The 112,167-nt window shown below is 63.8% G+C and carries 112 protein-coding genes (1 of these 112 only partly in view); 51 read left to right on the forward strand and 61 right to left on the reverse strand.

Annotated features, from left to right (window positions below; genetic code table 11):
• Positions 1-69 precede the first annotated feature (69 nt).
• The 3 genes from BLR35_RS05400 to BLR35_RS05410 are packed head-to-tail and all read right to left on the reverse strand — an operon-like array spanning position 70 to position 2,336.
• Positions 70-660: an NUDIX hydrolase gene (locus tag BLR35_RS05400; RefSeq protein ID WP_090378461.1), complete on the reverse strand. Its 591-nt coding sequence runs from the start codon at positions 658-660 to the stop codon at positions 70-72.
• A gap of 3 nt (positions 661-663) precedes the next feature.
• On the reverse strand, positions 664-1,137 hold the full coding sequence (locus BLR35_RS05405) for a DUF7109 family protein (protein ID WP_090378464.1): 474 nt from the start codon (positions 1,135-1,137) through the stop codon (positions 664-666).
• 26 nt (positions 1,138-1,163) lie between these two features.
• The gene (locus BLR35_RS05410) at positions 1,164-2,336 is read right to left on the reverse strand and encodes a glycosyltransferase family protein (protein ID WP_090378468.1); all 1,173 of its coding nucleotides are present in this window, start codon (positions 2,334-2,336) and stop codon (positions 1,164-1,166) included.
• Between the two features lie 181 nt (positions 2,337-2,517).
• Here BLR35_RS05410 and BLR35_RS20555 point away from each other — a divergent pair, with 181 nt between their 5' ends.
• A complete protein-coding gene (locus tag BLR35_RS20555; protein ID WP_170830967.1) occupies positions 2,518-2,688 on the forward strand; it encodes an HVO_0758 family zinc finger protein in 171 nt (56 codons plus the stop codon).
• 57 nt (positions 2,689-2,745) lie between these two features.
• Here BLR35_RS20555 and BLR35_RS05415 read toward each other — a convergent pair whose 3' ends face one another.
• Entirely contained in the window at positions 2,746-3,945 is a 1,200-nt protein-coding gene (locus BLR35_RS05415) for a DHH family phosphoesterase (protein ID WP_090378470.1), read from the reverse strand.
• Between the two features lie 134 nt (positions 3,946-4,079).
• Positions 4,080-4,973, reverse strand: coding sequence for an SDR family oxidoreductase (locus BLR35_RS05420; protein ID WP_090378473.1), 894 nt, complete (start codon positions 4,971-4,973; stop codon positions 4,080-4,082).
• 127 nt (positions 4,974-5,100) lie between these two features.
• Between BLR35_RS05420 and BLR35_RS20560 the strand changes: the two genes are divergently transcribed.
• Positions 5,101-5,250 carry a hypothetical protein gene (locus tag BLR35_RS20560; protein WP_170830968.1) on the forward strand — a complete coding sequence of 50 codons (150 nt, stop codon included), beginning with the start codon at positions 5,101-5,103 and terminating at the stop codon, positions 5,248-5,250.
• Here BLR35_RS20560 and BLR35_RS05425 read toward each other — a convergent pair.
• A complete protein-coding gene (locus BLR35_RS05425; RefSeq protein WP_090378476.1) occupies positions 5,247-5,672 on the reverse strand; it encodes a DUF5791 family protein in 426 nt (141 codons plus the stop codon). The genes BLR35_RS20560 and BLR35_RS05425 overlap by 4 nt on opposite strands.
• 115 nt (positions 5,673-5,787) lie before the next feature.
• On the opposite strand from BLR35_RS05425, the gene BLR35_RS05430 reads away from it, so the two are divergent.
• The 7 genes from BLR35_RS05430 to BLR35_RS05460 all read left to right on the forward strand — a co-directional run bounded on the left by BLR35_RS05430 (position 5,788) and on the right by BLR35_RS05460 (position 14,219).
• Positions 5,788-6,870, forward strand: coding sequence for a tubulin/FtsZ family protein (locus BLR35_RS05430; protein WP_090378479.1), 1,083 nt, complete (start codon positions 5,788-5,790; stop codon positions 6,868-6,870).
• 42 nt (positions 6,871-6,912) lie between these two features.
• On the forward strand, positions 6,913-8,802 hold the full coding sequence (locus tag BLR35_RS05435; protein WP_090378482.1) for a glycoside hydrolase family 2 protein: 1,890 nt from the start codon (positions 6,913-6,915) through the stop codon (positions 8,800-8,802).
• 259 nt (positions 8,803-9,061) lie between these two features.
• Positions 9,062-9,943, forward strand: coding sequence for a coiled-coil protein (locus BLR35_RS05440; RefSeq protein ID WP_090378485.1), 882 nt, complete (start codon positions 9,062-9,064; stop codon positions 9,941-9,943).
• 210 nt (positions 9,944-10,153) lie between these two features.
• Entirely contained in the window at positions 10,154-11,149 is a 996-nt protein-coding gene (sppA, locus tag BLR35_RS05445; RefSeq protein ID WP_090378488.1) for a signal peptide peptidase SppA, read from the forward strand.
• Between the two features lie 96 nt (positions 11,150-11,245).
• Positions 11,246-12,550, forward strand: a complete 1,305-nt coding sequence (locus tag BLR35_RS05450; protein WP_090378490.1) for a DUF373 family protein — start codon at positions 11,246-11,248, stop codon at positions 12,548-12,550.
• Between the two features lie 41 nt (positions 12,551-12,591).
• Positions 12,592-13,317 (forward strand): diphthine--ammonia ligase, encoded by a 726-nt coding sequence (locus BLR35_RS05455; RefSeq protein WP_090378493.1) that lies wholly within the window; start codon positions 12,592-12,594, stop codon positions 13,315-13,317.
• 431 nt (positions 13,318-13,748) lie between these two features.
• Positions 13,749-14,219 (forward strand): YciE/YciF ferroxidase family protein, encoded by a 471-nt coding sequence (locus BLR35_RS05460; RefSeq protein ID WP_090378496.1) that lies wholly within the window; start codon positions 13,749-13,751, stop codon positions 14,217-14,219.
• A gap of 64 nt (positions 14,220-14,283) precedes the next feature.
• Here the strand turns inward: BLR35_RS05460 and BLR35_RS05465 are convergent, their stop codons facing one another.
• The 3 genes from BLR35_RS05465 to pyk all read right to left on the reverse strand — a co-directional run bounded on the left by BLR35_RS05465 (position 14,284) and on the right by pyk (position 17,227).
• Entirely contained in the window at positions 14,284-14,997 is a 714-nt protein-coding gene (locus BLR35_RS05465) for a hypothetical protein (protein WP_090378499.1), read from the reverse strand.
• An 85-nt stretch (positions 14,998-15,082) separates the two neighbouring features.
• Positions 15,083-15,400 (reverse strand): DUF7312 domain-containing protein, encoded by a 318-nt coding sequence (locus BLR35_RS05470; RefSeq protein ID WP_090378502.1) that lies wholly within the window; start codon positions 15,398-15,400, stop codon positions 15,083-15,085.
• Positions 15,401-15,469: 69 nt separating this feature from the next.
• Positions 15,470-17,227: a pyruvate kinase gene (pyk, locus tag BLR35_RS05475; protein ID WP_090378505.1), complete on the reverse strand. Its 1,758-nt coding sequence runs from the start codon at positions 17,225-17,227 to the stop codon at positions 15,470-15,472.
• A gap of 118 nt (positions 17,228-17,345) precedes the next feature.
• Between pyk and BLR35_RS05480 the strand changes: the two genes are divergently transcribed.
• Positions 17,346-17,633, forward strand: a complete 288-nt coding sequence (locus tag BLR35_RS05480) for a GYD domain-containing protein (RefSeq protein WP_090378508.1) — start codon at positions 17,346-17,348, stop codon at positions 17,631-17,633.
• Positions 17,634-17,636: 3 nt separating this feature from the next.
• Here the strand turns inward: BLR35_RS05480 and BLR35_RS05485 are convergent, their stop codons facing one another.
• A complete protein-coding gene (locus BLR35_RS05485; RefSeq protein ID WP_090378511.1) occupies positions 17,637-18,509 on the reverse strand; it encodes a winged helix-turn-helix domain-containing protein in 873 nt (290 codons plus the stop codon).
• A gap of 80 nt (positions 18,510-18,589) precedes the next feature.
• On the opposite strand from BLR35_RS05485, the gene BLR35_RS05490 reads away from it, so the two are divergent.
• On the forward strand, positions 18,590-20,752 hold the full coding sequence (locus BLR35_RS05490) for a serine hydrolase domain-containing protein (RefSeq protein ID WP_090378514.1): 2,163 nt from the start codon (positions 18,590-18,592) through the stop codon (positions 20,750-20,752).
• A 44-nt stretch (positions 20,753-20,796) separates the two neighbouring features.
• Here BLR35_RS05490 and metG read toward each other — a convergent pair whose 3' ends face one another.
• Entirely contained in the window at positions 20,797-22,881 is a 2,085-nt protein-coding gene (metG, locus tag BLR35_RS05495; RefSeq protein WP_090378517.1) for a methionine--tRNA ligase, read from the reverse strand.
• A 397-nt stretch (positions 22,882-23,278) separates the two neighbouring features.
• Between metG and BLR35_RS05500 the strand changes: the two genes are divergently transcribed.
• Positions 23,279-24,646 (forward strand): sodium-dependent transporter, encoded by a 1,368-nt coding sequence (locus tag BLR35_RS05500; protein WP_090378520.1) that lies wholly within the window; start codon positions 23,279-23,281, stop codon positions 24,644-24,646.
• 3 nt (positions 24,647-24,649) lie between these two features.
• Here the strand turns inward: BLR35_RS05500 and BLR35_RS05505 are convergent, their stop codons facing one another.
• A complete protein-coding gene (locus BLR35_RS05505) occupies positions 24,650-24,973 on the reverse strand; it encodes a hypothetical protein (RefSeq protein WP_090378523.1) in 324 nt (107 codons plus the stop codon).
• 40 nt (positions 24,974-25,013) lie between these two features.
• On the reverse strand, positions 25,014-26,102 hold the full coding sequence (gene mfnA, locus BLR35_RS05510; protein ID WP_090378526.1) for a tyrosine decarboxylase MfnA: 1,089 nt from the start codon (positions 26,100-26,102) through the stop codon (positions 25,014-25,016).
• Positions 26,103-26,263: 161 nt separating this feature from the next.
• On the opposite strand from mfnA, the gene BLR35_RS20565 reads away from it, so the two are divergent.
• Positions 26,264-26,401, forward strand: a complete 138-nt coding sequence (locus BLR35_RS20565; protein WP_170830969.1) for a hypothetical protein — start codon at positions 26,264-26,266, stop codon at positions 26,399-26,401.
• 27 nt (positions 26,402-26,428) lie between these two features.
• Here the strand turns inward: BLR35_RS20565 and ppsA are convergent, their stop codons facing one another.
• The 6 genes from ppsA to BLR35_RS05540 all read right to left on the reverse strand — a co-directional run bounded on the left by ppsA (position 26,429) and on the right by BLR35_RS05540 (position 34,888).
• Positions 26,429-28,774 carry a phosphoenolpyruvate synthase gene (gene ppsA, locus BLR35_RS05515; protein ID WP_090378530.1) on the reverse strand — a complete coding sequence of 782 codons (2,346 nt, stop codon included), beginning with the start codon at positions 28,772-28,774 and terminating at the stop codon, positions 26,429-26,431.
• Positions 28,775-28,895: 121 nt separating this feature from the next.
• Complete coding sequence (locus tag BLR35_RS05520) at positions 28,896-29,798, reverse strand: PhzF family phenazine biosynthesis protein (RefSeq protein ID WP_090378533.1); 903 nt, start codon at positions 29,796-29,798, stop codon at positions 28,896-28,898.
• A gap of 49 nt (positions 29,799-29,847) precedes the next feature.
• Complete coding sequence (locus tag BLR35_RS05525; protein WP_090378536.1) at positions 29,848-31,284, reverse strand: MATE family efflux transporter; 1,437 nt, start codon at positions 31,282-31,284, stop codon at positions 29,848-29,850.
• A 176-nt stretch (positions 31,285-31,460) separates the two neighbouring features.
• The gene (gene thiC, locus BLR35_RS05530; RefSeq protein WP_090378539.1) at positions 31,461-32,939 is read right to left on the reverse strand and encodes a phosphomethylpyrimidine synthase ThiC; all 1,479 of its coding nucleotides are present in this window, start codon (positions 32,937-32,939) and stop codon (positions 31,461-31,463) included.
• A 139-nt stretch (positions 32,940-33,078) separates the two neighbouring features.
• Positions 33,079-33,501 (reverse strand): hypothetical protein, encoded by a 423-nt coding sequence (locus BLR35_RS05535; RefSeq protein WP_090378542.1) that lies wholly within the window; start codon positions 33,499-33,501, stop codon positions 33,079-33,081.
• Between the two features lie 85 nt (positions 33,502-33,586).
• On the reverse strand, positions 33,587-34,888 hold the full coding sequence (locus BLR35_RS05540) for a trypsin-like serine protease (RefSeq protein ID WP_090378546.1): 1,302 nt from the start codon (positions 34,886-34,888) through the stop codon (positions 33,587-33,589).
• Positions 34,889-35,016: 128 nt separating this feature from the next.
• Here BLR35_RS05540 and BLR35_RS05545 point away from each other — a divergent pair, with 128 nt between their 5' ends.
• Positions 35,017-35,715, forward strand: a complete 699-nt coding sequence (locus tag BLR35_RS05545; protein ID WP_090378549.1) for a phosphoribosyltransferase — start codon at positions 35,017-35,019, stop codon at positions 35,713-35,715.
• Between the two features lie 31 nt (positions 35,716-35,746).
• Here the strand turns inward: BLR35_RS05545 and BLR35_RS05550 are convergent, their stop codons facing one another.
• The gene (locus tag BLR35_RS05550) at positions 35,747-38,212 is read right to left on the reverse strand and encodes a heavy metal translocating P-type ATPase (protein WP_090379708.1); all 2,466 of its coding nucleotides are present in this window, start codon (positions 38,210-38,212) and stop codon (positions 35,747-35,749) included.
• A gap of 94 nt (positions 38,213-38,306) precedes the next feature.
• On the opposite strand from BLR35_RS05550, the gene BLR35_RS05555 reads away from it, so the two are divergent.
• Positions 38,307-38,696, forward strand: a complete 390-nt coding sequence (locus BLR35_RS05555) for a pyridoxamine 5'-phosphate oxidase family protein (protein ID WP_090378552.1) — start codon at positions 38,307-38,309, stop codon at positions 38,694-38,696.
• A 118-nt stretch (positions 38,697-38,814) separates the two neighbouring features.
• On the opposite strand, the gene BLR35_RS05560 is transcribed toward BLR35_RS05555, so the two are convergent.
• Entirely contained in the window at positions 38,815-40,179 is a 1,365-nt protein-coding gene (locus BLR35_RS05560) for a hypothetical protein (protein WP_244510190.1), read from the reverse strand.
• 606 nt (positions 40,180-40,785) lie between these two features.
• On the opposite strand from BLR35_RS05560, the gene BLR35_RS05565 reads away from it, so the two are divergent.
• The gene (locus BLR35_RS05565) at positions 40,786-42,378 is read left to right on the forward strand and encodes an HTTM domain-containing protein (protein WP_090378558.1); all 1,593 of its coding nucleotides are present in this window, start codon (positions 40,786-40,788) and stop codon (positions 42,376-42,378) included.
• A 79-nt stretch (positions 42,379-42,457) separates the two neighbouring features.
• Here the strand turns inward: BLR35_RS05565 and BLR35_RS05570 are convergent, their stop codons facing one another.
• Positions 42,458-42,652, reverse strand: a complete 195-nt coding sequence (locus BLR35_RS05570; RefSeq protein WP_090378561.1) for a cold-shock protein — start codon at positions 42,650-42,652, stop codon at positions 42,458-42,460.
• 267 nt (positions 42,653-42,919) lie between these two features.
• Between BLR35_RS05570 and BLR35_RS05575 the strand changes: the two genes are divergently transcribed.
• Positions 42,920-43,528: a class I SAM-dependent methyltransferase gene (locus BLR35_RS05575; RefSeq protein WP_090378564.1), complete on the forward strand. Its 609-nt coding sequence runs from the start codon at positions 42,920-42,922 to the stop codon at positions 43,526-43,528.
• A 97-nt stretch (positions 43,529-43,625) separates the two neighbouring features.
• On the opposite strand, the gene BLR35_RS05580 is transcribed toward BLR35_RS05575, so the two are convergent.
• A complete protein-coding gene (locus tag BLR35_RS05580) occupies positions 43,626-45,020 on the reverse strand; it encodes an FAD-dependent oxidoreductase (RefSeq protein WP_090378567.1) in 1,395 nt (464 codons plus the stop codon).
• A gap of 300 nt (positions 45,021-45,320) precedes the next feature.
• On the opposite strand from BLR35_RS05580, the gene BLR35_RS05585 reads away from it, so the two are divergent.
• Positions 45,321-45,698, forward strand: a complete 378-nt coding sequence (locus tag BLR35_RS05585; protein WP_090378570.1) for a 6-pyruvoyl trahydropterin synthase family protein — start codon at positions 45,321-45,323, stop codon at positions 45,696-45,698.
• A 7-nt stretch (positions 45,699-45,705) separates the two neighbouring features.
• Positions 45,706-46,788: a glycosyltransferase family 4 protein gene (locus tag BLR35_RS05590; RefSeq protein WP_090378574.1), complete on the forward strand. Its 1,083-nt coding sequence runs from the start codon at positions 45,706-45,708 to the stop codon at positions 46,786-46,788.
• Here BLR35_RS05590 and BLR35_RS05595 read toward each other — a convergent pair.
• Both BLR35_RS05595 and BLR35_RS05600 read right to left on the reverse strand, forming a co-directional pair.
• Entirely contained in the window at positions 46,774-47,646 is an 873-nt protein-coding gene (locus BLR35_RS05595; protein ID WP_090378577.1) for a class I SAM-dependent methyltransferase, read from the reverse strand. The two genes, BLR35_RS05590 and BLR35_RS05595, sit on opposite strands and share 15 nt — an antisense overlap.
• 169 nt (positions 47,647-47,815) lie before the next feature.
• Positions 47,816-48,340: a winged helix-turn-helix domain-containing protein gene (locus BLR35_RS05600; RefSeq protein ID WP_090379711.1), complete on the reverse strand. Its 525-nt coding sequence runs from the start codon at positions 48,338-48,340 to the stop codon at positions 47,816-47,818.
• Between the two features lie 246 nt (positions 48,341-48,586).
• On the opposite strand from BLR35_RS05600, the gene BLR35_RS05605 reads away from it, so the two are divergent.
• Genes BLR35_RS05605 through BLR35_RS05625 form a run of 5 tightly spaced genes read left to right on the forward strand, consistent with a single transcriptional unit; the run spans position 48,587 to position 53,421 of the window.
• Positions 48,587-49,918, forward strand: coding sequence for an ABC transporter substrate-binding protein (locus tag BLR35_RS05605; protein ID WP_090378580.1), 1,332 nt, complete (start codon positions 48,587-48,589; stop codon positions 49,916-49,918).
• 2 nt (positions 49,919-49,920) lie between these two features.
• Positions 49,921-50,874, forward strand: a complete 954-nt coding sequence (locus BLR35_RS05610; protein WP_090378584.1) for a branched-chain amino acid ABC transporter permease — start codon at positions 49,921-49,923, stop codon at positions 50,872-50,874.
• Positions 50,867-51,976: a branched-chain amino acid ABC transporter permease gene (locus BLR35_RS05615; protein WP_090378587.1), complete on the forward strand. Its 1,110-nt coding sequence runs from the start codon at positions 50,867-50,869 to the stop codon at positions 51,974-51,976. The genes BLR35_RS05610 and BLR35_RS05615 overlap by 8 nt, the downstream gene beginning before the upstream one ends.
• Positions 51,973-52,701 (forward strand): ABC transporter ATP-binding protein, encoded by a 729-nt coding sequence (locus BLR35_RS05620; protein WP_090378594.1) that lies wholly within the window; start codon positions 51,973-51,975, stop codon positions 52,699-52,701. Before BLR35_RS05615 ends, BLR35_RS05620 begins: the two co-directional genes overlap by 4 nt.
• Positions 52,702-53,421, forward strand: coding sequence for an ABC transporter ATP-binding protein (locus tag BLR35_RS05625; protein ID WP_090378599.1), 720 nt, complete (start codon positions 52,702-52,704; stop codon positions 53,419-53,421). It begins immediately after the preceding gene.
• 21 nt (positions 53,422-53,442) lie between these two features.
• On the opposite strand, the gene BLR35_RS05630 is transcribed toward BLR35_RS05625, so the two are convergent.
• The 4 genes from BLR35_RS05630 to BLR35_RS05640 all read right to left on the reverse strand — a co-directional run bounded on the left by BLR35_RS05630 (position 53,443) and on the right by BLR35_RS05640 (position 57,177).
• Positions 53,443-53,733, reverse strand: coding sequence for a hypothetical protein (locus BLR35_RS05630; protein WP_090378602.1), 291 nt, complete (start codon positions 53,731-53,733; stop codon positions 53,443-53,445).
• Positions 53,734-53,830: 97 nt separating this feature from the next.
• Positions 53,831-53,983, reverse strand: coding sequence for a hypothetical protein (locus tag BLR35_RS20570; protein WP_170830971.1), 153 nt, complete (start codon positions 53,981-53,983; stop codon positions 53,831-53,833).
• Positions 53,984-54,033: 50 nt separating this feature from the next.
• Positions 54,034-56,856 (reverse strand): ATP-dependent helicase, encoded by a 2,823-nt coding sequence (locus BLR35_RS05635; RefSeq protein ID WP_090378605.1) that lies wholly within the window; start codon positions 56,854-56,856, stop codon positions 54,034-54,036.
• A gap of 66 nt (positions 56,857-56,922) precedes the next feature.
• Positions 56,923-57,177: a DUF8015 family protein gene (locus BLR35_RS05640; RefSeq protein WP_090378608.1), complete on the reverse strand. Its 255-nt coding sequence runs from the start codon at positions 57,175-57,177 to the stop codon at positions 56,923-56,925.
• A 203-nt stretch (positions 57,178-57,380) separates the two neighbouring features.
• Between BLR35_RS05640 and BLR35_RS05645 the strand changes: the two genes are divergently transcribed.
• Entirely contained in the window at positions 57,381-59,171 is a 1,791-nt protein-coding gene (locus BLR35_RS05645) for an aldehyde ferredoxin oxidoreductase family protein (RefSeq protein WP_090378611.1), read from the forward strand.
• 446 nt (positions 59,172-59,617) lie between these two features.
• On the forward strand, positions 59,618-60,868 hold the full coding sequence (locus BLR35_RS05650) for an alanyl-tRNA editing protein (protein WP_090378614.1): 1,251 nt from the start codon (positions 59,618-59,620) through the stop codon (positions 60,866-60,868).
• 6 nt (positions 60,869-60,874) lie between these two features.
• On the opposite strand, the gene BLR35_RS05655 is transcribed toward BLR35_RS05650, so the two are convergent.
• The 3 genes from BLR35_RS05655 to BLR35_RS05665 are packed head-to-tail and all read right to left on the reverse strand — an operon-like array spanning position 60,875 to position 65,146.
• Complete coding sequence (locus BLR35_RS05655) at positions 60,875-61,846, reverse strand: electron transfer flavoprotein subunit alpha/FixB family protein (protein WP_090378617.1); 972 nt, start codon at positions 61,844-61,846, stop codon at positions 60,875-60,877.
• Positions 61,843-62,607 carry an electron transfer flavoprotein subunit beta/FixA family protein gene (locus BLR35_RS05660; protein ID WP_090378619.1) on the reverse strand — a complete coding sequence of 255 codons (765 nt, stop codon included), beginning with the start codon at positions 62,605-62,607 and terminating at the stop codon, positions 61,843-61,845. Before BLR35_RS05660 ends, BLR35_RS05655 begins: the two co-directional genes overlap by 4 nt.
• Positions 62,608-62,614: 7 nt before the next feature.
• The gene (locus BLR35_RS05665) at positions 62,615-65,146 is read right to left on the reverse strand and encodes a GcvT family protein (protein WP_090378622.1); all 2,532 of its coding nucleotides are present in this window, start codon (positions 65,144-65,146) and stop codon (positions 62,615-62,617) included.
• Between the two features lie 417 nt (positions 65,147-65,563).
• Here BLR35_RS05665 and BLR35_RS05670 point away from each other — a divergent pair, with 417 nt between their 5' ends.
• Positions 65,564-67,276 (forward strand): formate--tetrahydrofolate ligase, encoded by a 1,713-nt coding sequence (locus BLR35_RS05670; RefSeq protein ID WP_090378624.1) that lies wholly within the window; start codon positions 65,564-65,566, stop codon positions 67,274-67,276.
• Between the two features lie 12 nt (positions 67,277-67,288).
• Here the strand turns inward: BLR35_RS05670 and BLR35_RS05675 are convergent, their stop codons facing one another.
• Positions 67,289-67,846 carry a hypothetical protein gene (locus tag BLR35_RS05675; RefSeq protein WP_090378627.1) on the reverse strand — a complete coding sequence of 186 codons (558 nt, stop codon included), beginning with the start codon at positions 67,844-67,846 and terminating at the stop codon, positions 67,289-67,291.
• A gap of 150 nt (positions 67,847-67,996) precedes the next feature.
• On the opposite strand from BLR35_RS05675, the gene fdhF reads away from it, so the two are divergent.
• The gene (gene fdhF, locus BLR35_RS05680) at positions 67,997-70,177 is read left to right on the forward strand and encodes a formate dehydrogenase subunit alpha (protein ID WP_090378630.1); all 2,181 of its coding nucleotides are present in this window, start codon (positions 67,997-67,999) and stop codon (positions 70,175-70,177) included.
• Between the two features lie 9 nt (positions 70,178-70,186).
• Here fdhF and BLR35_RS05685 read toward each other — a convergent pair whose 3' ends face one another.
• Together BLR35_RS05685 and BLR35_RS05690 are read right to left on the reverse strand one after the other, a co-directional pair.
• Complete coding sequence (locus BLR35_RS05685; protein WP_090378632.1) at positions 70,187-72,043, reverse strand: BCCT family transporter; 1,857 nt, start codon at positions 72,041-72,043, stop codon at positions 70,187-70,189.
• Between the two features lie 250 nt (positions 72,044-72,293).
• Positions 72,294-73,514, reverse strand: coding sequence for an NAD-binding protein (locus BLR35_RS05690; RefSeq protein ID WP_090378634.1), 1,221 nt, complete (start codon positions 73,512-73,514; stop codon positions 72,294-72,296).
• Between the two features lie 146 nt (positions 73,515-73,660).
• On the opposite strand from BLR35_RS05690, the gene BLR35_RS05695 reads away from it, so the two are divergent.
• From BLR35_RS05695 to BLR35_RS05705, 5 genes are all read left to right on the forward strand, one after another.
• Positions 73,661-74,086, forward strand: coding sequence for a universal stress protein (locus BLR35_RS05695; protein ID WP_090378637.1), 426 nt, complete (start codon positions 73,661-73,663; stop codon positions 74,084-74,086).
• Positions 74,087-74,212: 126 nt separating this feature from the next.
• Entirely contained in the window at positions 74,213-74,503 is a 291-nt protein-coding gene (locus BLR35_RS05700; protein ID WP_090378640.1) for a hypothetical protein, read from the forward strand.
• Between the two features lie 33 nt (positions 74,504-74,536).
• Positions 74,537-74,707, forward strand: a complete 171-nt coding sequence (locus BLR35_RS20575; protein WP_170830972.1) for a hypothetical protein — start codon at positions 74,537-74,539, stop codon at positions 74,705-74,707.
• Between the two features lie 36 nt (positions 74,708-74,743).
• Positions 74,744-74,899, forward strand: a complete 156-nt coding sequence (locus BLR35_RS20580; RefSeq protein WP_170830973.1) for a hypothetical protein — start codon at positions 74,744-74,746, stop codon at positions 74,897-74,899.
• 61 nt (positions 74,900-74,960) lie between these two features.
• The gene (locus BLR35_RS05705) at positions 74,961-75,386 is read left to right on the forward strand and encodes a universal stress protein (RefSeq protein ID WP_090379714.1); all 426 of its coding nucleotides are present in this window, start codon (positions 74,961-74,963) and stop codon (positions 75,384-75,386) included.
• 225 nt (positions 75,387-75,611) lie between these two features.
• Here the strand turns inward: BLR35_RS05705 and BLR35_RS05710 are convergent, their stop codons facing one another.
• From BLR35_RS05710 to BLR35_RS05720, 4 genes are all read right to left on the reverse strand, one after another.
• Positions 75,612-77,411 (reverse strand): BCCT family transporter, encoded by a 1,800-nt coding sequence (locus BLR35_RS05710; protein ID WP_090378643.1) that lies wholly within the window; start codon positions 77,409-77,411, stop codon positions 75,612-75,614.
• Between the two features lie 257 nt (positions 77,412-77,668).
• Complete coding sequence (locus BLR35_RS05715; protein WP_090378644.1) at positions 77,669-77,974, reverse strand: hypothetical protein; 306 nt, start codon at positions 77,972-77,974, stop codon at positions 77,669-77,671.
• A gap of 59 nt (positions 77,975-78,033) precedes the next feature.
• Positions 78,034-78,165, reverse strand: coding sequence for a hypothetical protein (locus BLR35_RS21090; protein ID WP_280139354.1), 132 nt, complete (start codon positions 78,163-78,165; stop codon positions 78,034-78,036).
• A gap of 412 nt (positions 78,166-78,577) precedes the next feature.
• Complete coding sequence (locus tag BLR35_RS05720) at positions 78,578-79,471, reverse strand: tetrahydrofolate dehydrogenase/cyclohydrolase catalytic domain-containing protein (RefSeq protein WP_090378647.1); 894 nt, start codon at positions 79,469-79,471, stop codon at positions 78,578-78,580.
• A gap of 335 nt (positions 79,472-79,806) precedes the next feature.
• Here BLR35_RS05720 and BLR35_RS05725 point away from each other — a divergent pair, with 335 nt between their 5' ends.
• Together BLR35_RS05725 and BLR35_RS05730 are read left to right on the forward strand one after the other, a co-directional pair.
• On the forward strand, positions 79,807-81,183 hold the full coding sequence (locus BLR35_RS05725; RefSeq protein ID WP_090378651.1) for an aminomethyltransferase family protein: 1,377 nt from the start codon (positions 79,807-79,809) through the stop codon (positions 81,181-81,183).
• A 134-nt stretch (positions 81,184-81,317) separates the two neighbouring features.
• Complete coding sequence (locus BLR35_RS05730) at positions 81,318-82,184, forward strand: methylenetetrahydrofolate reductase (protein ID WP_090378653.1); 867 nt, start codon at positions 81,318-81,320, stop codon at positions 82,182-82,184.
• A 1-nt stretch (position 82,185) separates the two neighbouring features.
• Here BLR35_RS05730 and epsC read toward each other — a convergent pair whose 3' ends face one another.
• The gene (gene epsC, locus BLR35_RS05735) at positions 82,186-83,049 is read right to left on the reverse strand and encodes a serine O-acetyltransferase EpsC (RefSeq protein WP_090378656.1); all 864 of its coding nucleotides are present in this window, start codon (positions 83,047-83,049) and stop codon (positions 82,186-82,188) included.
• Between the two features lie 212 nt (positions 83,050-83,261).
• Between epsC and BLR35_RS05740 the strand changes: the two genes are divergently transcribed.
• Positions 83,262-84,185: a DMT family transporter gene (locus BLR35_RS05740; protein ID WP_090378659.1), complete on the forward strand. Its 924-nt coding sequence runs from the start codon at positions 83,262-83,264 to the stop codon at positions 84,183-84,185.
• 8 nt (positions 84,186-84,193) lie between these two features.
• Here BLR35_RS05740 and BLR35_RS05745 read toward each other — a convergent pair whose 3' ends face one another.
• From BLR35_RS05745 to BLR35_RS05765, 5 genes are all read right to left on the reverse strand, one after another.
• A complete protein-coding gene (locus tag BLR35_RS05745) occupies positions 84,194-84,847 on the reverse strand; it encodes a helix-turn-helix domain-containing protein (protein ID WP_090378663.1) in 654 nt (217 codons plus the stop codon).
• Positions 84,844-85,563, reverse strand: coding sequence for a helix-turn-helix domain-containing protein (locus BLR35_RS05750; protein ID WP_090378666.1), 720 nt, complete (start codon positions 85,561-85,563; stop codon positions 84,844-84,846). The genes BLR35_RS05745 and BLR35_RS05750 overlap by 4 nt, the downstream gene beginning before the upstream one ends.
• Positions 85,564-85,651: 88 nt before the next feature.
• Positions 85,652-86,587 carry a DUF8073 domain-containing protein gene (locus BLR35_RS05755; protein ID WP_090378670.1) on the reverse strand — a complete coding sequence of 312 codons (936 nt, stop codon included), beginning with the start codon at positions 86,585-86,587 and terminating at the stop codon, positions 85,652-85,654.
• A gap of 153 nt (positions 86,588-86,740) precedes the next feature.
• Positions 86,741-87,478 (reverse strand): DICT sensory domain-containing protein, encoded by a 738-nt coding sequence (locus tag BLR35_RS05760; RefSeq protein ID WP_090378673.1) that lies wholly within the window; start codon positions 87,476-87,478, stop codon positions 86,741-86,743.
• A complete protein-coding gene (locus BLR35_RS05765; RefSeq protein ID WP_090378676.1) occupies positions 87,475-87,831 on the reverse strand; it encodes a DUF7344 domain-containing protein in 357 nt (118 codons plus the stop codon). Before BLR35_RS05765 ends, BLR35_RS05760 begins: the two co-directional genes overlap by 4 nt.
• Positions 87,832-88,476: 645 nt before the next feature.
• Between BLR35_RS05765 and BLR35_RS05770 the strand changes: the two genes are divergently transcribed.
• On the forward strand, positions 88,477-89,832 hold the full coding sequence (locus BLR35_RS05770) for an MmgE/PrpD family protein (RefSeq protein WP_244510191.1): 1,356 nt from the start codon (positions 88,477-88,479) through the stop codon (positions 89,830-89,832).
• A 255-nt stretch (positions 89,833-90,087) separates the two neighbouring features.
• Here BLR35_RS05770 and BLR35_RS05775 read toward each other — a convergent pair whose 3' ends face one another.
• Positions 90,088-90,852 (reverse strand): IclR family transcriptional regulator, encoded by a 765-nt coding sequence (locus BLR35_RS05775; protein ID WP_090378682.1) that lies wholly within the window; start codon positions 90,850-90,852, stop codon positions 90,088-90,090.
• Between the two features lie 126 nt (positions 90,853-90,978).
• Here BLR35_RS05775 and BLR35_RS05780 point away from each other — a divergent pair, with 126 nt between their 5' ends.
• From BLR35_RS05780 to BLR35_RS05795, 4 genes are all read left to right on the forward strand, one after another.
• Positions 90,979-92,184: an acyl-CoA dehydrogenase family protein gene (locus BLR35_RS05780; protein ID WP_090378685.1), complete on the forward strand. Its 1,206-nt coding sequence runs from the start codon at positions 90,979-90,981 to the stop codon at positions 92,182-92,184.
• Positions 92,185-92,192: 8 nt separating this feature from the next.
• The gene (locus BLR35_RS05785; protein ID WP_090378688.1) at positions 92,193-92,771 is read left to right on the forward strand and encodes a MaoC family dehydratase; all 579 of its coding nucleotides are present in this window, start codon (positions 92,193-92,195) and stop codon (positions 92,769-92,771) included.
• Between the two features lies 1 nt (position 92,772).
• Positions 92,773-93,951, forward strand: coding sequence for a CaiB/BaiF CoA transferase family protein (locus tag BLR35_RS05790; RefSeq protein WP_090378691.1), 1,179 nt, complete (start codon positions 92,773-92,775; stop codon positions 93,949-93,951).
• A gap of 384 nt (positions 93,952-94,335) precedes the next feature.
• The gene (locus tag BLR35_RS05795) at positions 94,336-94,785 is read left to right on the forward strand and encodes a universal stress protein (protein ID WP_090378694.1); all 450 of its coding nucleotides are present in this window, start codon (positions 94,336-94,338) and stop codon (positions 94,783-94,785) included.
• 20 nt (positions 94,786-94,805) lie between these two features.
• On the opposite strand, the gene BLR35_RS05800 is transcribed toward BLR35_RS05795, so the two are convergent.
• A complete protein-coding gene (locus BLR35_RS05800; RefSeq protein ID WP_090378698.1) occupies positions 94,806-95,207 on the reverse strand; it encodes a hypothetical protein in 402 nt (133 codons plus the stop codon).
• A gap of 153 nt (positions 95,208-95,360) precedes the next feature.
• On the opposite strand from BLR35_RS05800, the gene BLR35_RS05805 reads away from it, so the two are divergent.
• Positions 95,361-96,929 carry an ABC1 kinase family protein gene (locus BLR35_RS05805; RefSeq protein WP_090379718.1) on the forward strand — a complete coding sequence of 523 codons (1,569 nt, stop codon included), beginning with the start codon at positions 95,361-95,363 and terminating at the stop codon, positions 96,927-96,929.
• A gap of 32 nt (positions 96,930-96,961) precedes the next feature.
• On the opposite strand, the gene BLR35_RS05810 is transcribed toward BLR35_RS05805, so the two are convergent.
• A complete protein-coding gene (locus BLR35_RS05810) occupies positions 96,962-97,843 on the reverse strand; it encodes a universal stress protein (RefSeq protein ID WP_090378701.1) in 882 nt (293 codons plus the stop codon).
• 139 nt (positions 97,844-97,982) lie between these two features.
• Between BLR35_RS05810 and BLR35_RS05815 the strand changes: the two genes are divergently transcribed.
• Positions 97,983-98,444, forward strand: coding sequence for a phosphopantetheine adenylyltransferase (locus BLR35_RS05815; RefSeq protein WP_090379721.1), 462 nt, complete (start codon positions 97,983-97,985; stop codon positions 98,442-98,444).
• 33 nt (positions 98,445-98,477) lie between these two features.
• Positions 98,478-98,900 (forward strand): universal stress protein, encoded by a 423-nt coding sequence (locus BLR35_RS05820; RefSeq protein ID WP_090378704.1) that lies wholly within the window; start codon positions 98,478-98,480, stop codon positions 98,898-98,900.
• Between the two features lie 49 nt (positions 98,901-98,949).
• On the opposite strand, the gene BLR35_RS05825 is transcribed toward BLR35_RS05820, so the two are convergent.
• The 4 genes from BLR35_RS05825 to BLR35_RS05840 all read right to left on the reverse strand — a co-directional run bounded on the left by BLR35_RS05825 (position 98,950) and on the right by BLR35_RS05840 (position 101,386).
• Positions 98,950-99,369: a universal stress protein gene (locus BLR35_RS05825; RefSeq protein ID WP_090378707.1), complete on the reverse strand. Its 420-nt coding sequence runs from the start codon at positions 99,367-99,369 to the stop codon at positions 98,950-98,952.
• A 69-nt stretch (positions 99,370-99,438) separates the two neighbouring features.
• Positions 99,439-99,843, reverse strand: a complete 405-nt coding sequence (locus BLR35_RS05830; protein WP_090379724.1) for a universal stress protein — start codon at positions 99,841-99,843, stop codon at positions 99,439-99,441.
• A gap of 131 nt (positions 99,844-99,974) precedes the next feature.
• Positions 99,975-100,853, reverse strand: a complete 879-nt coding sequence (locus BLR35_RS05835) for a universal stress protein (RefSeq protein WP_090378710.1) — start codon at positions 100,851-100,853, stop codon at positions 99,975-99,977.
• 80 nt (positions 100,854-100,933) lie between these two features.
• Positions 100,934-101,386 carry a universal stress protein gene (locus tag BLR35_RS05840; RefSeq protein WP_090378712.1) on the reverse strand — a complete coding sequence of 151 codons (453 nt, stop codon included), beginning with the start codon at positions 101,384-101,386 and terminating at the stop codon, positions 100,934-100,936.
• 106 nt (positions 101,387-101,492) lie between these two features.
• Between BLR35_RS05840 and BLR35_RS05845 the strand changes: the two genes are divergently transcribed.
• Positions 101,493-102,116 (forward strand): SagB/ThcOx family dehydrogenase, encoded by a 624-nt coding sequence (locus BLR35_RS05845; RefSeq protein ID WP_090378715.1) that lies wholly within the window; start codon positions 101,493-101,495, stop codon positions 102,114-102,116.
• A gap of 1 nt (position 102,117) precedes the next feature.
• On the opposite strand, the gene BLR35_RS05850 is transcribed toward BLR35_RS05845, so the two are convergent.
• The 5 genes from BLR35_RS05850 to BLR35_RS05870 form a co-directional block, all read right to left on the reverse strand.
• Positions 102,118-102,741, reverse strand: coding sequence for a dienelactone hydrolase family protein (locus BLR35_RS05850; RefSeq protein WP_090378718.1), 624 nt, complete (start codon positions 102,739-102,741; stop codon positions 102,118-102,120).
• A 16-nt stretch (positions 102,742-102,757) separates the two neighbouring features.
• Entirely contained in the window at positions 102,758-103,285 is a 528-nt protein-coding gene (locus BLR35_RS05855) for an Hsp20/alpha crystallin family protein (protein ID WP_394328355.1), read from the reverse strand.
• A gap of 97 nt (positions 103,286-103,382) precedes the next feature.
• On the reverse strand, positions 103,383-103,697 hold the full coding sequence (locus BLR35_RS05860; protein ID WP_090378721.1) for a hypothetical protein: 315 nt from the start codon (positions 103,695-103,697) through the stop codon (positions 103,383-103,385).
• 129 nt (positions 103,698-103,826) lie between these two features.
• Positions 103,827-104,588: a proteasome assembly chaperone family protein gene (locus BLR35_RS05865; RefSeq protein WP_090378723.1), complete on the reverse strand. Its 762-nt coding sequence runs from the start codon at positions 104,586-104,588 to the stop codon at positions 103,827-103,829.
• Positions 104,589-104,630: 42 nt separating this feature from the next.
• Positions 104,631-104,897, reverse strand: coding sequence for a hypothetical protein (locus BLR35_RS05870; protein ID WP_090378726.1), 267 nt, complete (start codon positions 104,895-104,897; stop codon positions 104,631-104,633).
• Between the two features lie 133 nt (positions 104,898-105,030).
• On the opposite strand from BLR35_RS05870, the gene BLR35_RS20935 reads away from it, so the two are divergent.
• Positions 105,031-105,276 (forward strand): hypothetical protein, encoded by a 246-nt coding sequence (locus BLR35_RS20935; protein WP_244510192.1) that lies wholly within the window; start codon positions 105,031-105,033, stop codon positions 105,274-105,276.
• Positions 105,277-105,313: 37 nt separating this feature from the next.
• On the opposite strand, the gene BLR35_RS05875 is transcribed toward BLR35_RS20935, so the two are convergent.
• A complete protein-coding gene (locus tag BLR35_RS05875; protein WP_090378729.1) occupies positions 105,314-108,127 on the reverse strand; it encodes a cation-translocating P-type ATPase in 2,814 nt (937 codons plus the stop codon).
• Positions 108,128-108,226: 99 nt separating this feature from the next.
• Entirely contained in the window at positions 108,227-108,367 is a 141-nt protein-coding gene (locus tag BLR35_RS20585) for a hypothetical protein (protein ID WP_170830928.1), read from the reverse strand.
• A gap of 166 nt (positions 108,368-108,533) precedes the next feature.
• Between BLR35_RS20585 and BLR35_RS05880 the strand changes: the two genes are divergently transcribed.
• From BLR35_RS05880 to BLR35_RS05895, 4 genes are read left to right on the forward strand one after another with little or no spacing between them, the layout of a single operon-like run.
• Positions 108,534-109,316 (forward strand): 3-oxoacyl-ACP reductase family protein, encoded by a 783-nt coding sequence (locus BLR35_RS05880; RefSeq protein ID WP_090378732.1) that lies wholly within the window; start codon positions 108,534-108,536, stop codon positions 109,314-109,316.
• A 49-nt stretch (positions 109,317-109,365) separates the two neighbouring features.
• Positions 109,366-109,791, forward strand: coding sequence for a universal stress protein (locus BLR35_RS05885; protein ID WP_090378735.1), 426 nt, complete (start codon positions 109,366-109,368; stop codon positions 109,789-109,791).
• Positions 109,792-109,795: 4 nt separating this feature from the next.
• Positions 109,796-110,257 carry a universal stress protein gene (locus BLR35_RS05890; protein ID WP_090378739.1) on the forward strand — a complete coding sequence of 154 codons (462 nt, stop codon included), beginning with the start codon at positions 109,796-109,798 and terminating at the stop codon, positions 110,255-110,257.
• A 52-nt stretch (positions 110,258-110,309) separates the two neighbouring features.
• Positions 110,310-110,741: a universal stress protein gene (locus BLR35_RS05895; protein WP_090379730.1), complete on the forward strand. Its 432-nt coding sequence runs from the start codon at positions 110,310-110,312 to the stop codon at positions 110,739-110,741.
• Positions 110,742-110,777: 36 nt separating this feature from the next.
• Here BLR35_RS05895 and BLR35_RS05900 read toward each other — a convergent pair whose 3' ends face one another.
• Positions 110,778-111,236 carry a universal stress protein gene (locus tag BLR35_RS05900; RefSeq protein ID WP_090379733.1) on the reverse strand — a complete coding sequence of 153 codons (459 nt, stop codon included), beginning with the start codon at positions 111,234-111,236 and terminating at the stop codon, positions 110,778-110,780.
• A gap of 41 nt (positions 111,237-111,277) precedes the next feature.
• Complete coding sequence (locus BLR35_RS05905) at positions 111,278-111,697, reverse strand: universal stress protein (RefSeq protein WP_090378742.1); 420 nt, start codon at positions 111,695-111,697, stop codon at positions 111,278-111,280.
• Between the two features lie 108 nt (positions 111,698-111,805).
• Between BLR35_RS05905 and BLR35_RS05910 the strand changes: the two genes are divergently transcribed.
• A protein-coding gene (locus BLR35_RS05910) for a ZIP family metal transporter (protein WP_090378745.1) crosses the window boundary here: on the forward strand, positions 111,806-112,167 show its 5' end (the start). The gene runs 439 nt beyond the window's last position; only the first 362 of its 801 coding nucleotides appear in the window; it begins with the start codon at positions 111,806-111,808; the stop codon falls past the right edge of the window.

Raw genomic sequence — 112,167 nt, forward strand, 5'->3', positions numbered from 1 at the left:
TGGCGGTCGAAGTGACTTATACTCTCGGACGGATGCATCGAAGAAACCCTCCGACGGCGGCACGGCCGGTCACTCCGATCGGCCGACCCGTTCCGGCGGCTCGAACTCCGTCGCGAGCTCGAGCAACTGGACCAGAATGCGGCCGGTGGCCCCCCAGACGGTGTAGCCGTCGACGTGGAAGTAGTGGATGACGATGTCGCCGTAGTAGGGGTGATCGCGGCGCTCGTACTCGTAGTTTGCAGGGTCGAGAATCCCCGATAGCGGGAGCAGGACGATCTCGGCGACCTCGCTGTCGTCGCGTTCGTACTCGCGGTCGGGAACCCGGGCGACGAAGGGAGTCACGGCGTACTCCGTGACCGTCCGGATGTCGTCGAGTCGGCCGACGACCTCGGCCTCGGCCGGCTCGAGTCCGATCTCCTCGTTTGCCTCGCGGAGAGCCGTCTCGAGGATCGTCTCGTCGACCGGTTCGGCCCCGCCGCCGGGGAAACTCATCTGGCCGGGATGTTCCCCGAGATGATCCGCCCGCCGGGTAAACAGGAGGTGCTGTTCGCCGTCGCGGTCGACGATCGGCGCGAGGACGGCCGCGTCGTGTTCCTGATCGTCGATCTCGCGGGGTTCGTGGGCGGCGATCGGATCGAGGGTCAGTGTCGTCCGTGGCATAGATTACTCGAGTGTCGCTTCCAGCCGACTCCGTTCGGCCGCGAGATCGATCGGTGCCCAGGATTCGACGTCGTAGCTGAGGTCTATTAGTTCTCTGATTCGGTCGTCGTCGTTCGATTCGACGGCGCTCTCGAGGTCGGCGACGAACCGGTCGCGAACCGACTCGCCGAGTGCCGCTCGATCGAGTCGTCGCCGCTCGATCTCGAGGATGTGAGGAACGTCCTCGGCGTCGTCCGGAACGGTCGGGAACGCCGTCGGCCCGGCAACGAGAAGTTCGTCGTCACCGTCCCAGCCGTCGTACTGTACGAGGGAAAACGATGCGATCGCGTCGTCGATGGCCGCCTCCAGCGCCGCCCCGTCGACAGACCCGCCGTCCGCCCGGAACGCGGCTTCCGAGAGCGCACGATCGAGTTCCGCTCGGGTCAACCCACCGAACAGGTCGACCACGCCAGCAAGTTCGTCGGCGGTCGCGTCCATACGCGGCAACACGGGCGGTTATCGGATTAGTCTTGTGCGCTAGCGCTCGTCTCGAGTCCCGCGTCGACCCACGGCTGGGTCGCCTCGAGTACGGCGTCCGGATCGACGGGCGCGTCCGTCCAGCGTGGCAGCCGCCGGTCGGGTCCCGGTGGTGCGATCGACTCCCCGTACCGGTCGACCTGTTCTTGCTCGCTCGCGAGGTCGTACTCGAGCCCGTTGAACTGCGCGTCGGCCCGGTACTGCTGGGTCAGTCGCCGTCCGGCAGCCCGATACCGTTCGGGCAACGTCTCGTAGGCAGGATCGACGCCACCCTCCTCGAGGACGCCCAATAGTGCCGTTGCGACCTCGCGGCTCATCCCCTCGAGGCCGCTTTCGCCGGCGACCGCGCGGTGGTCGTGGACGTGCAGACCGAGGTCGACCTGTGCAGTCCCCTCGAAGCCGGCGTGGTCGAACGCGGCACCGAGCGTCCCGACCTCGAGTCCCCACGCGGGCGGCGTCCGGAGTCGTCGGGCCAGCGTGGACGTCATCGCGAACTCGCCGGCCAGCGCGTACCGGAACGACGAGAGGTAGTCGAGGATCGGCGCGTCGTGAGCGTCCGCGAGCGCCCGGATCAGCGGCCGGTAGAACAGCCGGAAGAGCCGCCCGTAGAGGCGACCGTCTTCGACGCGCGCGTAGTAGCCCTTCGAGAACGAGAACTCCATCGCGAGCGGCGCGAGCAGCCGGTGGACGTGGTCGGCCTCGTAGCTTCGCGCGTCGGCGTCGTGGACGACGACGTACTTCCCGGCGTCGGCCGCGGGCCCGAGCGCGAGCCAGACGTCCCGTCCCTTGCCGGCCCCGTTCGCGAGTCCGGCCGCCTCGAGGGTGCGTTCGACCGCAGGTGCGTTACACCAGAGCGGACGGATCGGGAGCGAAAAGGACTCGAGCCACTCGCGAAACGGCTCGATACGCTCCGACGGGCAGCGAACGGGAACGAAGACGGCGGCAGGAGCGGGATCGAGCGCCTCGAGTTCGGAGAGGACGCGTTCGGCGGCGGGATTGCCGAGTTCGCGGTCGGTCATAGGGACGACGATCGCGGTTTCGGGAACGAGGTCGGCACCGACGGGTACACCCTCCGCTGGCTCCTCGCTCGCGTCGCCGGGAGGATCGTCGACGGCACCGAATTGGTGGAGCGTCGCGATCCGCTCCTGTACGTATTCCATCAGTCGTGTGTTCGGCCGAACCGATAAAACGGCCACGACTCCGGCGATACGGACGGCGGTGAGACTGTCTCCTGTCGGCCCCCTGACGCGGACAGAATCATCCGGTGTTAGGGACGAGCTACTGCAACGTGTACTGGTGAAGCCCCGGTCTTTTTCTTCCCTACCTTCGTAACGTTGAACCATGAAATCAGTCCGGAAGGCACTCCGCGACGACGAACTCGACAAAGACACCTACGATCGGCTCGTCTGTGGAGAGTGTGACAAGCCACTGCAAACCGAGAACGATCCGGACTCGATCAAGACGGTCCGGGTCTGTCCGGATTGCAAGCAGGAGTGGAAAGAAATCCGGTGACCTCCTGACAAGCAGTATCGCAACTCGCCCGATAGACCGGACGGTACCTGTTCCCGCTTACGAGCGTTCGCCAGCCATCGACGAAAAGAGCCGGTCCTCGAACTCCTCTTTACCGATCCCGTCGGACGGTCCGAGCCCCTCCATGTGATCGACCGATACCTGCCCACCGCCCATCCGGGCGTGGCCGCCCGCGTTCGCCATCGGAATGTCACTGACGGCGTGTCGAAGCGTCTCTCCCATGTGGACCCGATCGTCCCGTGACCGACCCGATAGGTGAAGCGTTCCGTCGTTCTCGCCGTAGACGACGACAGCCGTCACCCCCTCGAGGTGCATGAGTTCGTCTGCCGCCTGCGGGATGGCGTCGACGTTCGAGATGTTGCCGACGTCACAGACTGCGAACGGGCCGTCGATGCGCTTCTCGGTGATCGCAGTTGCCTTGATCTGTAACACGTCGTCGCTGACTTGCGGGTTGGCAATCCGATCGAGCAGGTCTTCGTCGATCTTGTCGAAGAGGTAGGCTGCGGCGTCGAACTCGGCCCGCGAACAGCCGTTGGTCAGGTGGTTGGTGTCCGACTGGATACCGTAGAGGAGGCCGGTCGCGAGTTCGGCAGTGAGTTCGAGTTCGTTCTCCTCGAGTTCCTCGTCGTCCTCGAGCGCGACCGCGCCCATCTCCTTGAGATACTCCACGAAGATCGTCGAGGCCGCGCCGTAGTCCGTCCGGACGTCGGTGAATCGCGTCCCGGTTCCGTTGCCCGGATGGTGGTCGACCACCGCGACGGGTTCGACGTTCTGTGCGCCGGTGAACCCACGCGGCGTGTTGTGGTCGACCAGAACGACCGCGTCCGCGGCCAGTTCCGAACTGGACTCGACGTTCTCGAGATCGAGATCGAGGACGGTACGGAACGCCCGGTTCTCCTGGTGGCGGATTTCGCCGGGGAACTGCAGGGTTGCGTCGGTGTCGACGAACTCCGCGATCGCCGCGACGCCCATCGCACACGCCATCGCGTCGGGATCCGGATTGGGGTGCATCAACACTGCAATCTCGTCGTAGTCGTCGAGTACGTGCTGGAGTCGAACGCCTGCCGGCCGGCGGAACCAGCGAACGGCCCACCAGCCGCCGAGAACGAAGCCGACGACGACGAGTACCAGCAACGAGAGCAACAGCGGATCGAGTGCCTGCAACGAGTCGACCAGCGTGTCGACGGCAAGCACGTCCGCCTCGACGAACGCGGTAGTCGAGGCGTCGTGATAGCTCATACCGGACACTCAAATCGGACCATAAAGAATTTTCCGCTGATTTTCGTCACTGATGCAAATATTTCCATCCATCGATGTTGAAATATTCTTGAGTGGCTATGGTCGTAGGTAATCGCAGCGACAACTCACTGGCGCTATCGACCGTCGGAATAGGCGTCGATCGCGTCGCGATATCCGTCCCGGAACGTCGGATGGGCGAACTCGTATCCTAGCTCCCGTAGTTTCTCGTTCGAACAGCGCTTGTTCACCAGGATTCGCTGGCGAGCAGTCGGCGAGAGGTCGTCGGCCTCGAGTCGCTCGGCCACCGTCTGCTTTTCGGGGCGCGGAGAGTCACACTCGTCGGCGAGCCAGTCCGCGAACGCCCACTTCTCGACAGGTTCGTCGTCGACGGTCAGGACGACCTCCCCACGCGCGCGGTCTTCTTCGAGCAGGTATCGAACCGTGCCTGCAGCGTCGTCGCGGTGGATCATGTTCAGGTAGCCCTCGGTAACGGGTCCCTCGAGGTAGCGCTCGAGACGGTACCGATCGGGCCCGTAGAGCCCGGCGAACCGTGCGACGGTGCCGTCGAACCCGTACTCGGATGGGAGTTCGAGAGCGAGCCGTTCGGCGTCGACGAGCACCTCGGTCTTCTCGGTAGCTGGCTCGAGCTGGGTCTGCTCGTCGACCCAGTCGCCGTCGTGGTCGCCGTAGACGCCCGTCGAGGAAGTGTAGACGAGTCGATCAGGCGTATTTTCGCGTTCGCCGAAGGTTTCGATCGCGGTCCGAAGCCCCTCGGCGTAGACTTCGCGAGCGGCTTCGGCGTCACGTCCGCCGCTGCTCGCCGCGAAGACGACCGCGTCGACGTCCGGAACGGACTCGAGGCTCTCGGGGTCGGTGACGTCGGCGCGGACGGCGTCGAACCCGGCCGCTTCGATCGCGTCGATCCCCGCGTCGGAGCGGCGAACGCCGACGACGTCGTGGCCGCGTGCGGTAAGCTGGCGGCCCAGTTCGAGACCGACGTAACCACAGCCCAAAATAGTGACGTGCATACCCGAACTCACGGTGGGAGCCACATAGGTTCACTGCTACGGACCACCGAAAGCGTATACGACGCGCCGACACTCACGAATCGCGACTAAACGGCTATGAACGTCGATACCGAACCTGAAACGAGGTATGCTCGAGACGTGTGCAAACTGCAGGGCAAACGTCCCGGCCCGACGGTACCACGTCCACCTGTCGACGGACGAGGTGGTGGAGATCCCGCTCTGTGAAGGCTGTCGATACAAGTTCGTCACAGCGGAGTGGGTCGATACCGTCGTCTAGGGGATATTGCCCGCGATCACGTACTGGAGGTGGACGTACTCCTCGAAAGACATCGTCGCTCGCCGCTCTATCTTCTGCTGGACCTCCTTTGCGTCCATCTCGATCTCGAGTTCACCCTCGACGGAATCGACGTCGAGGACGGCCGTCGACATCCCCATCAACAGGTGTTCACAGGCCATCGTCACGACCGTCTCCGGATCGCGAATTCCCTCCTCGAGCGAGAGGATCTCGGCCGCCTCCTCGAGCGAGATATCGGGCATATCGCCGTCAGAGAGCGTCTCGAGTTCCGATCGCTCGAGAGTCGTCTCCTCGACGGCGGTCTCGAGCCCGTAGTCGTCGACGATCGTGGCGAGTTCCGCTCGATACTCCTCGCGGAGGTCCTCGGGCGAATCGGGGACGCCGGTCCGCTGTTCGTGGAACATACCGGAACAGACAGCCGTCGATCACAAGTGCATTGCCATTGCCGAGACCTATCACTGATAGTGACAGTAATCTCTCACCGGAACGTTCAACATACCGTTCGTCCATAAGGGGTGTATGAAGGCTGCCCTGATCGGAGTCGGTCAGGCCGGTGGGAAGATAACCGAACGCCTCGCTCAGTTCGATGCTGAGATGGGATTCGAGGCCGTTCGTGGTGCCCTGGCTATCAACTCCGCAACCTCAGACCTCCAGTCGATCGAGTTCGTTGACACCCAGCTGATCGGTGCAGATCAGGTCAACGGACACGGCGTCGGCGGTGACCGCGACCTCGGTGGCGAACTCATGGAATCGAACACCCAGCAGGTGTTAGACGAACTCGAGGGACGAATTACGTCCGATGCCGAATCGATCTTCGTGATCGCCGGACTCGGTGGCGGGACCGGCAGCGGTGGTGCACCCGTTCTCGTCGACGCCCTCCAGAGTATCTACGACATTCCGGTCTACGCGCTCGGAGTCGTTCCCGGCCGCAACGAGAGCAGACTCTACCGGATAAACGCCGGCAACGCGTTGAAGACGCTCGTCGACGCGGCCGACGCGACCTTGCTGATCGACAACGACGCCTGGCACCAGCAAGGCGAGAGCGTCGAAGGCGCTTACGACACGATCAACGGCAACATCGCCCAGCGGGTCGGCCTGTTGCTCGCCTCCGGCGAGGCTATCGAGGGCGTCGGCGCGAGCGTCGTCGACTCGAGCGAAGTAATCAACACGCTCCAGTCGGGCGGAATCGCGGCACTCGGATACGCGAGCGCGCCCGCGAGTGAAGACAGCGACGAGAACATCCGGACGGTGATGACCGTCTCCCGGCAGGCGTTGCTCACGGGGACGAGCCTCCCGGACGCGACCAGCAGCGACTCCGCGTTGCTCGTCGCCGCCGGCAAACCCGACGTCATCTCGCGTAAGGGCGTCGAGAAGGCTCGAAGCTGGCTCGGTGACGAGATCGGTAGCCGGAAAGTTCGCGGCGGGGACTTCCCGCTCGAGAGCGACCAGCTCGGAGCTCTGGTCCTGCTCGGCGACGTCGACCGGCCGGACCGCATCGACGAGTTAATAGAGGAAGCCTGGAACGCGAAACAGTCCAGCGACGAGGATCGAAGCGATCCCGAGGACGGCCTGATCGACGACCGCATCGAAGGGCTATTTTAGCGGTCGGAACACCTTTTTACATCGCGTACAGTGTCGACAGCAATGACAGACGAGTGGACCGGCGGGCGGGTGACTGACCGCGGGGGCGACGGCCCGCCAGGGGTCGAGTCCTGGCAACCGATTTCTGACGGACGACTGGCAGTCGAGGACGGCGACGAGGGGTCGGTCGCGTACCGGACGACGATCGACGATCCACGAACGAGCGACGACGAACGCGCGTGGCTCGAGGTCCGTGGCGGCTACGGGCGGACGACGGTCTGGCTCGACGGCGAAAAGCGAGGCGAGTCGGATCCGGCTTTCGTGCCGATCCGGTTTCCGTTCGATCCGGATCCGACCAGCGAGTTGCTCGTCGTCCGCGAATCGCCGAACGCGTTTACCGGCGTTCGTGGCACCGACGCGGTTCCGTCGTCGCTCGAGACGCCCGGTATCAGGTGGGGCGTCGACGTCGACTCGCGTCCACAGACGTTCATCCGACGACTCGAGGCGCGACCACGCCTGTGGGAGAACGAAGAGGGGACGACCTACGGCACCCTCGACGTCACCCTCGAAGTCGATGCGGGAACTGCGATCGACGATTCGATCACGCTCACGGTCCGGCCGGAGGAACGTGGCGGCGGCGCGACGATGGAACGGATCCCCGTCACGGCCGAGGCGGGCGAGCGGACGACCGTCACGCGGACGATCGACCTCCGCGAGCCGTCGCTGTGGTGGCCCCGCGGGTACGGCCACCAGCACCGGTACAGTGTCCGGGCGAAACTCGGCGACGACGCCGTCGAACGAACCGTCGGATTCCGACGAGTCGAACGCGATTCTGACGGACTGGTCGTTAACGGGACGCGAGTTCTCGCCCGCGGATTCACCCGGCTCCCTGGCGGCGATCCGATCGAAGACGTCGAGCGCGCGCTCGAGGCGAACGCAACGCTGGTTCGCGCACGCGCACACGTTCCGGATCCGACGTTCCACGCGGCCTGTGACGAGGCAGGGCTGCTCGTCTGGCAGGATCTCCCCGCGAGCGGCCCCGAGTTCGCGACGAGAGCGAGCGAGGAGATAGAACGCGGGCGGGAGTTTGCGACGGCGCTCGCCGAGGAGTACGCCCCCCATCCGAGCATCGCACTCTACGGCGTCCAGGACGAACCGGCGAGACCGTTCTCGAAGCCGGTCGGGAGCGGCTTTACCGGACGACTCGCCGTCCGGTATCGCGCGTGGCGGACGTCGATCGACCGCGGGCCAGCCGAGGAGATAGCCGAAGCGTTCCCCGAGGACACGCCTGTCGTTCCGATCACCGGTCCGGTCGGCACCGATCCCGACGCGGCCCACCTCTCGCCGGGGTGGGAGTACCTCGAGGCGACGGATCTCCCCTGGCTGCTCGAGACCTACCCCTCGCTTTCCGAAGTCGTCGGCGCGCTCGATGCAGGGTCGCTCGCGACCGACGTGGATCCAGCCGACGTCCCCGGCCTGAACGAGGACGCGCTCGGTCGCCGGGAGACGGATCCCGAGGCGTCCCAGGCCTATCAGGCACGAACGCTGAAGACAGGCATCGAGACGCTGCGTCGGGAAGGGTGTGGCGTCTTCGCCACCGCGCCGATCCGGGACGCCGCGCAGGGTGGCGGGATGGGCGTGACGACGGTTGAGGGCGAACCGAAGCCGGCGTACCGGGCAGTAGCGGATTCGCTCGAACCCGTCCAGGCCGTTCTCGAGGAGCCGCCCGCGCCCGGCCGAACGATCGGAATTACGGTCTGTAACGACACGACGGAGGCACTCGAGACGACGGTCGAGTGGGAGGCCGGCGAGGAAAGCGGCCAGGAGACGATCCTCGCCGATGCCGTCGAGGCGAGCGACGCCGGGAGCCTGACTGTTCCCACAGACGCTGATGTCGTCGAACTTACCGTTGTAGCGGGTGAGCGGACCCTCACGAACCAGTATCGTTTATAGGTGGTCTACCACCCCTGTGAGACACCAACACGACCGGACGAGGCCCCTGCTAACGGTTTTCGGGGACCCAGGGACCGGTACATTTAAATTACATGCGCCAGTAGTTACCGGTACCAGAACGCCACCGGGGCGCGTATAGCTCGACGATCGATGACAGGGAATCTTATTCACCGAGGTTTCGCAGATCGTCAGCGTACGCTTTGTACGGCCGTCTTCGGCCGCCTTCCCGGTGCGGGTATGGCACAGAGGTTTGAATAACATGGTAGACGAATCGCAGAACATCGAACTGACAGAGGACGACCTAGAAAACAAATCGAAAGGCGAGCTCATCAAGAAGGCCGGACAGCTCCGAGACCGGCGAAACGAGCTCAACCAGATGGCCTCCGAACGGGCCTCCAACCGCGACGATCTCAACGCGAAGACCCGCGAGAAAGTCGACGAAGCCCAGGAGCACCGCGAAAAGCGCGACGAGCTCAACGAACAGGTCCAGGAGCACAAGGACAAACGCAACGAGCTCAACGCCGAAGCCAACGAGCTGTTCGACAAGGTCGAACAGCTCAAGTCGGACATGGAGCTCGACGAGGGCAAGGACTTAGAGGAACTCGAGGAGGAGATCGAACAGCTCGAGTTCAAACAGCAGACCGAGGTCCTCTCGAGCGAGGAAGAGCAGGAGCTCATCGAGAAAATCGAGAACAAGCGCGAGGAGTACGAGGAGCGCAAGGGGAAACTCGAGCAGAACGAGGATCTCGAAGAACTCGTCGAGGAAGCTGAGGAAGTTCGCTCGGAAGCCTCCCAGCACCACCAGAAGGTGACGGAACTGGCGGACAAGGCCCAGGAACATCACAACCAGATGATCGAGGCCTACCGCGAGGCCGACGACATCCGTGACGAGGCCGACGAGATGCACGAGAAGTTCGTCGAGGCCCAGGAAGCGGCCGACCGTCATCACGAGGACTTCGTCCGCGTCCAGAAGCGTCTGCGCGAACTGGACAAGCAGGAAGAAGAAGAGCGCAAGACCGAACGCGACAAGAAGAAAGAAGAGGCCAAAGAAGAGGCCGAGGAGATCTATCAGAAGTTCAAGGAAGGCGAAACCCTCGACACCGAGGACCTGATGAAGCTCCAGAAGACGGGTCTACTCTAGGGTCGTCAGTTCGATTCGTCCCACGTTCGTTTTTCGACCGGGGACCGACACTCTCGGTCTCGAGTCACGACTCCGGAGTCGAACGTACCGGCTTCGTCGGGGACGTGCGGACGACGGGCGGTTTTCGAGCGACGTACGGATAGGCCGGTAGCGACGGCAAGGTTAACGGAGCAGCGCTCGGAACTGCCGCTATGCACAGAGGTGACAGCTGTGGTCAGTAAAGACGGTGTTTTCCAACTCCTGATCGTCGTGGTGACGACGGCGCTGTTTGCCGTCGTCGGGGTCGGCCTGTTCGTGTTCTATCCGGACACCCTCACGGACCTGCTGGGTGTCCTGCTGGCGCTCGTCGTCGTACTCGTCGGCATCAAGATCGCGGGCAACGTCGCTAGCTCGCTGTTTCCCGGCTACAACGTCGCCGAGGTCGCCGTCACGGGTCCGATCACGCGCGATGGAGGGGGCGGCCCGCTTCCGTCGGGGCCGCGCGCGACGCCGGCCGACGACGTGGTCGAGCAGATCGATCGTGCGGACGCGGACGACAGCGTCGACGCGTTGCTACTGAAACTGAACACGCCCGGCGGCGAGGTCGTCCCGAGCGACGACATCCGGCTGGCTGCCGAGCGGTTCGACGGGCCGACGATCGCTTACGCGACGGATACCTGCGCCAGCGGTGGCTACTGGATCGCAAGCGGCTGTGACGAACTCTGGGCCCGCGAGGGATCGATCGTCGGCTCGATCGGCGTCATCGGCTCGCGAGTCAACGCGAGCGACCTCGCCGAGAAGGTTGGCCTCTCCTACGAACGGTTCGCGGCCGGCGAGTACAAGGACGCCGGGACGCCCCTGAAGGAACTCGAGGACCACGAACGCGAGTACCTGCAGGGCGTCATCGACGACTACTACGAGACGTTCGTCGAGCGTGTCAGTGACGGCCGGGACCTGGATGCGGAGTTCGTCAAAGACACCGAGGCCCGGATCTACCTCGGCGAGTCGGCACACGAACTCGGACTGGTCGACGAACTCGGGACGCGCCGGGAGATCGAGGAGGAACTCGAGCAGCGACTCGAGACCGACGACGTGGTCGTCGAGGAGTTCGAACCCGAGCGGCCGCTGATGGCTCGCATCGGGTCGGGTGCACAGTCGATCGCGTACGCGTTCGGGGCCGGTATCAGCGGCCTCGGCGACGGTCGTGGGTTCCGTCTGCGAAGCTAACGAGCGTGGATCGGTCCGGTTACTTTCACTCGACTCGAGTGCGAATCGGTTCGATAAGTAAGTGGTTTTATCGTCACACGGAACTGAACGGAAACCGTGACAACGCTGGTCGTTCGTCTCGACCGGACCGACGACGTGGGTCGCAAGACCGGGCTACGGACCCCGATCGTCGGCTGGGAGGCAATTCGTGCGCTCGTGACCGATATCGGGCTTGCGGATCCGGAGGATTCGGGAGTCAATTCCCTGCTCGAGACGTTGCGGGTTGCACAGGACCTTCGCGACGAGAACGAGGAGACGGTCGTGGCGGTCGTCTCCGGAGACAGGGAGTCGATGGTCTCGGCCGACAGAACGGTTGCGCGCCAGCTGGACGAACTCATCGAGGAACACGACCCCGATTCGGCGGTCGTCGTCATCGACAGCGCCGAGGACGAACGGCTGGTGCCGATCGTCGAGAGCCGCGTGCAGGTCGACTCCGTCGATCGGGTCGTCGTCCGGCAGGCCAGAGACATCGAGTCGACCTACTACCTGCTCAAGCAGTTCCTCGCGGACGAAGAACTCCGGCAGACGATCCTCGTTCCGGTCGGGATCACGCTGCTTGTCTTTCCGATACTCGCGATGCGATTCGGTGCTGCACAGGGTGCTGCGGCAATCACGACTGTTATCGGGCTGTTCCTCCTGTACAAAGGGTTCAACGCCGACGAGATCATGACCGGAGTTACTCATCAAGCCCGCGAGTCGCTGTACTCCGGGCAGGTGTCGGTCGTCACCTACGTCGTCGCGGCCGGACTGACGCTCGTCGGCCTGTTCGCCGGTGCACTCGGCGTCTCGGGTCTCGACGATCCCCAGAGCGTGTTCGTGCCCGTAATGCAGTTCGTCTTCGACAGCATCCCGTGGCTCGCGATGGCCGGTATCACGGCGAGTGCTGGCCGCATCCTCGACGAGATCATCGGCGAGGACCCCGTCAGGCGCTCCTATCTCAACCTGCCGTTTATCCTGCTCGCCGTCGCGCTCGTGCTCCGTGGCTTCGCGGCGTACTTCCTCCAGCAACAGGACGTAATCGGCCCGCTGGAAGTACCCAGCAGCGAGTTCATCCCGCCGGTGATCGACGGACTCCAGTTCACGTCCGGCGGACGGCTGACGCTGTTCGTCGTTACCGCGATCGCAGTGAGTCTCGTCGGCGCACGGTTCGCCGCTATCTTCAGCGGCAGGGACGAACTGGCGCTGACCGACGACAGCGACTCGAGAGCCGAGTCGGAACTCACCGACGGCGGCCCGGATTCCGGCGGTGGCGAGAGCCAGACAGTCCGTGACCTCGAGTCGGATCCGCGACTGGACGTAAAACGGGAGACCGAGGCGTCCGACACAGAAGTCGATCGAGACGACTCGGACGACGGTGAGTGACGACTCGTCACGCATTTACTGTCGGCACTCGACCCACAACCATGAACGAGACCGAGGGTGCGTGGGTGAGCCTCTTTTCGGGCGGCAAAGACTCCTCGTGGGCGCTGTACCGGGCCCTCGAGGCAGGACTCGACGTTCGACGGCTGGTTACCGTCCATCCCGCGGGCGACTCCTACATGTATCACGTCCCCGCGACGGATCTGGCGACGCTGGCCGCCGAGAGCGTCGGGATCGACCTCGTCGACGTCGAACCGGACGACTTCGAGGCCGACGCCGTCACCGACTCGAGCGCACAGGGCGACGACGAACTCGAGCCCCTCGAGGCGGCCCTGCGGGAACTCGACGACGAACTCGAGGACGGCATCGCTGGCGTCACCGCGGGTGCCGTCGAGAGCGAGTATCAGACGAGCCGAATCGAAGGGATGTGCGACCGTCTAGGATGTGAGCTATTCGCTCCGCTCTGGCAGGAAGACCCCCGCGAACTCGCCGACGCGATGCTCGAGGCCGGATTCGAAATCGCGATCATCCAGGTCGCCGCTCACGGGTTAGACGAGTCGTGGCTGGGTCGGACGATCGACCACGAGGCGCTGGCCGAACTCGAGGAACTCAACGACGAGTACGGCGTCCACGTTCTCGGCGAAGGTGGGGAGTTCGAGACGCTGGTTGTGGATGGGCCACACATGGATCGGCGGATAGCGTTGGAGTACGAGACGGAGTGGGAGGGGACGCGCGGACAGTTACGGATTACGGACGCACGACTGGAATAGTACGACGGCTCGGCAGTCTGGTTCAAAATTCGTAGTGAGCGATCCCCGTCCAGCTACAGTTGGGACATTCGTCGGTGTCTTCTGCGAGTTTCTTGCCGCAATTTCGACACTCGTACAGCTCTTTTCCGCTGCCGTTTCGAAACGTTTGGGATACTTTCATTTCGATCCCCCTCGAATAAGCGTTTCAGCGCCAGTCACATAACGGAATCTACTGGTCGGTTCGCAACGGGTGACAATGGGTCACCCGGTGAACGATACATCTCTCGGAGTCGATACATCGTTCGGATACTCCCTTTCAGGACGGTTGATCGTCGGCAAGCGGATTTACTCGTTGCCCGTCCACGCCGTGGGGTTCCGTACAACTCGAGACCACGGGCGTTTCAATCGACGGCCGAACCTCTTTGCATCCGGCTGTGGAGAGACCGACCGGCATGATCGAAAGCGAACGCGACCTCTTCGCCCGGACGCTGCGGGAACTCTACCACATCGAGCGCGAACTCGAGGACCTCCAGGCCGAACTCGCGGAGGCCGCGACCGACGAAGAACTCGAGGACTTTTTCACGGCCCACAGCGAGCGCACCACCGAACAGATCGGCCGACTCGAGCCGATCTTCGACGCGATCGAGGTCGAGGTCGAACCGGGGCCGATCGAGAGCGCGTCACTCGATGGCCTCCGTGCCAGACGGGACGAACTCGTCGGCGATCTGCAGGATCCCGTGCTGGGCGATCTGATCGAGATGGAACTCGGTCGGGCGATCGAACGCCTCGAGATCACCAGGCTCGAGACGCTGCTTGCCCTCGCGGATCGGATGAATTTGCCCGGCGAGGTCACGGATCCGCTCGAGACGACGAAAGCCGAGGCCGAGAACGGTCTCGAGGAGTTACAGGAGTCGACGGTTTGAGACGGTTCTCTGCCACGGTGTACCGGCGCAACCGCAAGGAGCGCTCGGTTGCGCCGCCAATGACTTACAGTAGCCCGTCCGTTTGCTGGTCGCTCGCCTCGAGGACGGCCTCTCGCTCGTCCTCGTCGGTGAACTCCCACCAGGCGATCCGGTCGATCTCGAGCGGCCGGAACGACGAGACCAGCGCGAGCCACTCACAGGAGGCGATCGTAGCGCGAGCGGTACTGGTATCGAGCGGGGAGGAGTCGAGATCCGCGTCGACGTCGGTGACGAACTCGACGACGTCCGGGTCCGGCCGCACGGCGTCGACGCCGGCCAGTTGTCGCAAATACTGGAACGTCGAGGGGCCGACGCCGGCGATCGATCCGATCGGGTCCTCGTCGTACCGGTAGTGGTCGGCTTCGGCCGCCCATCCCGCAAGCGCCGCGAGGTCGTCGGCCTCCTCGCGAGCTGCGAGTACGTCGGCAGCCTCGAGGAGGACGTGGCGTTTTCGCTCCGCGCCGAAGGCCTCGACGAGGCCCTCGTCTTCGAGGTCGAGAGCCGCGATGTCCTCGAACGAGTCGATCCGGTCGGTCTCGACGAACGCCTCACGAAAGCGTTCGACGGCGGGTTTGATACCGTCCTCGAAACCCTGGCCAGTCGTCGAGGCGGCCGCCTCCGCGAGCAGGAGTCGCGGATCGTCGCCGGTCCAGCGACGATACTCGAGAAATGCCCGCGCGAGTTCCTCGTAGGGCGTCTCCGACGCATACTGCTCGAGGATCCCCTGGACCGAACTCATAGCCAACACATCACACGGCGGTCTTTTAGCTGTTACGAGGGTTACGGTGGCGCGAGAACGGACGACCGTAGTCGTGGAAGTACTGTTAGAGCGGGAGAGAAACGACGTGAGCAATTGCGAGCAACATCGCAATCGCGCCCAGCAGGACGAACAGGACGTTCTCGAGGTCTGGATCGCCGGCTTCGACACGCGCGGATCCCGGTTCGGGGGCGTAGGGGTCGCTTTCCGACTCGTCGTCGGTGGCCGATCGATCACTGTCGGCGGAATCGTCCCTGGAGAGGTTCATCGGGATCCGTTCGTCCTCGGACGTGGATGGATCCGCGTTCGATCCCCAGGAAGGGTCCGACGATCGCTCCCGGCCGGAATCGCCCGCTTCGTTCGTATCGGACGCCTCGTCTGCCATGTCCGTGCGTAGTAGGCCAGCCGTCAAAAACCCGTGGTACCGCAGGCGTCGCGTGTTCCCGTTTCGATCTCAGGGCCTGTCCGTTCGGCCGTCTATCTCACCGGCGTAGACGACGCCGCGTTCGGCGTCGACAGTGACCGTGGTCCCCTCGTCGATTGCCGACACCTCGGCGTCGCTTATCATCGGGACGTCCATCTCGCGGGCGACGAGCGCCGGATACCCGGTCATTCCGCGTTCGGCGTCGATGATCCCGCCGATCTTTGCGAGGTCGCCGTCGAACTCGTCGTCGAAGTCCGCCGGGAGCGCGACGATCGCTCCCTCCGGAACGTCCGAGAGATCGCCACCGGGCACGCGGGCGATGGGACCGGTTGCCCGTCCGCCGACGACGACCCGGCCCGTCGCCAGCGCATCTGCTGCGACGTGGACCTTCATCATGTTGGTCGTGTTCGCCCCCTCGAGGTCGGTCATCATCCCACAGAGGACGACGACCGTGTCGCCGCTGTCGGCGACGCTGGCGTCCAGTGCGGCTTGAACAGCCCGTTCGACGACCGCGTCGGCACCCTGGCCGGAGACGCGAGCGTACAGCGGTGTGACGCCCCACGAGAGCGCGAGTTGGCGGCGCACGCCGTCGTTCGACGTCGAAGCGACGACCGGAACGCCCGGCCGGTACTTGGCCGTCTTCAGAGCAGTGTAGCCGGACTCGGTCGCCGCGACGACGGCGTCCGCACCGACGTCGCGTGCGAGATAGCGTGCCGACCGCGCCAGGGCATCGGTCCGTGCGTCGCCAGCGGTCGGAACGCGCTGCTCGAGCAGTTCCTCGTACTCCTCGGAGTTTTCGACCTGGCGGACGATGCTGTCCATCGCTTCGACTACCTCGACAGGGTGGTCGCCGACCGCGGTCTCGGCCGAGAGCATGACGGCGTCGGTGCCGTCGAGGACGGCGTTCGCGACGTCGGAAGCCTCCGCTCGCGTCGGCCGTCGGGCGGTTACCATCGAATCGAGCATTTCGGTCGCGGTGATGACCGGCGAACCGGCGTTCCGGCAGGTCCGGATGATCCGTTTCTGGATCATCGGGACATCCTCCATCGGACACTCGACGCCGAGGTCGCCGCGTGCAACCATCACGCCGTAGGCGGCGTCGACGATCTCTTCTAGGTTCTCGACGGCTCCAGCCCGTTCGATCTTCGCGACGATCGGAATGTCCGCGTCCAGTTCCTCGAGCACTTCGCTGACCTCGTAGACGTCTTCGGCGTCCCGGACGAAGCTCGCCGCGACGAAGTCGGCGTCTTTCCTGGCGGCGAGTTCGAGGTCCTTCCGGTCGCTCTCGGTGACGATGTCCAGGTCGAGGTCGACGCCGGGAACGTTGACGCCCTTGCGACCGCCCAGTTCGCCGCCGGTGTCGACGCGGGCTCGGATAGCGTCGTCCTCACACGCCAAAACGGTCGTCTCGATCAGCCCGTCGTCCAGCAGAATCCGGTCGCCCGGCTCGACGGGGTCGATCGGCAGTGAGAGTCCGACCGTCTCCGGAGAGGCCTCGTCGCCCTCGACGAATCGAATCTCCGAGTCCGTCTCGAGCGTCACCGTCTCTCCCTCCGGGAGAGGCGCGGTTCGGACCTCCGGTCCCTGCATGTCGAGCATGACGGCGACGGGTTCGTCGCGATTCCCGTCGACGGTCCGAACGCGACTGATGAGGTCGGCCCGATCCTCGCGGCTGCCGTGGCTCGCGTTTAGCCGCGCGACGGACATCCCGGCCTCGGCGAGTTCCCGGATCGTCCGCTGGTCGTTCGACGCCGGCCCCAGCGTACAGACGATCTTCGCGTTTCTCATGGCTCGAGATAGCCCGAGCACTGCCAAAAAGGGCGGTGGTTTACTCGGTCACGAGTCCATTTTGATGCCGTCCTGTGCCACGCCAACCGTTTTCCGCGTGGTCGTGTCCCCATCGAGCATGAACACGTACGTGTCGCTCATCGAACTCACGGATAGAGACGTCCAGAACACGCAGGAACTCGTCTCGATCTGGGGCGAAATCAGGACGGAGTTCGAGGAACACGAAGCCGAACTCGTGGATTCGTACGCTATTCTCGGCGAACACGACTTCCTGGTCGTCTTCAAAGCCGGTGACCGCGAATCGGCGTTCAAGGCCGCGCTGACGCTTCGCCGGCACGGACTCGACGGCCAGACGATGGAGGCCGTCGAAACCGACGAGTTCGCCGACCTGGTCGACGAAATCTGAGTGTTATCCGTGCAGTTCGGTGTCGACGACTCGAGCCTCATCGTCGACGAACACCGCGAGCCGATCACCCTCGAGTTCGACGTCGATTCGCACCTCGAGCGGTTCGTCCTCGACGACGGTGACTGCCTCGTCGTCGACGAACGGGAGCGTCCAGGGGTGTCGGTCGGTCAGGTCGACGCCGCGTTCCCAGTAAAACGAGACGACTGCGGGATGGGTGAGTGCAGCGATACCGACGTGTGAGCCACCGAGCGGCCCACACTCCGGACAGGTCGCGCCGAACGAGTACGTCCAGACGGCCGCCTCGTCGACCTCGACCGACCGTTCGACGGCCGTCTGGCAGTACGGACAGATCCCTTCGAGTAGCTGTTCGATCGTGTGTCGCCACAGCGTCGCGGCGACCTCGAGCAGGCGCGGCAGTTCCATCTCCCGATCGGCCGCGCCGGTGGGCCTGACCGCGTGGGCGTACAGCGTGTCGTCGCCGCGTCGAACCTTCACGACGCTGTCCTCGTACACTGCAGTCAACGGTTCGTTCTCGCCGTCGCCTTCCTCGAGCACTATCGGTCCACACGCCTCGTGCGATCGCCAGGCGTCGACGTCGATCACCTTCGCGATCTCGAACCCGGCGAACGTGAGTCGGTAGCCGTCGCCGTCGTCCTCGAGAAACGTTCCGTCGAGTTGCCGGAGGTGGTAGTTGAAATTCCCCTTGTCCTCGATCCCGACCGCATCACGAAGCGTCGAGTACGGGAGCGTCGCGTCGCCACCGGTCGATCCCCGGGTTCGATCGTACAGCGTCCGGATGATCTCGAGGCGCGTCTCGTTGCCGAGCGCCTTGAACGGGTCCGCCGGCCGTTCGACGCCACGTTGGTCGTTCGCCATCGCTCTCACTCTCTCGCCCGGGAGTAAAATATTGCTCCAAATACATTTGTCGTCGTCGCGAGAACCGTCGACTATCATCGATGTCGCGACTTACCCGCAGACGACTGCTCGCAGGCTCTAGCGTCGCCCTCCTCGGACTCGGCTCGCTCGCCCGCAACGGGTCACGGAGCGTCCGCGCCGAGGACGGAACCGGGGAAACGATCCGGACGCGAACGCCAGAGAACACCGAGTCGGTCGACGTCGACCTCGAGGGACTGGAATCGTTCGTCGACGACCGAATGGAGACGCATCTCGAGGAACACGGTATCGTCGGTGCCGCCGTTGCGGTCGTCCACGACGACGAAATCGTCCTCGCGAACGGCTACGGCGAGACCGACACAGGGGCGGAAACGCCGGTCGTGGCCGACGAGACGCTGTTTCGGTTCGGCTCGGTCTCGAAACCGTTCGTCTGGACCGCCGCGATGCAACTGATCGAGGACGGCCGAATCGATCCACACGAGGACGTGACGACCTACCTCGAGTCGGTGTCCATCCCCGACACGTACGACGAACCGATCACGATGGCGCACCTGGCGACCCACACCGCCGGCTTCGAGGAGCGGTTTCGCGGAACGTGGGTCGACGGCCCCGACGATATGCGCACGCTGGCGACCGTACTCTCGGAAGAGCAACCCGACCGCGTCCGGCCACCAGGCGAGGTCGTCTCCTACTCGAACTACGGGACGGCGCTTGCCGCACAGGTCGTCGCCGACGTGACGGGAACGCCCTTCGCGGAGTACGTCGAGACGGAACTGTTCGACCCACTGGGCATGGAGCGATCCACGTTCGAACAGCCACTCCCCGACGACCTCGCCGCCGACGCCGCGACCGGCTACAGCAGCCTCACGGGAACGCCGATGGAGGCACCTGGCCTCGCCCTCGAGTTCGCACCCGCAGGCTCGCTGTCGGCGACCGTAACCGACGTGGCACAGCTCGCCCGCGCTCACCTCGAGAGCGGCGAAGTCGACGGCGAACGGATCCTCGAGGCCGAGACGGTCGACGAGTTTCACGACCGATGGTTCACCCACCACGACGCACTCGACGGCGTCGCGTTCGGGCTCTTCGAGGACAGCTACGGCGATGTCCGGACGCTCTGGCACAACGGGCACATTCCGGGCTCGTTCTATACGGATTTCCTGGTCGTGCCCGCGGCAGACCTCGCGCTCGTCCTCGCGTACAACACCGACGGCGGCCAGCAAGCCGCACCCGCGTTTCGCCAGGCGTTTCTCGAGGAGTTTCTGCCCAACGACGATGACGGTGAATCCGAGGTCCCGGCACCCGACGGACAGCCGGAACGGGCCGACGACCTCGCGGGCACGTACCGCGGAACGCAAATCGCCGAATCGACGATGGCGCGGCTTCCTTCGACACTTCAGGCGGGAAGCGTCGACGTCACCGTCGACGACGACGGCTATCTCGTCACCGACTTCGGCGGCGGTCCGGATCGCTGGGTCGAACGCGAACCGCTGGTATTCGACGAACGGGACGGGGAGACAACCCTCGCGTTCGGCGAAACCGACGGCGAGATCACGCGTCTCTTCCTGGGATTCCAGGCCTTCGAGCGCGTCTCGAGCCACGAGACGCTGGCGTTTCACGGCGGCGTCGCAGGCACGACGACCCTCGGGATGCTCTCGGGAGCGCTCGGCTGGCCGCTGGCGCGTGGGGTGCGGGTGATCCGCGAGACCAGTTCGGAGTCGACTGCCGAAACGGACTCGGCATCCAGCTCTTCTGGAGCCAATTCGGAGCCCAGTCCTTCCGAGACCGGCTCGAAACCCGGTTCCGACGGGACGAGCGACGATACGACTTCGCCTGCATCGGATGGTGGAGAAACCGAAACCGGTACCGGTTCCAATACGGATACGCGCCTCGAGTCGCTGGAATCGTTGCTCTCGCCCGCTCGAGCGCGCTGGATCGCCGGCGGTGCGATCACCTGTCTGTTCGCAGTCGTCGTCGGGACCGTGATCGCGTACCTGTTCAACCCCTACACCCTGTTTAGCGATCCGCCGCTCGGCTTCGGTCTCGTCTCGCTGGTCGGACTCCTCGGCGCGGTCGGAACGGTCGTGGCTGCAGTCGCCGGCGTCCAGGCCTGGCGCGAGCAGTGGTGGGGGCTGCCGTCTCGAGTCCACTATACGCTCGTCGTTCTCGCGATGGCCGGCTTCTGCTGGCTGCTGGCCTACTGGAACGTCCTCGGACTGCCGTTCTGACGGCACTCGGGATCGAACGACGAAAACCGGAAAAGGGAACCGCTCTATCGCACTTTTTCGCCGAGTTCAGCGTCGTCGTGGGTCGTCAACAGGTCCGCCTCCTCGCCCGCCGCGAGGATCATCCCGTTGGACTCGACACCGAACAGTTCGGCTTTCGCCATGTTCGCGAGCAGGATACACTTCTCACCAGGCAGTTCGTCGAGGTCGTGCAGTTGCTTGATACCCGCGACGACCTGGCGGGTCTCGAAGCCGATGTCGACCTCGAGTCGCGCGAGGTCGTCTGCACCCTCGATGCCTTCCGCCGACTCGATGCGGCCGACGCGGATGTCCAGTTCCTGGAAGTCCTCGAACTCGATGCGCTCGTCCGCGAGCGGCTCGAGGTCGTCTGCGTCTACCATGTCACCGGTTTCGTCGCCAGTGGTGTCGTCGCTTTCGGTTTCTTCGTCGTCCGCGGCGGCGGCAACTCGCTCCTCGAGTTTCTCGTTGAGTTCCGCGACGCGGTCGTCCTCGAGTTTCTCGAAGAGTTCGCCCGGTTCCGCGAAGTTCCGTGGCGGGGACTCGAGGGCGGCCTCGAGGTGGGTGTCGGCGATCTCGCCGTCTTCGCCGAGTTGCTCCCACAGTTTCTGGGCTTTGTCCGGCGCGATTGGCTCGAGCAGGACGGCGACGGCCTTGGCGATCTGGACGCAGTCGCGGATGACCTGTGCGGCCTTCTCGGGTTCGTCGTCGGTGAGTTTCCAGGGTTCGTGGCGCTGAATGTACTCGTTGCCGAACTGGGCTAGCTGGACCGCGGACTGCCCAATGCCCCGAAGGTCGTAATCGTTGACGCTCTCGCGGACGCCCTCGATGCCGTCCTGAATGCGCTCGTGGACCTCCTCGGAGACGTCGGTCTCGGGGGTGCCCTCGTAGTTGCGGTAGGCAAAGAGGAGCGAGCGGTACCAGAAGTTGCCGACGGTGCCGACGAGTTCGCCGTTGACCTTCTCCTGGAAGGCGTCCCAGGAGAAGTCGACGTCCTGCTGGAGACCGCCCGTGGTCGTCAGGTAGTACCGCAGCAGGTCGGGGTGGAACCCTTCCTCGAGGTACTCTTTCGCCCAGATAGCGCGGTTACGGCTGGTCGAGAGTCCCTTGCCGTTGATCGTGATGAAGCCGGTCGCGGCGACGCCGCGGGGCTTGTTGTAGCCTGCCCCCTCGAGCATCGCGGGCCAGAAGATGGTGTGGTGCTGGATGATGTCACGGCCGATGACGTGGACGATCTCGCCGTCTTCCTTCCAGACCTGCTCCCAGTCGTACTCGTCTTCGCCGACGCGCTCGCTGTACTGTTTCGTCGAGGCGACGTACTCGATCGGTGCGTCGACCCAGACGTAGAGGACGACGTCCCGTTCCTCCTCGCCGGGGTAGTCGATCCCCCACTCCATGTCCCGGGTGAGACACCAGTCCTGAAGGCCCTCTTCGATCCACTGCCGGGGCTGATTCCGGGCGTTCGAGGTCCCCTCGAGGCCGTCGAGGAACTCGGTGAGGAAGTCGGCGAACTCCGAAACCTCGAAGAACTTGTGCGCTCGCTCGCGGTACTCCGCAGGATTGCCGGTGATCGTACTCTTCGGGTCCTCGACCTCGCCCGGCTCGAGGTGGCGCTGACAGCCTTCGTCACACTCGTCGCCGCGAGCCTTCTCGCCACAGTAGGGACAGGTGCCCTCGACGTAGCGGTCGGGGAGATACTGGTCTGCGTCGGGGTCGTAGGCGACCTGAATCTCCTTCTCGTAGACGTAGCCTTCCTCGTCTAAGGTCTGGACGATCTCCTGGGTGAGTTCGGTGTTGGTCTCGTCGTGAGTGTGACCGTAGTTGTCGAAGTCGACGTTGAACTGCGGGAACGTCTCCTCGTACTGTTCGTGCCACTCCAGGGCGAACTCGTCCGGTTCGACGCCCTCCTGCTCGGCGTTGACGGCGACCGGGGTGCCGTGCATATCCGAACCGCTCACGTAGGCGGTCTGCTGGCCGAGTGTCTCGAGGGCGCGCGTGAAGGCGTCCGCCCCGATGTACCCCCGGAGGTGACCGATGTGGAGGTCCCCGTTCGCGTAGGGCAGTCCACACGTCACCACCGCGGGACGATCCGTCGGAAACTCGTCGTTGCTCATATGCGTAGTCTCTGGGTGGCGGGCGTAAAACCCGCCGGTTTTCGGTCGGTTGCTCGAGCGATGCCGCTCCGTGGCGAATCGAACGTGTCGGGTTTCGACGTCACCGGGACCCGTATGAACGGGCACGAAAGCGGCGCTTCCCCCCGAAGACAGAGACGGCTACATCCGCATCGAGTAGAACGAGTCGACGGGTGCCGAACAGTCCGTCATTCTCGGCTATACGTTTCGCTTCGACGTGTATAACTATTGCCATGCGCTTCACTGTCGACGGCCTCGACGAGTAGTATCCAGTTATAGCCACTTTCGGAGAGTATGGGGCGGATACAACGACGAAAACGCGTATTACTACCGAAGACAGTCGCCGCCAGTTTTGGGAGGCAGTGTCGTGGGTCCGACCATGGCTGGGATCGACATCCCTCGCGAGACCTGGGCGACTCGGACCGGGTTCATCCTCGCGGCCGTCGGAAGCGCGGTCGGCCTCGGGAACATCTGGCGGTTCCCCTTCCAGGTCGGACAGGAAGGCGGAGCCGCGTTCCTGCTGATCTACCTGCTGTTTATCGCGCTCATCGGGTTCCCGGCGATGCTCGTCGAGTTCGTCGTCGGCAGACACACCGAACGAAACCCAGTCGGCGCGCTGAAAGCGATCGCGGGCGGCGCCTGGTCGTACGTCGGCTGGATATTCATCGCGACCGGGTTCGTCATCCTCTCGTACTACAGCGTCGTCGCTGGCTGGACGATCCGGTACACGATACTCGGACTCCAGGACGGCTACCTCGCTGATGCTGGCGAGGCCGAGGGGCAGTTCGTCGAACTCGCGAGCGGACTGGACGCCATCTTCTTCCACGCGCTGTTCATGGCGGTCGTGATCGTCATCGTCGCCTTCGGCATCCAGCGCGGGATCGAACTCGCCGTGAAGGTGATGGTTCCCGCGATCATCGTCATCACGGTCGGAATGGCCATCTACGCGTTCACCCTCGAGGGCGCGAGTGAGGCCTACAGCTACTACCTCTCGCCGGAGTGGGGCGTGATCGCCGCCGAATGGCAGAGCATCTTCCCCGCCGCAGCGGGACAGGCCTTCTTTACCCTCTCGCTGGGAATGGGAGTGATGATCACCTACGCCTCCTACCTCGGTGAGGACCGGAATCTCGCCGAAGACGGCGCGATCGTCATCGGCTTCGACACCGCGATCGCGTTCATCACGGGCCTCATCGTCTTCCCCATCCTCTTTACCGCGGGCGTCGATCCCGCCGATCCCGGTGCTGGCGCGATCTTCGTCTCACTGGCCGCAGCGTTCGGTGACCTCGCACTCGGCTGGATCATCGGTGCGATCTTCTTCGGGACCGTCGCGATCGCCGCGCTCTCGAGTGCGATCAGCCTGATGGAGGTCGTCGTCTCCTACGTCGTCGACGAGCGAAACGTCGACCGAAAGGTCGCGGCCTTCGGAATCGGCATCGCGCTGTTCCTGCTCGGGCTTCCGTCGGCGTACGACCTCGTCCTGCTCGACCTGTTCGACCTCTTCGCCGACCAGATCCTGCTGGTGCTCGGTGGACTACTCCTGATGATCCTCGTTAGCTGGTCGCTGTCAGAACTCGCGGTCGACGAACTCTCGCGAGGCATCGGCGACCTCGGCTCGCTCGGGCCCGCCTGGATCTGGGCGGTCCGCATTCCGGTCGTCGTCGTCCTGATCGTCGCGCTCGTGCTCGGTATCCTCGACTACTACGAGTTCCTGACCGGACCGTTCGCGGAGTGGGTCGGCGGTCAGTAATCCCTACTCGCTCTCTACGGTCCAGACGTCGAGCAACACGCCGGATCGACCACCCAGCAACAGCATCGCACCCAGTACCCCAGTTCCGACGAACGCGACCACGAACGTCGGCGTCGACAACTCGAGGACGATTGTGACAGCGGTCCAGACCCAGACGAACCAGCCCAGTGCCTCCCAGGGTCGCCCGTCGTACAGCCGCCAGACAGACAGCGACAGCAAGAAGCCGGCGAACGCGGCCGCGACGACGACCGCCTCGAGCGTGAGTAGCCACGTCGCTACGACGAGGACGAGACAGCCGACGGCAGCGACGACGTCCAGCCGATCCATCGGATCGTACTCTCGGTTACGGCGAAAAACGTGTGTCGATTCACTCTCCCGAAACGGGAACTTCGATCCCAACCTCGTCCTCGAGTCGATCCACGTCGGCCACGAACGACTCGAGCTGGTTACGGGTGACGTGGGGCATACAGACGACTCGGAGTTCGTCGTCTGCAGTCCGGGAGAGTCGCCACCCCTCACCGCGTAACGCCTCGAACAGTTGCGTCGGGATCGACGCCGCCACGAGCGGAAGTTCCGGGTCGACGACGTCGTACCCCCGGGACTCGAGTTCGGCGGCGAGCCACTCGGCGTTGTTCTGCGAGCGGACGTACTGGTCGCGGTAGCCGTCGGGCCACAGTTCTTCCATCGCGGCGACGGCGCTCGCGACGCCCGCACCCGACCGGGTTCCAGTCAGCGTCGCCTGCGAGGTCGACTCGAGGTAGGGCGTCTCGACGGCGAGTTCGTCCAGCAGGTCGGCGGAACGGGCGAGCAGCCCGCCCGCCGGAACCGCAGCCTGCCCCATCTTGTGGGGATCGATCGCCATCGTATCGACGGCCGCGTGGCCGAAGTGCCACTCGTGGTCGGTAAAGGGGAGGACGAACCCACCCCAGGCGGCGTCGACGTGTAACAACGCGTCGACCGAGTCGGCGATTTCGCCCAGTTTCGGGATCGGATCGACCCGGCCGTACTCCGTCGACCCGGCGACGCCGACGATCGCGGCGGTATCCTCGTCGACGCAGGCACGGACGGCCTCGAGGTCGACTCGACCGTCGTCGGCCGTCGGGACGACCGCCAGTTCGACGCCGAGGAGGTCGGCTGCCTTGTTGAAGCTGAAGTGTGCCGATTCGGGAACGACAACGGTCGGGCGGCGAGCGTCGGCACGTTCGCGTGCGATCCGGACGGCCTGGACGTTCGCCTCCGTTCCGCCGCTGGCGACGTACCCCGCCGGCTCCGCGAGACCAGCGATTTCGCCCAGAAGTTCGATGGCCTCGTCCTCGAGGGTGGCGACGGTCGGGTACGTGCCGGGATCGCCGGGATTGGTCGCGAGGAAGCGTTCGGCGGCCTCGCGTGCTGCCGGATGCGGCTCGGTGCACATCGAGGACAGCACCCGGTCGAACGACTGTGGCTCGGCGCGCATATTACGGTAGATGAGTATCGGTCGGATATTCGTTGCGTTTGCCCGCAGCGAGGTGAACAGGGGCGACTGCTCGAGAGTTGCCGGATTTTGCCAGCCGTCGTTGGCAGAGGAGGCATCGACTCGACCGATAGTTTCATCAATATCCTAACACAGTCGAAAATATGCTCGAGCCGATCCTCGCACTGGTGGTCCTGTTCGGCATCTTGTGGGCAGCAGTCTACTCCGGAACGAAAGCGGCCCTGCGCGAGTTCTACGCCGAGATAGAGGACGATATCGCCCCGAAAGAGGAAGAGGAGTAACGACGAATCGACGTTCTCGGCCGCCGATCAGCGCACCGAATCGAGCAGTAGCTTCTGCTCGACTCGCTTCACTTCGTGCTGGACGTCACGGACGGCGTCGATGTTCGCGGAGATCGAACTGATTCCCTCGTTGACGAGGAAGTTGACCATGTCGGGCTTGGAGCCGGCCTGCCCGCAGATGCTCGTGTCGACGTCGTGTTCGCGGCAGGTCTCGATCACGTCGCCGATCAGCCGCAACACGGAGGGGTGGAGTTCGTCGAACCGGTCGGCGACGTGCTCGTTGTTCCGGTCGACCGCGAGCGTGTACTGGGTCAGGTCGTTCGTGCCGAAGGAGGCGAAGTCGATGCCGGCCTCGGCCATCTTCTCGACGGCCAGCGCCGAGGCGGGCGTCTCGATCATCACACCCCACTTGCGCTTGTCTGGGTCGATGCCGGCCTCACGCATCAGTCCCTTGGCGGCGTAGACGTCCTCCGCGTCGTTGACCAGCGGGAACATGATCTCGACGTTGTCGTACCCCATCTCGTAGAGCCGGCGGAACGCCTCGAGTTCGTGCCCGAAGACCTCGGGTCGGTCGAGCGAGCGGCGGATGCCACGATAGCCCAGCATCGGGTTGTGCTCGTCGGGTTCGTCGCTGCCGCCCTCGAGCTGGCGGAACTCGTCGGTCGGGGCGTCGAGGGTGCGGACGCGGACGGGACGCGGGTAGAACTCGTCTGCGACGCCCCGAATGCCGTCGATCAGCTGGTTGATGTACTCGTCTTTGCCGTTTTCCTCGATGAACTTCTCGGGCGTCTGATTCAGCGAGAGGATCATGTGCTCGGTCCGTAACAGACCGACTCCGTCGGCTCCCGTCGCGGCCGCGCGTTCTGCTGCTTCGGGGATCGAGACGTTGACCTTCACCTCGGTCGCGGTCATCGGCTTGACCGGCGACTGCGGGCGGACCTCCTCGACGGGTTCGGTCTCCTCGTCGGGTTCGATCTCCTTGCCCTCGAGGACGTTGCCCTTTTCACCGTCTAACGTGACGACCTGGCCGTCCTCTAAGACGGTCGTGGCGTTCGTCGTGCCGACGATCGCGGGGACGCCGAGTTCGCGGGAGACGATCGCCGCGTGGCTGGTCATCCCGCCCTCGTCGGTGATGATGCCGGAAGCGCGTTTCATCGCAGGCACCATGTCGGGCATCGTCATCTCGGTGACGATGATGTCCCCTTCGCCGACCTTCGCGAGGTCGTCGAGTTTCGTGACGATCTTGGCGGCACCGCTTACGGTCCCGGGACTCGAGCCGAGACCGTCGACGATGACGTCGCCGGAGGGTTGTGAGTCGGCGCTTCCGGAGCCGGCGGCCGCCGTCGCTCCGCTGCCGTCGGTGACGCCTTTCGTCGGATCGGCCATCCCTTCGGTGAGGTCCGTCTCCGCACTGGCGGAGTCGTCCTCGTCGATCGTCGTGATCGGCCGGGACTGGAGCATGTAGACCTCTCCATCCACGATGGCCCACTCGACGTCCTGTGGCTGGTCGTAGTGGTCTTCGACTCGTTCGCCGAGTTCGACGAGCGCGTCGATCTCGTCGCCGTCGAGAACCCGCTGGTTGCGCTTTTCCTCGGGGACTTCCCGTTCGACGGTTTCGCCGGTCTCCTCGTCTTTGACGTGCATCACCTTCTTCTCGGCGACGGTCACGTCGACTTCGTCGTCGTCGTCCTCGCGGGGGACGACGTAGTTGTCCGGCGAGACCGCGCCGGAGACGACGGCTTCGCCGAGTCCCCAGGCGGCTTCGACGATCATCGTCGGATCGCCGGTCGAAGGGTGGCTGGTGAACATCACGCCGGACTTGTCGGCGTCGACCATCTGCTGGACGACGACGGCGATGTTGACCGACGAGTGGTCGAATCCCTGCTCCTGGCGGTAGTAGATCGCCCGCTGGGTAAACAACGAGGCCCAGCACTCACGGACTCGTTCCAGGAGGCGCTCCTCGGTGACGTTCAGGAACGTCTCCTGCTGGCCGGCGAAGGAGGCGTCGGGCAGGTCCTCGGCCGTCGCCGACGAACGGACGGCGACGAACGCTTCTCCGTCACCGACCTCGTGGTAGGCCTCGAGGACCTCCTCGCGCAGGTCGTCGGGGAACGGCGTCTCAGTGATCAACTCCTGGGCCCGATCCGCGGCCTCGGCGAGGGCGCTCGAGTCCTCGACGTCGACGTCGACGGCCTCGAACAGTTCCTCGTCGATTTCCGCTTCTTCGATAAACGATCGGTAGGTTCCAGCAGTGACCACGAATCCCGAGGGAACGGGCAGCCCCGCGCCCGTCAGTTCTCCCAGGGAGGCACCTTTTCCGCCGACCTGCTCGAGGTCGTCGGCGCTGATTTCGTCCAGCCAGAGTACAGCCATCTCTATATAGGTGGTCAGGAGACCGAATAAAGAAGGTTGCGAACGGTAGCCACGATTCGAAACTCGGGACCGAATGAGTTTCTCTGTTGTCTGGCGATTTTCGCCGCTCGGGAGTCCGTAATCAGGCCTCGAGAATCTCGTCCTCGTCGGCCGGCGGAACGACCATCGACCCCTCGAGTGCGACGACGCCGCGGCCGCCGACCTGTACCTCGCCGTCGACTCGCACGCGAACGATGCCCGGCCGGTCGACGTAGTGTCCTTGCTCGAGTCGCAGTTCCTCGGGGAAGTCGTCGTCGAACGCACCGAAGCGGTCGAGGTAGGCACCGACGGCACCGCTTGCCGTCCCCGTTACCGGATCCTCGGGGACGCCGGCGCCGGGCGCGAACATCCGTCCGTGTAGCGACGACGCGCCCTCGAGCGTGTCGAAGCTGAAGACGTAGATGCCCGCGGCGTCGACGGACTCCGCCAGCCCCTCGATCGCGTTCATGTCGGGTTCGGCTGCGCCGAGGTCCGAGAGGTACGTGATCGGAACGATCAGGAAGGGGAGGCCGGTCGAGGAGACCGCGAGCGGAATGTCGTCGCTGGCGCCCTCGAGTGCCGCCTCGTCGACGCCCAGAGCCGCTGCGACACGGTCGTAGCCGACGTCTACTTCGCGAATCTGCGGTGTGTCCTGTGTCATCCAGACCGTACCGTCTTCCTCGAGGTCGATCTCGAGGACGCCGACGTTCGTCTCGAGGGTCGTCGTTCCGGGCTCGAGCCCCTCACGGTCGTGAAGGTAGGCGAACGAGCCGATCGTCGCGTGGCCACAGAGGTCGACCTCTTGTGTGGGAGTGAAATAGCGAACGCGGCGGTCGGCGTCGTCGCTCGAGCGGAGGAAGGCCGTCTCGCTGACGGCCATCTCGTCGGCGATCGCTTGCATCTGGTCGTCGGTGAGGTCGTCCGCGTCCGGGACGACACCGGCAGGGTTGCCCCCGAGCGGTTCGTCGGTGAACGCGTCGACCTGGAAGAGCCGGATCGTCTCCATACGGGATGGTACAGCGGAGGGCTATTCGGTTTTCCCCTCGAGTTCCGTATCAATCGTCGGACGTGCCCTGCCCGGTCGCCGTCTCCACGTCGGGGCGGCGACCGCCGGTGAGGTCGCCGTCTCGCCACGTGCCGCGGTTGAACCAGCCGACGGCGACAACCGCGCCGATCAGGTGCGAGACCGCAAAGGAGAGCCAGATACCCTCGGGACCGAGGATCGTCGAGGCCCACCACGCGACCGGCACCTGGACGATGCCGAACGCCAGGAGTACGAGTCCCGCGGCGGTAGACGTCATTCCGGCTCCGCGGAAGCCGCCCATGTAGGTGTACATGACGCCGAAGAGGCCGAACGTGGGAGCGACGTAGTAGAGGAAAGTTGCTCCGGCGTCGATGACCTCCGGATCGGTCGTGAAGACGGCGACGACGGGTTCCGCGACGAGCATCGTCAGTAACCCGGCCGCGGTCAGCGTACAGAACAACGCGATCGCGGCGATCCTGTTTGCCGACGCCGCCCGGTCGGGGTAGCCGGCACCGACGTTCTGTCCGGTCATCGTCTCGACGCCCTGGGAAAGTGCGATCGCCGGCAGGATAATCACCGAGAGGATTCGCGTCCCGATGCCGTAGGCCGCGACTACTGGCGTCGCGAACAGCGAGACGATGACCAGAAGCAGGTTGATCGAGAGCGCACGACTGGCACCCTCGAACGACGCCGGGAGCCCGAGTCGCATCAGCTTCCAGCCGTACGAGGGGTCCGGAACCATCTGAGAGAGGTGGATCTGGACGCCCCGGTAGCCCCGAAGCATGATCCACAGCCCTAGCGCCAGCGTGAGTGCGCGGGCGAAGATCGTCGCGTACGCTGCCCCGGCGATTCCGAGTTCGGGGAACGGACCCACGCCGAAGATCAAGAGTGGGTCGAGCGCGATGTTGATCGCCACCGAGACGAACATGATCAGCATCGGCGTCACCGTGTCGCCGTACCCCCGCATCAACGAGACGAACATGAAGAAGCCGAAGACGAACACGAGCCCCAGCGAGTAGATCCGCATGTAACTCGCGGCGGCCGCGACGACCTCGGGTTCGGCACCAAAGAGCGCGAGCAGGTCGTCGACGATGGCGTAGCCCACGAGTCCGAGGATCAGTGAACCGATTATCGAGAACGACACCGTCTGTGACGCCGCATACTCGGCTTTCGACTCGTCGTCGGCACCGACGTACTGGGCGACGAGAACGCTCCCGGCGACCGACAGTCCCAGCGCAAGCGAGATCAACAGGAAGACCAGCGGAAACGCGTAACTGATCGCCGCCACCTCCGTCGTCCCGTACCGGCCGAGCCAGAACGTGTCGGCGACGTTGTACGCCGTCTGGAGGACGTTCGTGATTATCAGCGGCAGGGAGAGATAGAGCAGCGGCCGCGCGACGCCGCCGCTGGTCAGATCGACCTCCTCTCGAGCGTCGAATATCCGCTCGAGGTGATCGCGAAGGCTCACGAATTCCGCTCCTCCGGTAGAAGACGCGCGGTCGCTCTCTCGGATTCCGTTCGGCCGGACACGCTACTGACTAACCAGTCAGTCAAGAAGTACCTTGCGCTCGCCGAACCCTGTGGGAGTCGGTATCACGCAGTACTGTGGCGAAAATCGGATTGGCGAACGCGTCCGTCGGCCGCTCAGTCGTCGCCCGTCGAATCGATCGGTTGCTCCGCCCACTCGTCGATCGGCGGCAGATCGTCGGAATCGTGCGTTCCGACGGGTGGCCGGTTCACCTCCGCAGCGGGAGAGGACTCGAGGTCGGTCTCGGTCTCGAGTCGCGCCATCGCTTCGGTCTGAGACTGGTCAGTTTCCGCCGGCCGCGGACTATTTTCAGACGCTCGAGCGTCCTGATCGATCCGCATCGAACAGAACTCGACGCCGCACATCGAGCAGAATCGCGCCTCCTTGTAGTTGTCTCCGGGGAGCGTCTGGTCGTGATACTCGCGGGCGCGATCGGGATCGAGCGCCAGCCGGAACTGCTCGCGCCAGTCGAACTCGTAGCGGGCTTCCGAAAGTGCGTCGTCCCAGTCTCGAGCGCCGGGCCGTTCGTTGGCCACGTCACCCGCGTGGGCGGCGATCCGGTAGGCTGCCAGGCCGTCGCGAACGTCTTCCTCGTCGGGCAAGCCGAGGTGCTCCTTGGGCGTCACGTAACACAACATGGAGGCACCGGACTGGGCGGCTATTGCCGCACCGATGGCACTCGTAATGTGGTCGTACCCCGGCGCGACGTCCGTGACGAGTGGCCCGAGGACGTAGAACGGCGCGCCGTCACAGACCTCCTGCTGGCGTTCGACGTTCTCGGCGACCCTATGCATCGGAACGTGGCCGGGTCCCTCGACCATCACCTGGACGTCGTACTCCCAGGCACGGCGGGTGAGTTCGCCGAGCGTGTCCAGTTCGGCGTACTGAGCCTCGTCGCAGGCGTCAGCAAGACAGCCCGGACGCAGACTGTCGCCGAGGCTGAACGTGACGTCGTGTTCGGCGAATATCTCGCAGATATCGTCGAAGACCTGGAACAGCGGGTTCTGCTCGCCGTGTTCCTCCATCCACTTGGCCATGATCGAACCACCCCGGGAGACGATGCCCGTCTTGCGGCCGTTAGTCAACGGCAGGTGTTCCGCCAGAATACCGGCGTGAATCGTCATGTAATCGACGCCCTGCTCGGCCTGTTTCTCGATGATCTCGAGCAGCAGCTCCGTCGTAATCGCTTCGGGACTTCCAGCCTGCTTGACGGCCTCGTACAGCGGCACGGTACCGATCGGGACGGGCGAGTGCTCGATGTGCGCTTCTCGAATCTCGTCCAAGTCGCTGCCCGTCCCGAGGTCCATCACCGTATCCGCGCCGTAGTGGACCGCGGTGTGGAGTTTCTCGAGTTCGGTCTCGAGGTCGCTCGTGGTTTCGCTGTTACCGATGTTGGCGTTGACTTTCGTCGCGAACTCGCGGCCGATGATCATCGCATCGAGGGCGTCGTGGTTCCGATTGGCCGGAATGACAGCCTGACCGTCGGCGACCTGCTTGCGGACGAATTCCGGATCGCGGTTCTCGCGTTCGGCGACGCGTTCCATCTCCTCGGTGATCGTTCCGCTTCGGGCGGCGGCAATCTGGGTGTTCGCCATCGATAACTAGGTTGTACTATTGAGTTATAATAGTTGTCCGGTTGTAAAACGGCAGCTCGGCGTCCGAGACCCGGCGCATCGTCGGCAGTCTCTCGACTTCAGTGACAAGGAAAGTCGCGGCAAGCGGTTCGTGAGCGGGCTATCGGAACTCGACGAACAGGTTCCGTCTGGCGAGAAGGAACCCGAGCAGAAGGAGAGAAGAAACGAGCGCGACCGGACGGGCCGCGTGACTCGCGGCGAGTGACGTGGCGAGCGAGAGGACAGCGCCACCGACCGCAAACGTGACCGCGCCGAGCCACGCGATCAGTCGTCGCTGATACAGGCCGACGGCGATGGCGAGCAAGACGGTTCCGAAGAGCAGAAACCGAACGCTCACGGCCGTCCGTGGCGATGTCCCGTCCTCGACGACGGGGCCGGCAACCCGGACGAGATAGCCGAGAACGAACGCGTATACGCCGATACCCGCCATGACGGCGGCGAGACAGACGATATCGCCGGCCGGGGATCCGCCACCGCGCGACCTGACCAGCGTTCGAAACAATTGCCAGCGATCGGCACCCATTGGTATCGATCACGGAACAGTGATAGAAAAATGTTCTGAGAGTAACATTTCCCTGGCGTCGCTGGACCTCCTCGAGAACGCTGCTCTACTCGAGCGTCTCTATCGGTCCGCCGCGGATTCGGAGCGTCGTCGACGGCGACGCGTCGTCGGGGATCCACACCGAGAGCGTTCCCTCGCCGTCGCCGTCCTCATCGATCGACACCGTCGTCCGTTCGTCCTCGACGGCGAGCCAGTACTCGCCCGGTTCGCCGGACAGCGTCGCGGTCACGTCGACGGTCGTCCCCGGCTGTAGTTCGCCGTCGAACTCGAGCGCCTCGAGTTCGGGCGACTGGGCCTCGAGGTCCACGGTGACGGTGTGATCCATGGTCGTCGTGTAGACGGGAACCTCCTCGTCCTCACCTTTCTCGTTGTTCTCGTCTTCCTCGTCGGGCTCGGTGACGAGAATTTCGACGCCCAGTTCCGCTTCGACGTTCGCGATCCGGTTACAGATCGTCTGTCGGGACGAACCGGCAAAGAGCAGGCCGACGAGTTCGCCGTTCTCGAGGAAGACCGGCGACCCGCTGTCGCCCGGTTCGGACATGTAGCCGGTGACGAGCTGGTCGCGAAAGAGGATCGCTCCCTGCTCGCCGAACTCGACGCGAACACTCGCGCTCGTCGCCTCGACGTCGGCGCTCGTGACGCCGGTGGTACGGCCGGTCTTCGTCACGGTCTCGCCGCGGGGGTCGGCGTACTCCTCTCGGCGAACACCGGTCGGCCAGTCGGCCTCGAGTTCGTAGTAGGTCGCCGACTCCTGCCCCCGGTCGACCGAGCGGGCGGCGACGTCGACCAGTGCTTCGTCCTCGATGGGCACGTACCCGACGAGTTCACCGACTGCATCTCCCTCGTCGCCGCCGTCCTCCGGCGACGGCTGCAGGATCGGTTCGCCGAAGTCGGCCGCATTCGACCGGGCGTAGACGTGGTTGTTCGACAGCCGAACGAGGTCGCCCTCGTCGACGTCGTCGCTCCACGCCGCGGCGCTCGCATCCTCGACGCGTGCCGGATACGGGCCGCCAGTGCCGGCCGTCGAGTCGACGTTGATCTCGCTGACGCCGCCGGGTACGGGCCGGTGGCGGTCCTGTCTCCCTGGCGCGGCTTCCGGCATGGGCTCGAGGACGGAGAGAGCGTCGAACCCCTCCTTGGTCTCGTCGTAGCCGGCGTCGACGACGTCGACGTCGGCATCGTGGCCGGCCTCGACGACCCGCTTTTCGACGTCGTCCTCGTCGTCGAGGCAGTCTTTCGGACGCTTCTGGGAGACGAAGACCGTTACCCGGTTCTCGCTCTCGTCGTAGTCGACGCCGATCACGTTCTCGCACTCGAGGAGGTACTCGTACTCCTGTGTAGCGGGCATCGGTACGCAGAACTATTCGACATTCGAACGGTTATACCTATGCACTATTATAGGAACTCGCGAGAACGAGACGCGTTTCACCTCACTTATGAGGATCCCGATTCGTCTTTCGTCTAGGTGGCCACCAGATGTCCGACTTACCGGACGACTTCGACTGTACGATAACGAACTGGGAGTACATTTACGGCCTCTGTCGGGACGTCAGCGACGACGTCCGCTCCGACGAGTTCGAACCGGACGTCATCGTCGCGCTCGCACGCGGCGGCTGGTTCGCGGGCCGGTGTCTCTGTGACTTCCTCGGGATGGACGACCTGACGAGCCTGAAGATGGAACACTACGTCGGCACGGCCGAGAAATCGGGCGAACCGACCGTCCGTTACCCGATGCCGGAAGGCAGCGTCGAGGGGAAAGACGTGCTGATCATCGACGACATCGCCGACACCGGCGGTTCGATCGAACGCGCCCACGAGTACGTCGACGACCGCGACGCCGGCGAGGTCCGGACCGCCACGCTGCAGTTGCTCGGCACCAGCGAGTACGAACCCGACTACGTCGGCGAACGACTCGAGGAGTGGACCTGGATCGTCTACCCCTGGAACTTCATCGAGGACATGGTCGATCTGATCTCCGGTGTGATGGAGCAGGCAGCGGGCGACTCGTTCACCCAGGAGGAGATCCGCCACTCTCTCGCCGAAGTTCACGGCATCGACCGCATCGAGATGGAAATCGCCCAGCCCGACCGACTCTCGGAAGTGCTCTCGGAGATGGAACGCCGGGGCGTCGTCGCCTCGAGCGGTTCCGAGGAGTGGACGCTGGCCGACGAGTAACGAGCGCGACACTGTTTTCCGATTTTCATCGTCAGGAGAGCAACGGCCGTGCCGCGTTGCCGACGACGAGCAGACTGCAGACCGCGACGGCGCCGGTCGCGACGAGCGGGTTCAGGACTCCGAGCAGTGCCGCTGGAATCACGATCACGTTGTAGACGAGCGCCAGCGCGAGCGTGCTCCTGATCCGACGGCGTGCAGCACCCGCAAGCTCGAAGGCGCGTTCGACAGACCGGAGGTCGTCGTCGACGATGGCGAGATCGGCTGCGTCGGCCGCGAGCGCGGTCGCACTTCCGAGCGAGATTCCCAGGTCCGCCTCGGCGAGCGCGGGCGCGTCGTTCGTCCCGTCGCCGACCATCGCCACGCAGCCCTCTTCTCGGAGGCGACGCACCGCCTCGGTCTTCCCGGCCGGTGGCACGGCCGCGAACGTGTGATCGACCGCCGGATGATCCGCGAAGTACTCCGTCGCTGTCTCGTCGTCACCGGTCAACACCACGACCTCGACGTCCCGGTCCCCCAGACTCGAGAGCGTCCCCTCCCAGTCGTTCCGCGGTTCGTCGCCGACCACGACGAGTCCCTTCGCGCGACCGTCCCGGCCGACGACGATCGGCAGTCGGCCAAAGCCCCGCTGTGTCTCGATCCGATCCGCGAGGCCGTCCTCGAGCGTCCATCCTCGCTCCCGGAACAGTTGCGGATGACCGACGAGGATTCGATCCCCGTCGACGATCCCGGAGACGCCCTTCCCGTGGCTCCGGAACTCCGCGACTCGAGTCTCGCCATTACCTCCGAAGGCGGCCGCGATCGGTTCCGCGACGGGATGGGACGCGTGTGCCTCGAGTTCGCCGACCGCCGCCAGCAAGTCCGGCGGTGCCTCGGTCTCGAGGACGGTCATCTCGCCGGTCGTCAGCGTCCCCGTCTTGTCGAAGACGACGACGTCGACGTCCCGGAGCCGCTCGAGGACGCTCTCGTCGAAGACGACGATGCCGTGCTCGAGGGCCTCCCGGAGGCCGGCACCGACGGAGACCGGCGCGGCGAGCCCGAGCGCCCACGGGCTCGCGACGATGACGGTCACCAGAACGGCCGTCGCGACCGTCGTGGGGGCGGCTCCCTGGATGGCGGCAACCGTACCGACGAGGGCGGCCGCGACGATTACGATCGGTGCGAGAACGGCTGCGACCGCGTCAGCCCGGCGCTGGGTGCCGTGGGTCGCGCTCTGGAGGTCCCAGACCGCTTCCGTGATTCGGTCGATGCTGCTGGTCGTCTCCTCGCCGACGTCGACGACCGCGGCGTCAGTTCGGACGACGGAACCACCGACGACCGGATCACCGGCGACCTTCGAGACGGGAAGGGATTCGCCGGTAACGACTGCCTCGTCGACCGTACACGCGCTCTCGAGGACGCCGTCGACGGGGACACGTTCACCTTCTCGGACGAGCAGACGGTCGCCCGATTCGACGTCCTCGACTGGAATCTCTCGCGTCGTCTCGACGTCGGTGTCGGAGCCGTACACGCGGGCCGTATCGACCTGTGACGTCGTTAGTTCGGTCAACTGGTTTCTCGCTCGACGCTTGATCGTCGCCTCGTAGAAGACGGCGGCCATCACCAGTGCAGCGACGGCGATCGTGAGATCGAAGTAGAGTTCGACTTCCCCGGTGACGATCGCCAGAGTGCCGTAGGCGAACGCGGCGACGATCGTCAGCGCGGCCAGCAGGTGCGTGTTCGGCCGTCGGAGTTTCAGGCTGACGTAGGCACCGCGCAAGAGTGGGAGTCCGGTCAGGTAGAGTACGGCTCCGGTGACGACGAAGAAGAAGGGGAAAAACAGGAACCCGTCGAAATCGCTGAACGCCTCTTCGTAGAGGTGGAGCATCCCCCAGTCGGCAAACGACGTGAGATAGACCGGATACAGCACCGCGAGGTAGGGCACGAGCAGGAACGAACCGAAGACGATCCCCACGACGTACCTGATCTCGAGCATGTCCTCGGTCCGGTCTTTCCGGAGCCCGCTCATCTCTCGAGCGCGCCGCGTCGCGTCGTCGCTCCTGCGTCGATTCCCGTCGTCTGCGGCACCTTCCCGCAGATACGCCGTGTAGCCGACCGTACTCAGGACGTCCCGGAGTTCCTCCTTCGAGATTCGGTCGGGATCGTGGGCCACTCGAACGGTTTCGGTGACGTAGCTCGCGGCGACGTCGACGACGCCGTCGCGGGCACTCGCGACCGTCTCCAGGAACGATTCGCAGGTCGCCGAATGCATGCCGTCGACCCGAAAGTGGGTGGTGGCGGCGTCTTCGTCCCCGTCCCGATTCTCGGTGGCTCGAGTCTCCGTCCGGCCTTCGTCGGGACCCAGTGGTTCGAGTGCTCGGTCGACGTCCCGACAACCGGTCGAACAGAACGGCTCACCCGTCGTCTCGACTGCCGTCCCCGAAAGCGAGCCCCCACAGACGGAACACGTCCGCTCGTCGCGGTCGATCCCGTCGCCCCGTTCGGCTCGTCGATCGCTCACTACGTCGGCGTCCACCCTCGAGTACATTAAAGGAGTCGCCATTTGAGGGGATCGCAGGCTGGACGTTTTTGTCCGCCGCTGCCGGAGTTCGCCCGTGACAGTCCCACCGGAAGCACAGCGACTCCTCGAGGGCGAACCGCTGATGGCCCACCTCGCGACCTGTCGGGACGGACGACCCCACGTCGCCCCCGTCTGGTATCGGTACGAGGCCGAAGACGAGGTCGTCGAACTCGTCACGACGGGACGGAAACTGGAGAACGTCCGGGAGAACCCACGAGTCGCGCTGTCGATCCAGCACGACGACGGGGGCGATCCCCAGTGGATGGTCACGCTACTCGGAACGGCGACCGTCGTGGACGACGACGAACGAACCGCGGCCGCACGACGCCGGATCAACGAGAAGTACGGCGCGGCTGCCGACGCCTACGCCGAGAACGTGCTGGTTCGGATCGACGTCGGCTCTGCGTCGTATCGAACGTACTGAGTCCTGTCGAGGGACGCACCGTCGAAAATCTGCGTGGTGAGAGTCGAACGGCCGAAATCGAGGAAAACGCGAAAACAATCAGTTCGATCGACGTCGAGTCGGAACGTAGTCCTCGCGATCAGTGCCCTTTCTTCTTGTCCTCGTTGTCGTCTTCCACCTTCGGTGCCGTCTTGTCGATCCCTGCTTCCGCGATTCGGTCGCCGTCGTGGTAGAGGCCGACGACTGCACCGTCCTCGAGTTTCCCTTCGAGTGGCACCCAGAACTCCGCCGTGCTTTTCGCCGGAACGCAGACGTATCCACGGGCGTCACCGTCCTCGAGTCGCCACTCGAGCGGTGCTTTCGTCTCGCCGTGGTTGGTCGCCTTGAACCTGCCGTAGCCGTCCTTGCGGCCGACAGCCTCGAACTCGATGTCCTCTGGGTCGACGGCGACGTCGTCCTCACACAGTTCTTCGGGGAGTCCCTCGCTGCCGACGATGTCGCCCTCGTAGAACAGCTGTGCCGTCGTATTGGGGTCGGTCGACCCGATCCACACGTCGACCGCCTGGTTGCCGGGTACCGTAATCGCGGCGTCGCTTGCGGTGCCGGCGACGCGCAGGGTCGGCGTCAGCGTCCTGCCCTCGTAGTTCGTGATCCGGTACCAGGACCGATCCTCGCAGACTTCGACACACTGGGCGGTGAGACGGAGTCGGTCGCGGGGGATACACTCACGATCCTGGTTGCTCCCTTCGACGGCGAGTTGCGAGTCACCGTAGTAGAAGTACACCGTCGCCGAGCCGCTGGAACTGGTCGTGCCGACCTCGAAGTACGTCGCACTCTTGCCAGCGATCGTTACCGTCCCTTCTTCGCCGCCGGCGACGACGTAATCGAGTGTGACCGTCCGTTTGTTGTCGTTGGCGACTCGGAACCGTGCGGTATCGCGGTCCGTGTCGACGCAGATTCCGTCGTAGGAGAGTTCGTCGAAGTCGATCGTCGCGTCCTCGTCGTTTTTCGTGTCGACCGGTGCCTTCGCGCAGTCGTGTGGGTTGAGCACGCCCTGGCCGTCGATCGACACCGCGAGGATTCGGTCGCTCGAGTCCGCCGGGCGGTCGTAGAACTGGTAGACGTTGAACTCGTAGACCAGATCTGTTCCGTAGCGGGCGAACTGCCGGACGCGATCCGCGGTCACCGTCACCGCGACGTGTTCGATCCGTTCGTCGACGGCGTTGTACGTCACGATGCGGACGGCAGCCGGCAGCTCGTCTTCGCTCTCGAAACGCACGAATGCGGCGTCACACTCCTGGAAGTCGACCCGATCTTCGTAGTCGACGTCTTTGCCGTCGTCCCCGTCCTTGTCGTCTTTCCCTTTCTTGTGATCCTTGCCGTCTTTCTTGTCGCCCGTCGCACTCGCGGTGCCGAGGCCGAACCCGGCACCACCGACCAGCGCGCCGGTCGTGGCGATACTCCTGAGACTGTCCCGTCGAGAGAGGGTACGTTCGTCGGTCATGGTGGGCTCCCGGCCACCGGCCATCGCCGGCTCCGGTGAGTGGCGAATCCTCCAATATACTGACGGTTTGTAATCGGTGAACTACCGTTTCTCACGACGATACTACCGTTCTGACCGTCAGCAACTGAGAATAGTCACGAGATCGAATGTATCGCAGGCAGGGATTATCGGCTCTCTCCGGGCGAGAAATGAGACTCTATGAACCACTACGGTCGTCTTTCCCGAGCCGTGTAATGAGAAAGCCGAGCGTACAGGGAGCAAGGACAGCAACCGCGAATACTTCGGACGAACACGTCAGTAGGTGATTTCCGACGGCGACTCGAGGAAACCGTCCCGTTCGATCACAGCCGTCACTCCCGAACCCGTTTCGGGCCCGGATCGGGACGCGACTACTCCGACCGGACGATCTCCGCATACCTGCGGTGCGTTCGAAGTGACCGCCGCTCGAGCGAATCCGTCGGACACCTCGTATGAGTTTCCCGACCGATCCGAAAAGCTACGACGGAGTGCACTGTACCGTTGCACCCACTCATGCAAGTCGTTCACATGGGTACGGGGATCGACGCCGTTGCAATGACGGACGACAGCCACCCACCCGCGAGATAGATGGGGAAGATCAGCCGCCGTCTCACGGTGCTGTCGGCACGCATCAGGGAGCGGCTAGCGAACCCTACTTACCTCGCTTCCGCTTCGGTCCGGATCGATACACGTTCGCTCGCCGCCTTTCGGATCGCTGCCGGGTTACTCATCGTCGCTGACGTGTTGCTCCGCGCCCGAAACTTCAGGTTCATGTACACGGAGGAGGGGGCCGTCCCACAGTCGCTGGCGATGGAGGCGTCGGCCGACGGTGCGTTCTCGGTGTACTACTTCACGACGAGTTCGACCGCGATTGCGGCGCTTTTCGTCCTCACTGCGCTGGTAGGGATTCAACTGGCCATCGGCTACCGAACGAGAATCGCGACGGTGGTTGCCTTCCTGCTGGTCATCTCGCTTGACCACCACAATCCGCTGGTGTTGAGCTACGCCGACGTCCTCTTCCGGTTCCTGCTGTTCTGGGCGATCTTTCTCCCGCTCGGGGAGCGGTGGTCGATCGACGCTGTCCACGCCGACGGTCCCTCTCGAGACGGCGTCACGAGCGTCGCTTCCGCCGCGATACTCGCCCAGATCGTGTTCATGTACTTCCTCAACGGCTACCACAAGACCGAGTCGGACCTGTGGATCAGCGGGGAGGCGACGCCGCTCATCATGGGCCTGGACAACACGACGTTTCTCCTCGGAGACTTCATGCGGAACTTTCCGACGATGCTGCAGTACGGCGGCCTGACGTGGTACTACATGCTGCTTTTCTCCTGGCTGCTCGTCCTCCTCGGGGGAAGAGCTCGGACGGCACTGGTCGCCATGTTCGTCGGCGGCCACGCCTCATTCGCGATCACCGTCCGGATCGGTGCGTTCCCCTACGTCGCGATTGCGGGCCTGCTGTTGTTCCTCCAGGCAGGGTTCTGGGAGGACGTAAAGACGATCGCACGGTACGCGTCGATCGAGCGACTCCGACCGGTCGACGCTCGAGGAAGCCTGGAGCGACTCGCTCGCTCTGTGCCGGTGTTCCAGCTCAGTACTCCGGTTCCGGGCTGGTTCACGAGGAGCGTCTACGGCGTCGCCCTGGCTATCGCGGTCGTTTCGGTCCTGATCGTTCCGGCGCTTACACACATGCCCCTCGCCGAGTTCGTCGACGAGGAAGACGGTCCAGCCGACCGGATCGAACAGCGGGCCGAGATCGTCGGCGTCGATCAACCGGACTGGAGCGTCTTCGCGCCCCATCCCCGGACGTCGGATCAGTATTACGTCTTCCCGGCCCAGACCCAGGACGGCGGCCAGTTCGACGTCTACAACGACCGGGAACTGACCTACGACCGGCCGTACGAGGAGTTACAGAAACAGTTCGACACGTACAGGGAACGGTTCTACATGAGCAGCGTCCGGAGCAGCGACACCGTCGCAGCGTCGCTGGCCGAACACCTCTGTTCGAACTGGGGAGCGGATCGGAACGCCACGATCACCCACGTCAACGTGTACTACGTCGTCGAGGACGTCACGCTCGAGTCGATCGACGATCCAACGGATCGAGACAGAGACAAAGAGCGAGTGTACGAACACGGCTGTGGTGACCACGAACCTCGAGAGATCGCGCCGCCGGAGTAATCGGCGGTTTCTCGAGGCTGTCGCTCTCGAGTGAAACTGTCGAAAGAATTGTTTCTCGCCGTTTGGCGAGGCAGTTACCTTACAGACGAACGACGTTCGTCGCTCGCGGGCCCTTCTCGGCCTCTTCGATATCGAACTCGATCTCGGTCCCCTCGGTGAGGTCCTCGCCGCCGACGTCTTCCATGTGGAAGAATACGTCCTCGTCTGCGTCCTCGGTGTCGATGAATCCGTAGCCGCCCGTGTCGTTGAAGAAGTCAACCGTTCCGGTTGCCATTGTATCTCTCTGAAGTAGCACCACACGATTAAGGGTTTCGAATTTATATCCACAATATGTTTTCTCGATTAGGATAGAATATCAGGGATACAACCAGGTTATGGGCTATGTAATGCCGATTATAACGTATATAATGTCATCTAGTTACACCAGAGCAGAAATTTCGTCAAAAACACATTTGGCCTCGAGCAGTCACTGCCGATCCGTCGCTGACAGAGATCGTCGTCGAGACCACGGTACTTTAAGGCTCGGCGGTGGACGGATAACGTGGATTCTACCGAGACCCGTCGCGAGTGGGCACGACGTTCCGGCGAGTATTCTCCGGAGTACTACGCGTACTACGGGCCCGACGAGACGAGTGAGACGATCAGACGCATTCTCGAGCAGTTCGTCGGGCGAGACGCTTCCGTCCTGGAACTGGGCTGTAGTTCGGGTCGGCACCTCTCCCATCTCTACGACGACGGGTTCGACGACCTGGCGGGTATCGAGATCAACGACGACGCGTTCGATGTCATGGCGGAGCACTATCCAGACCTCGCAAGCGAAGGGACGTTCTACGCCGATGCGATCGAAGACGTCCTCGAGGAGTTCGACGACGGTCGGTTCGACGCAATTTACTCGGTGGAGACGCTCCAGCACGTCCATCCGGATGCCGAGTGGGTCTTCGCGGAACTGTCCCGGGTTACGGACGAACTCCTCGTTACGGTCGAGAACGAAGGGGCAGAAACGGAGTCGACCGACGGCGACGTAGAGTACGTCGACGAGGACGTCCCCCTCTACTACCGTGACTGGAACCGCGTCTTCACCGACGAGGGGTTAGACGAGGTCGTCGTCGAATCGAGCAAACGTGATACCGTTCGTGCGTTCCGTTCGTAGGTCGACGTCTCCCGTCATACGGTTTACTGTAAGTCATTTCCGGTGCAACCGCGACCTGGGCGGCGGTTGCGCCGGTACATCGGTACAGCAATCCGTATCAGTCGTCCGCGGCAGGGACGTCGTCGACGGTCTTCTCGTCCGTGTCGTCTGCCGCGCCCTCGCGCGGGAAGTTGTCGATCGTGTCTTCGCGGAACGCCGACTCGTCGAACTCGTATTCCTCGTCGAAGAAGTCCAGCAGCGTGTGCGTGTCCTGCATGGCGTTCTTGAGACACGTCGAGGCACCCGGCGACGGCGTGATGTTGAAGATGATGTCGTCGCCGACGATTTTCGCCTCGCCCATGTCGAGCGAGCGGTTCTTCGTGTCGACGATCTGTGGGCGGACGCCGCCGTACCCCTCCGCGCGGTCGATGTCCTCAAGCGTCGCGGTCGGGACGACCTTCTGGACGTGCGGGAGGAAGGCTCGCGGTCCGACCTTGGGCAGGTCGTAGACGAGGTTCTTGAGCACGTACGGCAGGAGAATTCGGTCTGCGAGGATGTTGGCGTAGCTAATGAACGACGCAGCGTTCAGTCCGAAGACGTCGAAGAAGTCCCGGACGGTCGAGAGACGGCCGCGCTCGAGCGTCGGGACGAGTTTTGCGGTCGGTCCAAACCGAGTGATGCTCCCGTCGTGGACGTCGGCGTCGCCGTGAACCGCGGCGAACGGGAGTTTCTTCATCTGGAGGGTGTACACCTTCCCGTTCAGGAAGTTGTCGGCGAGGAAGAAACTCCCGGCGACGGGCAGCAGAACCTTCCCCTCGCCGTAGCCGAGTTCCTTCGCGATCTGGAGGCTGTGTGAACCGGCCGCGACAACGGTGACGTCACAGTCGAACGGCCCGTCGTCCGTCGAGAGCGTGTAGCCGTCGGTCGTCTCCGTGATGTCCGTGACTTCCGTGCCGGTGTAGACGTCGACGCCCTCTTCTTCTTTTGCGCGCTCGACCAGCGACTTCGCCACCTCGCCGTAGTCGACGACGTAGCCGTCTGGCGTCTGGAGCGCGAGCATCTCCGTGTCCGAATCTCGTCCCTCGACGACCTTCGGCTCGAGGTCGGCGATCTCTTCGCGGCCGATCGCCTCGAGTTTCGGGAAGAGGTCGCCAAAGCCCTCCTCCTCGTATCGCTTCTCGAGTTTCTCGACTTCCTCCTCGCCGACGCCGAGGACCATCTTGCTGCGCTTGTCGTGCATCTCCTGGTCGGAATCGTAGTTCTCGAGATATCCCGCCAGCAGTTCTGCACCCTCCTTTACCTCCTCGGCTTTCTCGAGGGTGTAGTTGGTCTCGATGTCCCCGAAGTGAAGCGTCTGGGAGTTGTTCGTGCAGTGTGAGTTGATCGCTGCGATCTCCGATTCCTTCTCGACCAGCGCGATCGAGTCGACGTCAGTGAACTTCGCGGTCGTGTACAGCAGGGATGCACCACTGATTCCCCCACCGACGATAACGAGGTCGTACTTACCAGACATAGTTGTTCTCTGTGAACTATCGGAGCAAGTGTACTCCTGACGGATAACTTATCTTCTTTTGATCGGGTTTTCGATAATCGACGATCCGGACTTCGACGATCTCGGGAACGAGCCTGGAATACGGGATCGCAAGGGAGACAGCCGCTGTAACGCTGTACGCGTTTTCAGCAGAACTTTCCACGTCCTGTCGATCGTAAACGGTACGTGACAGGTGTTGTCGATCGGCTCCAGCGGAGAGTGCCTCGAGGAGCAACTGAGAGACGGGACCGGACTTAAGTTCACTACCGTATACTCCGAGGTATGTACGGCGTCTCCGTCTCGCGGTCGTTCGTCGCCCAGCACTACCTGACGGTGCCGGACCCCGGTCCCGAGGGAGACCTCCACTCTCATCACTTTACCGTCGAAGCGACGTTTCGCGGCCCGGAACTCGGTGAGTACGGCTATCTCGTAAACATCGACGCCGTCGTCGAAGCACTCGAGGGCGTCGTCGCCGAGTTTCGCGACGAGACGCTCAACGAGTTGCCGGCGTTCGAAGGCGTGAATCCGAGCGCCGAACGGTTCGCGAGCGTGTTCGGCGACCGGTTGCTGGATCGATTGAATCCGGAGGCGGCGACCGTCCTCGAGATTCGGCTCCGGGAGGACGACGTCGCCACCGTAAGTCACGAACGATATCTCTGAGGTCAGGATGCACGTCGGACTGGTCGTCTACGGCGGACTCGAGAAAACCTCGGGTGGCTTCCGGTACGACCGACGGCTCGTCTCGGCGCTTCGAGACCGCGGAGACACGGTCGACGTGATCGCGATTCCGTGGCGTCGGTACTCGAGAGGCCTCCTCGATGGTCTCTCCCGGTCGATTCGCTCGAGGCTCGATCGGTCCGTCGACGTCCTCGTCCAGGACGAACTCTGTCACCCGTCGCTGTGGTGGCACAACCGTCGGCTCACGCGCCCCGACGCCGTCGTCGCGCTCGTCCACCACCTCCGGTCGGACGATCCGACCGAGCGATTCGCTTCCCTCTATCGTCCGGTCGAGCGGCGCTACCTCGAGTCGGTCGACGCGACGATCACGACCAGCGAGTTCACGCGGACGCGCGCGAGCAGACTGACGCCCGCAGTCGCCTCGAAACCGAACCTGGTCGCGACGCCCGGCGGCCGGGTCGAATCGCCGGCAGTGTCGCCGGACCGGGTCACGGATCGGGCCGACGAGGGGCCGCTTCGGATCGCGTTCGTCGGCAATTTGGTGCCCAGAAAGGATCCGAAGACGCTGTTGTCGGCAGTCGCACGCGCGGGCCGGAACTGGGATGTGACCGTCGTCGGGAGCCACGACGCGGAACCCGACTACGCCACAGCTGTCCGCAAATACGCAACCGAACGCGGCCTCGAGGACCGGGTGACGTTCACCGGCGAGGTCGACGACTCGACCCTCGTGGCCGTCCTCGCCGACAGCCACGTCTGCTGTGTCCCCTCGCGGTACGAGGCGTTCGGGATGGTGTACCTCGAGGCGATGGAGTACGGCGTCGTCCCGGTCGCGAGCGCCGTCGGTGGAGCACGCGAGTTCGTCGATCACGGCCACGACGGATTCCTCCTGACACCGGGTAACGACGAACGACTGGCGTCTTTGCTCGCGATACTCGACGACGACCGCGACCGACTGGTCGAACTCGGTCGAAACGCACTCGAGACGGCCGAACGCTATCCGGGCTGGGAAGAGACGATGGGGAAGGTGCGGGCGTTTCTCCGTTCGCAGTCGGCGTCGTTAAACGGTCAGTAACACGTCCAGCTGGTGGGCGACGTAGACGAGTTCGCCTCGCTCTATCTGTTCGTGGCGACGTTCAGTCCACGTCTCCAGGCGGTCGTCGTCCACGGCTGGATCGTCCGCGAGTGCCCTCGAGACGGTGTCGACGATGTAGTGGAGGAAGTACCCCTCGTCGGCCGGGTACTCGGCTCCGTCGGCACAGACCACCCAGTCGGACGCACCCGCCGCACGCAACGTGTGGTCCGTCGCCGCTCGAGCGAGCAGGTGGCGGCCGGCGTGGGGGTCACCGGGCTCCTCGCGGCGGTGCATGTCCTCGTGGTAGCGCTCGACGACGTGGTCGTCGAACGCCGGGAAGACCGTCGGCTGGAACGTCGTCCCGCCGTCGAAGGTGATCGGGAAGTAGCAGTGACAGCCGTCCGGAATCCGGTCGAAAAGCGCCTCGGTTTCGCCTGGCTCGAAGAGATCGAGCACGGCCGCGCCAATCAACAGGTCCGGATCGGCGGTCTCGAGGTAGACCGTCGCGTCGGCGACGACCGTCTCGATCGTCACGACCTGTCCGTCGCGCTCGAGGCGGATCGGCCGCTCACTCGCCACTGTGTACCCCTGTTCTCTCGCCCACGCCGGGAGCCGTTTCCTGACGGTCCCGATCGCGTCGGCGTCGACGTCGACCAGCGTGTACGTGAGCCGATCCGGGAGCAGGTCCCACTCGGCGAGTCGCTGGAGCATCGTCCCGATTCCGGCACCGATCTCGACGACGGACGACGACGACTCGAGGAGGGGTTCGAGTTCTTCGAGGACGGCTCGATCGAGTGCGCGGTCGTCGACGGTTCGTTTCGCGGCCAGGTATCGCTCCTTCGAGTCGGTTCGGGTCATGCTCGAGCGGGCCGTGCCACCTCGTGGATACACGCACACGCTCGGTCCGCTTACGCTTTGCCCGTCGACAGGTGTCGTCGCTCGTGTGCGCTCGAGCGTCGAGAGAAAGTGGTTCGCATCGAGCGGTGGTGTCGACGCGAACGGTTCAGGTGCGACTCGATTCAGTCGTTCACTCGAGATCGGTCTCCTCGCGCAGGTCCTCGTAGATCTCGGGATCGGTCTCGAACTTGAGGACGTTGTGGACGGCGGAGTTGCGTACGTTCTCGATGACGTCGCCGTACTCCTTGTAGAACTCGTGGATCCATTGTGAGATCTGCTCGCGAGTTCGGAACATCATCACGGTCTTCCACTGGTACTCGCCGTCCGAGAGGAAGTAAAAGAGGGTGTGTTTGTCCGATTTGATGTGGTTCATCGCGTCGCGCCAGCCGTCGGCGAAGTTCTCGGCGTTGAACTTGAACTCGAACAGCGCGAAGATGTAGTACTCCTCGTTGGGGATGATCGCCTCCCGGAAGACGCCCTCGTCGCGCATCCGGCGAATCGACTCGCTTACCGTGACGTGAGAGACGTCGATGTCGTACTGCTCCTCGAGGACGTCCGTCAACTCCCGCGAAGAGAGCTGTGGATCGTTCGATAGCTCACAGAGGATCGCGATGTCGCGATCCTTGAAGTCCCAGTTCGGCGGCTCGTCGTCCATACACGAACATCCGGCTGACGTTACGTGTTCGTTTCGGTCACCTTCCTCGATTGCTGCTGGGCGGGCCAGGAGCGACCAGTGGGAGTGATAGCCGTCGAGACAGCCGCGTTCGATCTGCTCCCGACGCTCGAGGCCGAATACACTCGCCATAAGACGAGCTACCAGATAACAAGTGAACTGCGCTAACGAGGAACAGACTTAATATGTATAAAAAATAATCCGAAACACGTTAACCGAGTGGTCCAAATGGATAACGATAGTAACACACACGGGGCGGAATCGACCGATGGACGAACCGGTGTCGACCGACGTCGCTTCCTTGCGGCGGGGACTGGTGCGGTGGCGACCTCCGTCGCCGGCTGTCTCGACCTGAGCGGCGAGGCCGGCGCAGGCGGCGAGGTCACGATCGGCGTCCTGGCACCGCTGGGACAGGACCAGGGCGTCGGTGCCGAAAACGCCGCAGAGATGGCCGTCGACGAGATCAACGACGACGGCGGCATCGACGGAGCCGACGTCGAACTCGTCGTCGTCGACACGCTGAGCGATCCCGGCGAAACCCAGGACGAGACCGAGCGGCTGATCGAGGTCGAAAACGCCGACCTGCTCGTCGGAACGTTCTCGAGCGAGGCGACCCAGGGTGCCCTCGAGACGATCGGTGAGTACGGAATCCCGTTTATCATCACCGGGTCGGCGGCACCGTCGCTGGTCACCGACTTCGTCGCCGACGACTACGAACAGTACAAGAGCGTCTTCCGGTCGGGTCCGATCAACTCGAACCTGCAGGCCGAAGCGATGGGCGACTACGCCGAGTACCTCGAGGAACGTCACGGCTGGGAGGAGTTCGCGTTCCTCGCGGACAACGCGGCGTGGACGGAACCGTTCGCCGAGAACCTGCCGGACATCCTCGAGGATCGAGGGTACGAGGTCGTCCACGAGGATCGACTCCAGCCGGGACTCGACGACTGGAGTTCGGTGATCGGCGATCTCCAGAACGCGGCTCCCGACGCAGTCTTCCGATTTTTCGCCCACAACATCGCGACCGAACTGCTCGGTGCCTGGCACCAGCAGGAACTCGACTTCGGCATCGAGGGGATCCACGTCGCCTCGATGACGCCGGACTTCTTCGAGGTCATGGAGGGTGCCGCGAGTTTCGAGACGACGTCCCAGTCCGGTGCCGCCGGTGCCACAGCCATCACCGAGCATACCCAGGACTTCGTCGAGCGTTATCAGGAGGAGTACGACGAACCGGCGCTGCCGATGTACATGGGGTTCAACACGTACGACGCCATCCACGTCTACCACGAGGCCGTCGAACGGGCGGGGACGACCAACTGGGAGAGCGACCTCGACGACATCGTCGACGCGATGCTCGAGACCGAGTACACCGGCACCGCGGGCACCGTCGAGTTCTACGGTCCCGACAGCGACTATCCACACGACCTTCAGGAGACCCGTGACGAGGACGACGTCATCTCGAACTTCCCGGTCACCCAGTGGACTCCCGAAGGCGAAATCGAGTGTGTCTACCCCGAAGCGCATCGCACGGCCGACCACCAGGCGCCGCCGTGGATGGGATAAACATGCTCGATGCGTTCCTCACAGTGCTGGTCACCGGGGCGATCATCAGCGCCCTCTACGCGCTGATCGCCATCGGCTTCACGATGATCTTCGGCGTCGGTGGCGTGTTGAACCTCGCCCACGGCGCGTTGATCATGGCCGGCAGCTACCTGTTCCTGTTCGTCCAGCGCGACGTCTACCTCGAGGCCGTCGCGGTCAACTCCCTCGTGGCCCTGCCAGCGACGGTACTCGGCATCGCCGTCGCCTCCTACCTGCTGTACGTGTTGCTCGTCAGGTACATCGAGGAGAACGTCGTCATCACGTTCCTGGCGACGGTCGTCGTCGCGACCGCGTTCACCGAAATAATGATCTGGGGTATCGGACAGACGCCCGAACGGTTCACGATCATCACGTCGGATCCGAGCCTCGGCCCGCTCACGCTGCCCGGAAGCGGCGTCTCGGTGCTCGGAACGTTCGTCTCCTACACGGAACTGGCGGCGTTTGCCGTCTCGTGGATCGCGATCGGGCTTCTCTGGTACTACGTGACGAAAACGGACAGTGGCCGAGCGATTCTCGCGACGTCGATGAGCGAACGCGGCGCCCAGCTTACCGGCGTCGACGTCCACAAGGTGCGGGCACGGACGTGGTTCATCGCCGGCGCGCTGGCAGCCGTCGCCGGCGTCTTCCTCGTCGGCACCGACACGTACGCGCTGACGCCGCTGATGTGGCTCGACCCGCTTGCACTTGCGTTCATCATCGTCGTCATCGGCGGCATCGGCTCGATCAAGGGCTCGATCCTCGCGGCGTACCTGATCGGCTACCTCGAGACCCTCGTCGTGTACGGCCCCGAATTCGGGCTCCCGGTGCTCGACCTGCTGGGCTCGAGTTTCCGGGGGATCTTCGCCCTGATCGTGCTCGTCGTCGTCCTGCTGGTGTTACCGGAAGGCATCTACGGGAGGGAGTTCGTCCATGAGTGATTCGACACAGCAACTCGGCGGAACGGTACAGCAGTCGATCGTCGATCCGATCGGCCGGGGACTCACGCGGGTCCTCGCACCGATCGACCGGACGTTCGACCCGATTGCGGATCGGTTCAACCGCCGCTTCGGGGCGTACGTCGGGACGATGACCGGCCTCCAGCTGTTCATGTTGCTTTCGACGCTGGTCGTCCTGCTCGCGGCGCCGCTGTGGACGCCGTACCTGGTCGGCAACTACATGCGTACACTGACGCTTGCTGCTATCTGGGCCATCTTCGCGATGGGCTGGGACTTCCAGAGCGGCTACACGGGCTACATCAGTTTCGGTCACTCCGTACTGTCCGGTGCGGCCGCGTACGCGACCGCGCTGCTCGTAACTCACGTCGACCCCGGGCTCGGACTCTGGGTGACGATCCCGGTCTCGATCCTCGCAGCGGTCGTCGTGGGACTCGTGATCGGCCTGCCGTCGCTGCGGCTTCACGGGCCGTACTTCTCGCTGATCACGTTCGTCGCCGTCCTGCTGTTCTATCGGCTGACCTACGCGTTCCCGGGACTGCTGGGCGGCGAGACCGGATTCAGCGGCGTCGAGATGTGGTACACCGGAGCCGACCCGGTCGCCCGATACTACGTCATGCTGCTCCCGATGCTAGCCATCGCGGTCGTACTGACCGTCATCGCGCGGTCGAACGTCGGGATGATCCTCGTAGCAATCCGCGAGAACGAGGCCGCTGTCTCGGCCGCGGGGCTCGACCCCACCAAGTTCAAGCTCTGGTCGTTCGGCATCAGCTCGTTCGTGATGGGCGTCGGCGGCGTCATGCTCGCTCACTTCTACGGCAACGTCGACCCGATGACGTTCATCGTCGTCGACAACAGCATCGAGATCATCGCGATGGCGGTGATCGGCGGCATGAGTTCAATCCTCGGCGCGTTAGGCGGTGCATTCCTCTTCATCGTGTTGCGCGACGAGATCCTGCACGGACTCGGACACGTCCGCTGGGTAGTGCTGTGGCTGCTGGTACTTACCGTGCTGGTACTCGCTCGAGACGGGCTGTTCCGAATCCTCTGGCACGTCGTTGGTGCCATCGGAGGTGATCGAGAGTGACGATCCTCGAGGTAGACAGCCTGACCAAACGCTTCGGCGGCCTCGTCGCCGTCGACGACGTCTCGTTTTCGATCGACCGCGGCGAGATCGTCGGGCTGATCGGCCCCAACGGATCGGGCAAGACGACGGTGTTCAACTGCATTATGAGTATCTACGACGTAACCGACGGTGCGATCCGGTTCGACGGCGAGGAGATCACGGACGCGAAGACCCACGAGATCGTCAACCGTGGAGTCGCCCGCGTCTCCCAGGAGTCGAACCCGATCGATCGCTACCCCGTCGCGGGCAACATCAAACTGTTCACGCTGCCCAACAGCGTCCGCTCGTTCTACGGCGGCGCCGACGAGCAGGAAATCTACGCCTACGCCGAGCGCGTCGGTCTCGGCGACAAACTCGAGGAACAGCCGGACGAACTCCCCCACGCGGACGTCCGACGTCTCGAGATTGCGAAGGCGCTGGCGACCGAACCCGACGTGCTCTTGCTCGACGAACCGTTCGCGGGGATGAATCAGGCCGAAATCGCGACCCTCTCGAAACAGATCGAAGCGATGCGCGAGGAGGGGATCACCATGATCGTGGTCGATCACAACATGAGCGGACTGATGCAACTGGTAGACCGAACCGTCGTCTTGCACAACGGGTCCAAACTGGCCGCGGGCCTGCCCGAGGAAATCGTCGAGGACGACTCCGTCCAGGAGGCGTACCTGGCCGGGGAGGGGATCTAGATGAGCGACGATCCACTCCTCGAGATCGAAGACGTCCACGTCTACTACGGCAAGTCCCACGCCTTGAAGGGCGTCTCCGAGACGATCCATCGCGGCGAGATCGTCGGGATCATCGGCCCTAACGGTGCCGGCAAGACGACGCTGCTGAACGCGATCGCCGGCTTCGTCGACTACGAGGGAACGATCCGGTTCAAGGGCCAGGATCTCCAGACGATGTCCTCACAGGAGGCCGTCGAGAACGGCCTGATCTACTGTACCGAGAAACGCGATCTCTTCCCGTTTTTCTCGGTCCACGAGAACCTGCTGATGGGCGCACAGTTCCGCGACGACCGCGCGGCCGTCCGCGAGGACCTCGAGATGGTCTACGACCTGTTCCCGCGACTCGACGAGCGCCGTGATCAGGAGGCCGAGACGATGAGCGGCGGCGAACAGCAGATGCTCGCGATCGGCCGCGCGCTGATGGGTGACCCGGACCTCCTGATGCTCGACGAACCCACGATCGGACTGGCTCCGGTCATCATCGAGGACATCGACCGCGCGATCGAACGCCTCCACGACGAAGGGCTGACGATCTTCCTCGCGGAACAGAATTCGACGTTCGCGCTAAACCACGCCGAACGCCTCTCACTGCTCGAGACCGGCGAGGTCGAACTCGCGGGCAGCGCCGACGAGTTTCAGGACGACGACTACATCCGCGAGGCCTACATCGGCGTCCACTGAGTCAACGTCTTCCTTCCTGCGTTATCGTGACCGGTACTCGAGGCCGCGGAGCGCGCCACCGACCGCGAGCAACGCGACCGCAATCGTCACGATCGGCGTCTCACAGCGATTGACGCCGCCGTCGGGCGAGTAGGCCATCCATCCCAGGTAGAACTCGTAGTACTCGAATCCACCGGGCGGTTCGTCACCGGGGTAGCCGACGTCGGTACAGGCCGAAAGCGGTAACTCCGGAAACGAGAGGGAACTGAGGAGGACGACGAGGAAACCAGTGAATAGAAACACGTTCGCGACAGCCACCAGGCGACTCGGCATAGCCGATAGTTCTCACGCACCTACTATATTTTCGTGGATGAACGAGTTATTCCCCGGCCGAGAGCCCACGAAGCGACTCGCCGCCGACCGTTTCGGATCAATCACTGGTCGTTCGCGGGCGTTCGCTATACTCGTCTCCGAAGAATCGCTTCAATGCCAGCATCGTTCCGGCGTATGAAGCACCCAAAACGCCTGCGAGGAGCAGTATTCCGAAGAGAACGGTGAAACTGAACAGGACGCTCTGTACCATACCCGAAAATACACTGGGTTGACAAAAAGGATACTGGTCGACCTGCTGTGTCACTCCCCCGAGGAGAGCCCACGAAGCGACTCGTCGCCGATCTCCTCTAACACGTGCTCGTGAAACGCCTGCAGCGCCGCGCTCTCGTCTTCCGCGAGGACGACGTCGCTTGCCGACAGCGTCGCGAGGCCGAACGCACGCGGCGTCGGCGAATCGACGAGGTGGCGCTCGAGGTCGATCTCGCCCGACTCGATTCCGGCGACGATCTCCTCGATCTCCGCGACGTTGAGTTTGTCCTCGAGAATTTCGCGGTAGGTCTCCTCGATCACGGCGAAGTTCTCGAGGTCCTCCGCGAATCCCAGTAGCATCTCGCTCGAGACCTGCTGTTCGCTCGCGGACTTCTCGTAGCCCTTGTAGCGTTTGAGGATCATCAGCGACCGCGTCGCGTTGATCCGGAAGTACCGCTGCAGGAGGTCGGTATCGTTCAGTGCCGCACGCAGGTCCTCCCGGACCTCGTCGGGATCGAGGTCCTCGACGATCCCTTCGATGTCGACTTTCCGGTTCAGCGGCATCGAAAGGACGAAGCCGTTGTCCGCGACGGCCACACGGACGTTGGCTGTGGCTTCCTGTGCACAGTGGTAGGCCAGCAGCCGCGAGAGGCCGTCGTTGAACTTCCGGCCGTACGCCGAGTGGACGTAGTAGTGGCGTTCGTACTCGTCACGGTCGCGTTCGACCTCGATCGTGAGCCGATCGGTCGTGCTGACGCTCTCGACCCCGGCGTACTGTAGCTGGTGGTCGAACAGCCGCGCGATCGCTCGGACGCTGTCGTCATCCAGCGGGAACTCCCGGAGCCAGGCGCGAACCCGCGGCGGCCCGCCGTCCTCGTAATGCTCGAGAAGCTGTTTCTGAAACGCGAGGATCTCGCAGCCGAGGTCGTACGACAGCGGCAGCCGTTCGGAGTACCACGAGGGGACGGTCGGCCGCGCGCTCGTCCGGTCGACGTAGACCTTCGAGCCGCGCCGGTACTGGTACTCGAAGTGGTCGCCCCCGAGGACGAAGACGTCGCCCTTCTCGAGGGTGTCGAGGTAGCTTTCGTCTAGCTGGCCGACCCACTCGTCGCTCGCGCGGGTGTAGACGTCGCAGGTAAAGGAGTCGGGGATGGTGCCGATGTTCGTCATGTAGATCACCCGCGCCAGCCGTCCCCGTTTGCCGATCAGGGGCTGGCCGACGGGGTACTCCTCGTGGTGGTGCTCTCCGTCAGGTGGGTCGTTTTCGTCACACCAGATCTTCGCGTAGACGTTCTTGTCCTCTAAACCGGCGTAGTCGGCGGTGAGATAGCGCACGAGCGACTCCCACTCCTCCTCGGAGTAGTTCCGGTAGGGGTAGGCTCGCCGCAGAATGTCTTTGATTTCCGACTCCGGCCGAATCTCGGCGATCGCCATCCCGTAGACGTGTTGGGCCGCGACGTCCTGGGCGTTCTCCGGGATCGACACCGAGTCGACGAATCCGTCCTCGGCCTTCTTCAGCATCACGGCACACTCGAGCAGTTCGTCCCGATCGAGCGCGATTACTCGCCCGGTGACGGTCTGGCCGACGCGATGCCCTGCACGGCCGACCCGCTGGAGGAGCGCGGCGACGGATTTCGGCGAGCCGACCTGGACGACGAGGTCGACGTGGGGCATGTCGATCCCCAGTTCCAGCGAGGTCGAGGAGGTCACGACGTCGAGACTGCCCTCCTTGAGCCGTGCTTCGACGTCCTGGCGGACCTCTTTCGAGAGGCTTCCGTGGTGGCAGGCGGAGTTGTCCTCGTCGTAGCCGTCGAATCGCTCGCGGAGGTTGTGCAGGACGCGTTCTGCCCCCGACCGCGTGTTCGTGAACACGAGCGTGTTCGTGTGCTCCTGGACGTGCTCGTGGAGCATCCGGTAGAACCGCTCCTGAACGACCTCGCGGGAGGTGTTGATCAGGTCGTCGGTCGGACACTCGAGTTCGAGGTCGAACTCGCGGGCGAAGCGGGCGTCGACGATGTCGTACTCGCGGGACTCCCCACCAGGCCCGTCGCCGTCTCCCGGGTCGCTTCGCTCCCCGCTCGACCGTTCCGAGACGCGTGGCGTCTCGCGACCGACGAGAAACTCTGCAACCCCCTCGAGCGGTTCGATCGTCGCCGAACAGCCGATCCGGGTAATATCGTGGTCGGTCATCGCCTCGAGTCGCTCGAGGCTCACCGAGAGGTGGGTGCCTCGTTTGCCGGCTGCCAGGGAGTGAATCTCGTCGACGATGACGTACTCCACTGTGCGTAGCTTCTCGCGGAACTTCGGCGAGTTCAGCAGGATGGCCAGCGTCTCGGGTGTCGTGTTCAGGATGTGGGGCGTCTCCTCGAGCATCTTCTGACGGTCGCTCGAGGAGGTGTCGCCGTGGCGGATGGCGTGGCGGATCTCGCCCATCTCTTGACCCTCGCGTTCGTCTACGATGGACTCGATCCCCTCGAGTGGCACCTCGAGGTTGCGGTGGATGTCGTTGGCGAGCGATTTGAGCGGGGAGACGTAGAGACAGTAGACGGAGTTTTCCAGTCCCTCTTCGAACTCCCGATCCCGCCGATAGAGTTCGTTGATGATCGCACAGAACGCGCTCAGCGTCTTCCCCGACCCGGTCGGCGCACAGATCAGCGTGTTCTCGCCCTCGTGGACGTTCGGGATCGCCCCCCGCTGTGGTGGCGTGAAGAATCCCTCGTTCTCGGGAACGTACTCGCCGAACTCCTCGAGCCACCACTGCTGTACCGCGGGCTCGAGCAGTTCGAAGACGTCGCCGTCCTCTATCGTGACGGCGTCCGGGTCGAAGGGCAACTCGCCGTCTGCAGGCAACTCGAGGTCCTCGATCCCGTCCATTATCGTCGTCTGGGTAGCGGGCGCGTAAGAGGGTTTGGCCACCGGAGCGGAAGTGAAGCCGGGGCCTCAGATGGCTGCCGCGACGATCGTCACGACGAGAAACGCGTGCCAGGCGACCGCGGCAGCCCTGTACTGTGCCGATTCCGTCGGGATCGGCGGGTTCCGGAACATCGCCTCGTAGACGAAGATCGTCGCGACGATGGCACCCGCTGCGAGCCCCGACAGGAACGCGACGGACGCCGTGAGCCCGATCGCTATCCCGAGCGCGAGGCTGCCCGCGATAGCGACCAGCAGCTTGTCGTAGTAGCCGAGACGACACATACCGGTACTACCGGCCCCACCTTCCAAAGACCCACCGCCGATTACACGTCGATAGGAATCGGACCGGACTATCGAGTCGCTCGAGAGACGAAGACGAATCGAGGAAGAGACCGTCTCGAGACGAACCAGCGAGGAACCACATCTGATCAGATGGTCGTCACTCTCACGCACACATATCAGTCTCGAGCCAGTAGGGACGGACGATGGTCGGCCGTTCCCACGTCTTGCGTGCGGATCTCATCACGGAAACCGTCCGGAAAGAGCGGGTTCCCGAACGGTGGCGACGCCAGTTCCTCGGCGGAAAGGGGATCGGTGCCCGGTACCTCTACGCGGAGCTAGACGCGGGTGTCGACCCCCTCGGGCCGGAGAACGTCCTCGCGTTCTGCGTCGGACCGCTCGCTGGTGCACTCCCTGGCGAGTCCCGATACGCGGCGGTGACGAAGTCGCCGCTGACTGGGCTCTTTCTCGATTCCTACGCGGGCGGGAGCTTCGCCGAACGGCTCGCCGGCTCGCTCGAGGACTGTCTGGCCCTGCTCGTAACCGGCGAGAGCGACGACCCGGTCCGTATCGTCGTCGAGGATGGGACGGCCGAGATCGAACCCGCGGAAACGTGGGGTCGCGATACCGTCGAGACGGCTGCTGCTCATCCCGACGCGGCCACCGCGTGCATCGGTCCCGCCGGAGAGAACGAGGTCCGCTACGCGACGATCGCGTCCGACGCCGGCGACCACCACGCCGGACGCGGCGGTGCCGGAGCCGTCATGGGTTCGAAGCGACTCAAGGCCGTGGTCGCGGCCGGCCCGCCGGCAGAACCCCCAACGCCGGAACTGGCCGGTCTCCGCGAGGAGTACACCGACCGGTACGCAAGCGACGAGACCGGCATCTGGCAGGCCACCAGCGAGACTCTCGAGTCGATCGACTTCGCCGACGAGGTCGACGCCCTCGCGACAGAGGGCTGGCAGAAGAGCGAGTTCGGGGGAACTGGCGATATCGGTATCGACGCCGTCCGGGAGGCCGCGAGCGGGCGCGAATATCCCGACGAGTCGGTGCCAGGGGGCTTTCGTATCGAGACGGACGACGGTGAGACGGTCCCACGCGGTGCGACCCAGATGACCCTCGGCGCGGGACTGGGCATCGACGACTTCGATGTCGTCACCACGCTGGGCGAACGCTGTGACAGACTCGGCGTCGACGTGATCTCCGCGGGCAACGCCGTCGCCTGGGCCGTCCGAGCGAGCCAGGAAGGTGCGATCGACGGCGACCTCGAGTTCGGCGACGGCGACGTGGCACGGGCGCTCATCGAAGCGATCGCGACGGGAGCCGACGCACCCTGCGATCAGCAGGTCGTCGAGACGCTCAGGAGCGGCGTCGACGCAGCCGCGGACCGGTTCGGAACGGGCTCGATTCCCACCGTGAAGGCAATGGAACTGCCGGCGTACGACCCCCGTGCAGCGGCGGGGATGGCACTCGCGTACGCGACGAGCGACCGCGGGGGCTGTCACCGCCGTGCCCGTCCGATCGAGGAAGAGGTCTTCGAGGCCTGGGACCGCGACGAACGGATCACTGCAGTCAGGACCGCACAGGACGTCCGATCGGTCCTGTGGAGTCTCGTCGCGGACGACTTCGCCGGCGAGACGATGTGGAGCGACTGCGGGGCGACGTTCCTCGAGGCGCTGAACGACGAGAGCGACCTGTCGTATCCGACTGACGCCTCGAGGCTGTACCGGACCGGCGAACGGATCTGGGCGCTCGTCAGACTGTTCAACGTCCGCGAGGGAGTCGACCGGAGCGCGGATAGGCTCCCCGAATCGCTGTTCGGCGCCGGCGGGAGACTCGATCCGGACGCCTTCGAACGACTACTCGACGCCTACTATCGGACCCGTGACTGGGGAACAGATGGGCGACCGACCGCGGACGCACTCGAGCGACTCGGCCTTGCGGACGTTCGCGACGAGTCGACGCCGATCGGGACGCCGTTCGATCCGATCGAATAGGCATAGTAGATAAAATATACTTATCCAAATATCTACTAATAGAAGGATATATGTTCTACGCGGTAGTTATACCGAGAACTAGTTCTAACATAGCTCGCTCGGGCCAACTTCGATTCAAAAGGCGAATACAGCGACTATTTCGCCTATATCGCCCTCAAACACTTCTCGAGAGATGGAAACAGATTCATTCACTGAGATCGAAATGGCAGATACGATAGAATACTATTCAGAAGAGATATCGAGTCGTTACGACGGTAGTCGATGTATTCTACGTCAGTTATACTCCCCCTTCGTTCTCGACTTTCAGTTACACATGTACGAGTGTAAACCACCCCGAACCACAATCATTCAACGCACTGACCAGTATAGTTTCGCTCGAGTATCGTCCCTTCCCGCTCCGCCCGGAACCGGCGACCTTTTTATCGGACGGGAACCGACTCGCTTGCATGACGATGTCACGCGCGCCGAAATCGCCCACCGTGCGGGAGTTCGAGGCGACGGTCGCGGCCGTCGACGGTCGCGACGTCGAACTCGAGGAGACGTACTTCTATCCCGAAGGTGGCGGGCAGCCGGCCGACCGCGGTACGATCGACGGGACCGGGCTCGAGACGGTCCAGAAACGGAACGGGACGGTCGTTCATACGCTCGCATCCGAGCCGTCACTCGAGTCCGGCGACGAGGTCGACTGCACGGTCGACGATGCGTTCCGAACCTACTGCATGCGCGCTCACACGGCGAGTCACGTCGTCTACGGCGCTGGCCGGCGGCTGTTCGACGGCCTCGGCTACGCGGGGTTCGACATCGGCGAGGAGAAGGTCCGGATCGACCTGACGACGGCCGAACCGATCGACGACGACGACCTCGTCGAACTCGGTCGCCTCTCGAACCGGGCCGTCTGGGACGCACGGTCGGTCACGTGGGAGCGACTGCCGGAATCGAAGGCCCGCGACCTCGACGGAATCGCGTTCAACGAGAAGACCGAAGAGGGCGCGATGGCCGACTACCAGGCCGAGTCGGACGAACGCGTCCGCGTGGTGACCGTCGACAAGTCGACGGTTGGCGACGAGACCGATGGCCGGCCGTGGGACGTGGCGGCCTGTGGCGGTACGCACGTCGACAATACCCGCCAGATCGGTCCGATCGAGGTACTCGACCGCTCGAACCCCGGTGAGGGCATCACCCGCGTCGAGTTCTCGGTCGGACCGGCGGGAATCGACCACGCCGCCGACGTGCAGGCGGCCGCACGCGAGGCGAGTCGACTGGGTGGCGTCCCCATTTCGGAACTGCCCGACGCCGTCTCCCGCCTGCAGGATGATCGAGAGCAACTCGAGTACGAACTCGAGGAACTGAAAGAAGAGGTCGTTACGTCCCGACTCTCGGAGCTTCCGACCGTCGAACGCGACGGCGCGACGTGGGCCGTCGGCACGCTCGAGGGGATCGACTCGAACGCCGTCAGCGAAGGTGCACGGGAAGTCGTCGGCGAAGGGCCGGACGAACCGGACGTGGTCGCCGCCGTCGACAGGGGCGGCGCGCCCTCGGTCGTCGTGGCCTCGACCGGCGAGGTAGACGCCGGCGAGGTGATCGATGGCGTGACGGACGCGTTCGGCGGCGGTGGCGGTGGCAGTCCGACGGCCGCACAGGGCGGCGGACTCCAGGCAGATCCGGAGGAAGTCGTGACCCACCTCCGCGGGGAGTGAGGGCGGCTACTGCTGTTCGCGGATCGCGTCGTTGAGTTCCGGTACGACGTCGTGGAGGTCACCGAGAACGGCGTAGTCGGCCTTCTGGATGATCGCAGCCTCCGGATCCGTGTTGATCGCGAGGATGTTCTCGGCCCCCTTGCAGCCGACCATGTGCTGGACCGCGCCGCTGATCCCGCAGGCGATGTAGATGTCCGGACTGATCTTCGCGCCGGTCTGACCGATCTGGTCGTCGTGGGGCCGCCAGCCCTCGTTGACCGCGGCCCGGGAGGCGCCGACGGTCCCGCCGAGCAGGTCGGCCAGTTCCTCGAGTTTGTCGTAGTCCTCGGGGCCGCCGACGCCACGGCCGCCGCCGACGACGACGCGTGCCTCGCCCAGCGGCACGCCTTCCTCGTCGGTCGTCTCGACGCGGTCGACCTGCACGCGGAAGTGTGACTCCTCGAGCGAGGGTGCAAACTCCGTGACGGCCGGATCGGTCGGCGTCTCGACCTCCTCGATCGGGTGTTCGTGTTCGGCGGCACTGACAAGCGTCGTCTCGCCCTCGAGCCGAGAGTGCTCGAGCAAGCTACCGCCCCACCGCTGGCGACGCAGTTCGTACGCGCCGTCGGCGGCTTCGATCTCGAGGCAGTTCGTCGCCAGCGGCGCGTCGAGAGTTGCGCCGGCGTGAGCCAGCACCTCGTGACCTCGGTCCGTTCCGGGGGCTGTGATCGTGCTCGCGTCGATCTCGCGGGTGAGCTGTGCCAGGCTCTCGCCCCACGCCTCGGGCGCATAGCCCTCGAGCCGATCGTGGATGACGTGGTGGAGTTCGTCGACCCCATATCGTCCGAGTTCGTCGGTCAAGCCGGCCGCTTCGTCGCCGAAGGCGACGGCAGCGAAGTCCGTCCCCTCGCTTGCCGCCAGGTCGCGTGCCATCGTCAGCGCCTCGAGCGAGGTCTCGTCCGGCACGCCGCTCTCGTGTTCGACGAACGCGAGGATCATAGCACTTCCACCTCTTCCTCGAGGACTTCGATCACGTCCGGCACGGCATCGGGGCCCTCACCCAGGACCTCGGCCTCCGAGTCGTCCGTCTCGGGAGCTTCCAACCGGACCTTTTCGAAGGTTCCCGCACCCGCAGTGCCGTCGGGCTCGAGACTGGGAACCTCCTGTTTCCGGGCCTGCATCTTGGCACGCATGGACGCGTAGCGCGGTTCGTTGATTCCTTCCTTGACCGCGACGACGGCCGGTAAGTCGATCTCGTAGACCTCCTCCCCGCCGGAGACTTCGCGTTTCGCGATCGCCGTCCCGTCTTCGATCTCGAGGGACTTGATCCCGGTTACGCAGGGGAGTCCGAGTTTGCGGGCGACGCGGACGCCGACCTGGTAGTTGCCCACGTCGGCGGACTCGTTGCCGAACAGCAGGAGGTCGAACGCGTCGTCCAGGTCGCGGATCGCGTTCGCGATCGCGTCGGCCGTCGCGCGCGGGCTCCACTCCTCGCCGTCGGTCTCGAGCAGGGTCGCTTCGTCGGCCTGCATTGCCAGTCCTGTCCGGAGCTGTTCGTCCGCCTCGTCGGGGCCGAGGGTGAGGACGTGCGCCGTGCCGCCGTGTTCCTCGATCAGCTGGATCGCTTCCTCGATGGCACACTCCTCGTGCGGGCTCATGGTAAAGCCCAGGTTGCTCGTGTCGATTCGCTGCTGGTCTTCCGTCAGTACGATCTTCGCGCCGGTGTTCGGGACGCGTTTGATACAGGAAAGAACGTTCATGGCGGTGTTAGCTACGGATGCGTTCGTTCTCGGGGTCGAACAGAGGCCGGCTGCCGACGACCTCGACGGTCACCGGGTACCGGTCGCCCATGTACTCGACCTGGAGTTGCTGTCCTTCCTCGGCGTGCTCGGGCGGGAGATACGCCATCAGCAGGTGTTTGCCGACGCTCGGGCCGGTGCCCGCGCTCGTGACGTAGGATTCGCGGCCTTCTTCGTCGACGATCACCTCGCCGTCCTCGTCGAGGACTGGTTCGTTACCCAGCATGAACCGACGCTCGCCCGACTCGGAGGTGTGGTCGTCGACCGAGAGCGTACAGAGCGTCGCCGCGTTCTCCTCGTCGATCGCCTCCTCGTACGCTTCCTTCCCGATGAAGTCGGCGTCCTTGACGCCGTGGAAGGTCAGCCCGGCCTCTGCGGGGTTGTACTCGAGTTCGAGTTCGTGGCCGTAGAGCCGGTAGCCCTTCTCCATGCGGCCGGTCGTCCCGTAGACGCCCATTCCGACGGGCCGGATGTCGTACTCCTCGCCGGCCTCGGCGATGGTGTCCCAGAGGCGACCGCCCTGGCCCGCGGGGGCGTAGATCTCCCAGCCGAGTTCGCCGACGTAGGAGAGCCGCATCGCCCAGGCGTCGACCTCGCCGACGGTGATCTCCTGGGCGGTGTACGGCGGGAACGCCTCGTGAGACATATCCTCCTCGGTGACGGACTGGACGACCTCGCGGGCGTCGGGCCCCCAGACGCCGAGCGTACACAGCGACTCCGAGCGGTCGATCATATGGACGTCGCCGTCCTCTGGGAGGTGGCTCTTGAACCAGGCGCGGTCGGAGCCCGCTGCAGCACCGCCCGTGATGACGCGGTACTGTTCGTCCCCGAGACGGGCGATCGTCAGGTCGGAGACGAAGCCGCCGTTCTCCGCGAGGATCGGCGTGTAGACGGTCTTGCCGACGTCGACGTCCGTCCGGCCGACGGCCATCTTCTCCATGTACTCGACGACGTCCGAACCGACGAAGTCGAACTTCCCGAAGCCCATGTCGCCGACCATGGCGACGTGGTCGCGCATGTGGAGGTGCTCGCCGAGGATGGTCGGCGACCACCACCGCGAGTCCCACTCGTTGCCCCGGAGCAGCCCCTCGAGTTCCTCGTTGTACGTCCGGACGAGGTCCTCGTTCGAGGTGTACCACTGGGGCCGTTCCCAGCCTGCGGCCTCGAAGAACCGTGCGCCGAGTTCCTCCTGTCGGTCGTAGAACGGGCTCTGACGGAGCGGCCGTGAACTCTGCCACTGCTCCGTGGGGTGGACGATGCCGTAGATTTTCTGGAACCCCTCGTGAGCGCGGTTCTCGACGAACTCCCGTGAGGTACCGTACTCGTAGAACCGGTTGACGTCGGAGCCGTGGAGGTCGATGTCCGACCAGCCACGCGTCATCCACTGGGCGACGGCCTCGCCGATTGCAGGCGCCTCCTTGATCCAGACGGCAGCACACGACCACAGCCCTTCGACGTCCTGTAGCGGGCCGAGCAAGGGCGCGCCGTCCGGCGTCACCGACAGCAAGCCGTCGATCTCGTGGCGGACACCAGCCTGCGGATCGTCGAGCAACTCGGGAACGATCTCGAGTGCGTCTTCCATCGATTGCTCGAACGCGTCGTCGGTCAGCGGCGGCTGGGTCGGCGACAGCGGTGCTTCGTCGATCGACGGGACGTCGTCGACGTCCCAGAGGATCGGCCGGTGCTGGTAGGAGCCGACCTCCAGGTCGTTCCCGTGCTGGCGCTCGTACATCTGGGTGTCCATGTCCCGGACGACGGGGAACGAGATTTCGCCTTCGTAGTCCTCGAAGAAGGAGATCGGCCCGACGCTGACCATCTGGTGGACGGCGGGCGTCAGCGGAATCTCCGCGCCTGCCATCTGCGCGATCTTGGGGCTCCACAGCCCCGCGGCGATGACGACCTCGCCGGCCTCGACCGTCCCGCGATCGGTCTCGACGGCTTCGATCGCGCCGTCCTCGACGTGCATGTCGAGTACCTCCGTGTTCGGCGAGACGGTGAGTCCGCCGTCGGTTTCGTGATCGGCTCGCGCCCGCATCACTTCGCCGGCCCGCAGCGGGTCGCAGGTGCCGGCACCCGGGCTGTAGAACCCGCCCTCGATGATGTCGGTGTTGACGTAGGGCACCATCTCCTCGACCTCTTCGACGGTGAGCAACTCGCCGGGTTCGCCCCACGCCTTGGCCGACTGGACGCGCCGTTTCAGTTCCGCCATCCGTTCGTTGGTCCGGGCGACCTCGATTCCGCCGCTGTTCGTGAACGTGTCCATGTCCTCGTACTGCTCGATCGAGCGGCGAGTGAGGTGAGTCATCTCCTTCGAGTGCTCGACCGGCATCAGGAAGTTCGACGCGTGTCCCGTCGACCCGCCTGGATCCGGGAGCGGTCCCTTGTCCATCAGGAGAATGTCGTCTCGACCCTGTTTCGCGAGGTGGTACGCGAGGCTGTTGCCGACGATTCCGGCACCGATGATTACCGTCCCCGCACTCGAGGGAAAGTCGCTGCTCATCGTTGCTCACCACCCGTTGGGCGTGGTCGTCCGTCCGCTGTCCACAGTCGCTGTCCGTACAGTGTCATCTTCGTTGCTAGTGACCATCCCACACGCTATTAAATGGACGTATATCTGACACGCAAGTTACGTGACGAGGGAGGGAATCGTGGGACTCGAGTGTGGCAACGACGGCGCGATCGGTCGGCTGATCCGTCGTGGACCCACTCGAGCGACGAGCAAGGTCCACGGAGCCAGTGTTCGACGGACCGGATGGATCAGCCGGCGACCCACTCCACAAACTATCTGATGCATGATGTATTTTGGTCTCGAGCGAGTTGCTGGACGCGGTCGACGGCGGGCAGATTCCAACCTCGTCGTATCCGGAACGCTATGGGTGCGTCAACACTTATGAAGCGATCGAGAAAAGGTACCGATATGAGTACAGACGAGGACGAATCGATACCGTCGGACTACGAGATCGCACAGTCAGTAACCACGAACCACATCACCGACGTCGTCGAACCGTACGGCCTCGATGCGGACGACCTACAGTTGCTCGGCGAGGAGAAGGCGAAAGTCGAACTCGAGGCGATCGAACGGCTCCGGGAGGAGGGCGACCCGAAGGGCAAAACGATCCTCGTCACCGGGATGACGCCGACGCCGCTGGGCGAGGGGAAGACAGTGACGACGGTCGGGCTCGGGCAGGCGATGAACCAGCTCGGAGAGGACGCACTCGTCGCGATTCGCGAACCGTCGCTCGGGCCCGTCTTCGGCGTCAAGGGCGGGGCGGCGGGCGGCGGCTACTCCCAGGTGCTCCCAATGGAGGACATCAACCTCCACTTCACGGGCGACCTGCACGCGCTGACGTCGGCGCACAACCTCATTGCGACGATGCTGGACAACCACATCAAGCAGGGGAACGACCGCGACGTCGCGGTCAACTGGGTCAACTGGCCGCGTGCGATCGACATGAACGATCGCGTCCTCCGCGAGACGGTCGTCGGACTGGGTGGCGACGTGACCGGCATCCCCCGCGAGGACGGGTTCATCCTGACCGCTGCCTCGGAGCTGATGGCCGTCCTCTGTCTCGCCGACGGGATAGAGGACCTCAAAGAACGCATCGCGCGGATCATCGTCGCCTACGACGAGGACGGCGACCCGGTCACGGTCGACGATCTCGGCGCGACCGACGCCGCCGCAATCCTCCTGAAAGACGCCCTGAAACCCAACGTCGTCCAGACGATCGAAGGGACGCCGGCGTTCGTCCACGGCGGCCCGTTCGCCAACATCGCTCACGGAACCAACTCGCTGATCGCCGACGAGGTCGCGGCCCACCTCTCGGAGTACCTCGTCACCGAGGCCGGCTTCGGTTCGGACCTGGGCGCCGAGAAGTTCATGAACATCGTCTCCCGCTTCGGCGACGTCGAACCCGACGCCGTCGCGCTCGTCGCCTCCGTCCGCGCGCTGAAGTACCACGGCCAGGACATGTGGCCGCCGGACGTCGACGCACTCGAGGAAGAAGACGTCGACGCCGTCTACGACGGCCTCGAGAACCTGGAGAAACACGTCCGGAACCTCGAGAAGTTCGGCGTCCCGGTCGTCGTCGCGGTCAACCGCTTCCCGCAGGACACCGACGACGAGATCGAGGCAGTCGTCGAACACTGTGAAGAAGAACTCGGCGTGCCGGCCGCGGAGTCGACCGTCTTCGCCGACGGCGGCGAGGGCGGGATCGAACTCGCCGAACACCTCGTCGAGGCCGCCGACGCCGAGTCGGAGTTCGAGCCGCTGTACGACCTCGAGGCACCGATCGGGGAGAAGATCGAGACCGTCGCGACCGAGATCTACGGCGCCGACGGCGTCGAGTTCCACGGCGACGCCGAGGACGACATCGAACGGCTCACGGAACTGGGCTTCGACGACGTCCCGATCTGTATCTCGAAGACGTTTCACTCGCTGAGCGACGATTCGAGCGAGAAGGGCGTCCCCGAGGACTGGACGCTCGAGGTAAACGAGATTTACCCGTCGGCAGGGGCGGGTTTCCTCGTGGTGTTGACCGCCGACGTGCTCACGTTACCGGGGCTCCCCGCGGAGCCGGCGGCCGAAAACATGGAACTGCACTCCGACGGGAGTATTTCGGGGCTCTTCTGAGCGAGCGGTCTTCTATTCGCTCGTTTCGACCTGCCACAGCGCTCGGTACAGCGTCTGCAGGTTGCAATCACATCGGCCGACGACGTCCCGACACGTCTCGAGGTATCGCTCGTACGCCGCCGGAGACGGCTCTTCCGGGTAGGGCTCCTCGAGTTCGCCACACGCCTGCAGCGCCGCCCACTCCCGGTCGCTCAGCACCAGATAGCGGTCGGGGTCGAGAAACTGCAGGAACGCCGTCGCGACAGAGACATCGACGCCGGACAGCGCCGTCAGCGCCTCGAGTTTCGCCCCGGTCTCGTCGGCCGCGACCGCGTCGTCGATCGCGTCGTGGACGTCCTCGTACTCGTTGTCGCCGAAGGCCGCCTCCCTGCGACGGCGAGCGGCGTTGTCGTAGTCGAGGCGTCGCCGGTAGTACCACTGGACGACCCACTCGAGGTCGCGCCAGCCGTAGTCCCCGCGCGCGAGCGTCGCGGGCATGATCTCGAGATGTTCGGCCTCGACGGTCGCGAACGGATTGTCGTCGGCGTACTCGTAGGCGAGCGCGTCGACGGTGTCGGCGGTGAGTTCCATCCTGCCCGTGGGATACGGAAGCCGGCTGTGTGAACGTTTCCCTCTCGGAGCCTCGAGGCTGCAGGGCGGCGACGGCACCGGAGAAACTTTGATTGCCGTCGGCCGAGACGATACGGTATACCATGACCAGCACTCACACAGGTGATCCCGATGTCGACTGACGACCCCGATTCCGGACCGACGAAGACGATCTGTCCGTACTGTGGCGTCGGCTGTGGCATCCAGGTCAAGCAGGGGGAGGAGCCGGGTGACGTCCAGTTCATGCCGTGGGGCGACGCGCCGGTAAACGAGGGGCGGATCTGCATCAAGGGCGGCGCGGCGACGGAGGTCGTCGACCACGAGGACCGGCTCACCGACCCGCTGATCAAAGAAGACGGCGAGTTCCGCGAAGCCAGCTGGGAGGAGGCCTACGACATGGTCGTCGAGGAACTCGAGCGCATCCGCGAGGAATATCGCCCGGACGCGATGGGCTTTTTCGGCTCCTCGAAGACGATGAACGAGGAGAACTACCTCCTCCAGAAGATCGCTCGGCGGTACGGTACCAACAACGTCGACAACTGTACGCGGATGTGTCACGCCTCGACGGTCTGGGCGCTGCGGACGGGCCTGGGCGCGGGCGCGATGACCAACAGCATGGCCGACCTCGAAGAGGAGTGTGACCTGTTCTGGATCCAGGGTGCGAACCCTGGCGAACAGCATCCGATCGCGAACAGCCAGTACTTCCGCCAGGCCGTCCTCGAGGGTGCGACGGTGATCCAGGTCGACCCACACGCGAACAAGACGACACGTTCCTTCCAGATCGACGAGACGGATCGTCACCAGCACCTCCAGTTGAATCCTGGTACCGACATCCCGCTGCTGAACATCGTCCTCAAGACGATCCTCGACCACCACGAGGAACACCCGGAGGACGGCTGGATCGACGAGGAGTTCGTCGAGGCCCGCACCGAGGGGTTCGAGGATCTGAAAGAGACCCTCGAGGACTTCGACAAGGAGGCCGCCGCCGAGGAGTGCGGGCTCGACCTGGAGGCGATCGAACTGGCCGCAGAGAAGTACGCGAAAGCGGACAACGCCGCCATCTTCACCGGGATGGGGATGAGTCAGCACGCCTGTGGCGTCGACAACGTCCAAAACGAGATCAACCTCGCGTTGATCACGGGGAATCTCGGCCGACCGGGAACTGGCGTCAACCCGCTCCGGGGGCAGAACAACGTCCAGGGGACCTGTGACGTCGGCGCGATGCCGAACGTCCTCCCGGGCTATCAACTCGTGGACGACGACGAGGCCCGCACCCGCGTCGAAGATGTCTGGGGCTTCGAGGTGCCCGACGAACCGGGCCTGACGAACGTCGAGGTCTCCCACCAGTTCGGCGAGTCGGTCCACGGCCTCTACGTCATGGGCGAGAACCCCGTCATGTCCGAACCGGACGCCAACAGCGTCGCCGAGCGCATCCAGGAACTCGAGTTCATGGTAGTTCAGGACATCTTCATGACGGAGACGGCGAAGTACGCCGACGTCGTCCTGCCGGCGACGACCTGGGCCGAACGCGACGGTACCGTCACCAACACCGACCGGCGCGTCCAGCGGATGCGCGGCGTGGATAAGGTTCACGAGAACACGAAACACGACCTCGAGATCCTCTCCGAAGTTGGCTCCCGACTGTTTGGCGGCGAGGAGCCACGCTCCTCGGAGAGCCGGACGGAGTCCGGCGGAAAGTTCGACTTCGACGAGCCCGAGGAAGTGTTCGAGGAACTCCGCGAGGTCTGTCCGATCTACCACGGCATGACCTACGACAACCTCGGCGAGGAGGGACTGCACTGGCCCTGCTACCAGCCCGGCGACGAGGGCGACCCGTTCCTCTACGAACACGAGTTCGACACCGAGAGCGGCAAGGGCCACATCGAGGGCGTCACCCACCAGCCGCCGAAGGAGACGCCGGACGACGAGTATCCGCTGATCCTGACGACCGCGCGCCTCGAGGAACACTACAACACGGGGACGATGAGCCGTCGCTCGCCGACGCTGAACCGGCAGACGCCGGAGAACTTCGTCGACGTCCACCCGAACGACGCCGAACAGTACGGTATCGAGGACGGCCAGGACGTCGTCCTCAAGTCTCGGCGCGGCGAGATCACCGTCGAGGCACAGGTCACCGAGGACATCAAGGAAGGCGTCGTCTGGACGACCCCACACTTCGCGGCTGCCTCCGCAAACAGGCTGACGAACGACGTCCTCGACGAGCGAGCGAAGATCCCCGAGTACAAGGCCGCAGCCGCAGAGATCGAGGTCGGCCTCGAGCCGGCCGATTCGGAGGCGGCGGCCGACGACTGAGTCGTTCGATTACCGCTCGTCGTTCTCTCTCTTTTCGGGCAGTCTCGAGCGGATGGCGCCGACGACCGAACGGTGTCCGCGTTCGCGATCGCGGAGCGTTCCGACGAGACCGACGAGCGCGATTAGGGCGAGGAGTGCGAAGGGAGCGCCGGTTAACACGGCCATCGCCTGCAGGAGTTCGGCGCTGTCGGTGACGAGTACCGAGATGGCGACGATACCCTGGAAGATGCCCCAGAAGAGGATCGCACCGGTGGTCGGGGCGAACTCGTGTCTGGTCGCAAGTACTGCTACGACGAGCGTCGACGTATCGGCGGAGGTCGCCATGAAGACGACGATCAGCGCCAGGAAGACGAACACGAGCAACTGGCCGATCGCGAACGCCTCGAAGACCGGAAAGCCCGCGACGGCTTCGGACCGACCGTGGGCTTCGATCGCCGCGAGCGCGTCGACGGTACTCGTCTGCTGGAGGTGAAGGGAGGTAGCGCCGAGCAGGAGAAACCAGACGATCGTCGCCAGCGACGTTGCGACGAATCCCGTCAGGACGACCGTTCGAATGCGTCGTCCCCGGGAAAGCGCCGCCAGAAAGAGGCCAGCGAACGGTGCCCAGGAGAACCACCACGCCCAGTTCCAGATCGTCCAGTCGGCGACCCAGGCGTCGGCGACCAGTCCGTTCCCGAGGTGAAGACTCATCGGAACGGCGTGTCTCGCGTAGCTTTCGACCGCCTGCACACTGCTTTCCACCACGACGGTTCGTGGCGCGACGGCGAAAAACAGCGCAGCGAACAGGCCGAACAACACGACGTTGACGCCGGCGATCCGTCTGATCCCCCGGTGGACGCCGCTCTGTGCCGAAACGACGAAGACGAACGTCAATCCGGCGACGAACAGGACCGATCCCACGACGTCGAACCCGACGCCCCACTGGAAGTCGATCCCCGTGAGAAACTGGTCGCCGACGAGTGCGATCGACGTCGCGATGCCGCCGATCGTCGCGAAGACGGCGAGCAGATCGACGAGTCGGCACCAGAGCGAATCGAGGTTGTCGACGCCGAGAAACGGCGTCAGTATCGTCGACACTCGAAGCGGTGCGCCCTGCTGGTAGACGTAGTAAGCGATCGGAACACCGACGGCGATGTAGACGCTCCAGGCCCAGAATCCCCAGTGAAACAGCGCGTAGGTCAACGCCGCTTTCGCTGCCTCCTCGGAGGAGGGCTCGACCGCGAAGTACGACGGCGGCGTTTCGTAGTGAAACAACGCTTCCGCCGGCCCCCAGAAGACGATTCCGGCGGCGATACCGGCCGTGAAGAACATCGTGAAGTAGACCGGATATGTGTACGCCGGTTCGGTGTCCGACCCACCGAGTTTCACCGACCCCCACGGCCCGGCCAGCAGCGCCAGACAGAACACCACTGCGAGCAGCACGATCCCGGAAAACAGCCAGCCTGCGTACGTCGTGACGGCGGCCTGTGCAGCACTAACGATCGTGATCGTCGCCGACGGAACCAGCAACTGCCCGACGAAAAAGAGTCCGAACGCGACGACCGGAACGCCGAACGTAATCGGATCCTGCCGGGCGAGAAACCCCTCGAGAACGTCGCCGACCTCGAGTCGGCGGACACGAAGCAGGTAGTCCGAATCGAACGCTCGCTCGCGCTCGTCGCTTGCGGTCGGCAACACTGCGAGGTAGCTCAGGGCGGAGGCGAAGAACACGAGCGAGATAGTGAGCCAGGCCCGGCCGGATATCGTCTCGCCGACGAGTTCGGGGAAGAAAAACCCCGAGACGACGACGATTCCCGAGAGGACACAGAGCGGAGCCAGCAGCTTCCGGAGCATCCGTTCGGCCGTGCTGACGCCCTCGATGTCCATGTCGGCAGGTCAACAGCGGGTCCTAAATCAATTCCCCACCACCGATAGCGGTATTCCGGTTCGGGGTGGTCAGGAGTCGACTTCGTGTTCGATCGTCGCGGAACACGTCCTGTCCGTATCTCGATAGAACGTAGTTCGATCCGTAGTGACCGTGGCGGTGACTCGGACGGACTGTTGAAAGTCAGCGACAACCCGACCGAAGAGCGGTTTGCAATCGCGCCGCGCCGGTACGTTGCTACAGCACTCCGTCTCACGTATCGTCCACGTCGTCGAACAGCGACTCGGCGGATTCGTTCGCGAGAATCGACCGCCCGAGAAGTCTGCCACCGATCGCCATCGGACTGATAACCTCGTCGGCGCCGACTTGCTCGAGTTTGCCGACGTGCTGGCGGTCGTTCGCCGCGGCGACGATACGGATCTCCGGATTCGCCGTCCGTGCGGCGAGGACGGCCAGGACGTCGTTGGCGTCGTCCCGCGTCGCGACGACGACGCCCGACGCGTCGTCGATCCTGGCGTCGTGCAACGTCTCTTCGTGGGTTGGATCGTCGGTGAGGACGTTTACCTCTCGTTCGTTCAGTTCGGCAGCGTCGTCGACGTCCCGTGTGACGACTACGACGTCGGCCTCCGTCTCGAGTTCGTCGAGTAACGATTCCGTGATGTCGCTGTGCCCGAGGACCAGGACGTGGTCCTCGAGGAGGGAGAGTTCTGATGGTGTCATGTTTCCGAACGCAGTAGCCATCCGTTTCTCGATCGCCGGAACGATCAGTGATCCGATCGCGACCGTGAACGCACCCGTCCCGAAGAGGATAACCGAGAGCGAGAACCACTTCGCTTCGGTCGTCAGCGGCGTAATGTCGCCGTAACCGACGGTTGCGATCGTAACGACGACGTAGTACACCGAGTCGCCCCAGGTCTCGAGTCCGGCGAACTGATCCTGCAGAGCGTAGGAGCCGACAGTACCGTACAGGACGACGCCAACGATCGAGGACAGCGACGCGATCTGGAGTGACGAAAGCTGGATCCGCTGGTCGAATGCGTCGCGGTTGACGAGCAACAGCGGGAGTGCGACGAGAATCGAGAGCAAGAGGGGGACGTCCGTCGGCCGGAGCGTCGTCAGCGGCAAAACCGTCACCAGCGGGAGTACAAGCAGCGTGAGATACCACGTCAATCGCTTGCGTCGTTGCAGGCCGATCACGAGCGCACCGAGGACGAACGCGAGCAAGACGCCGGTAAACTGTACGACCCCTGGCTCTCCAGGAATCAGGGCCGCCAGTGGCCCGTCGTAAGTCACGTCCGGCTGACTGAGATTCGAGAGCCCGGTCACGAACGTGAGGACGGCGACGAACCCGGTCAGTACGACCGCCGTTTTCGATCCGGAGAACTCCTGCCAGTGGACGAATCGGATCCGCTCGCTGTGGTAAAACAGCCGCTCGAGCGCCGGCTCCGATGGATCTGGTGTGTCGGCGGCCACCTGTGAACGTTACAGGCCGAACTATATAGTTGATGTCGGGCTCGTTGCCGTGTGCCGGTTTCGGGCTCTGGTGTGTCATGTGGTAACGAAAGTAAGGGTTATATGTTGGCCCGTCGATACTCACGACGAGCAGAGGACGAAGACACATGTACGACAACGTTCTGATCGCGACGGACGGGAGCGACGCGACCGAGGGGTGTGTCGACTACGCACTCGAGATTGCCGACCGTACGGACGCCAAGGTACACGCGCTGTACGTGGTCGAAACGAAGGCAACCTACATCCTGACCGTCGGCCTCTCGGACGACGAACTCGAGCGATACAGGGAGTACGGCCGCGAGACCGTAACCGAAATCGTTGAACAGGTCGCCGACCGTGGGCTCGAGGGGGACGGCGTGATCAAGACGGGACGGCCGTCAGAAAAGATCGTCGAGTACGCGAACGACAACGATATCGACGTTGTCGTCGTGGGAAAGCAAGGCCACGGTGCGGTCGACAGACACCTCGGGAGTACCGCGGAAAACGTCATGCGGATGGTCGACGATGCAGCCACGGTCGTCGTCGAGAATTGAGACGGTTTGCTGTGTTTACTTCTCGTCGACCGCCGTCTGATCCGTGTGTGACTCGTCGTCGTCGCGCCAGTCGTACTGACCAGCGACTATCGGATCGTTTATTCTCGTCCGATTCGTACCCCGGCTATGTCTCGTTCGGGCGTCTCACCTGGGCCGATCGCGGAACAACTGTTCGAGAACGGGTTCCGATCGGCGGCAATCGGCGGACTTTCGCTGATCGGCTATCTCCACTGGGTCGGCGCCTTATCGCTTCTCGAGCCAGTCACTGTCGTTCTCGTGGCGCTTTTGTTCCCGATCTATCTCGTATTCGTGTCGATGCTGCTGGCGGCGTGGCTGGGCTACGACAGAGACGAAACGAACCTCCAGCGGGTAGACGGCGAGGCCGTCGACGACCCGTGGGAGCAGTGGCCATGGTGAGGTCGGCTCGGCTGGACGGAGGGAGCTGACCGGATGGAGTGGAACCTGCGGACGTTCGTTCGGCTCTTCTTGCTCGTCGGTGGCGTCGCTCTTTTCGTTACCGGCGCAGTCGGTAGCGACACACTCGACGTGGTGCTCGGGGTCGTCGCAGCGACGCTCGGTGCGGTCGGGCTTCTATCGGAGTGGAACGATACTGCGAACTGACGATACGTATAAGACTCGTCGTCTCGTTTCCCCTACATGTCCAATCTCGTCGCGACCGGTGCCACGGTACTCGCAGTGGTATTTGTCGTCGGGAGTATCATGGCCCTCTCCGCGGGGAATTATTTCGTCGCTGGAACGCTGCTTACGTTCGTCGCGTTTGCGATCTATTTCCGGGAAATCAACGTGGAGTGACGGTCGTTGCTACCCAAACTATATGATCGAGTCGTTCGAATATTTTTGTGGGCTCACGGTCATGCTAGACAATATCCTGATCGCGACGGACGGGAGTGACAAGGTGTCAGTAGCGGTCGAACACGGACTCGATCTCGCGGAGGTGTTCGGTGCGACAGTACACGCGATTTACGTCGTCGAGACGGAAGCGGCGTACATCCTCACGGTCGGCGTAAGCGACGACGAGATGGAGGAGTATCGAGAGTTCGGCGAAGAGGTGGTCACCGACGTCGTCGAACGGGCCGAACAGCGAGGGCTGGACGGCGTCGGTGTGGTCAAAACCGGGAAGATCTCACAGGAAATCGTCGAATACGCCCACGAAAACGACATCGACAACGTAGTCGTCGCCGAACGAGGGCGCGGCACCATCGAAAAATACCTCGGCTCCAACGCCGAGAAAGTCGTCCGAATGTGCTCGAAACCCGTTACCGTCGTTCGGTCGCCGTAATACGTGGACAACCCGCTCGAGGAACCGTCGGCCACAGTGCTCTCGGTCGTCGAAAACCAGTTACGGTCGAGGTCTCGTACGGATCGGTGTCCGTCATTTTCGGTGCGACCGCAGGACGGATCGCGGACGCACCGGTACGGTATCATACGGTTTACTGTAAGTCATTTCCGGCGCAACCGCGACCCGTGCGGCGGTTGCGCCGGTAAATCGGTACAGCAATCCGTATCAGTCGCTGACGTCGACGTCGACAACCCTGTCGTCGCTCGTCCGGACTTCGGTCACGAGATCACCACGCTGTGTCGTCACGACGACGTCGTTGTCGTCCTCGAGTTCGTCGATCACTTCCGCGAACTCGTCGGACTCGAGGATCGCGTACTCCGTCTGTAGTCCCTTCAGCACGGCGTAAATCATGAACAGCAGAATTATAGCGAACGGAAGGCCGCTGGCGATGGCAGCGGCCTGGAGCGCCTCGACCGCGGCGTCGCCGCCAGCGACCAACAGCGCGGATGCGACGAGCCCTTCGGAGGCTGCCCAGAAGACGCGGCCGGTGGCCGGCGTCTCGTGTTTGCCGCCAGTACTGAGGTGCTCGAGGACGAGCGATCCCGAGTCCGAGGAGGTCACGAAGAAGGTCGTGACGAGAACGATCGCGAGCGCGGACAGAACGATCGTGCCGGGCATTAGATCGAACATCGCGAACATCGCGAGTTCTTCACCGACGTCGAACATGGGGCCGCTGATCGCACCTTCGGTGCCGTCGGCCAGTTCGAAGTTGAGCGCGGTGCCGCCCATCGCGGCGAACCAGGCAAACGAGAAGATGACGGGGATCAGGAGGACGCCGCCGACGAACTCACGGATGGTTCGGCCTTTCGAGATGCGTGCGATGAACATCCCGACGAACGGCGACCAGGAGATCCACCACGCCCAGTAGAAGACGGTCCAGTCGACCAGGAATCCGCCTTCACCCTCACCACCGGGGCCGTAGAACTCCGAGCCCTGGAAGTAGTGGTTGTCGAACGAGTTGCCGAAGAACGACAGTTCGAAGAAGTTGCCGATGTACGCGCCGATGCCCTGTGGGAGCGCGCCGAGGATGAAAAGCGTCGGTCCGAGGACGAACACCGATGCCAGGAGGATCATCATCAGCGTGAGGTTCAGGTTACTGAGCCGTCTGATCCCCTTGTCCAGACCGAGGTAGACCGAGATAACCGCGAGACCCGTGACGATCCCGATGATCGCGACGGCGACCCACGTGGCGTCCGGGACGGCGGGGAACGCGCCGACCTCGTCGCCGACGAACGTCAGGCCGGCGTTGATCTGTAACGCGCCGAGTCCGAGCGAGGTGACCAGTCCGAACAGCGTCGCGAAGATGGTGAAGATGTCGATGATGTGTCCCGGCCAGCCGTAGATTCGGTCACCGAGTACGGGGTAGAAGACCGAACGGAACGTCAGCGGGAGCCCGCGATTGTACGAGAAGAACGCGAGCCCGAGTGCGACCAGTGCGTAGATGGCCCACGGGTGAAAGCCCCAGTGGAACAGCGACACGGCCATCGCCACTTCGCCGGCACCTTCGGTTCCCGCCTCGGCACCGAGGTGTGGATCGAAGAGGTGGTAGACCGGTTCGGCGACTCCGAAGAACATGAGTCCGATACCCATGCCCGCGCTGAACAGCATCGCGATCCAGGAGATGTCGCTGAACTCCTTCTCGCCGTCGACGCCGCCGATCCGGATCATTCCGTACTTGCTGATGGCGAGATAGACCATGAAGATGATAAAGATGTTCGCGGCCAGGATGAACAGCCAGTCGAAGTAGTCTGAGACTGCGACTCGAGTGTCCTGGAAGACCGTTCCGGCTTGGTCCGGAAACGCGAGCGAGAGGACGACGAAGAGAACGATCAACCCGCCCGCGATGAGGAAGACGGGTGGATTGATGTCGAATCCGAACCCTTGCCAGTTGTTGTCGCCCGGTTCTCGATCCGTATCCGCGTGGAACAGCTGTTCCTGAATACTGTGTTTGCTTTTATCTGCCATGGTTTCCTTCCGTGTGAGTGTGTCCGTTCGATCCGTGGTTGGCCCCGTTTCGACACTCCATCGGTCAGTTCGACGTGCGGTTCTCTCGAACCACCCGACTGACCTCTATGGCAGCCTCCCATGTAAACATGTCACGAGCGACATGCGCTACCAATCACATTCCGTGGATTCCCTGCAACTCCGTATATAGTTTTGGTAAACTAACTGATTATTTTACCGGGAAGAGCGGTACGGATAGTCGCGTTCGACCACTACGCTCAAAATCGGGCGAAGAGAGAGCCGAGTCGAGATGGTGTCGCGAGAAACGAAACGACGAACGTCACGACGGCGAGACCGAACGAAATCGCGGTAATCCCGACGAGATACGGTCCAAACGCCGGCCAGACTGGTGTCGTAATCATAACCACAGTCATCGAACCGACGACGATCAACAACAACACCATCGAGACGCGAAGTCCCATCTGTCGAGGGTTGAACCCACAGTGAGGACATCCCTCTTCACCACCCTCGAGTTCGTACCCGCAGCGTTTGCAGTAGGGGACACCGCCGTCGAACGGGCGCATACGTCTACGTTACCACGAGCAGTCAAAAAGATAGGTCCCGAAACCGGTCGGAGGTCGCGTTATCGGCCCCGGCGGAACGCGCCGAGGAGTCGCCCGAGGAGGCCCGGTTCGTCGGACAAATTCGGCATCGCAGGCATGTAGTTGATGAATTCGTCATCCGTTCGATCGGTAGGGTCTGTTTCGGCACTCATTCAGTCCAACGTTTGAACCAGTGTGGGTTAAGAATTTCGAGAGGCTATTTACCAAATTCCACTCTACGGTGCCGAAAATCAGCCGGTGACCTGCGCATTCCTGACGACGTCCTCCACTCGAGCGCTCGGATCACGATCCCTGATCGGTGAACCACACCGCTGGTCGCGACTTTCAGGACCGGTTCTAGCTTTCTGGGCCGACTGTCGGAAGGATACCGCCCGATGTAGTTGTGTTCGGCATATCGGTACGCGAATCACGTCCCCCAATATACTTGTCATTTCGAGGTTGCCACAACACAGGAGCGACGACGGTTTGATCGGTCAGATCGATGCTGCTCGATACTGGAACGGTGGTGCTCGCAGGAGGTCGTTCGGGCTGGTGGCAGTCGGTGGGGTCTCGAGTGGCGGCGATTCACGGCAGATCGATCGGCACGTCCTCCTGGACGCTCGCCGCGTCGATCGTGTTGTACAGCAACATCGCGATCGTCATCGGGCCGACGCCACCGGGAACGGGCGTGATGACGGCTGCTTTTTCCTTCGCGCTCTCGAACTCGACGTCGCCGACGAGGTCGTATCCCCGCTCCGTCTCCGCTTCGAGGCGGTTGACGCCGACGTCGATCACGGTCGCTCCCTCGCGGATCATCGACCCGTCGACGAGTTCGGCGACGCCGGCGGCCGCGATCACGATGTCCGCTCCCCGGGTCTTCTCGGCGAGATCCTCCGTCCGCGAATGGCAGACCGTCACCGTCGCGTTGCCGCCGGGAGCGTTCTGGATCAGCAGGTTCGCCATCGGCTTGCCGACGATATCGGAACGGCCCACGATGACGACGTCTTTCCCCGCCGAATCGACGTCGGCCGACTCGAGCAGTTTCTGGATACCGTGGGGCGTGCAGGGTTTGTACCGCGGATTTCCGGCGACGAGTCGACCGACGTTCTCGGGGTGGAAGCCGTCGATGTCCTTGCGAGGATCGATATTCCGGAGTACCCGACGGCTGTCGACGTGATTCGGTGTCGGCATCTGGACGAGGATGCCGTGGACTCGAGGGTCGTCGTTCAGATCTTCGACGGTCTCGCGTAGCTTCTCGGCGGGTGCGTTGGGATCCAGTTCCCGGTGAAACCCTCCGATACCGATTTCGTCACACGCCTCCTGTTTCATCGAGACGTAGGTCTCGCTCGCGGCGTCGTCGCTCATCAACACTGTCGCGAGCCCCGGCGTGACGCCTGCAGACTCGAGCGTCTCGAGACAGTCCTCGAGGTCGTTCTCGATTCGACTCGCCACGTCGTTGCCATCGATGACGTGGGTCACGGGACGTCACCACCGGTCCTATCGTATGAATTGGAGGTCATGTCGGTCACCAGTGTAGCCCGGGCGTGAGTAGACCGGGCGTCGTCGAGAACGAATATGGGTGGCGGTATCAATGCACTGTCGTCCACCGGGTGAGCTACAGTTATCTCTCGCTCGTCACGAACTCCACAACACATCCGTATACTGCCAGTTATAGTCGGGCAGCCACGTCGTAGCTTTCTGGAGCGAATTTTTGGCCTTTAGAGTCCGTAAAGTGCTTCTATCCTCGGATTAGCTCCCGGCAGACTCTTGCCTGACTCCTACTTTTATGTGCGCTCCCGGACACCTGAATGGTAATGTCTGGCAGTGAACCACCAGAGACGGAACACCAGGAACATCCGAACTATCCGAGCGTCGATCAGTCGGATCGGACGCTCCCGAGAAACCTGCGACAGTCCGGCGATCCGGGGATCGAGATGCTCGTCTCGACGCGGGTCCGCAAGTCGCCGTTCTTCCACAAGTCCTTCGTCGAGAACGGCGCGTGGCGAGCGACGGTCTACAACCGAATCTACCACCCACGCGGGATGCTGAAGCCCGAAGAAGGCGGGATGATGGAGGAGTACGACGCGCTGGTCAACCACGTCACCCTGTGGGACGTCGCCGTCGAACGCCAGATCCGCGTGAAAGGTCCCGACGCCGAGGCGCTGACGAACTACGTCATCACCCGCGACGCGACCGAGATCGAACCGATGCACGGCAAGTACGTCATCCTCTGTAACGAGGACGGCGGCATCCTCAACGATCCCGTCCTGTTGCGACCGGGCGAAAACGAGTTCTGGTTCTCCATCTCGGACTCGACGCTGATGCAGTGGCTCCAGGGCATCAACGTCGGACAGAACTTCGACGTCGAGATCGACGAAATCGACGTCGCACCGATGCAGATTCAGGGACCGAAGTCGGTCGACGTGATGGTCGAAATAGTCGGCGAGGAGGTGAAAGACATCCCCTACTACGGCCTGATGGAAACCGAGATCGGCGGCGTGCCAGTGCTCGTGAGTCAGACCGGCTTCTCCGGCGAGAAGGGCTTCGAAATCTACGTCAAAGAGGCCTCGAAGAACGCCGAACGCGTCTGGGACCCCGTCCTCGAGTCCGTCCGGGATCACGGCGGGATGCAGGTCGCGCCGGCACACCACCGCCGCATCGCCGCCGGCATCCTCTCGTGGGGTCAGGACATGGACCACGAGACGTCGCCGTTCCAGGTCAACCTCAGCTACCAGGTGCCCGACGACAAGGACGCCGACTACGTCGGCAAGGAAGAACTCGAGCGCCAGCGAGAACAGATCGAGAACGGCGACTACCCGTTCGTCCACAAGATGGTCGGCCTCAAGATGGCCGGCGGGCCGGTCCGCGACTACGCGCCGGACTTCTGGCTCGTCTCCGATCCCGACACCGGCGAGAAGTGTGGCTACGTCACCTCGCCGTGGTACAACCCCGAACTCGAGACGAACCTCGCGCTGGCGTTCGTCCCGGCCGAGAAACTCGACGGCGACCCAATGGACGTCTACGACGGCGACATCGAGACGGAGTTCCAGGTCCATCTGCCCGACGAGTACGCCGAAGAACCGGGCGAACCCGTCTACGCAAAGGTCTCGGAGGTGCCGTTCAAACCCTCCGTCAACCCGAGCGCCCGCGAACAGGCCAAACTAAACGCAAGGGAGGAAGCCTCGGAGTGAGCCGTGACCGGGATCGCCGTGCGTGAAACCGATTCGACGGACGCTGGCAGCGCCGATCGATACGGACGTAAGGCTCGAGTGACGAGTTTCGTTCGAACGCGGCGGCCGACCGGACCAATTGGAGGACTCGGCTGATGGCATCGGAAATACAGACCGCGGAGATGGCCGAAGGCATCGTGGAGCTACTCGAGCAGCCACGCTTCGAACTGATGCCGTTCGAGAGCATGGACGAACAGCTCGAGCACCTGCCCGACGGGTCGGAGGTCGCGATCACCACCTCGCCGACGCTCGGCCTCGAGGCGACGATCGACTGGAGCGAACGGGCGACAGATCGGGGATTCGAGGTCGTGCCACACATCGCAGCACGCTACGTCCGCGACGAAGATCACCTCGAAGAGATCGCAGGACGGCTCACCGACGCAGGGGTGACGGACATCTTCGTTCCGGGCGGGGACCGAGAGGAACCGGTCGGCGAGTTCACCTCCGCGTACGAATTGCTCTCGGCGCTCGAGGACCTCGAGTACGAGTTCGAGGAGGTCGGGATCACCGGCTATCCGGAAGGTCACGAGTTCCTCGACGAGGAGGTGCTGGCCGAGTCGATGGCGAAGAAAGAGCCCTACGCCACCTATATCGTGACACAGCTGTGTTACGACGCCGAGACCATCCTCGAGTGGATCGGCGAAATCCGCGACCGTGGCGTCGAGTTACCGGTCGAGGTCGGCATTCCGGGCGTGATGAAGTACCAGCGGTTGCTGAACATCTCGAAGAAGGTCGGCGTCGGGGACTCGATTCGGTTCCTGCAGAAGACAAGTGGCGTCATCGGATTCATTCGGGAACTCGTCGGCTCGAGAGGAACCTACGTCCCCGACGAACTCGTCCAGGGACTGGCTCCCTACGCCACGGATCCCTACTACGACATTCGCGGCGTCCACGTCTACGCGTTCAATCAGGTGCCGGATCTCGAGTCGTGGCGGTCGGAGACGTTGACGCAGTACGGATAGCTCACTCGTTGGGTTTTCGTTCCTGCTCGGGGTGATCGGAGATAAACACGCTCGTGTTCGCCGGGACGTCCTCGGTCACCCACGAGTTCGCGCCGATGCTGACGTGGTCGCCGACGGTGATCGCCCCGAGTACCTTCGTGCCGGCGCCGATGACGACGTGGTCGCCGATGTCCGGGTGGCGTTTGTACCCCTTCTTTAGCATCTGCTCGTTGTCCTCTTCTTCTTCGAAGTGGAGTGCGCCGAGCGTCACGTCCTGGTAGAGTCGGACCCAGTCGCCGATCGTCGCCGTCTCGCCGACGACGACGCCGGTGCCGTGATCGACGAAGAAGTAGTCGCCGATCTCCGCGCCAGGATGGACGTCGATCCCCGTCACCGTCTTCGCGTATTCGGTCAGTTCCCTCGCGTACTCGGGTTCGCCGGCCTCGTACAGCACGTGCGCGACCCGCTGCATCATGATCGCCTGGAACCCCGGATACGACCGGATCACCTCGACGTAGGACTTCGCAGCAGGATCGCCCTTGTAGGCTGCCTCGACGTCTTTCTTCAGCGTCGCCCGCAGTTCCGGCAGTCGATCGAGGACGTGATCGACGACCGCCGTCGGATCGGCGTCCGTATAGGGCTCGAGTCCGCCACAGTAGAGCGATCCCAGTTCCGACAGGAGCTCGCCGACCGCCGACGCGTCCTCGAGCAGGGCGGGCGCGTTCCAGCACCTGGGAAACAGGAGTCGTCTGAGCAGTCGTAGCTCCGCTCGCCGTTGCTCTACCGGCGGGAAGTTCATCGCCTGTCCCGTCGGGAAGGGCTCGGCGTCGGCTCCGTAGGCCTCGAACAGGAGGTCGTGTGCGTCGCCGGTGTAGCTGTAGCCCATGTACACTGGCGTTCGATCCCGACACACAAAGCTCTTCGAACGGGGCCAGCAGACGGGGATTTTTGGTGGCTGACCCTGACAACAACAGGTATGTCCGTCTCCCGCCGACCGCCGTCCCGGTCGGTGACGGTCGTCGCCGACCCGTTCCCGACTCGCTCGAGCAGTGCCGACGGCCGTCTCTGGCGGAAACCGCCGGCTCCACGGTAGTCGATATGGCTTCGACGGGACTTCCGATCTCGACCATCGATCGTCGGACGATCGGCGTGGTATTCGTCCTGCTGGCAGCTATCGGATTCGGGACGATCGCGATCTTCGGTAAACTCGCGACGGAGGCAGGTCTCAACAACCCGACGTTACTGACGTTTCGGTTCGTCCTCGCGACGGCACTGTTACTGGGGTATCTCGAGTACCGCGGGGAACTCGGTCTGCCGTCCGGCCGCCAATTCGGGACCATGGCGGGACTCGGCGTCGCGTACGCGGCGCTGACCGCCGCGTTCTTCTGGGGGCTGCTGTACGTTCCCGCCGGAATCGCGACGATCACGCTGTACACGTATCCGGTCTACGTCTTCCTCATCGCCACCACGCTCCTCGACGAACGGTTGCGTCCGGGGAAATTCGTTGCGCTCGTGCTCGCGATCGCCGGCGTCGCGACGATCGTCGGACTCGATACGACACGCGTCGACCCACGAGGGCTGGTGCTCGTCACCGTCGCGGCGATGGCCTACGCCGTCTACACGACGGGAAGTCGCGTCGCGGTGGGAGACGTGGGTGCCGATCGGCTCGCTACGGCCGCCATCGCGACCACAGGCATCTGTTTTCTCGCGTATGGTTCGGTCTCAAGGACGCTGTTCGTCCCCGAAACGGCGCGTCAGTGGGCGGTGATCGTCGGATTAGCGATCGTCGGCACGGTCGTTCCAATCCTGCTGTTCGTCAACGGACTCCGGTTCGTCGAAGCCGATCGCGCGAGTATCGTCTCGACGGCCGAACCGGTCGTCACCGTCGTCCTCGGCGTCGTGATCCTCGGCGAGCGGCTCTCGCCCGGAATCGTCGTCGGCGGAACGCTGGTACTCGTCGGCATCGCACTCATCCAGTCGGATCGACGGAGCGGGCGGCCGGCAGCGCCCTCGAGCGAGTGACGGGCGCGTCAGTCACGACTCTCGTCGACGAGAAATTCCTCGATCAGTTCGGCCGACCCGCGCCTGAGTCGGCCACTGACCGCCGTCCTGGAGACCTCGAGCAGGTCCGCCAGTTCCTCGACCGAGCTTTCGCGGGGTTCGTCGTAGTAGCCGTGCCTGTAGGCCGCGACTAGCGCCTCGGTCTGGGATGGCGTCAACCCGAACTCGGATCGGTCCTCGAGTTCGTCGTTCTGCGTGATCTCGAGGACGTCGAACCGGAGTCCTTCCTCGCGGGCGTACTCGTCGAGGTCGTACAGTGCGTCGTGGTCCTCGAGTTGCAACTGCAGCAGCCACCCGTTCAGGTAACTCCGTGACTCGAGGGTGAGCCCGCCGCGCTCGCTGATCTGTGGCGTGATCAGTTTCGCGTCGTCGCTGTACTCGATCCGGTAGGTTCGCTCGCCCGCACGTTCGATAACGGGGGAGAACTCGGCGACCGTGTGGTCGGCCTCGAGCGTCGATTCGACTGCGTCGAAGTCGGCTGCCTCGATTCGGAAGTAGTAGACGCTGTGTCGGGGATCGGTACCCACGTCGGAGACGACGCTGATCTCGGCTTCGGGAAGCGAACGGATAGCGTGGGCAAGCGCCAGGTCCGGGTGTTCGACGTAGACTCGCGTCGAGATCATTGTCGTATTGGGACGTTTCGTTTCTGGAGTCGCGACGTCGTGTCTTCGGGGCCGTCGACGACGAGTGCCGTCTCGACCAGGGCTTTCAGGCCGCGCCTGAGTCGGCCGTTGACGGCCGACGGTGACACCTCCAGTATCTCGGCCAGTTCCTCGAGCGAGGTCTCGCGAGGTTCCTCGAAGTAGCCGTGCTCGTAGGCCGTCACCAGCGCGGTCCGTTGCTGGTCGGTAAGCGGGTCCGGGTCGACGTCGGCCTCCGACTGTAGCTGCTGGGTGAGGTCGAGCACCTCGAACTCGAATCCCTGTGTTCGTGCCCGCTGCCAGACCTCGTACATCCCGTTTTCGTCGGGGAAGAACCATCGTTCGCGCCATCCGCGTGGCACCTGCGGAGCCACTGCACTCCGTGCGTCCAGTACGAATCCGCCTTCCTCTGTAACACACGGTGCAAGTAGCTTCGTCTCCGGGGCGAACTCGATTCGCCACAGCCGTCCGTCGTCGACGGCCGGGACCGGTTCGACGTGACGAACCGTGTGATCGGTCTCGAGGAGCGACCGTATCGTGCCGGGACTCGCGCCGTCGAATCGGAAGACGTAGCCGTTCCGGTCCGGTGTCGTACTTCGGTCCCCGACGATACGGACAGTCAGGTCTGGACCCGCAGCGAGCGTGTCGGCGAGTGCGCCGTCCGCGTGAGCGAACCGGACCTCCGTGATGAGTGCCATCGTGTGGTGTGCTATCTCGTACGGTAACGAGGCCCACACTCTTAAGCGTCGGTGTTGGTCCGGACCGTCCCGGCGGGAAAACGAGACGTTACGGCTGCTTGCTCGAGGCTTCGCGAAGCCGCTCGAGGACGTCCTCGCGACCGACGTCGCGTTCGTAGCCGTCGCGAATTCGGCCGACCACGAACTCGAGCAGGTCCAGTCGTCGTAACAGTTCGAGCGTCTCCTCGCGCTCGAGTCCGACGTCCCGTTCGACCTCGTAGATCGTATTGGACCGTGACACTGCCTCGACGAGTCCGTCGACGGTAACCGTCTCCGGAAGTCCGAGGCCGTCGGTGAGGACGACCGGAGACGATTCGTCTGCGGTCGACTCGGGTCGATCCCTGTCGCCAGTTTCCGGGGTGGGCGTGTCGTCGTTCCCGGCCGTCGCTCCGCCGGCGTCGGTATCGTACTGGTCCGGTTCGTGAATCCCGTAGTCGATCATGTACCGTCGAACCGTCTCGGCGGTGACGTCCATCTCGATCGCCTCGCTCATCTCGGCGAACGTTTCACAGGAGTCGTATACGTCGGACAGCAGTTCCGGGTCTCTGAAGGGGGGGACCTCGCGGTCCCCTCCGTCCGCCGCCTCGTCTTCGCTCGCTGTGACCGTTTCCGACCGAGAGCTCCGATCAACTCGCTCGTCGGCAGCCGTTCCGTCCGTCGACGTCGACGCACGGATCGAGGCCGTCACCGTTCCCTCCGCATCGATGGTGGCGGCCGCAGGTTCGACCTCGAGTTCGTCGTCGGCCGGAACGACGGGGTCGGTCGTCTCGAGGACGAACTGCAGGCGACCGTCGGCGCCGATGGTAACGTCTGCGACAGTGAGCGCGTCCTTCTCGGTCGTCGGGACGGTTAGCTCCACGTCGGCCGTCGACCCGGTGTCCGCATCGATCCGGCCCGCGAACTCGACGCCGTGTACGGTACCGATCCCCTCGTCACACGCCTCGAGAAAGTGACCGAGTCGTTGTATACTGGTACCAACACCCATGATACACTATGGGCTGTGATCCACAATGGTGATTCGTGATGAACTGTGGAGGTCTTTAAGTTACGCCGCCCGCCGCCGAACGAGTCGGAGAACGTCCCGCTGGAGTTCGGGTCGATTCCTCGAGATTCAGTCGAAACGGACTTACGAGCCACCTCACGACTCTGAAACGTCGTAGTTCTCCTCGAGATATTCGAGCAGTTCGTCGACCAGTCCGGGATCGTACGTCCAGAACCCGCCGTAGGTATTCTCTCGCTTCTCTCGGGCGAGTAACGCACACGTTTGCAGGTCGCTGCCGCCGCCGTCGAAGACCACGAACCAGAACGTGCCGATTTCGTCGGCGTCGGGCGTGACGACGGTCACGTTCTCGACCGGCGATGCGATTTCGTCGTCGACGAATCCCGCCACCGTCAGCGCCCCACGGGAACCGAGGCGTTCGTACACGTCCGCCTGATCCTCGAACGCCGCTTCCCGCTGAAAACCCGTGTATAGCCGTCCCTCGCCGACGCGCCACGCTCGCTCCTCGATCTCCCTGGCCGCTGCGAGCATCCGTTTCCTGTCGTAGGAAGCAAACAACGTGTTCTCGAGAAAGTCGAACAGGTCGCGGGTATCGACGTCGGTCGCGTCGAGCGACCACGGTGGATGAATCTCGGGCGAGCGGATCGCGTCGAACCGGTTCAATCCGATCGCGCCGCGAAACACCTCGTCTGCGTCCCGGATCACCGCAAACCCCTGGTCGAACCCCGTCAGTTGGCGACGGACGACGTCGACGTTCCGGGTCGAAAACTGGGTGCGAAGCTCCGCTGCCAGTTCGTCGTCGTCCGTGTAGACCTCGAGTCGTTTTCGCTTGCGTTCGATGCGCTCGAGGGCGTCCTGCAGGCGATCGATAGTCACTCGGTAACACCCAAAGTCGTGTACACCGCGGTCGGAACGTCGACGTCGGTAACCGTTCCGTCGTCGGGATCGAACGCGAGCAGTCCGTAGTCGTCGAGTCGCGGTAGCGTCTCGTGATGAAGCTTGATGTGTGCGTTCTCGTAGTCCCGGCCAGTCGCGATCCGATCGTCGTCGATGGCGGTCTTGCCGGCGACGACCGACGCGAGTTCGTCGATCGTCGTCTCCGGATGATCGTACAGATAGGCAAGCGTCGTCCGGACGGTCGGAATCGAGAGTAGTTCGAGTATCTCGTCGATCGTAAGCTCGAGATCGGCGTTCTGGAGGGCAGAGAGATTTTCGATGGGCTCGACCATGATGAGTAGTGAGTATAGTCCTCCCACTACCAAAAATCTGGTTCTGTCTTCGAAATCGATTCGTAATCCGTTCTGAATCTGCGGTGTCGAATCGAGGCCGCGTGTGAGCGATCAATCGAAACCAGTGTTCGTTTATCGAACTACTATCTATTCCACATACAACATTCTAAATTGATATCTTGGGGCAAGGTTTTGCAGACAGTGCGTTCCACCCGCCGGATCGAACTCGATCGGCAGTGTCCCAGATCCGTTCGCGTGGGTCGACTACGACTCGAGGGCCGAATCACGTCCGGTTACCGTTCGAAACCGGTATTCGGCTTCAAGATCGGTCGATCGGAGTGTGTGCTCCAAATATTCGAACTAATCTTGCAATTGTCGGCATCGATCCGATCGAAGCGACGGAGAAGTACTTTACTAGCTGTCATTATTCCAGTCTTATATCCTCCCTCATCTATAGCTCATCCAATTAGTCGGGTGCGAGTACGAACTCGAGTGGCGGCCCCAGCGAACTGTGCTGACGTTCTCGAGGGAACTGGCGCTTTGTCGTTCGAGCGCCCGTCGCTGGACCGGGCCGTGTGTCGGTGGACGAACGGCACGAACCGACGACGCGGATGATTTATGTCGACGGCACACACACTGGCGAACGTGAGCGAGTTACGTACACCCCAGCTAGCAGACGATCTTGCAGCGTTCGTAGCCGATCTCTCCGGCGACGACGTCCCCGATTCGGGACAGCGGTTGGCCGAGCGAGCGATACTCGACACCGTCGGCGTCACCCTCGCTGGAACGGCGACCGCGGCGGCAGACGCCGCGTTCGGGACGAGTCTCGAGGAGGGCGAGACGACGGTCCTCGGCAGAGACGAGACGCGGCCGCTCTCCGACGCTGTCTTCGCAAACGGGACTGCAGGGCACGCGCTCGACTTCGACGACGTCGCGCTCGCAGTGATGGACGGCCATCCGAGCGTCCCCATGGTCGCGCCGTTGCTCGCGATCGGCGAACGAGAGCAGGCGTCGGGCAGTGATCTCGTTACCGCGTTCGTCGCCGGCTTCGAAACCCAGTGGCACGTCGCTCAGCCGATCAGCCCCGACCACTACGAGGCCGGCTGGCACGCGACGTCGACAGTCGGCGTCTTCGGCGCCGCAGCAGCCGTCGCGAACCTGCTCGGCCTCTCGAAAGCGGAGACTGCACACGCGCTGAACATCGCGGCCTCGATGCCGGCGGGACTCAAGCGAAACTTCGGTTCCGCGACGAAGCCGATCCACGCGGGACAGGCAGCCCGCTCGGGAACGACCGCGGCCCTGCTCGCGGCAGAAGGGGCGACCGCCGACTCCGCTGCGATCGCCGGCGATCGCGGCTTCTTCGACCTCTATCGTGGTGACGGCGAGGGCGACGACGGCACCCGCGTCGAACCCGGCTCCGAGTGGGCGATCGTCGAAGACGGGATCGACGTCAAACGCTACCCCTGCTGTTACTACACCCACGCCGCGATCCACGCGGCGATCGGACTCGCGGCGGACCACGACGTCGCGCCCGACGAAATCGACGCGATCGGCGTCTTCGCCTCGCAGGGCGCCGCCGACGCGCTCCACCACGACGACCCCGACACCGGCCTCGAGGCGAAGTTTTCGATGCCGTACCTGATCGCTCACGCCGTCGTCCACGGGGACGTCGAACTGGCGGCGTTCGACGACGAGCGACTCGAGGACCGGACGGTTCAGAGCGTTCGCGAACGCGTCTCGCTGGCCGTCGACGAAGACCGTTCCTACGATTCGAACGGCGCGCGCGTCGAGATCACGACGCGGGACGGTGAGACCTACGAACGCAACCGCGACCAGCCACCGGGGACCCACGAGGACCCGCTCTCGATCGAGCAACTCCACGAGAAGTTCCGGATGTGTGCCGACCGCGCGGTCGGCGACGTCGACGTCGAGGGCGCACTCGCCGACCTGGACTCGCTGCGTTCGGTCGACGACGTTTCGGAGTTGCTCGAACGACTCTAGCTGGTTCCCCTCTCGTTTTGGTCTGGTGAACGACGGCTGATTTCGGCAAGTTACGAGACCATATAAAGTTCCGGTGTAGAGAACACCTGTTTTACACTCGTACATCTGTAACTGCCGGTGAGACCGAAAACGGGCTTCGATGCATCTCGACGCTCGTTGCGGGCTCACCGGATTACTACCTGTATCTCTCGAGTAGGCTGCGTTTTCGTCCGTTCTTCGTGATTCCACAGCCGTTCGAGTATACGGAACAGCGTGCTACGAGTACTGAATGTTGAGCTCGAGTTCGTTCGCGGCACCGAGCAGGAGCGTCGGAAGCGTCTCCTCGACCAGTTCGTCGCTGAACCGATGGGTAGGGCCGGAGACGCTCAAGGCACCGATGACCGTCCCGTTGCCGTACTGGACCGGAACGCCGACCGCGCGTAGTCCCTCGATGTTCTCCTGGTTGTTGATGCTGTACCCCCGTTCGCGGATCGTCTCGAGCTGGTCGAACAGCGCCTCCGTCTCGGTCACGGTGTTGGGTGTGACGGCCTCGAGGCCGTGCTGATCGACGATTTCGGACGCCCGCTCCCGTGGCAGGTGTGCGAGAATCGCTTTCCCGGCGGCCGTCGCGTGCAACGGAATTCGTTTGCCGACCTCGGAGTCGGTCTGGACGGCACGTTCCCCCGTGGCCCGGAACACGTAGACGCCTTTCCCGTGTTCGTGGACGATGAACTGGGCGCGCTCGTCGGTCTCTTCCGCGAGGTCGTCTACCTTCTGTGCGGCAAGCTGGTAGGCCTCCGACCGGGTACGGGTTCGTTCGCCGAGTTCGAGAAACCGGAACCCGAGCCGGTAGGTACCGCCCTCGTTGACGACGTACTCGAGGTCCTCGAGGGTCGAGAGATGTCGGTGGACGGTGCTCTTGGCGAGGCCGAGTTCGTCCGCGAGTTCGGTGACGCGGCCGCCGCCACGCTGTGAGAGCGCCTCTATCACCCGAAACGTCGTTGCGGTGGTTTTCGTGCGCCCTCGGTCGTTGCCGGTCATACTCGAACAGTAGACGATTTTCCGGTTAAATGTTCTGCATAGTGGAACAGAGGTCGCGTTCTGGTTCGGCGTGGTATTTGCTCACACAACGAAACCCTTTTACTGTGGGAATAGGAGTCCTAACTGATGGCGCGAATACTGGACGAAGCCGTGAGTCTCTCCGATAGCCAGCAACTGGTCAAACGGAATATTCAGGACATATGTAGTAACTTCGACGCCGAGTACTGGCGAGAGAAGGCAACGGAAGACGAATACCCCCACGAGTTCGTCGATACACTGACCGAACACGGCTGGATGGGGATCCTCGTCCCCGAAGAGTACGGCGGTGCCGGCATGGGAACCCGGGAGACGGTCGTCATGATGGAGGAGATCGCCGCCGGCGGTGGCGGGTTTAGCGCTGCCCAGGCGGTCCACGGCGGCGTCTACAACTCGGTCCCGATTACGGAGTACGCGAGCGAGGAGATGAAAGACGACCTGCTTCCCGGCGTCGCCGAGGGGAAGACCTCGATCCAGGCGTTCGGCCTCACCGAGCCGAACGCGGGGTCGAACTCCCCGGCGATGGAGACACGAGCCGAACGCGACGGCGACGAGTACGTCGTCAACGGCCAGAAGATCTGGATTTCGCGGGTCGACGTCTCCGACTACATCGTCCTGGTCGCACGGACCACCCCACGCGACGAGGTCGAGAAACGGACGAAAGGCATCTCGATGTTCCTCGTCGACCTCGACGACGCGGTCCAGCAGGGCGCCCTCGAGATGGAGACGATTCCCAAGTCGGCCGGCGAACTCGTCCACTCCTACGAACTCTGGTTCGACGACCTGCGTGTCCCCGCCGAGAACCTCATCGGTGAGGAGGGTAACGGCTTCTACCAGGTGCTCGACGGCCTCAACGAGGAACGGCTCGTGATCGCCGCCGAGTGTATCGGACTGGGACGACTCGCCCTCGAGCGGGCGGTCGACTACGCCAACGAGCGCGAGGTGTTCGGTAACCCGATCGGCTCGAATCAGGCGATCCAGCACCCGCTCGCGGAGGCGTACGCACGGCTGCAGGCGGCGAAACAGCTGACCTACAACGCCGCGGATCGTGCCGCGTCCGACGATGCGGTCGACCTGGGTGCCCAGGCGAACGCAGCGAAGTTCCTCGCCGCAGACGCGGCGTTCCAGGCGGCGGATGCGGCGGTCCAGACCCACGGCGGTTTCGGCATCGCGAAAGAGTACGACGTCGAACGCTACCTGCGAGAGGCCCGTCTCACGCGACTGGTGCCGATCACGCAGCAACTGGCGCTCAACTACCTCGGTGAACAGGTTCTTGGCCTCCCACGTTCCTACTGAACACGACAATGACAGACAACGACGACACCACGACCGAATCCGACGAATCGACCGACAAACAGATCGTTTCCGGCTGGCACGGCCGCTACTACGAGGACTTCGAGGTCGGCGACGTCTACAAACACCCGTTCGGGCGCACCGTCACCGAGACGGACAACGTCTGGATGACCAACGTGACGATGAACCTCAACCCGATGCACTTCAACGAGGCGTACGCCGCCGAAACCGAGTTCGGCGAGCGCCTCGTCGACGGCACGTTCGTCATCGCGCTCGCGGTCGGGATGAGCGTCATCGACGTCTCCGTCAACGCCACCGCGAACCTCGGCTACGACAAGATCCGCCACCACAACCCCGTCTACCACGGCGACACGATCTTCGCCGAGAGCGAAGTACTCTCGAAGCGCGAACTCGAGTCCCGCGACCACGTCGGCATCGTCGAGACCGAACTCCGGGCGTACAACCAGGACGGCGACCTCGTTCTGAGCCTCGAGCGGACGCCGATGGTCCTCAAGCGCGAACACGCCGAACCCTCCGCCGCACAGCCACCGGGCTGGCCCGAAGGGATCGGCACGCAGCCGGAGGAGTAAGATGCAGGCGCTGGACGACGTCACCGTGGTTAGCCTCGAGAGCGGGATCAGCGCGCCGCTGTGTACCCGGCTACTCGGTGACTTCGGCGCGGAAGTGATCAAGGTCGAGCGGCCGGGCGTCGGCGACGTCAACCGTCACTGGGATTCGGTCGTCTACGGCGACTCGTCGGCCCACGCGTGGGTCGACCGCAACAAACTGAGCGTCGAACTGAACCTCAAAAGCGACGAGGGGAAGGAAATCTTCCACGACCTCGCCGAAGAGGCAGACGTCGTCGTCCAGAACTACTCGCCCGGCGTCGTCGAACGCCTCGACGTCGGCTACGAGGACGTGAAGGAGATCAACGACGACGTCATCTACCTGAACGTCTCGGGCTACGGCCGCGACGGACCCTACAGCGACCGCAAGGCCTACGACATGGTCATGCAGGGCGAGACCGGCCTGATCCTGATGAACGGTTCGCCGGACGCACCGGCGAAGATTCCACTGAGTATCTGTGACATCAACGCCGGGATGTACGGCGCGATGTCGACGCTGCTCGCACTGTTCCACCGCGAGCGCACGGGCGACGGTCAGGAGATCGACGTCACGATGTTCGGCGGGATGCTCTCGTGGCTGGGCTACTTCCCGCACAAGTACTGGCACAACGACGAAACCCCCGACCGTGTCGGGATGCGCCACCACCTGCTGACTCCCTACGGCCCTCACGAAACCGCCGACGATCAGTACATCAACTTCGCCATCCTCAGCGAACCTCACTGGGAGGCGCTGTGTACCGAGGTCTTAGAGCGCCCGGAACTCGCGACCGACGAGCGGTTCGACGCGAACGAGAAGCGCGTCGAGAACCGGGACGTCCTCGAGCCGGAGATCGAGTCCATCATCGCCGAGAAGTCCCGCGATTACTGGGCCGAGCGGTTCGCCGAGGCCGGCATCCCGTGGGGCGACGTGAACCAGCTCGACGAGGTGCTCGACTACCCCCAGACCGAGCACCTGGACCTCGTGAAAGAACTCGAGACCGAGGACGGGCCGGTCCCCTACGTCGAAAACCCGATCGACTTCGAGCATCTCGAGTACCAGCAGGAGCCGATGCCGGATCTGGGCGAACACACCGACGCGGTCCTTGAATCCCTCGGCTACAGCGACGACGAAATCGAGGCGCTCCACGAAGACGAGGTCGTCTAGCGTCGCTCTCCGATCCCGCCCCGTTCCCAGGGAGACGCTGCCTATCGCTGGAATCACGCTGGAGGTCGAGACTATTTCACCTTCTTTTCTATACTGGGTTTATGACAGAAAGGTGATTATTATTGGTCCGACTGGGTCGAGCGATCGATGGAACGAAAATCGAGATATAGTTACTCGATTCACGGGTTGGGGCACGAATAAAGAGTCAATATGTGGGGATAGGATCGGCTCGTTCCTACTGGCGAATAGACGACACGCGTATTTGCCCGACTTACCCCAATAATGACGGTAATGATGTATATTTCTCCATCTGGTATTTAGCCGTCACTTGCCGCCGACTTGCCGACGCGTCACTTTATAATGATCGGGAAATACAGTCGGGACATGTACGACCGGATACTCGTTCCGGCCGACGGGAGCGACTACGCCGAAGACGCGGCGGAACGGGCGTTCGACCTCGCGGAAACGACCGATTCGACCGTTCACGTCGTCAGCGTCGCCGAAACTGGTCCACTCGGGTCCGTTCGGCTACCTGGTGACGAAGCAAGTGCCACGGACGCACTGACCGAACGAGCGACGGAGTTCGTCGACGAACTCGAGCGCCGCGCCGACGAGCGCGGTCTCGAGGTGACGACGGAAGTCCGGGCTGGCGTTCCAGTCCGGGAAATTCTCGAGTACGCCGACGAGGTAGACGCAGACGCGATCGTCATGGGGACGAGAGGACGAGGCGGAGTCAACCGGCTGATGCTCGGGAGCGTCACCGACGCGGTGATGCGACACAGCGGTATCGACGTGCTCGTCGTCGGCGACGGTGACGGAACGGTTCCGTCGTAGGTTTTCGTTTCGCGTCCTCGTCAGTCAGTTCCGGACATCGCCTTCGATCGACGGCCGATCCCCCAGCCGAACAGGGCGAGACCGGCGAAGACACCGATCGCTTGAAGCGCGTGTGCGGCCGGAACTAGTTCGGGAGCGAATCCCCAGGCGTCGAGTCCGAGACTCAACAGCAGGGAGACGAGAAAGAGTCCGAGTCCGACGTCGGCGGCGCGCATGTTCGGCAGGGCTTCGGGCGAGGAGAACAGTCTCGCGGCCGCGTAGAACGCACCCGTGTAGGGGAGCCAGCCGATACCGAGGTAGAGGACCGCTCGAGAGTGCTGGTCGGCCAGCACGTAACGAGGGACGAAAACGAGGTAGACGATAGCGGCGACGAGTATACAGCCGGCGAGCAAGAGAGCGTAGCGCCTTCGGTCCGACTCCATCGATACCTGTCCGAAGGGGGGCGAAACTGTTCAACCTATCGATCGGTTTGCCCGGTTTCGGGGACGTCGCCGGATCACTGACGTATTTGTGTTCGGTGTTCGAACACGATGTATGGAGCGTTCCCGAATCGCCAGCGTCCCCGCGAGCGAGCGATGAGAGGCTACTACCTCCGGTATCTCCAGGTCCTCCTTCGGTTTCTCCCCGTCGCGATCGCACTGCTCAGGGATCGCCGTCGCTTCCTGCTGTTTGGCCCGCCTCGCCGGGTGCCGACGTCGGTCCATCGCGACCGCGCCCGGCGAATCACCGAAACGATGCTCGAACTCGGCCCCGCGTTCATCAAGGTCGGGCAGGTGCTCTCGACCCGGCCGGACGTCGTCCCGCCGGTGTACGTCGAGGAGTTCGCGACGCTACAGGACGAGGTGCCCGAAGACGCCGGCGGCGATCCGCTGACCGTCGTCGAGGACGAATTCGCCGACAGTCTCGACCTCGAGACGCTCGAACCCGTCGCCGGTGGCTCGCTCGCGTTCGTCTACACGGTCGAGTACGAGGACGACCGGATCGCCCTGAAGGTCCGCCGTCCGGGACTCGTCTCCGTAATCGAACGCGACCTGCGGGTCATCCGCGGACTCGTCCCGTTGCTCGCGGTCTTCGCCGACGAGCGCCAGCAGTACTCGCTCGAGAACGTCGCCGACGACTTCGAGGAGATCATCCTCGAGGAACTGGATTTCGCGCGGGAGGCCGACATCATGGCCGAGATCCGAGACAACTTCGCGGACGACGACCGGATCGTCGTTCCCGAACCCTACGAGGAACTGTGTTCCGAACGCGTGGTGGCGATGGAGTACGTCGAGGGGCGGAAGATCACGGACGACGAGGCACTCGCGGCGGCCGGCGTCGGCGCGACCGAGATGGCGACGCTGATCGCACGCACGTACCTGAAGATGGGGCTCGTCGATGGCGTGTTCCACGCGGATCCCCATCCCGGAAACCTCGCTGTGACGGACCGTGGACGACTGGTCATCTACGACTTCGGGATGAGTCAGCGACTCACCTCGCAGGAACAGGAAGACATCACGAGCCTCTATCGGGCGCTCGTCCGCCGCGACGTGGACAACCTGTTGAACACACTGATCGCGCTCGAGGTGCTCGATCCGTCGGTCGATCGGGTCGCCGCGCGGCGGGTGCTCGAACTGGTGATCGAGAACCTCGAGGGGCGCTCCGAGATCACCTGGCAGGCGATCATCACGGAACTGCTCTCGAGGCTACAGGACTTCCCGTTCCGGATCCCGCCGAACGTGATGTTGCTCGTCCGGGCCGGGACGGTCGGAGAAGGGGTCTGTCGGAGCCTCGATCCCGAGTTCGACTTCATCGCGGTCACACGATCGTTCCTGATCGATCACGGTTTCATCGAGAGCGAAATCGAGCAGTTACTCGAGGACGTCAGGGCGGATCTCAGGCGGTCGGCACCGGTCGTCGCAGGACTCCCGGCACGCGCCGACGCCGTCCTCGGGCAACTCGAGAGCGGCGAACTCGTCGTCAGAACGGACCCGCTCGAGACGCCCGCCGGTGGTGACCCGGGAACCGGCTACGCAGTGATCACGGGTGCGTTGCTCGTGACGGCCGCAGTCCTGACGTTTCACGCACAGCCGTACGAACTCGCGACGCTTGCTGGCGCGGTCGTGACGTTCGTCCAGTACCTTCGATCCCGCCGGGCCCGGTGACGCTCCGGTAGCGGGTCGACGGCTCGTCTCCGCTACGAAAGCGACGACAGGAGCCGTCGGAGCCGCGACGACACCGGATCGTGTCGCCTCGCCAGGACGACGGAGCCAGCGGCGTGTCGGCCGACCGCTTCCGATATCGTTCCGAGGAGGTTTCGCTGAATCAAGCCGCCTCGAGAGACGCCCAGTACGGTCACGTCGTGGTCGACGGTCCAGTCAGTAATCGTTCCAGCGACGTCGTCGGCCTCGAGGAGTTCTCGATCGACGGAGTGGACGTCCTCGAACCGGGCGGCCGTCGCCGCGAGCACGGCTTCGGCGTCGGTTCGCGGGAGTTCGGGATCCGACCGTGTGTGGACGTGCAACAGCGTCACCGACGCCTCGCGTTCGCGGGCGATGGAGGCGGCTGCGTCGGCGGCGAACTCGTCGTGTGGGCCGCCGACGACCGGAACGAGGACGCGATCGACGTCCGGACGTGGCGTCTGTATTCGCTCGACGAGCACGTCACACGCCGCGTCCCGGAGAACCCGATCGACGTACCCACCCAGGACGACGTTCGATCGCGGCGGTCGGCCTCGCCACCCCAGCAGGACCGCGTCGACGTCGTAGGCATCGACGGCACCGACGATGCCGCGTCCGATCCCGCGGGCGATCCGAATCCGGCTGGCGGCGGCTACCCCACGCTCCTTCGCAGCTTCGACAGCTTTCTCGAGCATCCGTTCGTCGTCTGCCTCGAGCAGGTATCGCCGGCCGTCGACGAGGGAGAGCTGTGACGGCACCTCGAGGACGTACAGAAACAGGATCTCCCAGGACCGATCGGCTGCCAGGTCGACTGCAGTCTCGAGTTGTCGACCCACGGTCTCCTCGTTGGCGACGGGGACGAGCAACGTTCCATTCGAGGTCGGGACGTCGGAGGCCATATTCTCGTATACACGCCCCACTCCATTATTTTTCTCGTCGAATTTTCGTGAACGGAGCTGTGACTGTCATCGATTTCCGCATTCGGGGCTGGAACCGGCTGGTTCGACTTTGATGAGCCTCGAGACCGTCGAGCCGGGTATGAAGATCGCTGTTGCCGGCACGTTCGGCCCGGTCCACGACGGCCACCGTCAACTGTTCGAACACGCACTTCGCTTCGGGGACGACGGCGTCGTGGTTGGGCTGACGAGCGACGAGTTCGCCACCGAAACTCGCTCCCGTTCCGTCCCGCCGTACGACGAACGCCGCGAGACCGTCTCGAAGGTGATCGGCGAACTCGACGACTGGGATCGAGCGGTTACGATCCGCCCGCTCGAGAGCGAGTACGCCATCGTGAGAGACGAGCCGTCGATCGACGGACTGGTCGTCTCGCCCGAAACAGCACCAGCACTCGAGGAGATAAACGAGCGACGCCGCGAGCGCGAGTTCGACCCTCTGACCGGTATCGTCGCCCCGTACGTACTCGCCGAGGACGGGAAGCGGATCTCTTCGACGCGAGTCGTCGCCGGCGAAATCGACGAACGCGGTCGACGGCTCGAGTAAAACCGTATTCGTTCGCCTCTCGAAGGAATCCGTATGCACGTACTCGTCCCGATCGACGATTCCGACCCTGCACGGGCGGCGCTCGAGTGGGCAGTCGCGACCTATCCCGACGCCGACGTCACCGCGTTACACGTCGTCGAACCGTCACTGGCGGCTTACAGCGAGACTGACGCCAACCCTTACGACTTCAAACTCGCTGCCGATGCGGACGGAGAAATCGCCGACACCCTGTTCGAGACGGCGACCGACCGTGCGGCCGAACACGGCGTCTCGCTGACGACCGAACTCCTCGTCGGCTCGCCCGCCCGTGCGATCGTCCAGTTCGCGACGGACGAGGAGGTCGACCGGATCGTCGTGGGGAGCCACGGCCGGACGGGAATCTCACGGGTCCTGCTCGGCAGCGTCGCCGAACAGGTCGTTCGACGCGCACCGATGTCGGTGACGGTCGTCAGATAACCCAGTCAACCGGGACGAGGCAGGATCGTTATGGCATCGGTTCGGTCCGTCAGGCGGTCAATACCGGTCGATCCGCCGTCCGGACGATACGCTCGGCGACGCTACCGATCTTTCCCGTTCTCCTGTGGCTCTGTCCCTGAAAACCGATCACGATCAGGTCGGCGTCCAGCTCCTCGGCTGTCGACCTGACTTCCTCCCACGGCCGACCGTGACAGACGTTCCAGCTACAATCGACGCCCACGTTGTCCGCGCGGTCGCCGAGTTCCTCGAGCATCGCCTGTCCCTGCTCCTCGAGTCTGGTGAGGACGATCTCGGCGCTGCTCAGCGCGGGTTCGCCGTACCGGTGGGTCTCGACGCAGTACATCGCGTGGACGTCGGCATCGTACCGGTCCGCGAGTTCCAGTGCGTGTTCGACCGCCCGGTTCGCCGGATCGCTTCCGTCGGTGGGGACGAGGATCGTATCGTACATCGGTCAGGGAGATCCACGTCGAACGTCGTCAAATAGCTCACACCACCCTCGCTGATATGTCCAGCGGTGTCAGGCAGTCATCACCGGACGATCGACGTACCTGACGACGCGTTCTGCAGTGCTACCGATTTCGCCGCCCGAACCGAGTCCTCGATTGCCGAGTACGATCAGGTCGGCATCGATTTCGTCGGCGTAGCTTCCGATCTCCTCGTGTGGGCGGCCGCGCCGGAGCGCTTCGGTCACGTCGACCGACGCTCGCGTCGCGATATCCGAGAGGAGTTCGTCACCTCGAGTCTCGAGGTCGGCGACGACGTCGCTCGACTCTCCCATCACCGAACTGCCGTACCGACGCGTGTCGACCGAGTAGATCGCGTGGAGATCGGCGTCGAACGTCGACGCGAGATCGATCGCACGGTCGGTCGCCCGGTTCGCTGGCTCGCTCCCGTCTGTTGCGACGAGGATCGTATCGTACATGAGTGTGGGGAGATCCACCACAGGGGTGGACAAATAGGTTACAGGGCCAGGCGATCGTAGCGCCTGAACGTCAATGCACACCCGATCGCAGGGCAGCGTTGCGATCGGTGTGTAAATCGTTTCAGTCGCTACTAGTCGATCGCGAGCACCGGCACCGTCGACCTGCCGAGGACGCGAGCCGTCGTGCTGCCGAGCAACCGGTCGCTGGCGGCTCCGGCGGCCCGTCCACGGGTCCCCATGGCGACGAGGTCCGCGTCGGCGGCCGTCGCGTACTTGCCCAGTTCGTCGGCCGGGACTCCGCGCCGGACGTCGGTTCGCACCGAGAGATCCCGCTCTCGAGCCATCGCTGCGATCGTCTCGGTCGCGTTCTCCCCGCCCTCGGTGAGCAACCCGATGATGCTCCTCGGGGCGTCCTCGAGGCTGTAGATCGTCGTATCGACGACGTAGACGACCCGGACGTCGGCGTCGTACCGCTGTGCGATCTCGAGTGCGTTCTCGGCGGCGCGTTCGGCGGCGTCGCTGCCGTCCGTGGGAACGACGATACGGTCGAATCCGGCGGCCGGGACCGCCTCGTCGGACAGCCGAACTGAGAGCACCGGGACGTCACCGAGCGAGATCACGCGTTCGGTCGTACTCCCGAGACGTGCTCGTTCGCGACCGGTCCGGCCGTGGGTCCCCATCGTGATCAGGTCGGCGTCGTGTTCGTCGGCGTAGGCGAGAATTTCGCGGTGGGCGACGCCCTCGCGGACTGCTCGAGCGGCCTCAAGGCCGTTCTCCTCGGCCCGGTTCGTCACTGTGATCGTCGCCTCGCGGCCCAGGCGCTCGGACGGTGCTGACAGTTCCTCGCGCTGGTCGGTACTGAGGTCGGCCAGACCGGTTCCCTGGTCGACGACGTAGAGGGCGTGGACGGCCGCGTCGTAGGTCAGGGCCAGGTCGATCGCGTGGTCGATCGTCGCTTCCACCCCCTGGCTGCCGTCGGTCGGGACGAGGATGGTGTCGACGGAGATCATGCGAAGGATTCGTCACGGACAGCTATCAAGCCACCTCGTACTCTCACTCCCGGCAACCGATAGGGTAACTGACGGAGGGGTCACCGAACGACGGTTATCGGAACCGGAACGCGCCGGACGACGGTCTCGGAGACGCTCCCGTAGATCGTTCGTCGTTCGTCCGGTCGGCCGTGGGCACCGATCACGACGTGGTCGACGTCCTCTTCGGTCGCGTACTCGACGACGAGTCGCGCTGGATCGCCGATGTCCGATTCGGTGGTGACCGAGCGGTCGTACTCCTCGGCGACCTCTTCGACCTCCGCGAACAGCCGATCCGTCGACTCTTCGACCGCACCGTACCACTCGTCGGTGCCCATCATCGGCTCGTACACCGAGGGGGCATCTACGAACGACTCGTCACCGTGACCGGGATCGAAGAGGTCGACGACGTGGTAAGCGACCACCTCGCCGTCCGGAAACTTCCGGAACGCGTGTCGAAGCGCACGGACGGATAACGGTGATCCGTCGATCGGAACGAGAACCGTACTGGACATACCGATACCTTCCGGTAGCAGGCGTATAGTTGGAGGCGTCGATCGGCGGTCGGTCGGCACCGCTGGGACGGAAGGGTATTTTTCACCTGGCCGTCGCAGGAGGCGTATGACGTCGATCGCGCTCCCGAAACCGGAGCCACGCGGAGAGACGAGCGTCGAACGAGCCATCGCAACCAGGGCCAGTCGGCGGTCGTTCGCGTCCACATCCGTCTCCATCGAGGACATCTCACAGTTACTCTGGGCGGCCCAGGGAATCACCCACGTCCAGGACGGCGTCAAGATGCGGGCGGCACCGAGTGCCGGCGCGACCTACCCGCTCGTCGCCTCCCTCGAGGTTCCGTCGGATGGCTGCCCAGACCTCGAGGCGGGACTCTACCGGTACGACCCGGGAAATCACGGGATCGAACCGGTGCTCGAGTCGTCGATCCACGACGAACTGACGCGGGCCGCGCTGGATCAGGCGGTCGTTGGAGACGCGCCAGCGACCATCGTCCTGGCTGCCGACGAGGAGCGCACGCGACAGCGATACCCCGATCACGGCCGCAGATACGTCCGGATGGAGGTCGGCCACGTCGCACAGAACGTCCACCTCGTCTGCGAGTCCCGCGAACTGAACTGCTGTCCGGTCGGCGCCTTTTCCGACGCCGAACTCGCAGACGTGCTTGTACTTCCATCGTCGCTCGAGCCGCTGTATCTGCTCCCCTTCGGCAACCGCCCGGACGAACGGTAGGCTACTGGAGGTTCGTCTCGAACCAGTCGGCTGCGACTTCGGCGACTTCCTCGAGTTCCCCCGGCCCCTCGAAGAGGTGACCAGCGCCCTCGACGACGTGCAGTTCGTGCTCGGCGGCCAGTAATTCGGTCGCTTCTCGGTTGAGTCGCAACACCTGGTCGTCCTCGCCGCCGACGATCAACAGGGCCGGCGCGGTGACGTCGGCCAGTTGCTCTTCGGCGAGGTCGACGCGGCCGCCACGGGAGACGACGGCCGCCGTGTCCAGCTTCCGGGCTGCCGCTCGCAGCGCTGCCGCTGCACCGGTGCTCGAGCCGAAGTACCCGTACTCGTACGCTCCCTCGCGCTCGCGGAGCCACTCGGTGACCGCAACCAGCCTGTCGGTCAACAGCGGGATGTCGAAGCGGTTCTCGCGGTACTGGTCTTCGGCCTCGGTCAGGAGATCGAACAGTAACGTCCCGAGACCGCGCTCACGGAGCACGTCCGCGACGTAGTTGTTCCGAGGACTCTTGCGACTACTCCCGCTCCCGTGAGCGAAAATTACGACGCCGTCGGCATCGTCGGGAACGACGAGGTCACCCTCGAGTTCGACACCGTCGACCGGGATGGTGGTGAGGGTCGTGGGCATGAGAGGGTCGGCCGGATTACTCGATGTCGATCGATCTGCCTGCGGGTTCTGTCGGCTCTCGTTTCGGGAGCGTCACAGTAACGACGCCGTTCCGGTAGGTCGCCTCGATCCTGTCCTCGTCGACCGGCTCCGGTAGCCGAACCGACCGGCTCGTCGACTGCCGTTCTCGCTCGCTCCTGATGTAGAACCCGTCGTCTTGCTCTTCGGTCATCTCCTCTTCGCGCTCCGCGGTGATGTGAATCGTGTCGTCCGACAGCCGGAGTTCGACGTCCTCCCTGTCGAAGCCCGGCACGTCGGCCGTCAGGACGAACTCCTCGCCGTGGTCGGCCAGGTCGATCCCCATCCCGACCGTCGTCCCGGTGTCGGTCGCAGGCATCCCGAACTGGTCGACGTTCCACATCTCGAGGGCGTCCTCGAACTGTCGTTGCATGCGTTCGAACTGCCGCTCGAGGTTTCTGAACGGATTGTCGTCGGTCGTCATGGGTTTCCGGGGAACCGTCGTCCCCGATCGGAGGTCCACCGACTGTCGTGTTAAACGTTTCATGCCGTGGCTCTCCGGCGAGTCGAGTCGCCTCGAGTCTGCCGGGTCATTCCGTCGTTCAACGGGCGACGATTCTACTCGACATCCTGAACGCTGCGGCTCACCGCTGGACGATTCCCTGTAGCTCGTACCGGTACGTCCGGTGGTCGGCCTCGAGGACGAGATACTGACCAGTGGGTTCGGGTTCGACCCGGTCGAAACGGACCTCGAGGTTCCCCGGGTTCACCGACGCCGAACCCCCGTCGAGACCGAACCGGAGGGCAGCCTTGCGTTCGCGGACGTCGTCTGTCTGTCTCGCCTCGACCTCGAGCATGTCGCCCGTGTTGCCCACGTCGACGACGCCAGTGAACTCCCAGGTGTTGTCGCTGTACTGGAGTTCCGTTCCCTCGAGTTCCGGCCACTGGATTTCGGCCATACGTGCGCTATCACGGAGAGGACAATCGTTGTTTCGTCCGTCTCTCTTTTCGAATTTCTATCGCGATCGACCGTCCAGTTGGACGATACGAAGCCGGTTTCGCCGCGTCGAATCGACGCTGGTCGGCAACTACTGGAACATGCCCGTCTGGACCTGCTGTTGTTGCCCCTGTTGTTCTTCGGCCATCTGCTGGTATTGCTGGGCGATCTGTTGCATCTGCTGTTGAATCTCGTCGGCTTTCTCGTCGAGCGCCGTCGTATCGACGTCGAAGTCGACGAGTGGCTCGAGTGCGTTCTCGATCACCGACTTTGCTGCCTGTGGATCCGGAAGATGCGGGTGAGAGCGAACGACCAACAGGGCCGCCGGGACGTCCGCCTGGTAGCACTCGCGAACGAGCGATCCCGTGATGCCGCCGACCAGCCCCCGTTCTTCCGGCACCGTGATACCGGCGTCGTGAAGATCCTCCCTGACCGCGTCGGTGGTCGCGACGCCGGTAACGTCGCCGATCTCTTCCTCGGACTGGGCCGGTGCACCCGCGAGGAAGATCGCTCGACTGAAGTCGTCGGCCAGTTCCTCGAGCACGCACGTCGAGAGCGGCTCGAACGCCGGTTCGGGAAGCGCGAGATCGCTCTCGAGAGTCATCACGGCCGGATCCGATCCCGCGTAGACCCGGACCAGATCCTGGACGAGTCCGTCCTCGAAGGTGACGACGGGCGGGAACTCGTCGGCGGCGACGTTGCCGTAGTGCTCGAGTTCGAGTTGCGTCGTAATCTGGTCGACGGCGATCGACGCGACGAGACCGTGTCCGGGTAGGCCCTCGATCAGCGTCGGAGAGTCGGCGGCGACGTCGGTAACCTGTTCGAACGACGCGGATGTCGACTGATCGGTCATATGTGACGGCTACAGGCTCGGCGACAAAGATAGTATGGTCAGTTACTGCTCGACCGAGCGAAACCGCGAGTTCGGTGATCCGTCCTCGTGGTCGAACTCGAGTGTCTCTTCGTGGATCGACGGTCCGTCCTCGTCGTCGGGATGCCAGCGGGTTCCCTCGCGGTCGAGGAGCCGTACGTCGGCACAGCGGATGCATCGGAGCGGGTAGATCGGTCCGTCCGTCTCCGTGACGACGACCTCGTGGCTCCAGGGGTGGTGCCAGTCGTGGCCGTACAGTCGGCACTGCCAGTCGACAGTCGGGTAGCGCATACCGTGGTATACGCTCACACAGACGTAAATCGTTCGCCGGCCGACGTAGGGTGGACTGTGGCTACTTGTGAGCGAGCATGGTAGGGGCCCGCGATGTACGTCACGATCCTCGTACCGACGGACGGGAGTCCGGTTGCGGAAGACGCTGGAGCGTACGCGAGCCGAGAGCGAACGAGCGGTCGACAAACTGGCCGATCGAGCCCGGGACCGTGGTCTCGAGGACGACGACCTCCTCGAGCGGGCCGCAAACGCCGACCTCGATGTCGAATCCCACGGCACGTTCGAGGTGGCCGACGACGAGTGCCTCTTCCACGTGGTCGCGTTCGCGGCAGTCGTCTCCCAGTATCGGAAGACCGGCGAGTATTCACCTGACCTTTGACACTCCCCCCTGAAAGAGTGGTTTTCGCTCGCTCCGTTCAGTACCGCTCGAAGTACCGATCCTGGACCTTCACGAAGGCAGCCATCAGTAGCGCGAAGACCACTGCGGCGATACCGATCTGGGCCCAGTGGACGAGTGCAAGCGGTTCGACGTCGAACAGCAACTGGCCGGTCGACGTATAGAGGACGAGCAACTGCAGTGTGACCGCGACGGCGACTGCGAGGACGAGCCAGTTGTTCGAGAACAATCCGAGCCCGTACCGATATCGGATCGCCTGGATACGGACGATCTCGAAGACGACGAACCCGGTAAACACCATCGTCTGGGCGAGTTCTCTCCCGACGTCGTAGCCGGGACTCCAGCCGACGATCGCCCCCAGTACGTCGTAGCCTGGCACGAGTTCGCCGTAAAAGTTCAGCGTGAACAGCGGAAGCAGACAGATCGTCATGAAGATCGCAATGCCGACGATCGAGGTGACGATCCGGTCGGTAATGACACCCTCGTCGGGCGGTCGTGGATCGCGCTCCATGACGTCATCGGCAGCAGGATCGACCCCCATCGTGAGCGCGGGGATGCCGTCGGTGACGACGTTGATCCAGAGCACCTGGATGGGCGTGATCACGAGTCCCAGTCCGGCCAGCGTCCCGGTGAATATCATGGTCACCTCGCCGCCGTTACCCGACAGCAGGTAGTTGACGAACTTCCGGACGTTGTCGAAGATGCGCCGGCCACCTCTGACCGCATCGCGGATCGTCGCGAAGTTGTCGTCCAGCAGGACGATGTCGGACGCCTGCTCGGTGACGTCCGTCCCACGAATGCCCATCGCGACGCCGACGTCGGCGTTCTTGACGGCCGGCGCGTCGTTGACCCCGTCGCCGGTCATCGCCACCGTGTGGCCTTTCCTCTGGAGCGTCTGGAGAATCCGCGTCTTGTGATCCGGCGAGGTCCGGGCGAAGATGTCGACGTCGTCGACGACGGCTCGAAGTTCCTCGTCACTCATCTCCTCGAGTTCCGGCCCCGTGATCACCGTCGTCGAGCGAAGGCCGACCTCCTCGCCGACCGCCCGCGCGGTGACCGCGTTATCACCAGTGATCATCACGACGTCGATGCCGGCGTCGAGACAGCCCGCGAGCGCGTCCGGCACTTCGGGTCTCGGCGGATCGAGCATCCCCTGCAGGCCGAGAAAGACCATCTCCTGCTCGAGGTCCTCGTCGGGCTCGGTTGCCTGCGAGTCCGGTACGTCGGGCCGGTAGGCAAAGCCCATTACGCGCAGGGCGTCCTCTGCGAACGCCTCGTTTTCGGCCTCGAGTTCCTCGCGACGCTCGTCGGTGAGGTTGACGATCTCCCCGTCGACCAGTTCCCGGTCGCAACGCTCGAGGACGGTCTCGGGTGCGCCTTTCATGTACGCTACCGTCTCGCCGTCGGGGGTCTCGTGGACCGTCGTCATCCGCTTTCGAGCGGAGGTGAAGTCGACTTCGCCGAGTCGAGGGTACTCCTCGTCGAGTGTGCGGTGATCGAAGCCGGCTTTCTGGGCGGCGACGAACAGGGCGATCTCGGTCGGATCGCCGAGGTAGGTCCGTTCGCCGTCGCCGTTCTCGGCGTCGTCACTCGCTTCTACGTCGTCCTCGTCCCGTTCTCGAGTCCCGACGTCGACGTTGTTACAGAGCATGCCACAGCGCAACACCTCGGCGACCCGGTCGGTCTCCACGGGGTCGTCGTCCTGCAGGAACTCACCGTCGGTGTCGTAGCCGGTGCCGGTCACCTCGTAGGTCTCGCGGTTGGCGACGATCCGCTGGACGGTCATCTCCTCCTCGGTGAGCGTGCCGGTCTTGTCGGTACAGACGACGTCGACCGACCCCAGCGCCTCGACGATCGGCAGTCGGCGGACGAGCGCGTTCTTCTCGGCCATCCGCCGGGCTCCGAGTGCCAGCGAGAGGGTGACGACGGCGGGCAGCCCCTCGGGGACCGCGGAGACGGCGATGCCGACCGCCGTCAAGAACACCTGTAACGGCGGCGTATCGCCGATCACGAGTTCGGTGATCGCGATGATCGAGACGATGCCGACGACCCCGAGCGCGATGAGTTTTCCCAGGCGGTCCATCTCCGCCTGGAACGGGGTATCCCGTTCTTCGGCCTCCTCGAGGGCCGTCGCGATCTGGCCGATCTCCGACTCGGGGCCGGTTTCGACGACGACGGCCATCCCCGAGCCACGCTCGACGACGGTATCCTTGAACAGCAGGTTGTCGCGTTCGGCGAGCGAGGTGTCTTCGTCGACGACGCCGGCTTCCTTCGAGACGCCGACGCTTTCGCCGGTCAGTGCCGCCTCGTCGACGCTGAGGTTCGACTCTTCGATGATTCGAGCGTCAGCAGGCACGATATCGCCGGACTCGACAAAGATCACGTCACCGGGGACGACGTTTCTGGCGTCGACCTCGGTCTTCTCGCCGCCACGTCTAACCAGCGCGTACGTTGTCGACATCTCCTTGAGCGCCTGGATGCTCTGTTCGGCACGATAGTCCTGCAGGAAGCCGAAGACGGTGATGAACACGACGACGCCGGCGATGACGGCAGCGTCGATCGTATGGCCGACGACCGCCATCACCGCCGCAGCGACGATCAACACCCAGATCAGCGCCGGCTTGAACTGGTCGACGAAGATCTGCAGCGGCGAGATCCCCTCCTCGGCCTCGATCTCGTTCGGTCCCTCACGCTCGAGCCGTTCCCGGGCCTCGTCAGCCGGGAGTCCGGCTTCTGAACTCTCGAGATTTTCGTACACGTCCGCGAGCGACTGCGAGTGCCAGTCGCTGTCGGATTCGGGCTCGGGTCGCTCGTAGTACGCTGACCGTGACACGTGTATATCGTCGATCGTATTTAGTACGCGAGACCGCCTCGGGGGGTCGAATCCGACGGTCGGTCGGACGACCCCCCGACGACCGTGTCCGTCGTCTCGTCAGGGGACGCTGAAATCGAACTGACGATCGTCACGGTCACCGACAGCCTCGAGTGCGGCGTCGGTAACCCGTTCGCGGGTCGACGAGTCCGGACAGTCGTCGAACTGGGTGTTGGCAACGCCAGCGATCTGGACGGTCATGTTCCCATCCCTATCACGATAGTCGTCTTAATCCCCCCTGCAAGCAGTATCGGCGGTGACCTGTACCGGCGACGATACGTGTACTCTCTGCGGATGGGTCGATGACAGCCATGTGGTTTCAAATCAGGGGTATAGTTAACACGGAGGGCGATGAGTCGTCGACTGTATGTCCGAGACAGTACAGCGGCTCGAACCACTGGATCGCCGACCGCTCGCCGATCGGACCTGCCTGGTCACCGGGTCCTCTCGCGGGATCGGGCGGGACATCGCCCTCGAGTTCGCTCGTTGCGGAGCGGACGTCGTGGTCAACTACCGGAGTTCCGACGAACGGGCCCGCGAGGTGACAGAGCGGATCGAACAGAACGACGAGACGGCAATCGCCGTCGGCGCAGACGTCTCCGACCCCGACGACGTCCAGCGGATGGTCGACGAGGTTCACGACGAACTCGGGCCGATCGACGTCCTCGTGAACAACGCCGGGATCACGATCGACCGGAAGTTCGAGAACATGACCTACGAGGACTGGCAGAAAGTGATGGAGGTCAACCTCAACGGGACGTTCAACTGCACGAAAGCGTTCTACGACGACATCAAGGAGGCCGATCAGGGACGGCTCATCAACATCTCGAGCGTGGTCGGCCAGCAGGGTAACTACGGCCAGGCCAACTACGCGACCTCGAAGGGCGGACTGATCGCGTTCACCCGAACGATCGCGCTGGAACTGGCCAGACACGACTCGACGGCAAACTGCGTCGCACCTGGGTTCACCCGGACAGACATGCTCGAGAAGGTTCCCGAACGCGTTCAGGAACAAATCCGGGACGACATCCCCCTGAACCGGTTTGCCGACACGAAAGACATCGTCGGCATGGTCCGGTTCCTCGCGGGCGACTACGCCGACTACATGACGGGCCAGGTCATCGGGATCAACGGCGGGATGGAGTGGTAGTCGCTCCGGGAGACGATCTATTATACTGCTGGCCGACGTACTCACAGCCATGAGCGAGCGAATACTCGTCCCGTACGACGGCTCGGCACCGTCGAAGAAGGCACTCGAGTACACGATCGAGAAGTTCGAAAACCCGGACGTCACCGCCCTCTACGTCGTTCCGGTGCCGGAGGGGTACTGGACCGCATTCGAGGACGAAGAGATGGAGGCTGCGGAGGCAGACAGGGCCCGGGAACAGGGACAGGAAACGCTCGACGAAGCGAGAGAAACCGGGGCGGAACACGGTTGCGACGTCGACACCGAGGTCGTGACCGGCAAACCGGATCGAGTGGTCCTCGAGTACGCCGAAAGCGAAACCTACGACACGATCGTTATGGGAAGCCACGGTCGCGAGGGCGTCTCGCGGGTGTTGCTCGGCAGCGTCGCCGAAAACGTCGTTCGCCGGTCGCCGATTCCGGTCGTCGTCGTTCGCTAACGCCGTGACCTCGATCCTCGTCCCGACCGATGGCAGTGCCGCCGCGGGCCACGCCCTCGAGCGAGCACTGGAGATAGCCGACGAGCGTGACGGTCACGTCGAGGTCTACGTCCTCACAGTCGTCGACACGACGACGTCACCGGTCCGGTTCGGCGTGACCGACGTCGTCGAACTCGACCGGGCCAGGAAGTGTCTCGTCGACGAGATCGCCGCGGTCTACGACGATCACGACGCCGAAATCCACGGTGCCGTTCGTCGCGGCCGGCCGGCCCGAGTCGTCCTCTCGTACGCCGACGAACGAGACGTCGACCTGATCGTCCTCGGTCGAACCGAACGCAGCGACGTGAGCGAGACGCTGTTCGGAAGTACCGTCGGTCGGGTACGCGAGCGAGCGACGGTTCCGGTGATCGTCGTCCCGGAAACCGAAGCCACAAACGAGACTCGCTCGCTCTCACCGTTCGACTGACGACGGGTCACGAGGTGAGGGTTTACTACCGATGCAGTCCAACGTCGGAGACATGGGACAATCGATCCTCGTCGCCCACGACGGATCGTCACACGCACAGGACGCACTCGAGTACGCACTCGAGACGTTTCCCGACGCGCGGATCGTCCTCTTTCACGCGATCGATCCGTTCGAGGTGACGCCGGACGAAGGAGGACTGCCACCGCTGACGGAATCGTGGCTCGAGGAACAGCGGGCGGATGCAGCGGAACTCTTCGTGGAGGCACGCGAGGGCGTCGACGACGAGGGTGTGACGATCGAGACGGACACTGCAGTCGGCTCCCCGCCGCAGACGATCCTCGGCTACGTCGAAGATTCGGAGATCGACCAGGTAGTGCTCGGCGGGCGTGGACGAAGCGCCGGGCCGGGTTCGGAGTTTCGGCTCGGCAGCACTGCCGAACTCGTGGTGCGGCGGGCGGACGTTCCCGTAATCGTCGTTCGATGAGGTTCGTTCCAAAAGTGGTCCAGCGATAGCCCCCCGTCACCGGCTGTTGTCGTCCCGAACGACCGTGACAGTGACCGGTGCTCGGTAGACGACGCTCTCCGCGACGCTGCCCAGCAACAGCCGCGAGGGGCCTGCACGTCCGTGCCCACCCATCACGATCTGGTCGACGTCGTGATCCTCGGCGTAGTCGACGATCTCACGGGTCGGTTCGCCGACGGCGCTCTCGGCCTCGAGTTCGACGCCGTGTTCGTCCGCTAGCGCTCGAGCCTCCTCGAAAATCTCCTCTTCCTCTTCGCCTGCACGCTCGTACCACTCTTCGGACCCGTGTGGCGGTTCCGTCCTGACGTCGATCTCGGTCATCGAACTGTACCCCGGATCCGACGGGTCGATCACGTGTAACGCGACGATCGAGACGTCCTCGTACTCCTCGAGTGCGAACTCGAGGGCCTGTCTGGAGAGTGGTGATCCGTCGACGGGGACGAGTATGCGGGACATCGACCACTCGTACCTCATCGAGTGCCAAAATAGTATCCGGGCTATCGAACGACGGTGACCGGAACGGGTGCACGGCGGACGACCGTCTCCGCGACGCTGCCGAGCAAGACGCGCGAGGCTCCGGACCGGCCGTGGCTTCCGATGACGACCAGATCGGCATTCTCCTCCTCTGCAGCCGTGACGATCTCGTGGGCCGGGCGTCCGACGATCGTCTCGGTATCAATGTCGTCGTGTCCGTGTTCGGCCGCGATCTCTCGTGCCTCCTCGAACAGCTTGTCGGCGGCTTCGCGTCGAGCGTCGATCAGCGAGTCGTAGGCGTAGACGGCTCCGTCCCCGTACATAGCCGTACTCGGGTTGATGACGTGTACCAGACTGAGATCGGCGTCGGGATACGACTTCGTGGCGTGGGCGATCGCTTTTCGTGCCGGCTCCGAGTCGTCGATCGGAACGAGTACTCTCATACGTGACGTTCGCAAACCGCGTACAAAAAGCCACGCGCTGGTTCTCGACTCGAGGCAGCACGCGCGAGCCATCAACAACGGTAAGAGGATCTATAGACGAGAAGCAGTATGGTCGTCGAGGGACTCGGGCTCGTGATCGCCGCGGGCGTCTTTACTGCGATCGTCTGCGGGTTCGGGACGCTCCCCTTCTTCTTCGTCGACGACGTCAGCGACCGCGTAACCGTCGTCCTCTGGGGTTTGGCGGGCGGTATCATGCTGTTCGCGTCGGTGTTCGGCTTCGTCGTCGAGGGGCTGGCCGAGGGGTCGATCGCCCAGGTCGGACTCGGCCTCGTCGTCGGCGTCGTGCTGGTGGTTCTCGCCGACCGGCTCATCGCGGGCCACGAGTTTCGCCCACGCCAGATCCCCGATGCCGACTTCCGCAAACTGGTGTTGATCGTCGGCGTCCTCACCGTCCACAGCTTCCCGGAGGG

It is taken from the genome of Natronobacterium texcoconense, assembly GCF_900104065.1.
Classification (GTDB): Archaea; Halobacteriota; Halobacteria; order Halobacteriales; family Natrialbaceae; genus Natronobacterium; species Natronobacterium texcoconense.

Bases quoted from the DNA above. Each gene is read 5' to 3' on its own strand.
- BLR35_RS05665 (WP_090378622.1), bottom strand. From the start codon at position 65,146: ATGAGCAGCGACTTTCCCTCGAGTGCGGGGACGGTAATCATCGGTGCC.
- BLR35_RS05775 (WP_090378682.1), bottom strand. From the start codon at position 90,852: ATGACCGGCAACGACCGAGGGCGCACGAAAACCACCGCAACGACGTTT.
- BLR35_RS05540 (WP_090378546.1), bottom strand. From the start codon at position 34,888: ATGCCCGCTACACAGGAGTACGAGTACCTCCTCGAGTGCGAGAACGTG.
- BLR35_RS05710 (WP_090378643.1), bottom strand. From the start codon at position 77,411: ATGGCAGATAAAAGCAAACACAGTATTCAGGAACAGCTGTTCCACGCG.
- BLR35_RS05905 (WP_090378742.1), bottom strand. From the start codon at position 111,697: ATGAGAGTACTCGTTCCGATCGACGACTCGGAGCCGGCACGAAAAGCG.
- BLR35_RS05485 (WP_090378511.1), bottom strand. From the start codon at position 18,509: ATGGCGAACGACCAACGTGGCGTCGAACGGCCGGCGGACCCGTTCAAG.
- BLR35_RS05830 (WP_090379724.1), bottom strand. From the start codon at position 99,843: ATGTACGATACGATCCTCGTCGCAACAGACGGGAGCGAGCCAGCGAAC.
- BLR35_RS05755 (WP_090378670.1), bottom strand. From the start codon at position 86,587: ATGGGTGTTGGTACCAGTATACAACGACTCGGTCACTTTCTCGAGGCG.
- BLR35_RS05405 (WP_090378464.1), bottom strand. From the start codon at position 1,137: ATGGACGCGACCGCCGACGAACTTGCTGGCGTGGTCGACCTGTTCGGT.
- BLR35_RS05430 (WP_090378479.1), top strand. From the start codon at position 5,788: ATGAAGGCTGCCCTGATCGGAGTCGGTCAGGCCGGTGGGAAGATAACC.
- BLR35_RS05725 (WP_090378651.1), top strand. From the start codon at position 79,807: ATGTCTGGCAGTGAACCACCAGAGACGGAACACCAGGAACATCCGAAC.
- BLR35_RS05625 (WP_090378599.1), top strand. From the start codon at position 52,702: ATGAGCGACGATCCACTCCTCGAGATCGAAGACGTCCACGTCTACTAC.
- BLR35_RS05685 (WP_090378632.1), bottom strand. From the start codon at position 72,043: ATGGACATCGAGGGCGTCAGCACGGCCGAACGGATGCTCCGGAAGCTG.
- BLR35_RS05820 (WP_090378704.1), top strand. From the start codon at position 98,478: ATGCACGTACTCGTCCCGATCGACGATTCCGACCCTGCACGGGCGGCG.
- BLR35_RS05500 (WP_090378520.1), top strand. From the start codon at position 23,279: ATGGCTGGGATCGACATCCCTCGCGAGACCTGGGCGACTCGGACCGGG.
- BLR35_RS20555 (WP_170830967.1), top strand. From the start codon at position 2,518: ATGAAATCAGTCCGGAAGGCACTCCGCGACGACGAACTCGACAAAGAC.
- BLR35_RS05650 (WP_090378614.1), top strand. From the start codon at position 59,618: ATGACGATGTCACGCGCGCCGAAATCGCCCACCGTGCGGGAGTTCGAG.
- metG (WP_090378517.1), bottom strand. From the start codon at position 22,881: ATGAGCAACGACGAGTTTCCGACGGATCGTCCCGCGGTGGTGACGTGT.
- BLR35_RS05460 (WP_090378496.1), top strand. From the start codon at position 13,749: ATGATCGAAAGCGAACGCGACCTCTTCGCCCGGACGCTGCGGGAACTC.
- fdhF (WP_090378630.1), top strand. From the start codon at position 67,997: ATGTCGACTGACGACCCCGATTCCGGACCGACGAAGACGATCTGTCCG.
- BLR35_RS05670 (WP_090378624.1), top strand. From the start codon at position 65,564: ATGAGTACAGACGAGGACGAATCGATACCGTCGGACTACGAGATCGCA.
- BLR35_RS05465 (WP_090378499.1), bottom strand. From the start codon at position 14,997: ATGAGTTCGGTCCAGGGGATCCTCGAGCAGTATGCGTCGGAGACGCCC.
- BLR35_RS05750 (WP_090378666.1), bottom strand. From the start codon at position 85,563: ATGGCACTCATCACGGAGGTCCGGTTCGCTCACGCGGACGGCGCACTC.
- BLR35_RS05780 (WP_090378685.1), top strand. From the start codon at position 90,979: ATGGCGCGAATACTGGACGAAGCCGTGAGTCTCTCCGATAGCCAGCAA.
- BLR35_RS05400 (WP_090378461.1), bottom strand. From the start codon at position 660: ATGCCACGGACGACACTGACCCTCGATCCGATCGCCGCCCACGAACCC.
- BLR35_RS05815 (WP_090379721.1), top strand. From the start codon at position 97,983: ATGAAGATCGCTGTTGCCGGCACGTTCGGCCCGGTCCACGACGGCCAC.
- BLR35_RS05825 (WP_090378707.1), bottom strand. From the start codon at position 99,369: ATGTACGATACGATCCTCGTCCCCACCGACGGAAGCGATCCGGCGAAC.
- BLR35_RS05645 (WP_090378611.1), top strand. From the start codon at position 57,381: ATGGTCGGCCGTTCCCACGTCTTGCGTGCGGATCTCATCACGGAAACC.
- BLR35_RS21090 (WP_280139354.1), bottom strand. From the start codon at position 78,165: ATGAGTGCCGAAACAGACCCTACCGATCGAACGGATGACGAATTCATC.
- BLR35_RS05675 (WP_090378627.1), bottom strand. From the start codon at position 67,846: ATGGAACTCACCGCCGACACCGTCGACGCGCTCGCCTACGAGTACGCC.
- BLR35_RS05610 (WP_090378584.1), top strand. From the start codon at position 49,921: ATGCTCGATGCGTTCCTCACAGTGCTGGTCACCGGGGCGATCATCAGC.
- BLR35_RS05845 (WP_090378715.1), top strand. From the start codon at position 101,493: ATGACGTCGATCGCGCTCCCGAAACCGGAGCCACGCGGAGAGACGAGC.
- BLR35_RS05695 (WP_090378637.1), top strand. From the start codon at position 73,661: ATGTACGACAACGTTCTGATCGCGACGGACGGGAGCGACGCGACCGAG.
- BLR35_RS05505 (WP_090378523.1), bottom strand. From the start codon at position 24,973: ATGGATCGGCTGGACGTCGTCGCTGCCGTCGGCTGTCTCGTCCTCGTC.
- BLR35_RS05420 (WP_090378473.1), bottom strand. From the start codon at position 4,973: ATGCACGTCACTATTTTGGGCTGTGGTTACGTCGGTCTCGAACTGGGC.
- BLR35_RS05805 (WP_090379718.1), top strand. From the start codon at position 95,361: ATGAGAGGCTACTACCTCCGGTATCTCCAGGTCCTCCTTCGGTTTCTC.
- BLR35_RS05410 (WP_090378468.1), bottom strand. From the start codon at position 2,336: ATGGAATACGTACAGGAGCGGATCGCGACGCTCCACCAATTCGGTGCC.
- BLR35_RS05560 (WP_244510190.1), bottom strand. From the start codon at position 40,179: ATGACCGACGAACGTACCCTCTCTCGACGGGACAGTCTCAGGAGTATC.
- BLR35_RS05480 (WP_090378508.1), top strand. From the start codon at position 17,346: ATGAACACGTACGTGTCGCTCATCGAACTCACGGATAGAGACGTCCAG.
- BLR35_RS05765 (WP_090378676.1), bottom strand. From the start codon at position 87,831: ATGGTCGAGCCCATCGAAAATCTCTCTGCCCTCCAGAACGCCGATCTC.
- BLR35_RS20580 (WP_170830973.1), top strand. From the start codon at position 74,744: ATGTCCAATCTCGTCGCGACCGGTGCCACGGTACTCGCAGTGGTATTT.
- BLR35_RS05870 (WP_090378726.1), bottom strand. From the start codon at position 104,897: ATGCGCTACCCGACTGTCGACTGGCAGTGCCGACTGTACGGCCACGAC.
- BLR35_RS05840 (WP_090378712.1), bottom strand. From the start codon at position 101,386: ATGTCCAGTACGGTTCTCGTTCCGATCGACGGATCACCGTTATCCGTC.
- BLR35_RS20575 (WP_170830972.1), top strand. From the start codon at position 74,537: ATGGAGTGGAACCTGCGGACGTTCGTTCGGCTCTTCTTGCTCGTCGGT.
- BLR35_RS05630 (WP_090378602.1), bottom strand. From the start codon at position 53,733: ATGCCGAGTCGCCTGGTGGCTGTCGCGAACGTGTTTCTATTCACTGGT.
- BLR35_RS05795 (WP_090378694.1), top strand. From the start codon at position 94,336: ATGTACGACCGGATACTCGTTCCGGCCGACGGGAGCGACTACGCCGAA.
- BLR35_RS05880 (WP_090378732.1), top strand. From the start codon at position 108,534: ATGTCCGAGACAGTACAGCGGCTCGAACCACTGGATCGCCGACCGCTC.
- BLR35_RS05895 (WP_090379730.1), top strand. From the start codon at position 110,310: ATGGGACAATCGATCCTCGTCGCCCACGACGGATCGTCACACGCACAG.
- BLR35_RS05860 (WP_090378721.1), bottom strand. From the start codon at position 103,697: ATGGCCGAAATCCAGTGGCCGGAACTCGAGGGAACGGAACTCCAGTAC.
- BLR35_RS05730 (WP_090378653.1), top strand. From the start codon at position 81,318: ATGGCATCGGAAATACAGACCGCGGAGATGGCCGAAGGCATCGTGGAG.
- BLR35_RS05520 (WP_090378533.1), bottom strand. From the start codon at position 29,798: ATGGAGACGATCCGGCTCTTCCAGGTCGACGCGTTCACCGACGAACCG.
- BLR35_RS20585 (WP_170830928.1), bottom strand. From the start codon at position 108,367: ATGACCGTCCAGATCGCTGGCGTTGCCAACACCCAGTTCGACGACTGT.
- mfnA (WP_090378526.1), bottom strand. From the start codon at position 26,102: ATGCGCGCCGAGCCACAGTCGTTCGACCGGGTGCTGTCCTCGATGTGC.
- BLR35_RS05535 (WP_090378542.1), bottom strand. From the start codon at position 33,501: ATGGGTGCCGATCGCTGGCAATTGTTTCGAACGCTGGTCAGGTCGCGC.
- BLR35_RS05435 (WP_090378482.1), top strand. From the start codon at position 6,913: ATGACAGACGAGTGGACCGGCGGGCGGGTGACTGACCGCGGGGGCGAC.
- BLR35_RS05605 (WP_090378580.1), top strand. From the start codon at position 48,587: ATGGATAACGATAGTAACACACACGGGGCGGAATCGACCGATGGACGA.
- BLR35_RS20560 (WP_170830968.1), top strand. From the start codon at position 5,101: ATGCTCGAGACGTGTGCAAACTGCAGGGCAAACGTCCCGGCCCGACGG.
- BLR35_RS05745 (WP_090378663.1), bottom strand. From the start codon at position 84,847: ATGATCTCGACGCGAGTCTACGTCGAACACCCGGACCTGGCGCTTGCC.
- BLR35_RS05800 (WP_090378698.1), bottom strand. From the start codon at position 95,207: ATGGAGTCGGACCGAAGGCGCTACGCTCTCTTGCTCGCCGGCTGTATA.
- BLR35_RS05455 (WP_090378493.1), top strand. From the start codon at position 12,592: ATGAACGAGACCGAGGGTGCGTGGGTGAGCCTCTTTTCGGGCGGCAAA.
- BLR35_RS05615 (WP_090378587.1), top strand. From the start codon at position 50,867: ATGAGTGATTCGACACAGCAACTCGGCGGAACGGTACAGCAGTCGATC.
- BLR35_RS05865 (WP_090378723.1), bottom strand. From the start codon at position 104,588: ATGACCGATCAGTCGACATCCGCGTCGTTCGAACAGGTTACCGACGTC.
- BLR35_RS05545 (WP_090378549.1), top strand. From the start codon at position 35,017: ATGTCCGACTTACCGGACGACTTCGACTGTACGATAACGAACTGGGAG.
- BLR35_RS05635 (WP_090378605.1), bottom strand. From the start codon at position 56,856: ATGGACGGGATCGAGGACCTCGAGTTGCCTGCAGACGGCGAGTTGCCC.
- BLR35_RS05740 (WP_090378659.1), top strand. From the start codon at position 83,262: ATGGCTTCGACGGGACTTCCGATCTCGACCATCGATCGTCGGACGATC.
- pyk (WP_090378505.1), bottom strand. From the start codon at position 17,227: ATGAGAAACGCGAAGATCGTCTGTACGCTGGGGCCGGCGTCGAACGAC.
- BLR35_RS05900 (WP_090379733.1), bottom strand. From the start codon at position 111,236: ATGTCCCGCATACTCGTCCCCGTCGACGGATCACCACTCTCCAGACAG.
- BLR35_RS05595 (WP_090378577.1), bottom strand. From the start codon at position 47,646: ATGACCCGAACCGACTCGAAGGAGCGATACCTGGCCGCGAAACGAACC.
- BLR35_RS05415 (WP_090378470.1), bottom strand. From the start codon at position 3,945: ATGAGCTATCACGACGCCTCGACTACCGCGTTCGTCGAGGCGGACGTG.
- BLR35_RS05660 (WP_090378619.1), bottom strand. From the start codon at position 62,607: ATGAACGTTCTTTCCTGTATCAAACGCGTCCCGAACACCGGCGCGAAG.
- BLR35_RS05810 (WP_090378701.1), bottom strand. From the start codon at position 97,843: ATGGCCTCCGACGTCCCGACCTCGAATGGAACGTTGCTCGTCCCCGTC.
- ppsA (WP_090378530.1), bottom strand. From the start codon at position 28,774: ATGGCTGTACTCTGGCTGGACGAAATCAGCGCCGACGACCTCGAGCAG.
- epsC (WP_090378656.1), bottom strand. From the start codon at position 83,049: ATGGGCTACAGCTACACCGGCGACGCACACGACCTCCTGTTCGAGGCC.
- BLR35_RS05855 (WP_394328355.1), bottom strand. From the start codon at position 103,285: ATGAAACGTTTAACACGACAGTCGGTGGACCTCCGATCGGGGACGACG.
- BLR35_RS05785 (WP_090378688.1), top strand. From the start codon at position 92,193: ATGACAGACAACGACGACACCACGACCGAATCCGACGAATCGACCGAC.
- BLR35_RS05440 (WP_090378485.1), top strand. From the start codon at position 9,062: ATGGTAGACGAATCGCAGAACATCGAACTGACAGAGGACGACCTAGAA.
- BLR35_RS05790 (WP_090378691.1), top strand. From the start codon at position 92,773: ATGCAGGCGCTGGACGACGTCACCGTGGTTAGCCTCGAGAGCGGGATC.
- BLR35_RS05835 (WP_090378710.1), bottom strand. From the start codon at position 100,853: ATGATCTCCGTCGACACCATCCTCGTCCCGACCGACGGCAGCCAGGGG.
- BLR35_RS05715 (WP_090378644.1), bottom strand. From the start codon at position 77,974: ATGCGCCCGTTCGACGGCGGTGTCCCCTACTGCAAACGCTGCGGGTAC.
- BLR35_RS05490 (WP_090378514.1), top strand. From the start codon at position 18,590: ATGTCGCGACTTACCCGCAGACGACTGCTCGCAGGCTCTAGCGTCGCC.
- BLR35_RS05850 (WP_090378718.1), bottom strand. From the start codon at position 102,741: ATGCCCACGACCCTCACCACCATCCCGGTCGACGGTGTCGAACTCGAG.
- thiC (WP_090378539.1), bottom strand. From the start codon at position 32,939: ATGGCGAACACCCAGATTGCCGCCGCCCGAAGCGGAACGATCACCGAG.
- BLR35_RS05565 (WP_090378558.1), top strand. From the start codon at position 40,786: ATGGGGAAGATCAGCCGCCGTCTCACGGTGCTGTCGGCACGCATCAGG.
- BLR35_RS05470 (WP_090378502.1), bottom strand. From the start codon at position 15,400: ATGGCAGACGAGGCGTCCGATACGAACGAAGCGGGCGATTCCGGCCGG.
- BLR35_RS05655 (WP_090378617.1), bottom strand. From the start codon at position 61,846: ATGATCCTCGCGTTCGTCGAACACGAGAGCGGCGTGCCGGACGAGACC.
- BLR35_RS05570 (WP_090378561.1), bottom strand. From the start codon at position 42,652: ATGGCAACCGGAACGGTTGACTTCTTCAACGACACGGGCGGCTACGGA.
- BLR35_RS05700 (WP_090378640.1), top strand. From the start codon at position 74,213: ATGTCTCGTTCGGGCGTCTCACCTGGGCCGATCGCGGAACAACTGTTC.
- BLR35_RS05425 (WP_090378476.1), bottom strand. From the start codon at position 5,672: ATGTTCCACGAACAGCGGACCGGCGTCCCCGATTCGCCCGAGGACCTC.
- BLR35_RS05590 (WP_090378574.1), top strand. From the start codon at position 45,706: ATGCACGTCGGACTGGTCGTCTACGGCGGACTCGAGAAAACCTCGGGT.
- BLR35_RS20570 (WP_170830971.1), bottom strand. From the start codon at position 53,983: ATGGTACAGAGCGTCCTGTTCAGTTTCACCGTTCTCTTCGGAATACTG.
- BLR35_RS05580 (WP_090378567.1), bottom strand. From the start codon at position 45,020: ATGTCTGGTAAGTACGACCTCGTTATCGTCGGTGGGGGAATCAGTGGT.
- BLR35_RS05600 (WP_090379711.1), bottom strand. From the start codon at position 48,340: ATGGACGACGAGCCGCCGAACTGGGACTTCAAGGATCGCGACATCGCG.
- BLR35_RS05640 (WP_090378608.1), bottom strand. From the start codon at position 57,177: ATGTGTCGTCTCGGCTACTACGACAAGCTGCTGGTCGCTATCGCGGGC.
- BLR35_RS05705 (WP_090379714.1), top strand. From the start codon at position 74,961: ATGCTAGACAATATCCTGATCGCGACGGACGGGAGTGACAAGGTGTCA.
- BLR35_RS05585 (WP_090378570.1), top strand. From the start codon at position 45,321: ATGTACGGCGTCTCCGTCTCGCGGTCGTTCGTCGCCCAGCACTACCTG.
- BLR35_RS05885 (WP_090378735.1), top strand. From the start codon at position 109,366: ATGAGCGAGCGAATACTCGTCCCGTACGACGGCTCGGCACCGTCGAAG.
- BLR35_RS20565 (WP_170830969.1), top strand. From the start codon at position 26,264: ATGCTCGAGCCGATCCTCGCACTGGTGGTCCTGTTCGGCATCTTGTGG.